Consider the following 115,343-nt stretch of genomic DNA (forward strand, 5'->3'; position numbering starts at 1 on the left):
ACTAGTTACGGTGACGGAAGTGGTAGCAGAACCGGAAAGCCCATTACTCAATACAGTGAGCGTAAAGCTCTGCGTACCTGTACCAATAGCTGGTAGTGTCTGACTTAACGCCGTTGTTGATGAAACGCCAGTCGTTGTACTGCTGCCACTGGTAAGCGTATAATTATAATTGCCCGTTACGTTGCTGACTTGGGCCGTGAACGTAATTTGACTTCCCGTACAGACAGTCCCAGCATTTGCCATAAATCCGGTCAGGGTAGGGGTGGCTTGCAGGACGTTTAAAAATGCTATGGCTCTGGTACAAAGTGAGGGCGTTCCATTATCACAGACTTGATAATCAAACCTATCCTGGCCAATAAAACCGGTATTAGGTGTATATGTAAAACTCCCATCGGGGTTTAGCGTTAGCGACCCATTTTGCGTTGTCACAGACAGAGAAGCTACCAGCGTACCACCATCGATATCGAAATCATTGGTGAGCACATTGCCCGTTATCGGTGTATTGACGCTGCCGGTTAAGGTGTCGTTTGTGGCTATGGGAGGAAAATTGGGTAAAGAAAATACCGTGATAAATGTGAATGCCATACCAGAGCAACCCGCCTGGTTGGTGCCTGTAACCGTGTAAACGCCCGTAGCGCTGACGGAAATAGCGGGGGTAGTCTCGCCCGTTGACCAGGTATAGGAATCGGCGCCCGATGCAGTGAGGGTGGCAGATTGCCCCGAGATAATAATCGGTGAGGGCGAGACTGTGATTGTAACGGAGGGTGGGCTAGTTACCGACAGGCTTGTCGTGGCCCTTGTGGTTAAACCATTATCCTGTACGATAAGGGTGTAATTCTGTGTACCTGATCCACTCGCGGTCAGCGTTTGGCTGAACGTAGCAGAGGACATAGTGCCACTTACAGGACCGCTGCCTCGGGTGAGCGTGTAGTTATAGCTACCCGTTACGTTGCCGATTTGGGCTGTGAACGTAACGGGGCTATTGGCACAGACGGGATTGGGCGTAGCTGACAGATCAGTAATAGTCGGGGGAACTACAGTCACGGTAACGTTCACGCTGGCCACAGATGAGCAGCTTCCACTGGTGCCGGTGACCGAATAGGGGCCTGTTTCAGTGGCAGAAATTGCTGCGCTTGTCTCCCCCGTCGACCATCTATACGTATCGGCACCCGATGCGGTGAGGGTAGTAGATTCGCCCTGATCAATGGTTAGTGAAGGCGAGGCTGAGATGCTGACAGAAGGTGCGCTATTCACCGACAGGCTTGTAATTGCCACTGCAGATAAGCCATTATCAACTACCGTAAGGGTAAAGCTCTGCGTACCTGATCCGCTGGCTGTCAGCGTCTGACTAAACGTAGTAGCAGTTTTAGAACCGGTTATTGGACTGCTGCCATTAGTCAGCGTGAAGTTATAACTGCCTGTTACGTTGCTCACAGTAGCGGTGAACGTAACAGGATTACCCGCACAGACGGGGTTGGGCGAAACGGCCAGATTCGAGAGGGTAGGCGAAACGAGCGAAGTGAACCTGGAGACATAAACATTCCCACCCCCATCATTACGTTCAGTATAGCCGGCGCTATACGTATTATTGGCATCCGCTGCCACCGAACGATTTATCTCTCTATCGGTTCCGCCCAACTTCCTGGCCCATACGTAGTTGCCGGATGCGTCAAACTTGCCAACAAAACCATCATAATCGCCCGCTGACGTTAGGCTGGCATTTCCAGTACCGGGATTAAAATCTACGGTATTCATAAATTGGCCAGCCAAATGGATATTGTTCGAGTTATCCAATATTAGCGAATAGCCAATGTCTCTGCTCGTTCCGCCGATACGTTTCGCCCAGACATAATTGCCGGATGAACTGAGCTTACTCAAAAAAATATCAAAATCCCCCGCCGACGTTAGGTCAACAGTGCCGCTGCCCGGATCAAAATCAACTTCATTGACAAAGTAGCCAGTCGTATAAACATTGCCTGAATTATCCACACCAATTGACTGCCCCCGATCATCAGAAGTGCTGCCCATACGTTTGGCCCAGACATAATCGCCTGACGCGTCGAGCTTACTGATGAATATATCATTATTACCTGCCGATGTCAGATTAGCCGTTGCCGGCGAAGGAGCCGGATCAAAATCCACCATACCCTGGAAATAACCCGTAGTGTAAACATTGCCCGAATTATCTACCGCTATCGAAGTGCCAGCCTCTGCATTCGACCCTCCCAGCCGTCTCGCCCAGCCGAAACTGCCCGATGGGGTAAGTTTGCTGACGAAAATATCGGTAGTACCCCCCGAAGAAACCAGACTGGCTACATCTGGCCCTGGGTCAAAATCTGCGGTATTCGAAAAATTACCTGTAGTATAGATATTGCCTGAGTTATCCAGCGTCAACGCAAGGCCATAGATAAAACCCGAGCCACTAAAATGTTTGACCCAAACGAAGTTGCCCGACGAATTAAGCTTGCACACGAAACTATTCGGACCACCACCTGCTAATAAAAAGGTTTCTCCCGGACCTGGATCAAAATCCACCCGACCCTGGAAAGTACCCGTGAAGTAGACATTCCCCGAATTATCTACTGCTATTGAGTTGCCAACATCAGAAGATGATGCCCCGATACGTTTAGCCCAGACGAAATTGCCGGCTGCATCAAGCTTACTCACGAAAATATCCTCAAAGCCTGCCGACGATAGATTGAATTCACCGGGGCCAGGATCAAAATCGATATTCGCTCCCCCGAAATTTCCTGTGGTATAGACATTCCCCGCGTTGTCTACGGCCACTGAGAATCCCCGATAAGCAAATTCCCGCGTCCAGGCAAGGTTTTGCGCCTGAGCTTCGATAATGAAACCAGTTAGACTTATCAACGCGACAAAAAGACGTAGCAGAAACTGATAGTTCAGACGAAGCAGCCCAAAACGGTGCTTCCGATGGATACGTAGCGTTTGTTCCATAACGATACAATAGATAAACCCGTGGCGGGTGAAGAGGCCACGGGTTCAAAGCTAGACGCACTATGTCCCGTAGACTTTCACTATTGTAACATTGGCTTGACTTATCGTAACCTACTTAGAAAAAATGAAGGAAAATTGATAATTAATTAGCCTGAGTGGCGTAGTCGGAAGGCGTCAGGCCATAGAGCTGGCGGAAACTGCGGGTGAAATAAGCCGGGCTCTCAAAACCCACCGCATAAGCCGTCTGGCTAACCGGCTGTCCCTGAATCAGCAATTGCGTAGCGCGCTTGAGCCGGTAGGCGCGTATGAAATCGGAGGTTGATAAACCCGTTAAGTTTTTCAATTTGCGGTGGAGGTGCATCCGGCTCAGATAGGCTTTGTCGGCCAGTTCATCAACCCCAAAGGTTGAATCGTCGAGGTGAGTATCCAGTAATGTATAAAGCTGCTCCAGAAATGGATTGGACACAGACGTATCGGTTGCCGGTAACGTAGCATCTGAACTCGTCAACACTTTTCGCATCTGGTCGCGGAAGCGTCGTTGACGTTCGAGTAGGTTCGTGATACGTAACCGAAGCTCGTGCAGATTGAACGGTTTCGTCAGGTAATCGTCAGCCCCCTCGGTTAATCCCTGTAATCGGCTGTCCATAGCGGTACGTGCCGTGAGCAGAACGACCGGAATGTAATTGGTACGTGGGTCTTCCTTTAGTTTCCGGCAAAGGGTAAACCCATCCATACCGGGCATCATTACGTCGCTGATAATTAAATCGGGCGCTCTCTTCAAGGCTTCTTCAAATCCCTGTAAGCCATTGGTTGCCTGATGAATACGATACGTTGCCGGTAAACTACTGGTGATAAATTCCAGTAGTTCGAGATTGTCTTCCACCAGAAGAATAGTAGGTGCTTCGCCGTTCTGGATGTTTGTTGACGAATCCGCTGCTACGTCCTCTTGATACGTTACTGGCTTTTCGACTACCGGTTGATTCAGCGATTCTGCAACAACCCGTCGATAGGGTAGGAACACCGTAAATGTCGAACCTCGTTCTTCCTGGCTCACTACGTTGATCGAGCCGCCCTGAAGCCCAATAAATTCTTTGACCAGCGCCAGACCAATGCCTGTTCCTTCTGGTTTGCTGACGGAAATGCTACGTTCTGAATCCGAAGTCGCCTGATAAAACCGGTTGAAAATGTGATCTATTTTATCGGCTGGAATGCCGATACCCGTATCCGAAACAGTCAGATAAATGCCGGGTTTTAACGTAACCCGAATGCTACCTCCTGAGGAGGTGAATTTGAGCGCATTCGCCACCAGGTTATAGAGAATGCACTCCAGCTTGCCCATGTCGAACCAGTAATCACCCTCAATTTGAGATTGATACGTGAGTTGAATCTCCTTCGATTCGGCTTCGGCACTAAATGACTGAATACGTTCGCCGATAAATTCGTCCAGCGATCCCCGGCTTTCGTTGACGCTCAAATGGCCCGATTCCAGTTTTGAGAGATCGAGTAACTGATTGATCAGCCCCAAAAGTTGATGCGCGTTTCGATCAATAACATCGAGTCGGCGCTTGTCGGTTTTCGACCGTTCTTCCTGCATCATCTGCCCAATGGGCGTCAGAATCAGGGTGAGAGGTGTGCGAAATTCATGCGTGATGTTGGTGAAGAATCGCGTTTTCATGGCATCGACTTCACGCAGGTGAGCCGATTCTTTCTGTTTAAAAACAACGGACTGCTGCAGAAATAATCTCCTGCGATACTGCTGCGCCAGCACATATACAATCAAAAGAGAGAGAAGCACGTAGCAGGCGTAAGCCCAAAACGTTCCCCACCAGGGCGATTGGATGGTCAGGTGAAGCGTACGCACATGAGAACTCCAGTGTCCAGACGTATTGGACGCATTCACGCGAAGTATGTAGCTGCCAGGACGTAAGCCAGTATATTCAGCCACCGGTCGATCTGTATAAATCCAGTCATCGTTCAAACCTTCCAGTCGGTAGCGGTACCGGATTTTTGTCTGGCGATTGTATTGCATGGCGGCAAATCCAACCGTCACAAAGTTCTGGTCATGGGGGAGTACCAATTCCGGCATCGCCTGTACCGAGAGCGAATCCTGGTCAGGTTTAAATGGTTTATTATTAATCTGAATATCAGTCAACTGAACGTCGGGTTGATACGTGTCTTCGCCAATTTGTTGAGGATCGAAGGCCGTAATTCCATCCACTCCGCCCAGAATAATCCGGTCGTCCGGCAGATGCAGGTTATGAAATCGGTTAAATTCATCGGCCTGCAAACCGTCCTCCTGCGTATAGGTGCGAGTACGTAGCGTTCGGCGGTCAACCCGGCATAAACCCTGATTCGTGCCAACCCAGATTCCGCCCCGCCGGTCGGGGATGGCCGAATACACTACGTTGTTGGGCAGCCCATCCTGCGTGGTCAATCGTCGGCATTGCCCGGTACGTTTGTCGAATCGGCACAGACCGCTACCGAACGTACCAATCCACAACAGATTGGTATCCAGCGGGTCGGCAAATAAGCCAATCAACTCATTGCTGCTCAGTGACGTTACGTTATTCGGCTGGGAAGCGTAGTGACGAACCTGTCCCGTGGTGCGATCGACCCGGTAAAGTCCCTTCGCTACCGTTGCCAGCCAAAGCGCTTGTCGGTCGACAACCAACTGATTGACAGGTAACCCAACTGTTGATTGAATCGAAAACGGAAACCGCTTCCAACGCCCTTCTTCCTGATAAACCACTAACGTATCATAAATAGCCCATACCCTGCCATCCGGATCAGTAGCCAGCGATGCGGAGTGCGTTAAATTTAACTCGCTGGGGTCCAGCTTTATCGGAAATTGAATCGGGGTGATCTGCTTCGTAGCAAGATTTAGCCGGAGGAAAGGCGTAATACCCGCATTGAACCACAGTTGCCCTTGTTTATCAAACGTATAGCGAAACTTATACGGCGAAGAAAGAAGCGGAAAGCCCGAAAATTGGTCGGCAGGTACGCCGAGATACGCACTCACAACATCGTTCTGAAAACCGCGGTTGTAGGGTCGGGCGTCGAAAGCAGCTGCCCGTAGGTTATACTTCCGAATACCGTAGCCATTAGTGCCCATCCATAGTACGTCGGACTGATCGATAAACATACTTCGGCAATACCGGGAACCGGCTACTGTTTCAAGCCGCTGGCTATCCTGCTGAGGATTAAAACGTAGCAGTAACGTATCGAGGTTAAAGAACGTATTGCCCCGGCTATCGGTAGCAAAATAATATTTCCACTGGCTGCGGTATGTGGGCAGGACAATGCGATTTAACAAGCCCTGCTGCGGATGCAGGATTGTCATGTGCTGATTTGACGCCAGCATCAGCAGGCCATCTGGCCGAACGTAGAGGTTTTGGATAGTATCTGGTCGCGACTGATACGTTTCGGGCTGCGTAAACCAACTGATGAGACGTCCTGTCTGTTTATCCTGTCTATATAGCTGATTTTTAGTGGCTACCCAGGTCGGTCCGCCAAGGTTCTGGCGAACGGTTATGACTGATTTTAGCTCCGGGAATCGGTGAATTCGATTCGTCGCCAGATCGATGCAGATTAGTTTTCCCGGTTTACCAAGAATCAGCCACAATCGATTTTGATTATCAGGGTAGTACTTCTCGATACGTTCCTGTCCGAGCGCACGGCGAAAGAAGGGCAAACGGGAAAAATTGATGAACGTTTCCCGGGCAGGATCAAATATGTCGATCTCCTTTTCCTCACTCAGTATCCAGAGTCGCCTGCTTGAATCGGTCTGAATATCAGCCATCGACGAGGACGATAAGGAGGCTCGTTCAGTCGTTGGCTGAAACACTTTAAAGTTTCGGCCATCGTACCGACTTAACCCATCGCGGGTTGCCATCCAGATAAATCCCTGCCGATCCTGAACGATAGCCGGGACAAACGCTTGCGGCAATCCCTGCCGGGCGGTGATCAGTTCGGGACGGGGGAGATTGAACGACTGCGCCCGGAGCGTTGGGAGAATGCACACTGTCAGTAAAAGCAAATATCCCGGCAGGAGAAACGCCTGCTTTGCCCGGTTACTACTGAACAGCCAACGTGGGTGAACCTTTAGGAGCATATATCGTCAATCGAGTGACAGATTACTTTTTTGATATTGGTGCAGGTAAAAGTTTAGGTAAAATTAATTGTTTGTAAAATACAGAAAATGATAATAACTGATTTATAATCTATCATATTCTTTTAATCTATACGTAATTTAAAATGAATAGGGTTGACAATTAAGTTGTTCCAATTTTACTTGAGAGGTGCTTTTGTCAGAATTTCTCTCCCGTTTTGAAGGAGGTTACAATAGGTCAAGCTGATGTTACAATAGTGAAAGCCTAAACTTTCTGACTCACTTAGCTTTGAACCCGTGACTCATTGCCTGTCACGGGTTTATTGGTTTTAATCCATAAGCCAGCCTGCTTTGATAATCCTAACCCTTACCCTTTACTCAAATAGCGTGCCTAACGTACTGGATTTCAAGAGATGATTTATTCACACCTGATTATGGAACACAACTACAAAAAAGTTGCCAGCTATTTCCTGGCAGAAATTTTACTCCTGTTCTTATTGGTGTCAGGGGGACGTACCGCCCTGGCTCAAACCGAGGTAGAAACGGCTCGTCAATACGTAGCGGCTAACCTGACGCAGCAAAAATTAGTACCCGTCGATATCGATGGGTTAAGGCTATCCAGCGCCTATCTGTCGCCGACTACGGGTTGGTATCACGTTTATTTCAATCAGACGTATCAATCCATCGATGTCTACAACCGGATGATGAACGTAGTACTGGTCGATAAGCAGGCGTCGTATCTCAATCATAATTTCATTGCTGGTATTGAGAGTATTACCAAAAAAGGAAATATTAAAGGCGCTATTTCGCCGTTGACTGCTTTGCAGAAAGCCGTTGCTAATGTGGGGCTGGCAACAACCAATCTGGCCCCTATTCAATCGTTGAGCGCCGTTAAGTCGGCTAGTGGTGTTCTAACCCGAAGTGTGTATGCTCTGCCTGAACTGTCTGATGAAAAAATCGACGTTAAACTTTTCTGGTTACCCGTCGAACCGGACAGTATCGATAAGAAGTCAGTACGTGAATTAGCCTTAAGCTGGCAGGTTCATTTTTTAACCAAAGACGGCAGAAATGGCTGGAATATTCATGTGGACGCTACTTCGGGAGAAATTCTACGAAAGACTGATGCAGTCCGTAACTGTAGCTTTGATTCGCCCAACCATCTGAAGGTTTCTCACGAGTGTGTGGGAGCACCATCGATAGACGCAGCTCAGTATTTTGGCGTCCAGAAAAAAGCGTTTGCCGGAAACAGTTACACCGTCTTCGATTATCCACTGGAAAGCCCAAATCACGGTTCCCGAACGGAGTCAATCAGTCCGTATACTCGCTTTGTGCCTACCGGGACAGGGCCTGGTGCCACCAATGGCTGGCATTACGATGGGGTAACCAGTTACTCGATTACAAGAGGCAATAATGTCTGGGCGCAGGAAGATGCAAACGGGAATGATGGTACCGGGGCTAGCCCTTCGTCGGCTACGCTTGATTTTAATTTTCCGTATACAAAAGGGCTGAATACGGCGGCTGGTAACCGGGATGCGGCCATTACCAATTTGTTTTACTGGAATAATCTGGTTCATGATGTGCTGTGGAAATACGGATTTGACGAACCCAGTGGCAATTTTCAAAAGAGCAATATGGGGCGAGGAGGCCTTGGCAATGATTACGTCATTGCTGATGCTCAGGACGGATGGGATATCAACAATGCTTTTTTCTATACACCAGCAGATGGTACACCGGGTCGTATGGAAATGTTCCTGTTTAGTAATGCAAACGGTTATCAGCCAGACGCTGACTTTGATAACGGCGTCATATCGCATGAATATGGTCATGGCTGGTCGATTCGCCTGACAGGTGGCCCGGCTAATTCCGACTGTCTGCAGAATGCTGAACAAGGGGGAGAAGGCTGGAGTGACTATCTGGCATTGATGCTAACAACCAACTGGGCTTCACTGAGCGCCAATGTCGCAAGTGCGAATATCCCCAGAAACATTGCGACCTATGTAAGTGGTCAATCAACTACTGGTGGGGGGATTCGCCCATATCGTTACTCGTACGACATGGCAAAGGTAAACAGTGGCGCTACCTATACTAAAGTTAATGGCATGAGTTTTGGCGATTGGCACAAAATCGGTAACCTCTGGGCTATAATGTTATGGGATATGACCTGGGAGATTATTCTGCAGGATAAGTATATCGAGCCATATATTTACACTACGCCCAGCAACGTATCAGCCATGCGAGGGAATATTGCCGCGTTGAAACTGGTGACAGAAGGGCTGCGATTACAAACCTGTAACCCTAGTTTTGTACAGGCGCGGGATGCCATTTTGCAGGCCGATCAGATGTTGTTTGCCGGTCGGTATCGGTGCGCCATCAGCCGGGCGTTTTCCCGCCGGGGTCTGGGAGCCAACGCATCTACTGGAGCTACCAGTGGCGATTATACAGTCACCGAAGACTTTACGCCCATTAATGGCCCCAGACTCAGTTCAACTATGTTAATAACGACCTGCACTAGTGCTTCATTTGCGTATCAGGCTACCTCCGGCACCAGCGGAACAACGTTTCAATGGAGTCGGGAAGCCGTGAGTGGCATTAGCAATAGTAGTGCTACTGGAAATTCGGCCAGAATCAATGAAACATTGATAAACACAACTGTACGACCAGTAATCGTTCCATATTATATCTCAATGACGTCGGCTGGATGTACATCAGTTCAGTCTGTGAAGTTAACGGTTAACCCAGGTCCGAGCCCTACAGTCCGTTCATACTCTGTCTGTCAAAATGCTACAGTACCCGCTGGACAAGGACTTGTGCTGCCTCAGCTTACCGGTACTGTTATTGCCGTGCTAACTACTGGTTCGCCTACTTATGTTCGGCCCTATGGTAACAACATAACAGCATATAGCGCATGGGGGGATGCTAACTATCAGTCATTTACCTTTACGGCCCCTTCAAGTGGTACGTTTACATTTGATATTATAGCCGCTTCACTGACAGGAACAGAACCAAGCGATACGTATCTGTCACTTTACCGAAGCTCCTTCAACCCGTCTAGCCCTGCTACTAATTTTCTTCGTGGTGATGATGATAGTGCGACCCAGGGTAGGTCAAAACTTACCCACTCCTTAACGCAGGGAACAATCTACATCCTGGTCGCTAGTTCGGTTTACAGTGGCGCAAGGGGGACCATTACGTTACGCGCGAGTCAGGGAGGTTTTGATACTGGTATAGCCCGATGGTACGCCACAGCCGCAGGGGGAGCAACATTAGCGACAGGAACGGTATTTAACCCAGTTGGCGTAACAGCCTCTGGAATAGTAAATACGGCAACACCTGTTACCAAAACGTATTACGTAACAAACAGTCATTCCACGCCCTGCCGAACCGCCACTACGTTTACTGTGATGGGTACGGAGTCGCCCGTAGCAACCAGCACCACTATTACGTTGGGAAACTCGGTTTCGCTGACGGCAACAGGTTGTGAAGGCGCCTTGTCATGGTATCAGGCGAGCGACAACGTAGCGGTAAGCATGCCTTTGTCGCCATCGGTCACTACGCAGTATTACGCCCGTTGCCAACTGACATCCAGTTCGGGTACGTGCCTTAGTAATAAAAGCCAGAACGTAACAGTGACTGTGGTTGAACCTCCCTCATTTAGTTCGGCTCAATCGGGCAATTGGGACGTACCAACCACCTGGAGTTGTAGCTGCGTGCCCGATGGTACGTTGCCGGTTCGAATTATGGAATCCCATATTGTGACCGTACCCAATGCCTACACAGCTCAGATAAAAGGAATTCGATTTATGGGAACTGGCCGGGTTCGGGTGGAAGGAACTGGAAAATTAAGGGTCTTGAATTAACGAGAATACTAAATAACGTGAGTTATGGATAACTGGCAGCGCAACTAGTTTATTTGCAACGTATTGCTGGCGCTTAGGGCTTCGACAGGCTCAGCCTGACAGTTAAGCTTGGTTCAGCAACTTCAATTGGCCTGTCAGGCTGAGCCTGTCGAAGCCCTAAGCGTCAGCAATGCACTGTGACCCAGTAGATTAACGTGAATGATGGATGTTGGTAAGTTAAATAATTGATTAATAGGGTCTTGCCGATTTTTTTGTCATCCTGACGCAGGAAGGATCTTAACGTATCCTTACCAGAGTGCTAGGACACGTTAAGATCCTTCCTGCGTCAGGATGACAAAAAGTAACTACCATAAATCACGTTAGATTAGTTCGATTACAGATTCTTTTCGATAAACTCGCTCATCATCGTGTATAGATGCAGACGCGTATTACCGCCGTAAATACCATGATTCCGATTGGGGTAATAGAATGACTGAAACTGTTTCCCGGCCTCAATCAAGGCATTTTCAAAAGCGACGGAGTTTTGAAAATGAACGTTATCATCACCAGTGCCGTGAACGAGCAGGAAAGGACCACGTAATTTCGATGCATACGTAACGGGTGAATTATCGTCGTAACCTGATGCGTTTTCCTGGGGGCGTTTTAGGTAGCGTTCGGTGTAAATGCTATCGTAATAGCGCCAATTTGTGACCGGAGATACAGAAATGCCTGCTTTAAAAACCTCCGCGCCGATGGTCATACAAAGAGCCGTCATATAACCACCATAGCTCCATCCCCAAATGCCAACCCGATTTGGATCGACGTAAGGCAATGTTTTCAGACGGCGGGCGACGGCTATCTGGTCTTCCGTTTCGAGTTTGCCGAGTTGCGCATACGTAGCGTTTCGGAAAGCAGTTCCGCGCGCACCCGTTCCCCGCCCATCGACCGACACGATGACGTACCCTTTCTGGGCCAGCGTTTGGTACCAGAAAAAGTCGCGCGTGTCCCAATCGTTTTTTACGGTCTGCGAACCGGGGCCGCCATATACAAACATGAGAACCGGGTATTTTTTAGCACCTGTACTGTCAAAATCCGCCGGACGTATCATCCAGCCATTCAACGTAGTACCATCGGCGGCTTTCGACTGAAAAAACTGTTTGGGGGCAATTTGATAGGTTGCCAGTCGACTTTTCAGTGGCTCGTTGGCTTCGAGAACACGAAGGTCATTCGTAGTTTTGGTATCACGCAGGCTGACGGTTCCCGGCGTATTGGCTGATGTATGATACAGCAGATAGTAAGAAAAATCAGGACTGAACGTAGTGGTATACGTACCGGTTTTCTGCGTAAGTCGTTCCTTGTTTTTTCCATCCAGACCAATGCGGTAAAGGTGGCGCTCAAGCGGAGACGGCTCTGTGCTCGTGAAAAAAATCATGCCATTCTTCTCATCAATACCCGCTACGTTCGCCACTTCGAAATCGCCCGACGTAATGGGACGAATGAGTTTGCCGTTTAGATCGTATAGGTACAAGTGCTTGTAGCCGCTACGTTCGCTGCTCCAGATAAACGACTTATTGTCGTTTAAATACGTTAAATCGTCGGTAAACTCCAGATCGACATACGTAGCACTTGTTTCGGTCAGCACCGTAGTAGCCTGTCCGGACGTAGCATTGACGTGCAGCAAATCGAGTTGGTTCTGAAGACGGTTCATCCGACGTACCGACAACAAATTTGGATTCTTTGTCCACTGAATACGAGGGAGATAAATGTCGATTTCTTGTGGTCCGACGTTTCGGCCCGTTTGCGCCATCACTTTTTTGCCGGTCACTACGTCGGCCATCCAAACTGAAACAATCGAATTCGCTTCGCCCGCTTTGGGGTATTTGAACCGATATTCCACCGGATACAAACCACCCCAGAGCTGCATATCATATTCAGGAACGCGGCTTTCATCAAACCGAATCCACGCTATCTTACGGCTATCAGGCGACCATTCGAAGGCGCGCGCCATACTGAATTCCTCTTCGTATACCCAATCGGCGCCCCCGTTGATGACGGCGTTACGTTTGCCATCCGTAGTCAGTTTGATTTCTTTGCCGGTTACCAGTTCCACCGCGAACAGGTTGTTATCGCGCACGAAAGCTACGCGTTTTCCATCGGGTGAGAACGTAGCGTATTGCTGTTTGCCGCCTTTACTAAGTGGAGACAACTTCTTGGTAGTTAAGTCATAAACGAAAAAATCAGCCTTGCTCGACCGACGATAAATGGGCTCTTCCTGCGTAGTGAGCAGCATTTTACGTTCATCATCAGCGAGTTGGTAGCCTTCAATGTGAATCTTTTGACTCAAATTCGCAACCGTAACTTCCCGCTCATCGAACAGCGTTTCAACCGGATTGCCCGTTGTGATATTGAACTTCACGACGCGGCCAGCATCGAGTGTTGTGTAGAAACCGCCCGCTTTCATCCAGTCGACGGCAGCAACGGTACGTGGGGTAAAAACCCCCTGATTACGTCCCCATACGTCGTCGAGCGTGACCGGTTTTTTGGATTGTCCAATGGCCGATAAAGCGACTAGAAATAGGCAAACGAAGGAAGAATAGTTTGGTGAACGCATAATTGATGAACGAAAAAATCCAACTTCGCCACAGCCTGACTGTAACAAAGTTGGAGATTTTGATACGTACTTTTTTGTCATACTAACCGCTCCGACGGCCCGGTCAGCATGACAAAGACGCTTATTTTAAAGCTATTGCCAACAATATTTTAAATGGACTCAGCTGATGAACGTATTACTTGCTCACCGTTTCAGCCGGAACAGCGCCGGGCAACAAACCTTTACGTTTAAGGATTGCTTCCATAAAACGCAAGTCGTTATCGCTCGTGAAAATGCTGAACGGCAGATAGATAAACTGCGCTTTGGCCAGCCCTTTTGTTACGGTTTTGGCAATCCAGCTAGCCTTTACGTTGGCCATCGCTTCGGCGTTGTCCAGAAACAGGATGTACGCATCTTTATCTTTAATCGCACTGTCGATCTGGCCCCATTTCAGAATACCGCCTTCTTTGGCGTTGATGCGCATCAGAATTTGGCGGCTGTCGATTTCATAAACGTATTTCTGAAAGAGCGCCTTACTTTGCTCCATCTGCGAGATGCCTGTAATCTGCACGGCCCAGAAAAGTACGTACAGGATGGTCAGCAGCACAATTACGATGTAAATCCAGTAGTTAGGGTAAACGTTAGTCAGGCTTAGTACTACGTTCAGGAGAATCAGGCCCAGCGGCACAAAGGCCCATTTCCAGTTTTGTTTTACCCACTGACGAAGGGCAATATTGATATACGTTTTTTGTTCTAAAGCGTATTTTTTGGTCTTAACAATCATGATACCTCTGCATAAAAATGCAAAGTTAGGGATAAAAGTCGGTAGTCGTCAGGGAATCGTTTTAGTTGATTGATGATTACGTACCGATGCCCCACTTTACACTGAAAATTGGGCGCTACGTCGATCATCTATTTTGAATTCGGTCCGCATAGTTACTACACGTCCTCGCCAATTGGTAAACAGACGTCGGCTTATTCTTTCCTGAAATGCAGGGCGTTAATGGTAAACTGCTGATTGGCATTCTGCCGCATCAGTACGTATACCGAAAATAGTTGACCGCCAGTAACATACGTACCGGTGCTGTACCGTAGTTTATCAGACGCGCCCCGGTAGATGAATTGAAAACTCTGGGGTGGATATTTCTTGAAGAAAGACCTGAGAATCAGTGCAGCATGGGTGGATTGTACCGACGAAAATTCAACATGCTCGGTATCGATAACCAACTCGATGTTTTTGGCAAAGCGTGTGGATAACTGACTCGCATCGCCACTACGTAGCGAGGTTCCAACCGCCTGCGTAATATCGACGTCATTCGCGGCTATGCCAGGGAATAGCCAGATCAGGGAGAAAAAGATAAAGTTAAGTATAGCGTACATGACTGGTGAGAGTGGAGATGCTTTGCCCGACTAGTAGGCGAAAACTGTGCCAACCGGATAAGCCATGCTTACATTTCATTGGCTATTCGCTTTTTCTCATCTTTGCAGCATCAATTTTCCTGTTTACGATTATCCATGACTACCAGCCAACCTACGCTTATTCTGAATGCCGAGCAGATTCGTCAGAAAATCAGGCGTATAGCGTTTCAGATTTACGAAAATAACTTCGAAGAAACGACTTTACTGCTGGCGGGTATTGCGGGCGAGGGATATGTATTGGCAGAAGCATTGGCACAGGAATTGCAAACTATCGCCCCTTTTTCGGTCACGCTGATACAACTGACGCTGGACAAAGCGCAGCCCATACAGTCTGCCGTTAAAACCGATCAGGCCGAAGTTGATTATGCCAGTAAAGTTGTCGTGATTGTAGACGATGTACTCTATACGGGCCGTACGCTGGCATTTAGCCTGCAACCGTTTCTAAACGTACCGATTCAGAAACTACAAGTCGCCGTGCTGGTCGACCGTAACCACCCACGCTATCCGGTTGCTGCTGATTATAAGGGTTATGAATTAAGTACTACGTTAACTGAACACGTAGACGTAGTATTGAGTGATGAAGCCAGAATGGGGGTGTATTTGAGATGAGTCGTTGTAGCCTGGGCGTCCACGTCCGGGTGAAAATAAATCTATCTCACCCGGACGTGGACGCCCAGGCTACAGGCAACTATTACGCTTTCGTGCTACGTATCAGGCTGACGCCTGTGAAGAAAAAGATGGCTCCCAGAATGACGTAAACGAAAGAAGCCTGCCCCACTCCGCCTTTGGTGAAGTCGATGCCGCCGTAAATTAGCCCGATCAGGCCGACGAGTGTTAAAATCATGCCAAATGCGCTTTTTACATTCATAACTACGTTGGTTTAGTGTACAGAATAGTGTCGGCTATATAACTAACGCCAACCCATAATGTCCCGGAACGTAGCGAATTCTTTGGATAATTTACTCCAGAAGCGCCATGATGTCTTCCTTCGTGAGCGACTTCATGAAGTTTTCTTCCGTAGTAATGAGGCTACCGGCGAGTTGCTGTTTGGCCCGCTGAAGCGATAGGATTTTCTCTTCTACCGTATTTTTGGCGATGAATTTGTACGTAAAGACCGTCTTCTGCTGACCGATACGGTGCGCCCTGTCAACAGCCTGCGCTTCGATGGCCGGATTCCACCACGGGTCGAGAATGAATACGTAGTCGGCGGCAGTGAGATTGTGACCAAGTCCCCCAGCTTTAAGCGAAATCAGAAACAGTTTTACTGAATCGTCGGTCTGGAAAAGCGCTACCTGACTCTGGCGGTCGGTGGTGGCCCCGTCGAGGTAGGCGTATCTAATTTTCTGCTCTTTCAGGTATTGCTGTACTACGTTCAGGTGCTTAATAAACTGACTGAAAACGAGTACTTTGTGGTGATCTCTCATGGCACTTTCCAGCCGCATCAGTACGTCGTCCAATTTTCCCGAGTCGCCTTCGTAGTCGGCATCGACCATGCGCGGGTGGTTGGCAATTTGCCGGAGTTTGGTAAGGCCCTGCAACACCACCATCTGCGATTTGGCCATCCCTTCTTCCTCGATGTGTTCCAGAATCAGGTTGCGGTAATACGATTTGGCTTCTTCGTACTGCTTTTCCTGATCGGGCGTCATCTCGCAATAAAGAACACTTTCTACTTTTTCGGGCAAATCGGTGGCCACCTGCGATTTGTTACGTCGGAGCATGAACGGCTTAATCAGACTGTAAAGTCGGGACGTTTTGGCGTCGTCGTGCCGCTTTTCGATAGGAATCTGGTACTCATTTCTGAAAAACGATTGTGTTCCCAGCAAACCCGGATTGATAAACGAGAGTTGTGACCACAGATCCATAGTACTGTTTTCCAGTGGAGTACCTGTCAGAATGAGCCGGTGCGCTGTGTTTAATTGCACCACCGCTTTGGTGATGTGCGACGATGGATTTTTAATCGCCTGTGATTCGTCGAGAATGACGTAGTTGAACCGATAATCACTCAGCAAATCAATATCGATACGTACGATTCCGTATGACGTCAGAATCAAGTCGTAATTGTCAAACTGGGCCGTGTTTTTGTCGCGATAGGTACCGGTGTACACCATCACACGCAGGTCGGGTGTGAACTTTCGGGCTTCGAGTTCCCAGTTGTAAAGCAGCGACGTCGGCATAACCAGCAAACTCGGGGACGTAGCACCAGCTTCTTTCTGGCCTTGCAGCATCGCCAGCGTCATCACGGTTTTGCCCAAACCCATATCGTCGGCCAGACAGCCTCCGAAATTATACTGACGGAGAAAGTTCATCCAGTCGTAACCTGCTTTCTGATAGGGACGTAACGTACCGTTGAAGTGAACCGGTACTTGGAAGGATTCAATGGTGTCGAAATCGCGGAGCCGCTCCAGTTTGCGACTAATGGTTGTGGTAGCGAGGTTGTTACGTTCAAGTTCCTGTACGAGTGCGATATGGTGCTTTTGCAGCATCAGCCGTTCGTCGATATCATCGTCCAGGCGTTCCAGAAACCCGAAAAGTTCGGAATAACGCGTAAACCAGGCTTCGGGGATGACCGCAATTTCGCCGTTGGGCAGTTTGAATTCACGCTTTTTGTTCAGAATCAGATTGCGCAGCTTCAGAAACGGAATCTCGAACTCGCCGAAGCGAACGTTGGCGTAAATATCGAACCAGTCGCGCCCCTCCTGAATTGATACGCTGATGCTCGAATAACCTAAGAAATACCGCTTGCCATCCTGAATCGCCTGCCGGACCAGAAAGCCCGATTCTTCAAGTTGCTGCCCCCGCTCGGAGAGCCAGGTAAATGCTTCAGCTTTGGAAAGCGCCAGCCGACCATGATTCATTTCCAGGCCCGTATCGCGCAGAAAACCAAGCTTTTGCTTTTCCAGTCGCTGGTCCCGACGGATTTTGTGGAAGATGTATTCGTCGTTTTTCTTCTCCAGACTGACGTTGGACGATGGACCGAAATTATCGAAGCGGAAGTTGAAATCGCCGTACTGAAACGACAGGTCGAAAACGATACGTTGCCCGGCTTCATCGTCATCATCAATCGTTCCAACGCTAGTCGACCCATTCTGAAACAACGGTGCCGATACAGCCCGGCTCGATTGAACCATTTCCGAAATAGTCAATACAGGTACGGGCGGCAGCACTTCCGAGCGAATTTCAAATCCTTTCGGAAACACATCGTAGGAGGCAACGAGCTGAGTAACAAAGCGTTCGTAATATTGCTGCTCGATGTTTCGGGGAATCACGATGTGATTTTTAGCGAAAAATGGACGTAGTTTTTTTCCGTCTACATTCTTGCTGAAGTGATAGAGTTTATTGCCGACCATCATGTAGGCCGGTTCATCACAAATCATCAACGCGTCTTTAAACTGAAAATCAACTCGTTCGGTCTCCACTACGTCGCGCCCATCAGCCGAACGTATCGGGTACCGGATAATAGGGAAATAATGCGTTGAGTCCGGATTTCGGACAAAGTGAAAATGTACCCGTGCGGGTTCGGGCATCCATTTGATACGTTCCCAGGCCGGGTTGCCGTCGTTGCCCATGATGTAGAAAGGCTTATCGGGCAGGAGCGCCATGATCTGTGCTTTTATAGTTTCCAGGTAACCACAAATAGCTTCCTGCAACAGCTTGTCGCCTTTCTGCGGGTCATAAATTTTCAGGAAAAAATCGACGGCAGGTAGTTTGCGCGTATTGAATTTCTTGACGATGGTATCCTGCTGAATGCTGTCGATAAGCTTGACCAGTTCAAAGTCTCTTTCGTCGAGTTCCTGGGCAAATTCGCCGACGTTCTGCGTCGACAGCGTCTGGTTTTGCAAGGTCAGTTCTCCCCGCGCATTTAGCTGAATAACAAACGCTTCGATTAAATAACCCAGAAACTCATGGTCGAGTAGCGAGTAGACAATTTGAAACGGTTGCGCGGGCGATACTTTCATGGTAATACGTCACACAGAACCGACTCCGGCAGGAGCGGGACTGAGGCTAATGTGAGGTGAACAACTGGTATAGAACTGTGGCTGGACACGGGTGTTGATAAACTATAAAAAATGGTCATAAATAACTCAGATTGAGTCAATTATGGCTTATTTACAGTTTTCAACGGTTTCAAATATACGAATCAAAACAAAATGTGCAAGGAAGATTTTAACAAAATATATAACCAATTTTTGTCACTAGCCTAAACATTATTTAACGGTAAATTCGGTTCTTCCAACAGCTTTCATTTCTTCTCATAAACCAAGCCCACCGTAAATCGAAAATCATCGTTCTGACGACCCGGCACAACCAGACTTTCGTAAGCATTAGCCACTGTCGAGCGTAGGCTAATGACCTCCGTTAGTTTCACCTGAACACTCAGACTGGCGTTCCAGCGGACATTATACGTACCGAGAGCGGGCTGGTAGAAAGCGGTATGGGTAATCGTCCAGCGGTCTTTGTCGAACTTGTATTCGCCGAAGAGACGTACTGAATTACGAAAAATATAAATGTCGTTCAGTTCAAAAAAATCGGTGTTTTCATGGAGAATAACATTCGTGAGCGAGATATAGGCTCGTTGCCGATTCAAGAGCTTGTATCCGATACCAGCGGCCGCAGTCAATCGGCGCGCGATCTGACGGAGGTTACTACGTTCGTATGATCCGAAAGCCAGATAGTACAACCGTTTTTCGTGGCGGAACGTAGTTCGCAGATCGCCAAACCATTCGCGTTCGGCCAGAAGTTCGTTTTGTTTGCCATACACAAAAGAAGGGCTGGTCGATAGTTTGAAATAATGACTTAATTGAAAATCAACTGCCCCCGTGAGTTGTAACAAGGTGCGGCTGACGTTTCCCGACGTAACAGTACCATCGGCTGTAAACTTGTAGCGATAGTCAACTTTGGTCGAATCAGCCATATCGTCTTCATCTTCGCCTTTATCGGCCGAACTAATGCTACTCGAATCGGCACTAGTCTTCGTACTGTCGGACTTGGAAGGACGTAGCGGATCGGGTTGTTCAACAATCTGGGCAACCGCTACGTATCGGGCCTCAAACAGGCCAAAAAATAGCAGTAAGAAGCGGATATTTTTCATGAAATGCTGAGTAGTGAACCCGCAACTTAGAAAAAACGATACATTTGACCGCAGTTTAAAGCCGCAAATTATTCTGTGCATCCTTAATCACACTGTTTTCTTATGACTCGTTGGGGAGTACTGGGGCCGGGACGTATCGCCCATAAATTTGTGCAGGATTTATTAACTCTGCCTGATAACCAACTTTATGCAGTGGCTTCGTCAGATAAGCAACGTGCCGACGAATTTGCGCAACAATACGGTGCACCGAACGCTTTCGGTACGTATGAAGACCTGCTGACCCTTCCGGATCTGGACGTAGTATACGTAGCAACGCCCCACGTCAAGCACCATGAACACGTATTGATGCTACTCAATGGTGGCGTAAACGTACTGGGCGAAAAACCCTTTGCCATGAACAGCCAGCAGGTTCGGGAAATGGTCGAAACGGCGCGATCTAAGTCCGTTTTTCTGATGGAAGCGCTCTGGAGTCGGTTCATGCCGAGCATTTTGCACGCTAAAGAATTGGTTGAGTCGGGAAGTATCGGCAAGCTTGTATCAGTGAAGGCTGATTTTGGTTTTAAGGCCCCGTTTTTACCTGAAAAGCGGCTTTTTAATAAAGAATTGGGCGGTGGCTCATTGCTCGATATTGGTATTTATCCACTTTTTCTGTCTTATCTAATTCTGGGTAAACCGGCTACGATCAAAGCATCCGCTAATTTCGGGAGCACCGGCGTTGATGAGCAGTGCGGTATGGTGTTAACGTACCCAAACGGCCAATTGGCTTTGCTCGACAGTACGTTGCTGGCTGCTACTGATTGTGTTGGTTTGATTCAGGGCGAATCGGGGCAGATTCGAATTCATAACCGATTCCACGAAAGCAAAAGCGTTACGTTGCATCGCGAAGGTGAAGAGCCTGTTACTACGTCGTTCGACCGTACTACGTTCGGTTATGATTACGAAATTCAGCATGTAGCACAATGCCTTGCCGAAGGACGTACCGAAAGCCCGCTCTGGTCGCTCGATGACAGCCTGAACCTGATGGAGTTGCTCGACGCCGTCCGGGCCGAAGCAGGAATTGTTTATGCGCAATAGGTTTTTTGTATCGAAGTTTCATAAATAGTTCACCTTGTGCAAGATATGAAACCAGATGGAGTGCTTATAGGTACTTTTTGGCTATGGATGAGTTTCTTAGCCATACTAGAAAGCTGTATTGGTTTACTTGATCCAGATGACCATAACAGGGGAATAATTAGTGCCAGTTACCCTCAATTAACCAATGCGGCTGATAAATGGAATTGTTATGAACCTGCGCTTTTTTCTGTCAATCTCAAGGCTGGACGAAATAATATAGTTATTGATAACGACAGTAGTTTTCGGGCTTATTTCGACTATAAAAATTATTATGATTCAACCCGTTTTGACCGGAATTTTTCCTGCCTGAATTACCAACTCGAACCAGTTAATTTCTCAAAATACTCCTTACTTGGTAATTATGCGGCTGGTGGATGCGATGTAGCTTTCACCAGAACTGTTGAACGGGATGACATGGCAAAAAAATATATTTATACAGTCAAGGTTCGTGAAGCTGGTGCCTGTAAAAAGCTGGAATACAGTATGAATTGGGTGCTCGTGCCCAAGTTGCCAATGGGTTATACAGTAGAGTTCCTGATAAAATAGGCAGAGCTTTGTGTACCTTTGCCCCATGACTGATCGCTATGCGCAGCGCGGGGTTTCCGCCAGTAAAGAAGACGTTCACAACGCCATTGCCCAACTCGACAAAGGGCTTTTCCCGAAAGCATTCTGCAAAATTGTGCCCGATACGTTAGCAGGCGACCCGGATTTCTGTACCATCATGCACGCCGATGGTGCCGGAACAAAATCATCACTGGCGTACCTCTATTGGCGCGAAACGGGCGATTTGAGCGTCTGGCGCGGCATTGCACAGGATGCGGTCGTGATGAATACCGACGATCTGATTTGTGTGGGAGCCACCGGGCCAATGCTGCTCTCATCGACCATCGGACGTAACAAAAACCTGATTCCGGGCGAAGTGATTGCCGAAATTATCAACGGCACGGAAGAAGTGCTGCAGATGCTACGTGATCACGGCATCGACATTTACAGTACAGGTGGCGAAACCGCCGACGTGGGTGATTTGGTCAGGACGATTATTGTTGATAGTACCGTTATTGCCCGGATGCGACGTAGTGAAGTGATCAGTAACGACCGCATCCAACCGGGCGACGTCATTGTGGGGCTGGCTTCGTATGGGCAGGCTTCGTACGAAACGGCTTACAATGGTGGTATGGGCAGCAACGGCCTAACATCGGCCCGCCACGACGTACTGGCGAATTATCTGGCCGATACGTATCCAGAAAGTTTTGATCCGTCGGTTGATAGTGCGTTGATTTACAGTGGGTCTAAAAAACTGACCGACATTATCTTGTCTGTCCCAGAGCCTGACGGTACTAATGTTGGCCAGCTCATCCTTTCGCCAACGCGAACCTACGCACCCGTAGCGAAAGTGCTGCTTAATGAACTTCGCACGCACATTCATGGCATGGTACATTGCTCGGGCGGGGCGCAGACGAAAGTGTTGCATTTTGTTGATAATCTGCATATTATAAAAGATAGCCCGCTTCCGATACCACCTCTGTTTCGACTTATCCAAAAAGAAAGCAACACCGACTGGCAGGAAATGTACAAAGTGTTCAATATGGGTCATCGGCTGGAAATTTATTTGCCTGAAGACGTAGCGCAGCAGGTTATCGACGTAGCGCACTCCTTTGGCATTGATGCTCAGATAATTGGTCGGGTCGAAGCGCATACGGGTAAGCAAGTTACTATTCAGAGCGAAGTAGGTACTTTTATCTATTGAGTTACTTTCTGCCCATATTTCTGTCGTAAGGGTTCACTACCCTTACGACACGATTTTATGAGGAACGTTTATACTGTTGGTGCATTACTCCTGCTAGGATTCATCTCAAAAACTTCGGGACAAACCGTCTACTTCGACCAGAATTTTTCGGCGGGTGGTTCACCGGCTTCGTACGTAAGTGCGACGCCTAACAACGGCCAGGTCAATGGAATAGCGGGCTTGAGTGCTACGATTATAAATAATGCCGTTCAGTTTTCGAGACCTACCAACAGTGGAACGGGATATATAACGCGCACGTCTGATTTTTCGGGGCCACCGACTTCCCTGCACGTTCAGTTTAGTTTTGAAGCTATCTCAAACGACGTATCGGTAACAGGTACAAATGCTGCCATTTTTTACGTAGGGAGTGGATTTCCTACCGGTCCATCTAATCCGAGTAATGCCGAAACCTACGCCCGATTTGCCATTGCGTTATCATCGGCAGGTTCGGGTCAATTTCAGGTACGTACCGTACCGAGTGGGGGAGGAGGTACGACGAGCGGTTCTTTCTCTGGCCGCCAGACCCTTACGTTTGCTATGAATAATTCAGGCGCAACGCTCACGTACGTATCGCCAACCGGTTTGATGGAAAGCCTGCCAAATGATACGTATGATCTCTGGATTGGCGGAATGAAGTTTGCTGAAGATCAAGCCGTTTTATCGCCCGGCCAGACCATCAGTAATTTCAAATTCAGGTTGAACGACGGTGTGGGCGTTATGCAGATTGGCAACATCCTCATGCGCGACATTAGTGGCGTGCTTCCCGTTACGTTGCTGGCATTCAGCGCCAAGCCTGAAGGCGACCGTGTTCAACTGGCGTGGTCCACTACGTCGGAACGTAACGCCAATCATTTTGTCGTCGAACGTAGCAGGGACCTGAAAGAGTATGTACTGGTTGGTGAAGTTCCTGCCGAAGGCACGACCGATCAGCGGCAATACTATGGCTTAACCGACTTTAACCCTGAACCCGGTGCCAATTACTATCGACTCAAACAAATCGACCTTGATGGCACGGTCCACGTTTTTAAAACGGTATCGGCTATTACCCAAACCAACGAACCCGTTATATCAGTTTTCCCGAATCCAGCTAATGCAGACCGTATTCACATTCGACTATGGAATGCCGATGATGCAGAAATTTATTTGTTAACACCCGTCGGCCAACTTGTAAATGGTCATTTGGAACATCAGTCGGGCGAAGCCGATTGGGTGCCTGACCAACCGTTATTGCCAGGGCTTTATTTACTAGAGATTCGCATGAACGGTCAACGGAGAACGACGAAGGTGCTGGTACGATAACGTGCATAAGGACTTAGTTAGGGATTTAACCGATTGTTTTACAGTGTATTGCTGACGCTTAGGGCTTCGACAGGCTCAGCCTGACAAGTAAGCTTGAGTCAACACTTTAAGTGACCTGTCAGGCTGAGCCTGTCGAAGTCCTAAGCGTCAGCAATGCGTTGAATAAGCCATTAGTCACATTACGTTGTTATTCTTTAGTTGGTTTGGCGAGTTAGTCGCAAAACCAGTTACAGGGATGTTATTATGCTAATTCCAACTCTTCGGTTGGAACGGATTGCATTTCTACTTTAGGTGGAAGCAATTTATAGAGCACGGGTGTAACAATACGAGATAGTAACGTACTGGAAATCAGTCCACCGATGAGTACCCAAGCCAGCGGTGAGTACAGTGGATTGCCTTCAAGCGCTAATGGCATTAGCCCACCGATAGCTGTCAGTGAGGTCAGTACAATTGGTACAAAACGGACTTCGCCCGCTTCTTTGATGGCTTCGACCAAAGGCACGCCCTGCGCCCGTAGTTGGTTGGTAAAATCGACCAGCAAAATGGAGTTTTTTACTTCGATACCAATCAGCGCAATTAGTCCGATTACAGCTACAAAGGAAAATGGATTACCGGTCAGCAACAGCGCGATAATGGCACCAATGATGCCCAACGGAATAACTGAAAGCACGATCAGCGTGCTTTTAATTGTGCCGAATTCCAGAATCAGAACGGCCATGAAACCAAAAATGGTAATGAGAATAATGGTGCCTAATCCGCTGAATGATTGCTCACGGCTTTCCAGTTCACCCGCAGCAACGTAGTGAAATCCCGTTGGAAATTTCATGGTATTCAACTTGTTCAGTACGTCGGTGTAGACATTATCGACCAGATGACCAGTTTTAACGAAGGCGGTTACCGTGGCAAACCGATCTTTGTCGTAGTGGCGAATCTGACTGGTGCCGGTCTCAAATTCTAAATCGGCTACCTGTTTTAAGGGTACAGCTCCGCCTGTTACGGTGTTGACGTACAGATTATTAAGTACTGATTGGTCTGTCGTCCGACCTTTGGGCAACGTAACGTTGATGATATAATCGTCATCATCATTAGGCGTTTTGAACGTACCAACATTCAGGCCAGCTACCGCCAGTCGGATGGTGCGGTTTATGTCGGCAATCGAGAGTCCTAACAACCCCGCTTTCTCCTTGTTGACTTTGATACGTAAGTCTGTTTTGCGGTTTGCGAGTGGGTTATTAACATAAATCGTACCCGGTGTTTGCTTCAGCACCGTTTCAACGCGGGCTGCTACGCTACGTAGCGAATCCAGATTTTCGCCAAATACCCGGATGGCTACAGGCGCTTCCTGCTGTGGCCCCTGCTCGAAATCCTTTACCTCAATTTTAGCGTTTGGATACAGAGCAAAACGTTCGCGATATTTATCAATAATCGCTCGTTTTTCGGCAGGTTCAACGTCGTTCAACTGCACAAAAAACTGCGAGAAATTAGCCGATTCGTTACGTTGGGCAATGTTATAATAGATGCGCGGGTTGCCTTTTCCAACATTAGTAGTGAAGTGCTTAACCGATGGTTCGCGTTTGAGCTGGCTCTCAACGTAGCGGGCTACGCGGTTGGTTTCGGTGAGGCTGCTACCATCGGGCGTTTCGATATTAATCAGAAATTGCGGTTTCTCAGAAGCCGGAAATAACCCAAAACCTACTTTGCCTGCCATTGACAAAGCTCCCCCAAAAATAGCCAGTGCTACCAGCAACGTAATAACCGGCCGGTCGAGTGCTACGTTCAACAGGCGGCTGTATGAACCGCTGATGCCTTTTTTCAGCGCCCGCATAAAGATATTCCCTTCAGAATTGTGCTCCTGTTTGAGGATTCGGCTTGATAAAAACGGCACAATCGTAAGCGACACGAGTAGCGACGCCAGTACCGTTGTAACGACAGCCATTGGCAGCGAACGGATAAAATCGCCGGATGCTTCGGGCAAAAACATAAGTGGCAGAAACGCCAGAATCAACGTAGTGGTGCATCCGATTACAGCCAGCGTGATCTGACTGGTGGCCCGGATAGCCGCTTCTTTTTTCGGGAAGCCCTCACGAATATACCGCTCGATGTTTTCGACTACCACAATACTGTCATCAACCAGAATTCCCAGTGCCACGATAAGCCCGACGATACTTAACTGATTGATACTGAAGCCAAATACGTTCAGTAGCGACAGGCCAATCGCCAGTGAGAGCGGAATGGAAATCATAACCACGACAGCAGCTCGGAAACCAAGCGGCAACAAGGTGAGCGATACCAGCAAAATGGCGATAGCAAAGTCGATAGCGAAGTGCGAAAGCCGTTTACCAACGCTGGCGGCCTGGTCGAAATTCTTGACAAGTTTGATGTGAGGAGGCAGCGTTTTAGCAAACTCGTCGATGACTGGATTGAGTTGTTTGCCAACTTTATCAATGTTTTCGCCCAACTTCTGACTGGCTGTTACCAGCACCGCCCGATGGCCATCAAGTCGGGTAATGTGTGTTACGTCTTCGAGGTTGTAATCGACATCGGCAATGTCGCGCAGGTGAATGATTTTCTGCCCGTTGGTTGATACGATTGTGTTCCGAATGTCGTCCAACGACTGGTAATCACCGGCGGTTTTTACGTTGAACTTCCGACTGCCAACCTGAATGCTTCCGCCCGGGATGGTTGCGTTTTCGGCCTGTAATGCGCCAATGACCCGGTTGGTAGGGATGCCTTCCTGCGCCATTTTATCGATGTTGAGCGCCACCCGTACTACGTTGGCTGGATAGCCCCAATCTTTCACATTTTTCAGGCTGGTAATCTTCTCCAGTCGTTTTTTTAGATCGTCGGCGTAGTTGCCCAACTCCTTATCCGAAGCCACTTCAGACTGTAGCGCTACTTGGACGATGTTTACGTCAGAAGGCGAAAATTTGAGAATGTCTATTTTGAAAATATCGGCGGGCAGTTCACTACGTAGCGCGCCGACCTCCCGAACGATTTCCTGATATTTTTCATCGGGGTCTTCGCTGTATTCATACGTTACCCGAAACACGGCCAGACCATCGTCGACGCTGGTTACTACGTGTTTAATGTTATCGAGTTCGTTGAACCGTTTCTCGGCGGGGTCAACAACCAACTCCTCCATATCGAGGGCATCGGTGCCGGGATAGACGACGGCTACGGCAAATTCAGGTGCCGTAAATTCGGGGTCTTCGCCCCGTGGCATATTCAGCAATGAGTTGAAACCCAGAGCTGCTACGCCCAGAAATAGTACCAGCATGAACTGCCAGTTTTTGACAGAGAATGAGGATAAGTTCATAGTTTCTCTAAACACAGAGGTCGCTGAGATTTTACAGAGATCAGTGCGATTTCCGTATTTCGCTGTGGCTGTATTCTGTGCTCTCCGTGTTTACGTGATTATTTTACAACAACACTAGATTCTTCGGTCAGAAAAGCCGAACCTGCGGTTACTACGTCTTTTATGCCAGTTAAGCCGTTAGTAATTAGAACTTTATCGTTTTCCAGAAAACCAATCTGAACGGGAGTTTTACGAACGTGTTTGCGGTCGTCGGCCAGTACGTAGACAAAGCCTTCTTTACCATTACCTTCAATGATGGATTCGACCGGGACCAAGGTATACGAGCGGTTTTGAGCCGGAACCAGAGTCACTTTGGCAAACAGACCCGGAGCGAATTTTACGGAGCCAGGATTGATACGTATCTCTACTTCATAAAGCTTATTGACTGGATCGGCGGCCTGAGCTAATTCACTCACGGTGCCCGTAAACGTATGACCGGGGTAGGCATCCAACATAATGGTAGCACGATTGCCCAACCGAAGGCGTGCCCAATCTTTGTCGGATACGCCAACCCGAACGACCCAGTCGCTTTGACGGTTCGACGAAATCAGGTAAACCGATGCGCCTGCCGAAGCGAACTCGCCCGCGTTGGTCAGCTTGCGCGTAACGGTTCCGTCGACGGTTGCGCGGATTTGAGCATAGTTTCGGTTGAATTGAGCAATAGTCAGATTCTGTTTCGCTACGTTCTGACCCGTTGTGGCATTTTGAAGTTGTTCAAGAGTTGCAGCGGTATCGGCGTAGAGACTTTTCACACGGCCTAAATCGCGTTCGGCTTTTTCGTGGGCAAGCTGCGCCTGACTGACCTGGGCGTTGATTTCAGTTAAATCGAGCGTTGCAAGCAATTGACCTTTACGTACCGTTTGCCCTTCTTCGACAAACATCTGGTTAATAATACCGCCGATTTTAAACGACAGTCGGGCTTCCTTGGCCGACGATACCAAACCCGAAGCCACCACCGGCTCGGCACGTACCACCGTACTGACAGCCGTTAGTTTAATGGGTACTACGTTCTCGTCGGGTGTTTCTGACGATTGCTGGCGTTGATTATCACCAGCTTTACTACCACAGGCCCAAATGCCGACGGCGATCAGAATGGGGAGAATGAATGATAGAAATTTCATGACATTGCTTGTTTTCTGAGATTCTTTTCCTAGATGGTGGTTGCTTAAACAATACGTCATTATTGCACAGCTACGGCTCGGTCGAGGGCGGCCCGTTTGATCAGTACGTCCATTCTGGCAAGTGAATGTTGCAGTTGGGCGGTTTGCTGGTCGTTCTGGTAGCGTAGAAATTCAATCAGTAAGGATTGTCCGTTACGGTATTTGCTGTCGATGACCCGTAAGGTTTGTTCGGCGTTGCGCATACCGCTTTCCGTAGCCCCCAGACTTTCCGTAGCTGCGTTGAGGTCATAATACGCCTGCAATACCTGAAGCTGAATCTGGCGCTGCACCTCGGTGAGTCGTGTCTGGAGTGCATCTGTCTGAACCTTAGCTTGTTGAACTTTCGAGCGTTTTTCGTAGCCCCGAAACAAATCCCACTGCAAGCCAAGCTGAGCCACTACGTATGCCTGATTTTTAAACGTATATCCAAAGCCCTGAAAGCCAGTGTTTGCCCCTACAAATACGTTTGGAATTTTGGCGTTGGCTTCGTTCAGTTTTACAGCTGTTTGGGCTGCGTTGATTGAGCCGTTCAATTGCGTTAATTCCTGACGGCTACGTAGTGCCGTTTGTTGTAAATCAGTAAGATTTTCTTTCGGCTCTGGGAGGATTTTCGTTAGCGAAGAGTCTACATCAATACGTTGCGCGAGGTCACGGTTGAGCAGAAAATTAAAATAGGCGCGGGCCGTTTCTCGATTTTTCCCAGCCACGGCCAGTTGCTGATCAATTTTACTGACTTCGTAGCGGGCCGACGTAACGGTTTCTTTTGTCGCTACGTTGTTGCTGACTAATTTCTCATTTAATCGAGCCAATTCGGATAAAATATGGCGCGAATTCTCGAAGATGCGGATGGCGTCGAGCGATTGTACATATTGGTAATAGGCCGTGGCGATGTTGTACCGCAACTCGTTTTCGACAACTCGTCGACGGGCTTCCTGTGCTGATAGTAATTGTTTCTGAATCAGAAAATTGTACTGAATATCCGTATTGAAAATCGCGTATTGGACACTCAGCTTCGTATCGTGGAAATTATTGGGAGCCAGCAGTTGGTTTACGTTTTCGATGTTGGTTGGGAAACGGTCGGTGCCGGTGAGCTGGTTTAAGGCTTTATAAGCCGGATTGAGCATGTCACCTACCGGAAATTCCAGCCGTCGTCCCCCGGCTGCCAGCGAATACGTCGGATTAAACGCCACGCGTGGATAAAACAATGACCGCGCCTGATTCAATGACTCCGTTACGCGGCTGATTTCAAGCGATTCCTGACGTAGCGCCAGATTATTCGATAGCCCCTCCCGGATGTAGTTCTCCAAAATAGCCGACTGACCCGATGGTGCCGATTGCGCTACTGCACTCATTGGCAGAAGTAACGCCAGATAATGGATGTATCTGTGAATTAGCTTCATAATCGATTGTTAATTAATGAACAGTGTTTAGTAAATGGTTAAAAAATTTATAATCCCCTTTTTATTGTCGCAATGAACAGTTCGAATACATTGTCCAGCAGTTTTTGGGCATCCTCTTCAAACATACTCATTCGCTTTCGAAGGTGTAAGGCTACCAGCCCATGAACGGTGCTCCAAATCATTAAACCTGCTTGTTCGGCGTTAGGATGTTTAATAGCTCCCGCATCGATACAGCGTTGCACAACCAGTTGTAATAGTCCGAATGCCCGATGCCCGTCCTCCCAGACATCATCGCGGCAGGCTAACGTATCGATAGGGGCCGTCATGATGAACATCAGGTCATACAATTCGGGGTTTTCGAAGGCAAAACGCAGGTAAATCCGCCCCATTTCGATAAGGGTTTCCATCGGATCCTGGATCGTTGCGATGGGTGTAAACTCATCGATCAGTTTTAGAAACGCTTTCTGATGCAGCGAAAAAAACAGTTCGTTCTTATCCTTGAAATACAAATAGATAGTAGCCGGGCTATATTCAATTTCGTCTGCAATGTTGCGAATGCTCACTTTATCGAAGCCATTCGTAAGAAACAGCTTTTGCGCTCCTTCCAGAATGAGCTTCCGCATTTCTTCCCGCTCCCGTTCCTTTCGCTCTACGATTCCCATGATACTAATTAATAAACGTTGCAAACTTACTGAACACTGTTTAGTAAACAAATTTTTGTCAATAAATTTTACGTAGCGGATGTGATTTTCATTTAACTGACTTGATAAGTGTGACTATTAATCTTTTTGAAGTGTTACGTATCTAAGCTGTAACGCGGGTGGAAACTCGCAATATTCGATGTATAATCGCGGGTTTCCACCCGCGTTACTGAAGATGAACACACGGATTTTCCGGCTAATCATGATTCTATCCATTTTGTTGCTGAACCAACGTAACGGATGGGCTCAATTAGCCAAAGGGTATAATCTTGGCGACGCAGTTGCTGATTTTCAACTGAAAAGCGTCGATGATCGATCTATATCGCTGGCGAATTATAAGGCTCAGAAAGGATTGATTGTCGTGTTTACCAGCAATCATTGCCCATTTGCCAAAGTCTACGAGGACCGAATTGTGGCGTTAGATCGCAAATTTTCGCCACAAGGCTATCCGGTACTGGCCATTATGCCGAACGATCCGGCTGCGTATGAGGATGATACGTTCGAGCAAATGAAAATGCGTGCCCGCGACAAAGCGTATCCGTTTAGCTATGCGATGGATGATACGCAGGTGGTAGCCCGTTCTTTTGGAGTGACTCGTACCCCTCAGGTATACGTACTGAATCAGCGCGACGGACGCTTCATTCTCGAATACGTGGGGGCGATTGATGACAATCCGCAGGACCCAGTAAACATACAGCGACGCTACGTTGATGAAGCGGTAACGAGCTTGTTGGCCGGGCGCCCCGCTCAGACTCCTCTTACCAAACCGATTGGGTGTGCTATTAAATGGAAGTAAGCGTAGTGGAGAAATGGACGTAATGCTACGTTAGCGGTTACTCTCTGGTTCCCTCCTCGACCGTTTTGGCATGTCATTTGCCAATGGGGTTTGTAACAATCAAACTACACACAAACGGTTATGAAAAAGCCACAATTAATTATGAAACGGATCAAATACGTTGCTGGTACGTTGCTGCTGGTAGCTTCACTGACCTTTACACAAGCCTGTAGGTCAGACAATAAAGATGAGTCGCGGACGGAGGATGCGCTTGAAAAAACAGGCGAAGCCGTCAGTGCTGATGCAAAAGATGCCGCTGCTGAAGCGAAAGAAGACCTACGAGAAGCAGGCGATAAAGCCGAAGCTAAATCAGACGAAATATCGGCTGATTTTAAGCGGGAACGCGATGAAGCCGTTGCGAAAATGAAGGTAGAAAAGGATAAACTGGACGCTAAAATCGCCGATATGAAGGCTGATATGAAGCGTGAAGGTGCCGAAGCAAAAGCAGAATCAAAAGAGCAGCTTGCCAAACTCGAAGACGAACGTAAAGAACTTGGTCATGATATTGATAAAGCCCAAAACGCTACAGTAGCTGCCTGGAAAGACATCAAGGCTGGCTTCAAAGAGGCTGGTAGAAACATTGGTGATGCCTTCGATAAAGCTGGTGATAAGCTGGATCGCGATGGAAAAAAAGAGTAAAAGGTCATTAGATTTCACAAAAATGCCGGCTGTCAGGTCGGCTTTTTTTGTGGAGTTATGTGGCGTTACGTCTACAGATTTCCTTAAGGGAACAAACTGTGGACGTAACGCCATAATTTTTTTTTATGTTTTTGAATGCCTCAAAGCCTCAGCTTGAATTGCTACTATGGAAAACTAGATTGTCCTACACCCACAAATTGGTTACTACGTACTGCTGTACATTTTACCGCAAAAAACTCCATTTTGTTCGACCAAACTTACCCCTGCGCACGTATTGCTGATTAATTGGGGTAAGGCTATGAATCACTTGGCAAAATTGCCGATTTACTCTAAAGTATATTGGTACGGAGTTTGCACGTTTTTGAGCTGAAATGACCAGAAGTCATTCAGTTAATTATCCAATTTTAGGAAAAAAGCCGGTACGCAGTTTCCAAAACTCTTGTATTCAAGGAGGGAAAATTGTTATTTTGCGGGCTAAATTGTTTGTTAAAAGCGAAATGTCTGTCATTAATAAGATCAGAGAGCGTTCAGGATTAGCCGTTGGTATTATTGCCGTCAGTTTAATTCTGTTCATTGTGGGTGGTGATTTGCTGGGTGGCCGCAGCCTTTTGTTCGGTGGAGATCAGCAGAAAGTTGGTGAAATTGACGGCAAATCCGTCGATTATCAGGAGTTTAACGCCAAAGTAGATGAAATTCGGGCACAGTACGAGCAACAAACAGGTCGCCCGCCGGGTGATCAGGAAATGACTCAAATTCGCGAGCAGGCCTGGAATCAACTGTTATTTGAAATTGCCTATCAAGGTGAATTCGATAAACTTGGCCTGAAAGTATCACCCGAGGAATTGGTCGACATGGTACAGGGAAATAACATTAGCCCTACCGTGCGTCAGGCCTTTACTAATCCGCAGACGGGCGTTTTCGATAAAAGCTCGATTATCAGCTACCTCAAGGGCTTGAAGAATCTGCCTCCACAGCAACAGGCTGCCTGGGCAAGTTTTGAAAAAAATCTGAATTCGGATCGCCTGCGTGAAAAATATGAAGGGTTGATGCGTTTGTCAGTTTTTACGACTACTGCCGAAGCGCAGAAAGAGTATCAGGCGCAGAATGCAAAGGCGAACGTAAAATTCCTCTTTGTGCCCTTCCATACCATCAACGACACCACGGTGAAGGTAACGGATTCGGAACTTCAGGACTATCTGGACAAACATAAAGATGAATATCCGGGTTCTGATAGCCGCTCGCTTCAATACGTAACGTTTTCGGTAACACCTTCGAAAGAAGACAGTGCTACGTTATACAACGAAATCAAATCACTGGCGCGTGGCCTGGGCGCTGCTAAAGACGATTCGGTTTTTGCTCAGCAAAATAGCGACGTTCGTGTGCCGCTTTATTTAACAGCGGGAGAAATGCCTGAACAACTGCGGGCATCAATTGCTACGTTTGCACCAGGCGGTATTTATGGACCTTTCCGGGAAGGAAATACCTATTTTATTTATAAATATGGTGGTACGAAAAAGGATACCAGCTTTACAGCCCGCGCCAGCCACATCCTGATTCAGACAAAAGGCTTGGCTGATTCTGCTAAGGTTCAGGCACGTAGCAAGGCTGAGGCTTTACTGAAACAGATTCAGGGCGGGGCTAATTTCGAAGCTCTTGCGCAAACTAATAGCGAAGATGGTTCACGGTCGCAGGGTGGTGACCTCGGTTATTTCAAAAATAACGGGCAAATGGTTAAACCGTTTGAAACGGCTGTATTTGCTGCTACGTCGGCTGGTCTGATTCCCCGTCTAATTGAAACCGAATACGGTTATCATATCATCAAAGTGACGCAGCCGAAAACTAACGTACTATATCGCATTGCGGCCATCGGTAAAACCATCTCGCCGAGCCAGACAACCCGCGATGAGGCCTTACGGAAAGCCGACCAGTTTGCGTCGGAAGTTCGTACGAAGGAGCAATTTGACGCGAAAGTGAAAGAAGATAAATCCGTGATCGTCGCTACGGCAGATCGTTTGCCCGAAAGCGCTGCCCAAATCAATGCGCTGGGCGGTTCTGAAGTTCGGCAAATTGTTCGCTGGGCTTTCGATAAAGGAACTGATATTGGTGAAGTATCAGAACCGTTTATTGTCGGCGATCAATACGTAATTGCTGTACTGACTAAAAAAACGGAGAAAGACAAAGTTAGCGTAGACGATTTCCGCACCGAGTTGACGACGAAAGTACGTAACGAACTGAAAGGTCAGCAAATTATCGCCAAGCTTGGAAACGCTACGGGTTCGCTGGAAAGTATCTCGCAGAAATATGGCGCTGGTGCATTGGTCGAAACGGCTGACGACATTAATCTGGCGACCGGTTTCCTACGTAGCGCCGGTGTTGATCCAGTAGCGTTGGGAAAAGCGTTTGGGCTGAAAGTTGGCAAGCGTTCGAAGCCGTTTGTAGGTGAAGGCGGTGTTTTGATCATGGAAACAGAAGCTCTGATTCCGGCACCCGCTATTGCCGACTATAATGTGTATAAGACGCAGCTTCAACAGAACAATACGTCGCGGGTTGGTTTCTACATTAATGAAGCTATTAAAGATGCGTCTAACGTAGAAGACCGCCGGGCGAAATTCTATTAGTCACTCGCACAACAAATAAAAACGCCCGCTTCTGAACTAGAAGCGGGCGTTTTTATTTGTTGTGCGAGTGAGAATGTGTTTAATGAATCTGTTGTTGCAGGTACGTTATCATCTTCGCCAATGCACGTGAGCGGTGGCTTATGCCATTTTTTTCGGTAATACTCATTTCTGCGAATGTACGTTTGTATCCATCAGGCTGAAAAATGGGGTCATAACCAAAGCCACCGTCTCCGCGCGGCTCGAATTGAATTTGTCCCGTAATGATACCTTCAAATTGGTATTCAACGCCTTGCAGAATCAGGGTAAAAACGGTTCGGAATTGTGCCTTCCTGTTCGTTACGTATGTTAGGTTTGTAAGCAGTTTCTCAATATTCTTCCTGAAATCCCGGCTGCCGGAATAGAAAGCTGAGTCGACACCCGGTTCGCCATTGAGCGCGTCGACTTCAAGACCTGAATCGTCAGCAAAGCAGGAAATTCCGAAATGAGTCCAGACGTATTCGGCTTTCTGGCGTGAATTACCTGGAATAGTACCAGTAGTTTCAGGTAATTCAACGTAGCAGCCAATATCACGTAGCGTTTTCAATGTAAATAACTGGCCGAGTTGGCCAGCAACTTCGTCTATTTTGTGTTGGTTGTTCGTGGCAAAGCAAAGTTCCATAGTGAACAAAAAAAGCCGTTTACAGCTAGATCTGCAAACGGCTTTCGGATAAAATAAGAAATAATTAGCGACTTGGAGGAGCTTGCGGCATACCTGGTTGTGGAGCTTGTCCTTTCTGAATATCCATTACTTCGATATCGAACAAGAGCACTGAATTTGCTGGAATCGACTGATTTCCACGAGGGCCGTAACCCAGGGTCGAGGGAATGATAAGCGTTGCCTTTTCGCCTTTGTGGAGTTGCATAATACCATCTTCCCAGCCCGGAATAACCATCCCAGCACCTAATTGAAGCTGAAAAGGCTTACCACCTCCCTGCGGATTAGTACGTGAGTTGTCGAATTCTTTTCCGTTCAGTAACCGACCCGCGTAGTGAACAGATACTACGTCTCCCGGCTTAGGGTTCGGTCCCGTACCGGGTTGATTAACAATGTAATAAACCCCAGACGGTGTTTTCTTTGCCTTATCCGTCATACCATTTTTGGTAACGTAAGCCTCAATAGTTTTGGCATCAATACCCTTTTGTTTTTCGAAATCGGCAGCTTGTGTTTTCTTGTACTCTTCTTCGGTTTGTATGTTCAGTACTTTCACAGCAATGCCAATATCAGTACCTTTTTGAACACCCGGAGGCAGCGGCTGCATGGCTTTGGTGAAGATGGAGTCGGCGCTAACGTAGAACGTAGCACTATCACCCTTGCCTAGCATGGTCAGCCCTTCTTCGTAAGAGCCCTTGAAAGGTGGAACCTGAAGCAGCATTTGAAAAGGAGCCCCTTCTTTATGCGTATCACGTAATGTTGAATCCTTATTGTTCAACAACGTAAGGTGTAGCGTCAATATATCACCAACTTTGCCTTTGCGGGCTGCGTCTGATTGTTCGTGAATTTGATACTTCAGGCCGTTGTCCGTCACCTGTACGCGGTTTTTACCGCAGGCCGCTACCACAGCGACGATTAGGGCGGCTTTCCCGAAATGTTTAAGAGACATGAGAGATTGCTTGTTTGTTTATTTTTTGTTTCAAGGTCTGGGTTTCAGTTTCCAAGTTGGCAAACGTGTTAAAACTCGAAGCCTGGAACAGTTATACGGTTTCCAAGAGTTTTTGTTGGTAAAGTGGGATTACTTCCAAGAGTTTCTGTTCAGTTTCGGCCAGTGATAATTTCGAACGGCCACCAGCAGCATTCCGATGCCCGCCCCCTTCGAAATGCCTGCTAGCCAAATCGCGTACGGAAAAATCACCAATAGAACGAAATGATAGCCGGATTTCATCAATCCGGTCGATGAGGATAGCCGCCATGGCGACTCCTTCAACCGCTAATGCATAATTGACCATGCCTTCGGTATCGCCCATTTTCGACCGATACCGCTTTAATTCAGCATCGGTTAACATAATGTAAGCGAACTTATATTCGGGCAGCACCTTCAGCTTCTCATTTAATACGTAGCCTAGCAGCCGAAATTTATCGAGCGTTACGTTATCGAAAATACGCCGGTGAATTGTACTGACATCAATCTTAAGATCGACGAGTTCAGCGGCCATCCGGTGTACATTGCCCGTTGTATTCGAATGTCGGAATGAGCCCGTATCAGTCATTAGACCTGAATACAGGCATTCTGCAATCGGTACGTCAATCAGATCTTTATCGCCCAGCTCATTAATCAGACGAAAGATTAGTTCGGCGGTGGCGGCTGCCTCCGGGTCCCAAAGAGTCAGATCAGCAAACGATTCGGGTTCGAGATGGTGGTCGATGAGAATTTTACGCGCCCGCGCCTGACGTACCATAGGAGCTAGTTCTCGAATGCGGTCGAGGCTCGAAAAATCAAGGCAAAAAATAATGTCCGCTTCGTCGAATAACTGACTTACCGGAACACGTAGTTTCTCTTCGAACGCAATGACCCCATCATTACCTGCCATCCAGTACAGATTCGATGGATAATCGGTTGGGGTAACAACGGTAACGCGATGGCCTTTTTTTCGAAGGTATCCCGCCAAGCCCAGTGATGAGCCCATGGCATCGGCATCGGGATTCTGATGGGTCGTAATCAGTACGGTTTGCGCGGGTCCGTTGGGTGGTTGCTGAATAGCCGCGCCAATCGCTTCAATATCTTGCATATGTAAACGGACACAGCCGTAATCGAAACGCAAAAGTACTAATTATTTCTGAATGCGGGACCTGCCAGCCTGCACTGTATAGCGTGTTTGTGATACGTGTTTTTTGAGACTTTGCATACACCTAAATCAAAACTGCTTACCTTTGCGGCCAAATAAAATTTGGATATAACTATTTAGAATGGCAACAAATCGCACATTCACCATGATTAAGCCCGATGCCGTAGAGTCTGGGCATTCGGGAGCAATTATCAAACTGATTGAAGAAGCAGGATTCCGTATTGTAGCAATTAAAAAAACGCTGCTAACAAACGAACGTGCTGGTCAGTTCTACGCTGTTCACCAGGAACGTCCATTCTATAATGACCTTCGGGCTTATATGTCGTCGGGAGCCATTATTCCGATGATTCTGGAAAAAGAAAATGCCGTAGCTGATTTCCGTAAGTTAATTGGTGCCACCAATCCAGCCCAGGCTGAGGAAGGAACGATCCGGAAATTATATGCCAAATCGGTGGAGGCCAATGCTATTCATGGTTCTGACTCGGACGAAAACGCTGAGATAGAAAGCAATTTCTTCTTCGCGGGAACAGAACAATACTAATCTGAAGCGAGATTTAGCTGATTGATGGATTTTCAGGATTTTACTTTCGCGTTTTCGAAGCGCTTTATCAAAAAACAAAATCCTGAAAATCCATCAATCAGCTAAATCCCGGTTCAGAAACCTTCTCATAATATTTGCAAAACCCCTTCAACTCGCATACTCCACAGCGGGGCGCTCGTGCGAGGCATACGTAGCGGCCATGCAAAATGAGCCAGTGATGTGCTTTCGGAACGTATTGTTTCGGGATATGCGCCATAAGGGCTTTCTCAACAGCTAGGGGAGTGGTTGCCGTTAATGGCGCTAAACCAAGTCGATGCGAAACACGAAATACGTGTGTATCAACGGCCATTGTCGGTTCATTGTATACAACCGACAGAATGACGTGGGCGGTTTTACGGCCCACTCCCGGTAAAGTCTGAAGCTCTTCCAGTGTTGCCGGAATTTCCCCTCCAAACTTTTCCATCAAAGCATTGGCCATGCCGACCAAATGCTTCGCCTTGTTGTTTGGATACGAAACGCTACGTATGTACGTAAACACCTCGTCGACAGAAGCGGCTGCCAGCGATTCAGGTTCTGGAAAACGGGCAAATAAAGATGGCGAAATCTGATTGATACGTTTATCCGTACATTGTGCCGACAGAATAACAGCTACCAGCAATTCGTAAGGATTGCCAAAGTGCAGTTCCGTTTTAGGCTCTGGATAATGCTGGGTAAAATATTCGAGAAAGCGCCGGAATCGCTCTTTTTTTTGCATAATAAACGAATAGCCGACTGGCTTCCGGTTGGGAACAGAACCGTGAGCCAATTATAACCAAAACAGGTAAAGATAGATCTGTCTGGTTATAATTGGTCAACAGACTTTAACCAGTTCGATTAAAGCACACCAATACCCACTCGCCTACAGTTGACGTTGGCGAGTGGGTGGATTTGACGGATGGTTCCTGGAATAATTGAGAATGGACTGAACCGTACTGACCCGTGGTTCCCGTTCTATCTTGTTCATCAGCGCACGTAATTCGAGCGCTTCCAAAAAGAACGTCATCAGGTCCGGCTCCGACATCAGGGCGTCTTCAATGAGAAGATTCTCTTCGGGCGAGGTCTCCTCATAGACATACCGGATTACATCATCTTGGGTAAAGGTTTTTATCATAACTCGGCGAACGTTTGCTCAGTTGTTTGCGCAGATTGATCAGCGCATAACGCATACGTCCTAATGCCGTGTTAATACTGACGCCGGTCGCATCGGCAATCTCTTGGAAACTCATTTCCTCGTAGTGCCGCATGATAAGCACTTGACGTTGTTGTTCGGGCAATCGCTGAATCAACTCACGCAAATGCTCGTGTGTTTCCTGGCGAATTTGTAGTGATTCAACTGAATCTTCTGCAAACTCAAGCGTGTTGAACACACTGCTTCCGTCCTCAAACACCACATTAGGGTAGCGTTTATCTTTTCGGAAATAGTCAATGGCCAAGTTGTGAGCGATTCGGATAATCCATGGTAGAAATTTTCCCTCCTCGTTATATCTACCCGACTTAAGCGTATCCACGGCCTTGATGAACGTGTCCTGCATTAAATCTTCCGCCACATACTGGTCTTTTACAATCAGATAAATGGTGGTATAGATCTTCGATTTGTGCCGTTGCACTAGTTTAGCAAAGGCTTTTTCATTACCACGTATGTACAGAGAAATCAACTCACTGTCGTTTACCTGGGTTTTTTCCATTTTCAGTAAGACAATTAGGTAACGTAGAGTTGTGTTCCGATAGTGTGCAGGTGGTTATGTTTTTTGGGAAAATATTGAGAATCCAGTTTTAAAAATAAGCACTGGCTACTTAAAATCCAAATAAATAATGCAAAAAATCTGCCAAACGGTAGTTTTTCCTCTTATAATTTAATTTTCGACAAGGAAAAATGCTGAATACTATACTTTTTGGCAAATATAGCTTATTCATAGAATTAATTGTACTTACGTTTGATAATGCAATATAGATTCAATTTAGTAGATGTTCGTTTAAATCAAAATTATCTTTTTTCAAATTACGTGCCAAGAACTATGTACCTAAAACGTAATAGCCCGAATACAAACAGTAGTGTTTTTACATAATACATTGATTTACTGGCTTAAGTGGTTATTTTAGGGTTTTATTTTGCCAGGCGTTAAGGGGCTGATTGTTTATGAGGTTGCTTTGGCTTATAACCGTACTAGTTGGCTGGCAATTGAGCTGCTTAGGGCAAAAATGCCCGGACCTGCCCGAATTAGACTTCGATCGGCGGGGCGATGCCGCTTATATGGACAGTCTATTGACGATAGGTCGCGCACATCGTCACATTTCATCCAGTCTCCCCCACAATCAACGTAACGATACGTTACGTCTGGAGGGCCTCCGGTATATGTCGCTTGTGTTTAAACAAATGCGGGGGCAACAACGTGATAGTACGTTCTTCTACGCCCGCCAACTTGAGGAGACGGCCCGGATTTACCGCAACGACTTATACGTAGTGCGCGCCATGATGTTGGAGGAACATTATCTGCGCACCGTAAAAGGCGATTACCCTCAGGCACTTGTCATAAACCAGCAGGCTTCGGAATGGTGTGTACGTTTGCCGCGTGAGAGTTCGCCCCGCTGGCAGGTGCTGATGAATATGGGCGATATATATATGGTGCAGAAAGAATACACCAATGCCCTATCCAGCTATCAGTCATCCTTGAAACTACTGGGATTTAATACGTCGATGACACCCAGAAATCGAAAGTTGCTTATCAGCCAGGCGATTACCCAAATCGGGGAAGTTTATGAAATTCAGGGACAGTTTGATCAGGCACGTCAGCAATTTGAAGCGAGTCGGCAAATTGCGGTGGAAGTACGTTCGCAAGTAAATTTGGCTTATGCTGGCGAACGCCTGGGCGATTTTTATTTAAGTCGCCATCAGCCCGAACAGGCAATTAATTATTTTCAGGAAAGTTTAGCTGTTTGGAATCAACTTAATATTCGATCAGGGAAGGCCGCCGTTTGGGCACGGCTTTCGGAGTGTTACACGTTGACAAATCAGCCGGCTTTAGCTATTGAATTTGGCGAGAAAGCAGTAGTAATAGGTCGTGAAGAAGGCTTCACTCGGATTCGTCAAATGGCGACTCAGTCTCTTTATCGGGCATACCGGGTTTCGAATCAACCGGCTAAGGCGCTTGCAATGTATGAGGAATTCAGCATGATTCGTGATAGCCTGGATAATCTTAAACAGGTGGAAGAGCTTTCGGCACTTCAGAAAAAATATGACATTAATCAGATTCGAATGGCTGCTGATAAAGAACGCTTTATCCAACAGCAGCAGTTACTTGATATACGGCGGCAGAGTGAATTGGAACGGCTGCGTGCCGAATCAGAACGGAGCCAGCTGATAGGGGAGGCCCAGATGAATAAACTCCAGCAACGTATTGAAACCGAACGATTCCGGACTAATGCCGAAAAAAATCGCCTGACACAACAGGCGCATATCGCGCGATTGAATCATGATATCGAAGAAGGATATCTGATGCGGATTATTCTAGTAGGGGGCTTAGCTATGTTACTGGGTTTTGTGGTAGTATACTACCGAAAGAACCGCCTGATTTTCAATCAGAAACGTGTGATCGAAGGCCTAAACCGCGACCTGGAAAATAAAGTTTTGGCCAGAACTATGGAGCTAAAACTGGCGAATGATCAACTACGAGCCAAAAATCGGGAAATTGAAGAAGCGTTGCTACGTGGTCAGACGCTTGAGCGGAAGCGAATGGCTGCTGATTTACACGATAGCCTTGGTGGCTTATTGGCAGCTATTAAAGCCAGTTTATCGGCCCTGAACCCTGCTAAAATGGCTGACCGCGAGCAGCAGATTTATCATAATTTGCTCAATATGAGTCGGGAAGCCTTTGCTGAAGTTCGCTATCTGTCGCATAATTTACAGCCCGATGAATTAGAGAAACAGGGGCTGGCCAAAGCATTATCCCGTTTAGTGAACAAACTGAATGTAAGTCAAGCCATTACGTTCCGATTGGATGCCGATGAGTTACCACGTCTGGATAAAACCGCTGAGTTTAACCTCTATTCTATTTGCATCGAGTTGTGCAGTAATATTCTTCGGCATTCGGAAGCCACTGAAGCCGACATAATTTTCCGACGGTTCAGTACCGAATTGAACATGATTGTAAAAGATAACGGTTGTGGCATGAACCCGTCTGACGCTACCGGTATGGGGCTTCATAATATTCAGGCTCGTATGGATTTGATTCGGGGCCGCTACGAAATTCATTCGAACGATGGCGAAGGCACTACCTTTATTTTTATATTGCCCGTTTCGGTCGACGAAATAGCCGGATAAGTATTGGTTATTCTACCTACAAGATGAATCTCCCACAGTAAATTAATTATGCATACAGTTTACAGATTCTTTCTTTTGATTAGTCTGTTTTCCGCAAAATGGGCGCAGGCACAAAATGGCATTGTAGTTTTTCAGTCTGATTTTGGGTTGAAAGATGGTGCGGTTTCGGCCATGAAAGGCGTTGCGTTGGGCGTATCGCCATCACTAAAACTGTTCGATCTGACCCATGAAATTCCGGCTTATAACATCTGGGAAGCTGCTTATCGCCTGCATCAGACCGTTACGTATTATCCAGCCGGAACTGTGTTCGTATCGGTTTGCGACCCCGGCGTGGGTACCGAACGTCGTTCGGTGGTGCTGCTAACCAAGTCGGGACATTACATTGTTACGCCTGATAATGGTACGTTGACGTTAGTAGCTGAAGACTTAGGAATTAAGGAAATACGACAAATCGACGAAGCCGTTAACCGACGGAGAAATTCTGGAGCTTCGTATACTTTTCACGGTCGCGACGTATATGCGTATACGGCTGCGCGGCTGGCGGCACACGTAATAACCTTTGCCAAAGTTGGTCCTAAGCTCCCGAACAACGTAGTACGTATTCTCTATCAGAAGGCGGAGAGAAGTGGGAACGTAGTGAAAGGGAATATTCCGATCCTGGATATTCAGTACGGAAATGCCTGGAGCAATATTCCAAAATCGCTGATCGACCAGATTGGCGTCAAAGTCGGGGATAAGATTCGTGTTCAGATTTCACGTAGCGACCAGACCGTTTACGACAAATCAATCCGCCTGGTCAATACGTTTGGCGAAGTGCCTCTTGGCGACGACGTAGCGTATATCAACAGCCTCCTAAATTTCTCAATCGCCATCAATCAGGAAAACTTCTCGGAAAAATATAAAGTCGCGAGTGGGCCGGAGTGGCTGATTACGGTGAGCAAATGATAAAATTACAAGTTCTGCATTGTACTTAGCTTCCTGTAAAAACCTTCGTCTAGCGTAAGTAATTCATCGTGCCGGCCGCGTTCAACGATACGTCCCTGATTCACAACCAGAATCTCGTCGGCATGTTGAATTGTGCTGAGTCTGTGGGCGATCACCAACGTAGTACGATTCGCCATCAGACGTGTAAGTGCTTCCTGAACCAGTTTTTCAGATTCGGTATCGAGGGCCGACGTAGCTTCGTCCAGAATTAGGATGGGCGGATTTTTAAGAATGGCCCGAGCAATACTGATACGTTGTCGTTGTCCGCCCGATAACTTTCCACCCCGATCACCGATAATGGTTTGATAACCATTAGGTTGTGCCACAATAAAATTATGAGCATTAGCGATACGTGCCGCTTCCATTACGTCGGCTTCCGTAGCATCGCTGCCAAACGCGATGTTATTGAAAATGGTATCGTTAAATAGAATGCTTTCCTGCGTAACAATACCCATCTGCGCCCGCAACGACGCCATCGTACAATCGCGGAGGTCTACACCATCGATCAGAATGCTCCCACCTGTAGGATCGTAAAACCTCGGAATCAAATCGGCAATGGTCGACTTGCCACCACCTGACGACCCAACCAGCGCAATAGTTCTTCCTTTTGGCAAATCGAACGTAACGTCGCGCAGAACAGGCGTATCGGCATTATACGCAAACGATACGTTCTGTACCGAAATGCGGTTTGAGAAATCCGGTAACGTAACGGCGTTCGGTTTGTCCTGTATAAGCGACTGCGTATCAATTAGTTCGAGAACGCGCTCGCCAGAGGCTAGTCCCCGTTGTGAACCGCTAAAGGCATTCGAAATGTCTTTAGCGGGGCGCGTCACCTGTGAGAAAATGGCGATATACGAAATAAACTCGGCAGCAGTTAAATCCGACTGCCCATTGAGTACTAGTGAACCACCATAGAGCAGAATTCCGGCTACCACTGCCACGCCCATAACCTCCGAAAAAGGTGACGCCAGCTCGCGCCGGTTGGCCAGTGAACGTACTGCCCTCCGGTAGCCTTCGTTTTCTTCTCGAAACTTGTCCAGAATAAAGCCTTCTGCTACGAAACCTTTCACGACGCGCATACCGCCGAAGGTTTCATCAAGCAAACTCACCAGCCCGCTCAATCGCTGCTGGCCGGCTTGTGCATCGCGTTTCATCCGACGTACCAGAAAGGCAATAAATCCGCCCGATACTGGAATTACCAGAATAGCGAACAAGGTCAGTTTCACCGAGATAGTCAGCAGCGCAACGATGTAGCCAATCAGCAAAAACACTTCCTTTGAAGCCGCCGACAACGTATTGGCAATCGAATTTTCGACTTCCTGTACGTCGGTGGTGATACGTGAAATGAGATTTCCTTTCCGTTCGTTGGAAAAAAAACCGAGGTGTAGATTAATAGCTCGATTAAATACGGCTTCCCGCAGTTTGGCTACCATTCGCGCTTTAAATGATTCTAACTGTCTGATTGATAGGTATTTGAATAAATTGCTGCAAAGTACTGACGTAATAATAACAGCACAAACAAATTGCAGCGCTCCCACTTTACCGTAGGTCTGAAATACCTGCGCGAAATAATAACTGAAGGCATCGACTGGCGACGTAGTGAACGAAGGAGCAGGCTGATTCAGAAAGGCTTGCATCTTCTGCGTATCGACTTTATCAAAAAGTATACTCAGAAGCGGAATCAGCAGGGTAAAATTTAATACACCAAACACACTAGCCAGCAACGACGTCAGGACAAATGGCGTCAAAAATCGCCCCAGGGGTTTGGCAAACGAGAGTAAGCGGAAGTACGTTTTCATTTATACCGCAAAGATAACCGGGATTTAACGGATTTAAGGATTTGCGGGATTGCCTGATCGGACCAATTTCTGAACCGGGATTACACGGATTGATGGATTTACAGGATTTTGTTTTCAATAGATTAATGCGCTTCGAAGAAGCGAAAAACAAAATCCTGTAAATCCATCAATCCGTGTAATCCCGGTTCAGAAAGGTGCGACTGAAAAACTCAGCTTGTCCGATGTTTTGGGAGACAGTACTTTAAAATTTATCCGATAAATCGTATCACCCCATTTAGTGATAATGCCCTGGTCTTCAGGCGTACCCAGCTTCACTTTTTCGATGGAGGGCTGCATTTGTTTGGGATTGTATTTGACTAGAAAATCTTTGGGGGCTTCCTCTTTCGGAGCGTAGTGAATAAGTAGCTCTCCCGGTTTACCGAGTTCTACGGGGTAGCACGTCATCAGGTGTTGGGTTAGTTCGGTAGCACTAGTCAATTTTACTACGTCGTCGATTTGTACGTTTTTGCCCCGATTTAGCTGAATGCTACGTTGCCAGCTTTGTACGCCAGCTTCCTTTGGGTACGCCTGTGCTACGTCGATGCCGAATTGCGTGACGGCATCGTCGGTTTTATACGTAACGTTTTTAGCTCTGAACGTAGCGCCGGAGGGCTGGTTTTGCCCATTAATAGTGGGTAAGTTGTGGTAATCCGAACAGTTGTACCAGATGTCGTAACGCTTGTTGCTGAATGTTTTAGCTGTATACGTACCACGTCCTACGTCAATCAACAGCGGCTGTCCATCAAAATATACTACGTAGTTTCCGACGTCATTATGATTGTGACTCTCGTCATTATGACCACCTTTGGCCGCTACGTAGAAACCTTTAGTTGTTCCGGCCTGATCGCGGGCGGCAAATACTTGTAAATCAGGAAGCCATACGTTTTTAGGTAGGGGTAATCCCGTAGGAGCTTTCTGAAACTCGTCCTGCATGAATAAGGCATAAAAGTTTCGGAAGTAGTGAAAACGCCCGACGGAGCCGTCTTCGGGTTTGCGGTAAAACGCACCAAATTTCATCATGTCGAGGTCGTTGATGGCTTTGCCGTAGCGGTAAATCATGGTAGCAGCCATGCCCGGTTGTGGGTCGGCATCGGCGAAATTCAGGAAGTACTTCTCACTAATCTGAGCCCTGTAAATGAATTTGCCCATGTTACGGAATTTCTCGTCGGCATATACATACTGAAACGCATTATTGCTGGCCGTGTTGAGCATAGCAATATTGTCGAAAAGAGAAGCTGCCGCAGCACCCCAATAACTCGGTCCTTCGTCGCAGCCACCGTCCTGCGGATAGGGATTTACAAACTCGTCCAGTACGTCCAGTATCTTAGCAACGGCCATCGTGCGTTTGGAATCGTCTTTCTCGAGAAGTAAAACGGCATTCAGCCAGTTCGAGCAAATCCACGGATTCCAGTTGTTAGGCGGGCGACCGGCCGATGTTTTCGTCATCCAACCGTGCGGTTTGGTCATCAATGGCTGGAAAATCCGGTAGTTGGTTTCATTATAAATCCGCTTCCGAAGCTGGGGCGAAATGGCATCCAGCTTATCGCCAACGAAGTAATCGACCCAGGCTAGGAACGTAGCAGTTTCGGCCGCGAACAAATCGACAAACGGTTTCGATACGTCCATCAATCCCGAATACGCCTTACCTCTGGGCAAATGGGCTGGCACGCCCCAAAACGATTCCTCGCAGATAGACCACACACCATCGGCAATCTGGTCCATAAAACGGCCTTTGTTTTCATGAATTTCTGCCAACAGCAACGTACCGAGAACTACCCGTTTGTCAAAACTAATGCCCTGATACTCATCGCGGTCGCCGGTACGTTCGTAGAGCAGCGATTTGGTGGCCGGGATAGATGGCCACTGATACGTTAGGTAAGTTTCGGCTTTTTTCAGGTAAGCTTTCATCATGTCCTGATCGGCACTGGCCCAACCTGCCCGGTCGTCGCGTTTCGGAAAGGGTGCCCACTGCGCCTGCGGAATCAATACCTTCTGAAGCGCATCGCTGGCGAATTTTCCGCTTAGTAAATCCTGCTGCTGGGCATACGTAAAGAGGTTGACAAAGAAGATAAAAGCTAATGTGAGTTTATTTTTCATTGTCGCAGGCAGCCTATTAGTGAAGAATTAACGTAGTGAAACGTATCAAAAAGCAGGAGCCACAACCGTTTTAATGAATTGCTCTGAAAATGATATATTGGTGAGCATTTATAGTGTATTAAAAACGCAATTAATCTATCCTGCACTATGTGTTAAAAAATATCGGATTTCTCTTATGTTAAAAAACGTTAATGCCAATCTTACGGCTGATAGTCAGTGAATTATGCTTTGGTTGATCTTAACGTATCACCTAAGAATATCGAACGAATCCGGTCGGATTTCAGTTATTAAGATGATGTATACGAATGGCTGTTTCTTTATCGTTTAATAGTCATTTGATACTAATAACGACTCAATATCCATGAAACTCAAAGGCATAATCAGCAGTCTGTTCGTCGTCGGTACGCTGGCGTCCTGCGCCCCCGCTATTACAGTTAAGTACGACTACGACCCCAAAGTGAATGTTCGGCAGTTTGCTACGTATCGTATCGAAGCTGACCGGCAACGTAACGCTGACCCTATCGTGGGCAGTAACCTGAATCAGCGTCGGATTGCCGATGCACTTGATCAATCGTTGAAATCCCGTGGTTATAAGCCTGTTACGCAAGGTGAGGCTGATCTGATTGTTCGGTTCTTTATGGACTCGAAAGACAAGCAGCAGATTCAGTCGAACAATATGTACTCACCCTATTCGTGGGGATGGTACGGCGGTATGGGCAATAACGTATATTCTCGCCAATACGAAGAAAACCGGGTAGTAGTCAACGTATCGGATGCCCGTACGAACGATATTATCTGGCAAGGATGGGCAACAGGTCAGTTGAACAGTCGTAATAAGGAACGCGACCGTGACCAGGCTTTCCGTGAAACGGTTACCAGTATCATGAAGAACTTCCCTGAAAGTGCTGGTCAGGATTATGGGGCCGCTCGATAAGGAAGCCCTACCATAAAAAAAATACCTGCTTTCCCAACGGAGGCAGGTTTTTTTATGGTTTTAGGTTTTTGTTAATTTGCGGCTTTCCCTGTTAATCATGAACGCCGTTAGTAGAGGGGTGGTTTATTCACTCGCAACAGCCATACTTGTGTTGCTGTTGTGCATTATGGCGTTATTGGGGGTGGCTTATAATCGGCATCAGCACCTCGAAGATGCGACCATCGACCTCAAACGCAATCTCTCCAAGCAGGAAACTAAAATCGTAGAATTACAGGAGCGACTCGAAGATTGCGATACCGTTGCCAAAGTCGCCCCCGCCGATACAGCATGGGCTACTCCAGCGGCTGGTACTACACAAGCCCCTCCACCGAAATGGTAAAACCTTTTTTTAACGTTTCGTCGGAAAGCATTTTTGTCATGCTGACGCAGGAAGCATCTTAATGCATCTAAACTTGAAGGTTAGGAATACTTAAGATGCTTCCTGCGTCAGCATGACAAAAAACAACAGTCAATTACTTCAGATATTTCTCGATAGTTTGCTTGATAAGCTGGCGGCTCGTGGCTGAGTTGTAGGGGCCTTTCTGAGCTGTGGCGGCCAGTTCATCTATTTCTCGACCCATTACTTGCCCTTTTACCTGGCCCTTAATACCTACGGCTTCGCGGTTGGCCAACACCTCATTCCATACGGCGCGAACGTCGGCCCAGTAAGCGCGATTTTTGGCCCACCAGTCTTTAGCGGCCTGACATTTTTTCTCATCCGTCCGCTTGTATGTATTAATCCCTTTTTCAGAAGCCAGCAGTTGGTCGCCCGCTTCCGAACGTATCACTTTATCGTTATCCTGTTCATGCACGTAGCCATCAGGACGAATTTCGTGGTGATTGGTCCGACGCATTACGTTGTAATCAGTACGTTTGGTGTACTCGCGACGAGGTAGGGGAGCGTCAACCGTACTTTCCCAATAATGACGCCCATCAGCATGAATCCAGGTGGCTGTTCCATCGTAGCGTGGGCTGTCGTCTACTTCAAACACTTTCTGTGTCCATTGGCCTTTTACCTGCGCTGGGGTCAGCTTTTGGAGTTTCCAGGAAGCATTTTGGTCGAATTTGAGCACGTTCGTGTTCTGAAAAAGCCAGTCTTCACGCCAGTGTTTAACAATCATCGAATCGCTGACAACCAGTAAGTGCTGAATCACAATTTTGGTTGGCGACTCTTCTTCCACAAACACCAACTCGGTGCCTTTGGCCGTGTAGCGATCTTTAAACGCGTAGGACTTTTCGGGAGCAAATGTTTCGGCGTAGAGGAAGTTTACATCGTGGCAACCGCACTGCCCTTTAATAGCGGCTACGTCTTCAGCTTTAGGCGATGACTGGGCCATAAGCCCCTGAGCTGTAATTGAAAGAGCAATACACAATACAGGCAAACGCATGATAAATAGGGTATTACGTAAGAAGTGAATAATGCTACAAACGTAATTCTTATTAAGACTTTTTACAAATAAATTTTTGTATTTGTTTGTAACGAGTCTAAATAACGACTACGTTTGCAGCGCCGAAGAACCGATTCATAGGAGTAGCAAGGTCGGTTGGAGGTAACGCTAACACCATTCTCAATGCCACTAGGTTTATTTCTTTGCCTGACACTCCTCCAGCCATCGCCCACCGATACGTTGAAAACACGTGCGCTGGACGAGGTTGTTGTTACGGCAACACGTAATGAGCGACCCATGGGAGCCCTGCCGTTACCCGTAACGGTTATCGGTGCGAAACAGATTCAGCAAATGGGCAGCTTGCGTCTGAACGACGTATTACGCGAACAAACTGGTCTGTCTATCGTAACCGATCATGGACAAGGGCTTCAGGTACAGGGATTTGGCCCTGATTATACACTCATTCTGATTGATGGTGAACCCGTTGTAGGCCGTACTGCCGGTACACTTGATCTGACCCGGCTGGCCGTCGGCAACATTAAGCAGATCGAGATTGTCAAAGGTCCATCGTCGAGTTTGTATGGCTCTGAAGCGCTGGCTGGTGTCGTAAATATCATCACGCAAGCGCCTACAATAACGCGGGGCAGCGTATCGGCGCGGTACGGAGCCAATCAAACCAGCGATCTTTCGGCGGATGTAAGTCGGCAATGGGTGGTGGGGAAATCGGGAAAATTGGGTCTTTATGCTTTTGGTGACCGTTACCAGTCGGCAGGTTATTCGCTGTCGCCCGAAACGGGTAGCCAGACCGTAGCACCCTTTACGAATTATACCGGAAGTGGGCGCTTGACGTACGCGTTCTCACCCAAATTGAAACTCTCTATTTCGGGGCGATATTTTAATGAAAATCAAACAAATGACTTTCTGGTTAACTCAACGTTACGTGTGTCGGGACCGGGTTCCGTGCAGGATTATAACCTGAATCCGGTGCTGACGCATCAGGTAACTGACAGATGGAAACTCATTTACCGATTCTACAGAACTGGCTATTATACGAGTACCGATCTGCGTTACGCCGATACGCGTCAGGAGTACGATGCCAGCTTTTTCCGGCAAACGTTTAACCGTCCGGAAGTAGTAACTGAACGGATGTTCAATCAGAAGAATATCCTGACTATTGGCGCTGGCTTCATCGGTGAAAACGTAGAAGCGACGCGCTATACCGAGCGAAAACAGTTCAATACTACGTATGGATTTGCACAGTACGAGTGGATGCCGACGCTACGTTGGACAGTGATTGCTGGTGGTCGTTACGATGCGCACAGTCAGTACGCCAGTCAGTTTAGCCCGAAATTATCCGCGCGCTATGCCCTGAGCCAGTCGGTGGCGCTACGTGGGAGTGTCGGCGTTGGGTTCAAAGCGCCAGATTTTCGTCAGCTATATCTGAATTTTGACAATGCCGTAGCGGGTTACAGTGTGTTTGGAACGCAGGAAGCCGCTGCCGGAATTGCCCGACTAACGCAGCAGGGCCAGATTGCCGAGATTGTCCTCAATCCCGCTCGGCTGGCTACGATTCAGGCCGAACGTTCAATAGCTTTTAATCTGGGAGCCCAGTTCAAATCGACGCAAGTTCCGGTAACGGCCAGTCTGAACATCTTCCGAAACGACATCCGCGACTTGATTGATACACAAGTTATTGCCCGGAAAACGAACGGTCAGAACGTATTTAGTTATAACAATCTGAGTCGGGTTTACACGCAGGGTGCTGAACTGGAAAGCAGTTGGCGCTGGACATTTGGCACTGGTTTGCTGACGCTGAGCAGTGGTTACCAATTCCTGCTCGCCAAAGACAAATCGGTCGAAGCCAATATTGATGCCGGAAAAGTGTATCGCCGAAATCCGACGACACTAGTGAGCGAAGAAGTGAAGCCGTCGCAGTACGGTGGATTGTTCAATCGCTCGCGGAACATGGCCAATCTCAAACTCTTTTATGAACAACCCAAATCAGGTTTTTCGGCTTCGCTACGTGGTATTTACCGAGGACGATACGGTTTCGGTGACCGCGACGGAAATCTGATTTTAGATTCTGATAGTGAATACGTCAACGGCTACGTAACATACAACGTATCGGCAGCCAAAACGTGGAAAGTCCTGACATTACAGGCTGGTATCGACAACTTCACAAACTACACCGATCCACAATATATCCCCAATCTAGCGGGCCGCTTGTGGTATGCATCGATACGTTGGGCATGGTCGGCCAAACAGATTTAACCAATCAAACCATTTCATGAAACGAACTCATTTTCTATTCACACTGCTTTTTCTGGCTCCCTGTCTGGCACAGGCGCATGGCTACTGGATCGAACTGAAAGGTTCTGGCAAAGTCAATGAGCCGGTTCAGGTGCAGTTGTTTTTTGGCGAGTATTCGCATGGGCTGCGCGAAAAGGGCGCTACGTTAGGCAAAATGTCTGACATAAGCGTGTTTGTCCGGGACGCCGACGGCAATCAGACGCCGGTCGTTATGACCCAGACGGATACCCACTGGCAGGGTGAGTTTACACCGAAAAAAGACGGTTATTATCAGATACTGGGCCTCAACGATAAACGCGATGTGCAGGATTGGACCAAACGTGGGTTCGGAATTGTACGCCCGGTTCAGTATCTCCGGGCCGACTACGTAGTGGGAAATACCGAACGTAGTGCTACCGCACAAGTGCTCGACGTAGTGGCTAATCCGCAGGAAAACACGGTTGGACTTCGGGTTTTTAAAGATAAGAAAGCGTACGCCAATACGTCGGTGAGGATAGTAAATCCAGACGGATGGGAGAGGGTTTGCGATACCAATGAGCAGGGCCGCGCCAGTTTCGTTCCTAATAAAAAGGGGCTCTACGTTGTCGAACTGGAATGGATTGATAAAACACCTGGTACGTTCAATAATAAGCCATACGACACTATCCGGCATCGCTGCGACGTAACATTTGTGGTTGATTAAGGGACGTAGTGGCAAAAACCAGAAACTGTATGAAATGCCAATGTCATTTGTTAGCCGATTCTGTCAGCGGACGTATTGTACTCTATGGAGATGCTACGTCTAACAGCTCTGACGAGTCTGACAGTCACAACATTTCGCTACAGTTTAATAACATTTCGCAATGGCTTTGCTATGAGGATTTTCTGGCGTTGGAATGGAATGTTCGGAGTATCGACACGGTCGCTTATTTTGATGCTTACCCTTACGAAGAACGTATTCATCTGAGTACACCGTTAAGTTCGTTAAGCTTCAGTTTTCGGCCTCATGAATTAATTGAATTGCGAAAATTGCTCAGTAAAGCAGTGTCGCGACTTCACTGGATTGAGATGCTGCGGAAAGCTCAGAATTAAGACGAATGAAGTATGGCTGTGCTTGTCTTTCGAACCAATATAAACACCGACGAGCGGGTCCATCGTGCAGCTTGTCGTTTATGCAAGCTTCGAGGAATCTGCCGCTGGAGTATTGACCTTGAAGACTGTGTACTACGTATCGAAGCTGAGTCATTAACCGAAGCCGACGTCATCCGATTACTGACAAAAGCAGGCCTGGAATGCAACGTACTGAATTAAGAATACAATTACCTAACAATCACAATTACTGACTAATACGATTATGCGTGTCAATCAAATTCTGCTGACCGTTTGTATCAGCACCGCATTTTTTGCCTGTAAAAAAGAAGATAATCCTGTAGTAGTTGCACCGCCCACGGCTGTCACGGTAAACAGTTTGGCCGCTAACCCGACCAGTGTTTCATCTGTCAGTGGGCAACAGCCGATTGCAGCGACGGGTAAATTTACCCTGTTCAGTTTCAAAGATGGCAAGCAGGTTGCCAACACCGATTCGGCGACTAATAAATGGGACATTGGTTTCCGATCAACGACCATCATTATCAACGGTGGCCCGCTACGTAGCGGGCAGGGGGGAGCCTACACCCATACTGGTACGTTCGATGCACTGACGGCGGTACCTACTTCTGCTTCATTCGCGCAGGATCAGAGTGCTACATCGCTAGCTATTACGGCGGCAGCGGGACAGGGTTGGTATAACTACAATCAGGCGACTAACATTATTTCGCCCATTCCCGGAAAAGTGTTCGTGATACGTACCGGCGATGGCAAGTATGCAAAAATGGAAATTCTGAGCTACTACCAGGGCGCTCCGGCTAATCCTGATGCTACCAGTGCCGCCCGTTATTATACGTTTCGGTATCTGTATCAGCCAGATGGAAGTCAGAATCTGAAATAACTATTCCGATTCCCCGAACAAAAAAAGGCATCCAGTTCGGATGCCTTTTTGCGCTTTATCATAGGTTGGTTATTCGAAAACGTTGTCCTCGTACGTAACGCTGGACAATTTTTTATCAAGGTAGTACACCTGGTCAGCTGGAATCTGGTCGATCAGATCGAGGCAGCGACGCGCGATGTATTCTTCTTCCATTTGTTCTTTAACGTACCACTTCAGCAGTTCTTCGGTGGCAAAATCGTTTTCGCGACGGCAGATAGCGATAATCCGGTTAATAGAATCCGTTACGGCAATTTCCTGTTCCAGAACGGCTTCGAACACCGAACGTAGTGAATCATACTCCTGATTAACAGCGGGAATTTCGGGTGAATAGGCCGTTGCGCCCTGGTCGCAGAGGTAGTGGAAAAGCTTCATACCATGCTTCCGTTCTTCTTCCGATTGCTTGTAGAAGAAACCAGCGCTATAGTCGTAACCCATCCGGTCACACCAGCCAGCCATCGCCAGGTACTTCGATGAGGCCGTCAGTTCCATTTGTATCTGTTGGTTGAGAGCCAGCTCAACACTTTCTTTTATCGCGGTACGTAGTCTTGCTAAATCTTTCATGATGAATGTCCGTTTCCGGTGAGCTATTCGTATGACAAAACAACACAAAAAAACCGGTCGTTGTTACACAGCCGGTTGATTCTCAGAAAATTTAGAAGAAGTCTATTTATGCCTATTCGGCCACCGTACAGCCACATTCCCGAAGCATCGAATTCAGTTCGAGCATGAGCCGGGCACCGCTGAGGAGTTCGCGTAAATGAACGATTTCGCAGAGTGTCAATACATAGCACCGTTCAGAGCGGGGAAGCGCCAGAATTTCAACGTCGTGTTCAGCCGCTGTGCTAAGTGCCATCTGACGAATATCGACCGTTTCGACCATCCGACGAAAGTGAGTAAAATCCCTCGCTGAAAACTGCGTGTGTGTATCCCAGAATTCGAGAATCAACCGATGAGTTGCATCACACTGATAAACAACACCTTTATCTGTTTTGAAGACTTCCTGATACGTTACGGGTATGTTACTGGTCATGACTGCGAAAATGAACGTACAAAGATAGAGCGCTTTCGTTAATTAAGATTATTTCTAAACAGTATTTTTAGCACATTTTAACGAACGGTCGTTTTCGTAGGTTTATTGGTTGCCAGCGGCAAGTAGAGCCAGCCCGTTTGCCCATTCGTATTACGTACCAGTTGATACGTATTGGTTTGCGCCAGTACATCGATGGCGGCCCCCGCAGGCAGCGTATTCATGACCGATGCCTGCGTATCGGCCGCATCCAACAAGTTGCCTGATGCAGCTAACGTAAGCCGACGTAACGGGCGATTAGTAACTTCGGTAGTACTACCTGCTACGTATCCAGTCAGCCCATCAGGAAGTTCAACCCGAAGCCAGGCCTCCGTACCGCCCACGATGGTCATGGGTGAAGATTTGGGTAAGTCACGTAGTATGAGTGCATCACCGTGAGGAGCCAAGCGAACCGGCGAACGAACCGCCGATATACGTACCGAATCGCCCAAACGCGATGGCGATAACATCACCTGTTTGGCCGGACCACGACCGAGCCGGATATACGGTAAAGGGTCAGTAGCGCCGTCATTGAATCCATAAATACCAAAATGCAGATGTGGGCCGGTGGTACGTGCATTACCGGTATTGCCCACAAAGCCGATGGTATCGCCAACCGATACGCGTTGCCCGTTCGTTACGTTCCAGCGGTCGAGGTGGGCGTAATAGAGCCGGATGTTACGTTCGTCGTCCGAAAGGAATGCTACGTTGCCGCCCAGACTATTCGTGCCAACGCCTGTGACAATACCATTTACCGATGCCACAGCAGGTGTTCCTTTGGGGGCAAAAATATCGACCCCTTCGTGCCGCCGACGACCACCATCACGGGAGGCACCAAAGAAACTGCTAATCTGGCGGCTGTCGCGCCCTTTTACCGGAAAAGCCAGCGACGGTTCGCGGGTGATGGTAATGGTGTATTGGGCGTTACGTAGCAATTCGGGCTGAATACGGATCAGGTGCGTTTGCGTTTGGCGAGGTTCCCAAATCAGTACGTTCGTATCGGCTTTGGAAGCCGTAATCAAGTCCAGCCGATTTTTAGTATCGATAGAAAATACATCGATAAAAATCTGGGCGGTTTTTTGGCCCTGCGTTTCCACTTTCACCAGAAAACGGTCGCCTTTTTGCGCATCGAGCCGGTAACCCACAGCAAATGCTTTACTAGACGAAAAATAGCCACTTTCGCGGTAGGGAATTGTAATCTTAAGCGAGTCTCGAAGGGCGCGTTCACCTGCTGAAATCCAGTCGGTTCCTAAAGCTGTGCGATCGAGTTTGGCTTCCTTCAGCGATTGCCCGTATTGTTCGTGGGGCGATGAGGGGCGAAACAGATTCGAACCGGGGCCCACGCCCGTACAACCGCTAAACCAGGCCGCTAGTAAACCAATCGTAAGAAAACGGAGTGAGTTATTCAATACCATAGTTGTGCTATAGTCTTAAACGGCTTTTTGACTTATTTAATTCCATGTTGAGACGTTGAGCCGGGTAATACGTCTATAGAACGGCACCTGGGCAATTTTGTGTCAGTAAAGCTAAAATTGCCCAGCAACGGCTGACCGTATAAAATTTGACGATATGATTCGGAACATGGACAAATACATTGATGCAGAGAACGATTATCTCTACATCAGAGGACACCAAAAAGCAGAGGAAAAATTCGTGAAGAATCTGCTCGAAAAATTAAACCTGACAACTGAGCAAATTGCCGATGTTGCGGGCGTATCTGCCGATTTTGTCAAGAAAGTTCAGCAGTCATTCAATCGCTAAACGCTACGTTCCTTAAAGCCATCGGCTGATAAACTCACCGAAAACCTCTTTGTACTGGTCACTGACGGGAATGGTAGTCGGACCAATTTGTACGCTGTTGCGGGTGACGGCGTTGATGCGATCGAGGGCGACGATGAATGACCGGTGGACACGCATAAATTGACGGGCTGGTAATTTCTCTTCCAGCGTTTTCAGGCTGGTTAACGACAATAAAGGCTTTCCGGGTTCGCTTTGTCGATAAACTTTTACGTAATCCTTCAATCCTTCGATATACAGAATGTCGCTGTAAGCTACCCGCACCAACTGATATTCAACTTTTAGGAACAAATAATCGTCGGTAGCCTCAACAGGAACCGTAACCGGAGGGGTAGAAGGTTGGGCAACGGGTATTGTTTCGGTACGTTGTACCAACTCGAAATAGCTACGTGCTTTGCTGGCAGCGCGCAGAAATTCTTCGTAATTGAATGGTTTTAGCAGATAATCCAGCGCATCGACCCGGTAGCCGTCGAGGGCAAACTGATCGAAGGCGGTTGTAAAAATGATACGTGTGGTTTGTGGCCCTCGATTGCTACGTTCCAGTACACGAGCCAGTTCAAGGCCGGTGAGATCGGGCATCTGGATATCGAGGAAAATTACATCGACCGGATTTTGCAATACATGTTGTAATGCTTCTACGGCACTGCTGAAACGGCCTGTCAGTTTCAGAAATGGCGTTTTTTCGGTAAAGGCGCAAACCAGCCCCAGCGCCAGCGGCTCATCATCGACCGCAATGCAGGATAGCGTCATTGGAGGTTCAGCGTTAGGTGTACACGGTATTCGCCGTCGCCCGGCTGGTCATCAATATTTAGTGCGTATTGATCCGGATATAGTAGATCGAGCCGACGCCGGGTATTCACCAGACCAATGCCATTCCCCACTTCGAGCGAGGTCGATTTTTGCGGAAACAACGTATTACGGACTTCCATCAATAATTGTCGCTCCCGTTGCTGAATATCAATGTGAATCCAGCTTGGTTCGAGGGCGCTGACGCCGTGTTTGAAGGCATTTTCAACGAATGGCAGAAAGAGCATTGGTGCAATAGGCTCGTCGCGTAGGGGCGAGGGCGTATCGAACGTAACAGTTACTTTGTCCGTCAGCCGAAGTTGCATCAGTTGGATATAGTCGCTTAGAAAAGCAATCTCTTTACTTAATAACGTAGTACCCGACTGGGTTTCGTAGAGGACGTAGCGCATCATACGCGAGAGTCGGTGGAGGGCTTCGCGGGCTGTTTCTACGTCGATCAGCGTGAGGGCGTAGATGTTATTTAACGTATTGAAAAAGAAATGTGGATTAATCTGCGCTTTCAGAAACGAGAGTTCCGAGGTAGTTTTCGCCTGTTCAAGTGCGGTTCGAATATTGGCGTCGGTTTGCCATTTCTGGAGCATCGCAATACTCGTACTGATGCACAGGACCAGTATAATCGCGAACAAAGTTGGTTGAATCCAGCCATACAGTTTTGGTCGTCCGTCGCCATTTGGATGGAATGTCCGGTGCATCACTTTGGGCAAATCGAAGCCGTACTCTATACCGGCTAAAATAGCCATTAACAGAGCAACCATACCCAAAACGGTCAGCGTGTACCGGGTTGTCTGGCCGGGAAGCAACAATCTGGGCACCAGGATTTGCGTGTTCAGATAAAATGCACCAACCATCAGACTGAAGAAAATAATCTGCCGAACCCAGAATACATCCGGGATACGAAAGTCAGAGGTAATGATTTGAAAGAAAAGGAAATAGCCCAGCAGGAACCAGCCCAGTACATGGCTCAGCAGCGGAACGTATCGGCGGGGAAATAATGTACTGGCCATAATCAATTGAAAGCTACAAGTTTACGGCGAATTGACGGCTTTTGTCTGTTCAATCGGCTGTTCCCCTGATTTTCCCGATAGTTTGGGCCTTTCTGCCGATAAACGGCGTTACTACATTAATTGCCTGTGTATAAAACCATTCATCGGCTAAAATCGACTTTCTGCCGATTTTTTTGGCGACTCAGTCTATTCCATTTTATGGATTAAAACCCCGTATGTTGTTTTGCTTCCGAATTTTTGAATCGAAATAATAATGCGTAAGCAACAATTACTTCTCTTATTAACAATCGGACTCTGGAGTGGTTTCACAAAAATCCAGGCAACTTACGCTCAATTTGGCCCTCCGGGTGGTGGCCCCGGCGGTCCGGGTGGGTTTGGTCGGCAGCAGGACGGACGCCGTCAGAAAGAGGAATTTACGGGTGTGGCTGACGATGCACCAAAAGGCAATGGTAAAATATCGGGGCTTTTGGTCGATTCATTGTCCGGTAAGCCTGTCGAATTTGCCACTGTAGCGCTTATCAGTACGAAAACGAATAAACCAGTCGACGGTACTACGTCCGATGCGAAGGGGAATTTTACGTTAAGCAAACTGGCTCCGGGCGATTTCCGGCTTCAGTACTCGTTCATTGGGTATAAAAATTCGGATTCCAAACCTTTCACCATTGTCAAAGGAACCGACTTGAAAATGGGTTCGGTTAAACTGGCTCCCGACGTTCGCACACTGGGTGAAGTTGTGGTAACGGGTCAGGCCGCGCTCATTGAAGAGAAAGTTGACCGGCTGGTTTTCAATGCCGATAAAGATATTGCAGTCAAAGGCGGTGACGCCAGTGACATTCTGAAGCGCGTACCGATGCTGTCAGTCGACCTCGACGGGAACGTATCACTACGTGGTAGCCAGAATATTCGGGTGTTGATCAACAACAAACCGTCGACCATCGTAGCGGCAAGCGTAGCCGATGCGTTGAAACAGCTTCCCGCCGATATGATTAAAACGGTGGAAGTAATTACCAGTCCGTCAGCAAAATACGATGCTGAGGGAGCCGCTGGTATCATCAACATTATTACTAAAAAGAATACGCTGCACGGTCTAACGCTGAACGTAGATGCTGGCGTTGGTCTGCGGGCATCAAACCTCGGCCTCAATGGGTCGTATCGGCAGGGTAAGTTAGGTATTACGTTGGGTGGTTTTGGCCGGATGATGTACAACCGGGCTTCGTCGACGCTCGATCAGACGACACGTTCTGGTACGCAACCCCTACGTACCCTCCAGGATAATTCAGCCTTCGATAAGCCCATATTTGGCCAATATAACTTAGGCTTCGATTACGATCTGGCGAAAAATCAGTCGCTGTCGGCCAACGTGCGGTTTGGTACGCGGAATTTTATCCAGGAGCAAAACCAGTTGACCAGTACGTATTCGGGCCAATCACTGATTAGTCAGATGAATCGTGACGTAGACCGGAAAGATTTGTCGAATTCGGTGGACATGAACCTCGATTATATCCGCACCTTCAAACCGCAGCAGGAGTGGAGTATTTCGACCCAATACAGCCGCACCAACCTGACCAATAATTTCTTTGCCGACGTTCTCACCAGTACGGGGGCTCTAAGCGCGCGCCAGCAGAACCTGAATAACAACGTCAACCAGGAAATGACAATTCAGTCTGATTATCAGACGCCCATCAAGAAAAATCAATTGCTTGAATTCGGTGGTAAAGCCATCATGCGTAAAGTTGACAGCGATTATCGATACCTGATTGGTGGTGGATCTGGTGAGTTGTCAATCGATCCTAACAACCCAACTGGCGCTTTATCGTACAATCAGAATATCGGCGCTGGCTATATTTCGTATACCTACGTAACGCCGAGCAAATACACGTTCAAAATCGGGACGCGGTACGAACACACGAGCATTACGGCCAACCAATCGACGGAGGTTGTGAAAAACAAACCGCTGAATATTCCGAGCTATGGTAACCTGGTGCCGAGTATCAACGTATCGAAAAGCTTGAAAGCCGGTACTACGTTAAAAGCTGCCTACAACCGCCGTATTCAGCGACCTGGTTTACAGCAACTTAATCCGAACGTAAACGCTGCTAACCCGCAGATGATTATGCAGGGTAATCCGAACCTCAGCCCCGAACTGACCGACAACGCAGAACTGAGCCTGAGTTCAACCATCAAAAAAACGTATCTAAACGTATCGGTATTTGGCCGACTGACCAACAACGCCATTACGCAGGTTCGAATTCCGGTTGATACGTCGCTGTATGATTTTCCGGCAGGGGCAATCCTGACTACGTTCCAGAACATCGGGGTGCAACGTACCATGGGTGCTAACGTGTTCTTCAACACCAACTTAACCTCAAAATGGAGTTTGAACGGTGGATTTGATGGGTACTACGTGTATATGCAGGGTGCCACGCCCGGATTGGATGGTAAGTCGATGACAATCAGTAATACCGGTATCAGCATTGGCGGACGTCTTATGAGCCAATTACAACTCGACAAAGGTTGGAGCGCACAGGTTTTCAGCTTCTTCCGTGGACCGATGCCACAATTGCAGGGAACGCAGGGCGGGTTCTACATGTACTCGCTCGGTATCCGGAAAGATCTGGCCAACAAACGAGGTAGCGTTGGTTTGGCGGCAGAAAACTTCATTGGCAATGGCGTTGTGATGCGTACCCAACTGGATTCTCCGATTCTATCGCAAGTGAGTGTGAACCGGTTATACAATCAAAACGTAAAACTGACCTTTACGTACCGTATCGGTAAAATGAGTTTTGACGCACCTCGCCGGAAAGCTCGCTCGGTAAATAATGATGACGTAAAAGCAGGCGAAGGTGGTAATGATGGTGGTCAGCCCCAGCAGCAACAGCAATCGGCTCCGACTGGCGGTGGCCGCCCTCGGTAAATTTTAATGTAAATTGACTTTAGATTAAAACCAACAATAAACCAACCACTTATTTACCAATGAAGAACCAATTCAAACCTTTGCTACTTGCGGCATCGATGCTGCTGGCTTTTTCAACTTCTTACGCTCAGACCTGGGCCCTGGACAAATCCCACGCTAAAGTAGGATTTACGGTGACGCACATGATGCTGGCGGAGGTAGACGGTCAATTTAAAACATTCGAAGCCAAAATAACGTCGTCAAAACCTGATTTCTCGGATGCTGTGTTTGAATACAGCGCAGACGTGAACAGTATCGACACTGGCAACGAACGTCGTGACGGCGATATGAAGAGTGAGAAATGGTTCGATGCTGCCAAATTCCCAACGCTGACCTTCAAAAGCAAGTCATTCCAGAAAGTGGCTGACAACAAATTCAAGTTAACCGGCGACCTGACTATACATGGCGTGACCAAGCCTGTTACGTTGGATGGAACGATGGTAGGACCCAAACAAATGCAGGGTCGTGATGGAAAACCTGGACCAGAAAAAGTAGGCTTTAAATTAGTTGGAACAATCAAACGTACGGATTTTGGCGTTGGTGGTTCTGGTGCTATGCCTGTGAGCGAAGAGGTTGAACTGAGAGCAACCGGTGAATTTACAAAACAAGCTATGTAATCGCGGGAACGTATTAAACAGTAAATCGGGCTTCTTAAGATTTCTTCGAGGAAATTTTAGGAAGCCCGATTCGTTTTAGGTTGTCATGCTGACGCAGGAAGCATCTTAAAGCATCTTTACTGACCCGTTTGGATGCTTTAAGATGCTTCCTGCGTCAGCATGACAAAAAGCATCAGAATATACTACATGTCAATGTCAAACGGTTTGGCCTAAAATTTGACTAATATTTTTCAACGTATCATACTAACATCATTCTGGTTTTACTTAAGTTTGAAAGAATATTCATAAACTATGTTTACGCGAAAAGTTTTATCGCTCTCTACAGCGCTTATCCTCTCTATTGTAGTTTCCAACAGTCTTACGAGTTGTCAGTCAAAAGGGTCGACCGCCAACGAAGCTACCACCGAAAAAACGGCTACGTCGGCTTCTGCCGACAAACCTAAAGGGGCCGAAGCTGCTACGTCAGCCCCTGATCCATCGACCATTCCAGCGGATAAAATCGCTAATGCGGCAACGATTCTGGCGCGGCCACAGGTACCTGTTTTGTGTTACCACCAGGTTCGCGACTGGCGGGCCAGTGATTCGAAAACCGCGAAAGATTACATCATTCCGGTAGCATCATTTAAAGAACAAATGCAGATGCTGGCCGATAGCGGCTATCATACCGTTCTGCCCGATCAGGTGTATGCGTATCTGGCTACAGGTGCCAAACTGCCATCTAAACCCGTCATGATTACCTTCGATGATGGCGATTTGGACCAGTACGAAACAGCCGCTCCGATTCTGGAGAAACACGGTTTCAAAGGCGCATTTTTCATTATGACCGTTGCGATTGGTCGTCGTGGGAAACAGCCATATATGGACAAAATGCAGATCAAGGACCTGTCGGATCGTGGACATACCATCGGTGCACATACCTGGGATCACCACAACGTAAAGAAATATCAGGGTGACGACTGGAAAATCCAGATTGAAGAGCCAAAAGCTAAACTTGAAGCCATCACGGGTAAACCAGTAAAATACTTTGCATATCCGTTTGGCTTATGGAACAAACAGGCACTACCTGAATTGCAGAAACGGGGTTACGCAGCCGCCTTTACGCTAGCCGATAAACCAGACGATCAAATGCCACTCTACACCATCCGTCGTATCATTGCCGGTGGTCAGTGGAAAACATCAACGATGTATCGGAACATGATTCAGAGCTTCGACGGAAAATAAATTTTTGTCTATGACTATTTTTTCATCCTGAGTAACGAAGGATCTTTAAGCATCTAAATTCGCGGATAAGGATAATTAAGATGCTTTGTTCCTCAGCATGACAAAGCGAAAAAAGCGGCCATCGAGCCGCTTTTTTCATTTTTAATACATTCACTTAGAAATGGCCAGCCCACTCAATACCCGCTACAATGTGCGGGAAGGCATTTTTATCAGTGAAGGTTTCGTCGGTATGGCCCATGCCCGTATAGAAGATACGTCCTTGCCCAACGGTATTGATCCACGAAATCGGATGATCACCACCCATGGCTTTGGGCCACGTAGCTTTATACGTAGCTTCGTTCAGTGTCAGTAAAACTTTAATGCTGTCTTTGCCGCGAACGCTCTGTTTGAAATTATACCACTCATCTTTTCTACGCCATGTTGAGGGCAAATGTTTGGTTGTCGGGTGCGTCCGGTCGTCAGTGATGATTTCGGCTTCGGGCGTATGTTCCGGGTAAAGCGGGTGGTCGCGGAAGTGCGTGCCGAGCATGTGATCATACCAGTCCCAGGCGTATTCCGTGTCGGAAGCCGCGTGAATACCGACGTAGCCACCGCCGTTTTCAATAAATCTCTCAAAGGCTTTTTCCTGCTCCGAAGTCAGAATATCGCCTGTAGTTGATAGAAAGACCACGACTTTGAATCGACTCAAATAATCGTCGTTGAAAAACGCGCCATTTTCGATACTACGTACATCCCAACCCTTACCAGCTTTTTTCAGCGCTTCAATACCCGGTTCGATGGATTCGTGCCGAAAACCGTTTGTCTTGGAGAAAATTAATATGCCTTTGTCGCCCACCGCGCCCGGATCGGCGGGGCGAGCCGTATCAAATACAGGTTTCTGCCAGGGGAGCGTCCGGGTAACATACATGCCAAAAACGACAAATCCACCGATTAGGAATACCAGAACACCTACGATGCCCAGGAATATTTTCAGTAGTTTACGTGTCATGATTTTGTAGGTTTAGGCACAGAGATGCAAAGAGGAGACACGGAGATTCACAGAGGTTTAACTATTTCCTCTGTGAATCTCCGTGTTACAAAAAATTAAGCTAATTCAGTTCGAACACGCTCCAGCAAAACCTTAGTAGCACGAATGCCATCGGTAGCGGATAGGTAACCGCCAGTTGGGTTGTACATATTCATTACGCCACCTTCGTATTCAATACCGACGTAACCACTGAAGCCAGCGTCTTTAATAATCTTGAACATGCGTCGGAAATCGATATCAGGTTCGTTGCCCTGAGCGTCGAACTTGTGCGTTTTGGCGCTGATACCTTTGGCGTAGGGCATCATTTTCTTCACACCTTCATATTTGTCAAATTCCTTCAGGCATTTGGTGCCCATGATACCCTTTATGTCATTGGTTTCGGGTTTGCTACGTTGCTGGCAGAAATTTCCAAAATCGGGTAGCAGACCAGCGTTAGGCATGTTGACCTGTTTCAGAACGCCCACCAGCCAGTCGATATCGGTGGAGTTACCGAAATGATTTTCGACGATTACGTTCATTTTTGACTTGGCGGCAAATTCGAGCAATTTGTGATAACCATCAGCTGCTGCTTTAGCGGCTTCTTCAGCCGGGTCGTCTGGTGTTCCGGTCAGGGCTTTGGAACTGTCACCCAGATTGACCCGGATGGAACTACATCCCAGGAATTTAGCGGCATCAACCCAGGCGTAGTGCGATTCTACAGCTTTTTCGCGTTTAGCAGCATCTAAATCGGCAATGTTGGCTCCATCGACCATGATGAGATTGTTTTTCATCCCCAAATCATCGCAGCGTTGTTTAAGGTCTTTTAGATACGCTTGATCGGTATGCTTGTTATTGAAAAACATCGATACGTATTCCAGTACATTGATGCCGAAATCCTTTTTTGCTTTTGCCGGAAAATCCAGATTTGTCATCTTACCCGACATGATGTCCGGGAAATACGAAAACTCCGCCAGCGAAATCTCAAAGTTGAATTTTTTGGCAGACGTATCGGCGAAGGAAGGCATAGGAAGCACAGACGACAGACTCATACCGGCGGCTGTCAGGCCGAGTTGATTCAGGAATTGGCGACGTGATTGGGTCATGATTTTGATAAAAAAGCCCCCTCCTGAATTCAGGAGAGGAGAGGGGTGAAATCAGTTAGAAAATTCAACAGTAGCTGGGACGAACAACGGAGACTTGCCCGCTTTTTCATTCTTAAACACAAAATATAGATCGTGTTGACCGCTAGCTGGCGTTACGTTCACCTTAGCCTTGCTGAGCTTAAATATGTCGGCGGGATCATTGCTTGGATTAGGAGTAAGCTCCTCTGTTTGACCAAGTAATTGCCCTTCGGGAGAATCAAGGTGAACTTCGATACGTCCGCCAACGCAGATGAGTTGCGCTTTGGGAACCGCCACCGCAAATTCCATCGACCGAATACCTGTCATATCAATTTTGTTGAACGCTACGTTGGTACCCGACGCCATCACAATAACAATCGGGAAAGGCTGGGTCGCCATTTTGAATAACGTAACACCCTTCGATTGACTGTTGCTTGAACCCAACGCCACAACCGGATTACGTAGCGTCAGAGCCTCTTCCGTGGTTTGGGCCGCAATTCCATTAGCACCTTTGTCTTTGTACGATGCCTGCAAAACGAGATTTCCTTTTTCTTCCTTGCCAGGGGTATACGTTCCTTTTGTGGGAAGCGTTGGTGTAGCGACTTTCTTGTCTGATAGAGTCAGGATGTATTTTACAATCTCACCAGCATCGGCTGAGGCCAACTGCGGGTGGGCTGTCATGATGGCATCGCCCCAGACGCCCCCACCACCTTTGATGATTTTATTCGACAGACTTGCTACGGCATTGGCGTCGCTTTTATAGCGTTTCGCTACGTCGATAAACGATGGACCAACGGATTTTTTGTCGGTGAAATGGCAGGCTTTGCAATCGCTTTTTTCCATCAGTACTTTACCCGTACCGAGATACGTCGATTCTGAAAATTTGTGTCCTGCCTCACTGGCTCCCTGCGAACCGACTTCATTCTGGTACGTTGCCCGAACCATTACCTGTTTCGGAAGGATTTTTCCACTTGCCAGACTGCCGTCCTCTTTATCTGCTACGTTCACCTGATACGCAATTGGCTCCCCAGGAAAGTAAAAGCTCTTATTACCCTTCGTAATCGCTAACTCGACAGCCGGGGGCTGATTGCCTGTCAATACGTCGATTTCGCGTGAATCTTTGAGGCCGTGCGCATCCGTTACGGTCAGAATCGCTTTGTACTGACCGGGTTTCTGGAATGTAAAGGTTGGATTAGGCCCGTTCAAAAGCGTTGGCTGACCACCAGCTTTCGACACGACTCGCCATTGATACGTCATCGCGTCGCCATCGAAATCTTTCGTCCCTTCCGATGATAAGGTAACTTTCAACGGAACTGCGCCCACTTTCTGACTGGCCGAAGCCACTACGTTCGGTTTTCGATTTCCGGCGTTGAATTCAATTTTGACCAGCCGGGAGTCGTCGTTTTTCAGGAACCAGCCGGTGCCGTATTCCAGTACGTAGAGGTCGCCGTTTGGGCCGAACGCCATGTCGATGGGATGGCTGAATGCCATGTTGGGCAGAAACCGCTCTACGTTATTCATTTTGCCTTCGCTATCGTAGCTAACCGACAGGATCATGTCGCGCATCCACTCGAAGAGGAACGTTTTGCCGTTGTAATATTCCGGGAATGCACGCTTGGCACCTTTAAAATCATCCTGATAATACGTTGGACCAGCCATCGCACTACGTCCGCCCGTACCCATAAAGGGAAATTTCTTGCTGTCGGCAGCCGGGTAAAAAATCATAGCTGGCTGAGCAGGAGGGAGGTCGCGCAGGCCCGTATTGTTCGGGGAGTCATTGAGTGGATGGGCCGGGTCGAACTTATCGCCGGATTTATTGGTGGTAAAATCTACGTCGTTGTAGGCTTTATTGTCGCCTACGAAATAAGGCCAGCCGAAATTCCCAGCCTTTCGCGCCTGATTATATTCGTCCTCAGCCTGTGGCCCGACACCCGCCGAATCAGCACCCGCATCGGGACCTACATCGCCCCAATATAAGTAACCCGTGTGTTTATCGACTGCAATACGATACGGGTTTCGGTGACCCATCGTATAAATTTCCGGGCGCGTTTTGGCGGTGCCTTTTGGAAATAGGTTTCCTTCTGGAATTGTATACGTACCGTCAGCTTCGGGGTGAATACGTAGTATTTTTCCACGAAGATCGTTTGTATTCCCCGACGATTTCTGCGCATCCCAGGGACCACGACCGGGCCGCTCGTCGATGGGGGCGTATAACGTAGCACGTGGGCTGGTGTTATCGCCGGTCGAAAGGTACAGATTGCCGTCGCGGTCCCAATCGATTGAGCCGCCGGTGTGACAGCACTGTTCTCGCTGAACTGCCACTTCCAGTAGCACCTTTTTCGAGGAAAGGACTAGTTCGTCGCCTTTCATCTCATAGCGGGTCAGGATGTTCTTGGGTTCGGTACCAGCGGGCGAATAGTAAAAGTAAATCCAATGGTTTTTGGCAAAGTTTGGGTCGATGTTTACCCCTAGTAAGCCATCTTCGGCCTCAGTTTCAGTCCCTTCCTTATCTTTATACTTCGTACTGACCGGAATCGTCGCAATAGTTTTTACCTGCTTCGTCGTTGGTGAATAAAGCTGAACGTTTCCATGCCGTTCGATAAAAATAATCCGCTCATCGGGCAGAATGGTCATTTCTAGAGGTTCATTCAGTTTCTCGGCTAGTACTATTTTTGTGAAACGATTTTCATCGGGTTTATCGCCGGGGGCCGTCAATGGCCTTGTCGAGTACGCCCAAAGACCGATGGCACCTACACTAAGCATAGCTGCCATTCGATATGGTTGTAATAAAGATAAATAACGTATCATAGGAGATGTGTAAATTTTACACAATGATACGTATTTCTTAACCAATGTGTATTCTGTACACACTATATTTGTTATTAAAATTTCTTCATGGAATACAAAAAACAAGTACAGCGGTTAATTCAGGAGTTTAAAACGGATTTTTTGCCGTCCGTATCGGTAGACCTTGTCATTTTCGGTTTTCACGATGGGCAGCTAAAAGTTCTGCTGCTACGTTGGAAGAACACCGAAGACTGGTGTTTGCCGGGAGGACGTATCCGCCATGAAGAGAGTCTGGACGATGCGGCTTACCGGAGCTTACACGGACGTACTGGCCTGACCGAAATTTTCTTACAACAGTTTCACACCTTTGGCGACACAAGGCGCTACGTTCATTTTAGTCAGGAACAGACGATGTTAAGACTAGGATTGGCTGAGGAAGATTTGCAGGAATTTTCCAATCGCGACGTATCGGTTGGGTATTACGCGCTGGTCGAATTTGCCAACGTAGTACCGACGCCCGATTTCTTCACGGACGAATGCCGCTGGTGGGACATCAATCAGGTGCCACCGCTCCTGTTCGATCATAACGACATGATTACGTTGGCACTGAAAACGCTACGTCGGCAATTGACGTATCAGCCGATTGGCTATAATTTGTTGCCGGAGAAGTTCACGATGCCTGATTTACAACAACTTTACGAAACCATTCTGGGCCAATCGCTTGACCGGCGAAATTTTCAGAAGCGGATGCTCGGCTACGACATTCTGGAGCGCTTGGAGGAACGAAAAACCGGAGGAGCCCACAAAGCGCCTTATTTGTACCGTTTCGATAAAGAGAAGTACGAAAAAGCGCTGGCCGATGAGATTTTGTTTGTGGGGTAATAAAAAATGCTCAATAATTAGTACGAGTACGTAAAACTCAGGTTAAATCGAGCCCCGTTAGCGCGGGTATACGTAGCGTTGGCCGCATAAAACTGCGACACTATCCAAAAACCGGAACGAGCAAAAGTTGCCTGAATGGAGTTAATTTGTAACTCTGTACAAGTCAATCATGCCCTCGTTTACTACGACCCTTCTCAAGTTCGGCGAAAAAGGCGATAAGACGCGCTGGATGTATATTGAAATTCCGATTAACGTAACGGATGAACTGAAACCCGGCCAGAAAAAAACGTTCCGGGTAAAGGGAACGCTCGACGATTTTCCCATTCACCAAATTGCACTGTTACCCCTCGGTCGTTCTGTGGAACGTATCACCGACGGCCTGGAAGGCGGCTTTATGATGCCCATCAACGCAGCCATGCGTCGGGGTATGGGAAAGCACGACGAAGGAACGACCGTCCGTGTTACGTTGGAAGTTGACGATGAGCCACTTGCCCTTTCGGCTGACCTGCTCGCCTGTCTGGACGATGACCCCGGCGCGAAACGACATTTCGATACGTTGGCGAAAAGCCATCAGCAGTATTTCAGCAAATGGATTGAGGATGCTAAAAGTCCGGAGACCAAAGAAAAACGGCTCGTAGAGGCAATACGTGGGCTGGCAATGGGTATGAACTTCGGCGAAACGATTCGGTATTTCAGGAAACAGAAATTAGGTTAACCGCAAAGAGCGCCAAGGATTTCGCAGAGGATCGCAAAGTATAGTCAGTGTTTTTTGCGATCCTTTGCGAAATCCTTGGTGCTCTTTGCGGTTAATCAATTACTCTTCACTGGTAGGTAATTCGGCTGACTGCCCCCACGTTTGCCGTTCGGCTTCGGTCCAGAGTTCGGGGAAAAATAGAATTTGCTGCTGTTTAGGCGGTAGGTACGTTTGCCAGTTGGTGCCGCCTGTTGCCTTAATATCCTCAGGTTGCTTGTGTAAATACTGCACCGCCGACCGTAAATGAGCCAACTTCCAACGAATATTCACGCGCCAGTCGTATTCGCGAAGTGCCTTTATTACGTCTGCATTAACCTGATTTTGCTGTTTCAAAAATTGATAACGCTGATACAGATTTTTGCCTTCGTAAGCTTCAGCTAGTTGAATAAGTTTCGACGCATTGTGCTGATCGAATTGCCGGAGCGTGAGGGTACGTTGTTGAGTAGCGAGTTCAGTAGCGCCCTGTTTCCAGTACATAAATTCGTACAGATCAGAAATGTAAGCTGGTTCTTCAGGTGGCGAAACCAGTAAGTTTCGAAAGTTGGTCGAGACGATTTCGATTTGCCGGAACTGCACCGATTGAAACCCGCTCGATGGTAGCAGGGCCATTCGAAATTTCAGAAACTGTTCCCGCTCCATACCCATAATCATCACGCCAAACGATTCTTCCAACAGCGTGAAATAGCGATTCAGGCGACCTACACGTGCCACAAAGAAATCGGCGGTCAATACGTCGATGTTGGCAATCTGTTCGACTTCGTGGAGTATTAGCTTGAAATACAGTTCTGTAATCTGGTGATACGTAACGAAAATCAGTTCGTCTGGGTAGGCAGTTTTAGGATTTTGGAGTGATAATAATGTTTCGAGGTGAATGTAATCCCAATACGTCAGGTAATCGGCCTGGAGCAGCCCTTCGAGATACGAAGCCATATCCTGCCCCATAGCTGCGAATTTCTGTTCCAGTTGATTTAGCTTGTCAGTGAGTGAATCGTACATGGTTTTGTTGTTATGAAGCGAACGTAAAGGTCGTAAGTCGCTACGTTCTTTGCGAACTTTGCGTGTACCTTTGCGGCCTTTCTGAACTAAGAATTCTGTATGAACGTAGAAAATAAAACCGTCATTATTTCGGGTGCATCGCGGGGAATTGGCCGCGCAACGGCCCTGATGCTGGCTCATCATGGTGCCAACGTAGTGGTTACGGCACGTAACGCCGACGAGCTAACTGCGCTTGAAAAAGAAGCTACGGAGGGCCACGTTCGGGGCAAAATCGTGGCTGTTCCGGGCGATGTGAGCAACGAAGCTGACATGGCTAACGTAGTAAAAACCACCCTCGAACAGTTTCATCACATCGACGTAGTGATTAACAATGCCGGGTACGGCGTTTTCAAAAACATCGACGAGATTTCGGCCACCGAATGGGACGATCTGATGGCGACGAATGTAAAAGGTACGTTCCTGCTGACCAAAGCCGCGCTGCCTTTCCTGAAATCGCAACGTAACGGTCATATCGTAGTGGTTGCCTCCGACGTAGCAAAACGGACGTTTGCGGGCGGGGCTTTATACACGGCCAGTAAGTATGCACAGGAAGCCTTTACGGGGGCGCTACGTAAGGAAGTTCGTCCCTACAACATCAAAGTGACGGGCGTCTACTCTGGTCTGGTCGATTCAAGTTTTCACGCCGAAGGCCACCGGCAGGAGAGTCGGGGAAGCTGGCTCAAAAACGAGGACATGGCCGAGTCGATGCTGTTCATCGTCAGCCGTCCGGCACACGTAGTGATCGACGAATTCATGGTTCACCCGCTTTCGCAGGAGTACTAGGGGATGTATGAAGTAGGATATATGATGCAGCAACTCATGCATCATATATCCTACTTCATACATAAACCATTATTGGCTCCAGCTCGTTGGCGTCCTATCCCAACGGTGGCCTTTCAGGTCACGGAGCGATTCAGGAGTGAGAGCATTGCCATCGCTGGCGGCAATGTTGGCTTCTACGTTCCGTATCTGACGCATACCCGGAATGGTCGTGTGAACATCGGGATTGCTCAGAATGAAACGTAGCGCCATTTCGGGCATAGTCATCCCGTTTGGAATGAGTGGCTTTAACGCTTCAGCATGGTCGACGCTGGCGTTGAGATTTTCCGGAACAAAATACGTAGAACGCCAGTCATTGGCCGGAAACGTCGTTTCTTTCGTCAACGTACCCGTAAGCGTTCCTTCATCGAACGGTACGCGGGCAATCACTCCGATGTTCAATTCCCGGCAAAGCGGGAATAAGTTGTCTTCGGGATTTTGATCGAAAATATTGTAGATAACCTGAACAGCATCGATCAGCCGGGTACGTAGCGTATTGAGGCAATTCTCTGGCTCCCAGCGATTAACCGATACGCCCCACGCCTGCACTTTCCCCTGTTGTGTGAGTTTGGTAATGGCCTCTTTCCATTCATCCTGCTCAGCCCAGCCGTCTTCCCAAACGTGAAACTGCTGTAAGTCAATTGTTTCGACGCCAAGATTTTTCAGGCTTTTTTCGGTGTATTCTACGATATAATCCGCCGGAAAAACATCGCTCAGCTTATAGTCAGGCCTTGAAGGCCATTTGCGGTTTTTGGGCGGAATTTTGGTAGCTGCGTACAGTTTTTTATCAGGATGATTTTTCAGGAGCTGGTTCAACACTTCTTCGCTGACACCATCGCCATACGCCCAGGCCGTGTCGAAAAAGTTGCAGCCCAATTCTACGGAGCGTTCGAGGGCGCGAAGAACCTCCTGTTTATCGGAGCCTGTCCAGCCGGCCAGCCCCCACATACCGTAACCAATTTCAGAAACCTGCCAGCCCGTTCGGCCAAATGTGCGATAGTTCATAGTTTAATGAAAAATGAATACCGGATCGCCGGTGCGATGAAAAATGAAAAGCAAAGGCTATCTTGTTTTTAACCGCAATTGAAAACCATTATTCATTAAAACTATGCTCGTTCGTATTGTTCGCATGACGTTCCAGCCGGATAAGCTGGCCGATTTTCAGGCTATTTTCGATACGTCGAAACAACAGATTCGGGCATTCCCCGGAAATTACCACCTCGAACTTCTCCGCGACCCCGACCAACCCAATGTTCGCATGACGTACAGTTTATGGGAATCAGCGGATGCTCTTGAAGCCTACCGACGTAGTGAATTGTTTCGAACAACCTGGGCCGCTACCAAAGTGCTATTCACGGAGCGAGCCGTAGCGTTTTCGGCAGAGAAACTGGAGGAAGTAACGTAGCAGTTTCGTCGTACCATTGGTTGCTACGTTGTCTGATGCTGAAATCTTGTTTTCTTTATCTCTTAGGTTTTGGTCAAACGTTTGAAATTCAGTATACTTATACTGATTTTAGCCGCCGTGCTACGTTGCCTCTATAGGTATAATTACGGAACTGAGTTCTTATTGGAAGGGTAACTTAATCGCTATGCGTTGCTCGTGCTTCATCGGTTGGATAACTGTCGTTCTGCTGCTAGGATCGACCCTGCTGGCTTATGGGCAAACAACCACACTAACCGGACACGTAGTAGATGCCACGACGGGAAAACCCATGCCGTTTGCCAACGTCTATGTGAACGGAACAACGCGTGGCGCAATCGCCGACGAAAACGGCTTTTATACGTTGGCTGGTATACCGCTGGGTACGGTCGAAATTGCGGCTTCGTTTGTTGGATATCAACCCACAAAGAATACATATCGATTCGACAATGCGACACCCCAAAAGGCGAATTTCCGCCTGAAACCGAGCGAACAAACTCTCAATGCTGTAACCGTCCGCGGCAATCCGAAGCGTTGGGAACGCCATTTACGTCAGTTTAAAAAGCAACTTTTCGGCGAGCCATTTGGCGGACAATGTCTTCTTGTAAACAGCGAGGTCCTCAATTTTAAAGAAGATAGAGAACATCTGTATGCAACGGCTACAGAGCCGTTGATTATTGAAAATCAGGCGATAGGTTACCGTCTGATCTATGATTTACAGCATTTTGATGCTACGGGAGAGGGAGTTTTTTATGCCGGAAATGCCCGTTTTGAGGAACTGAAACCTGAGAACGAACGGCAAGCCAACCGATTTCGACGTAATCAGCTCACTGCTTACAAAGGATCTATTCGCCATTTAATGGCCAGCTTGACCGATAATTCGTTCGAGCAGGCAGGTTTTCTGGTCTATCAGGAAGATATCACCAAAACGATGTCCCTCGAACGTCGGTCAATTACTCTTGCGGCTATGGTCAACGACTATAAGCGCCTGATTCCGATTAAGGTTTCTACGTTGATTCAACCCGGTCGTTTATCGACCGAACGGCGGCTGGTTTCGCCCATGAAACTGATCATTTTCAATACGAATGCCTTCTCATCGTACTCGCCTTATCCCGACGCGCGTTACGCTTATTCTGAAATGAAACTGCCTAACGGTCAGCTGCAAATGACTGTCGATGGCGTTATCACGATGCCTGAAGGTATGGAAGTAAAAGGCTCAATGGGTAATGACCGGCTATCGACTATGTTGCCAGCCGACTGGAAGCCCGAAGGTAATGAGAAGGAGACGCTTACAAACGGGCCATTGGCTATTCAGGGAAAACTCGCACCACCCGACGCCCGCATGGGACGTATCACTACCGCTTTCAACGAGCGATTCAAGGTGCTGGCCCCGCTAGTATTTGTGCACATTGATAAGCCCTTCTACGCCACCGGCGACCGACTCTGGATGAGTACGTATCTACTCGACGCTGCCAGTTACCAGCGGCCCGGTGGTGAAACGGCTATTCATGTCGATTTGCTTACATCGGCTGGCAACCTTGTGCAGCATCAGTGGGTACGTATAGTCGATGGAAGGGGTGAGGGTAATTTTCGCCTGTCGGATACGCTCGCGACGGGAACGTATCGTTTACGCGCCTATACCGATGAAGATGATGCCCAGCGACGCCCTGCTTTCGAACGATATGTAGCTGTTTACAACCTGTTTCAGAACAACATATCGTTACGTACCGACTCCGTTACTCAGCAATTAGACATTCAGATTTTGCCGGAAGGAGGCCGCTGGTTTGTGGGATTACCGGCACGGTTGGGTGTAAAAATTGTACAACCCAATGGGCACGGCTTGTCCATTGCAGGACGTATCGTCGATGATCTGGGAGCAGAAGTGGTACGTTTCAAAACCAATCAACAGGGAATGACTAGTGTGTTGATGGAGCCAAAAGCGCAGCATACGTACTACGCCGACGTAACGTATAACAACCAATCTCAACGTGTTCCTCTGCCCAAACCGGAAACCGAAGGAATTTTGCTTTCTGCCGATGCAATCAGTGACACTACTCGCCTGGCGTTGACCGTAATGAGTACGAATAAAGCCGTTAGCGACTCCGTGTACATGCTGATTCAGCAGCGCGGTCGGGTAATCGATCAACGAAAAATTCTGTTGCAAAATGGCGTAGCGAAGGTAAGTCTACCCATGATGACCTGGTTGCCGGGACTTACGCAAATAACTCTTTACGATGCCATCGCTAAGCCTCAAGCCGAGCGGTTAGTTTTTGTGCCCGAATTTATTGCGCCGGTGCGTGTGCTGATAGGATTCAACAAAACGCGGTATCAGCCACGTGAACAGGCCATCCTAAGTGTCAATCTGAACGATAATGGATTACCGGCGCTGGCCGCTTTATCGGCGTCGATTACCGATGCCGGGCAAGTGCCCAACGACAGTGCCGATGCTACGTTCCAGACGCATTTGTTGCTAACGGGCGAGTTGCGCGGACGTATCGAAAATCCCAACCAGTACGTGGTGAATCTCTCTGCCGAAACCCGACAGGCGCTGGACGATCTGCTCCTGACGCAGGGGTGGCGACGAGTGAGTGGCACGCCAGAAACGGAACAGCTTGGTGGCGTTTCGCTGATTGGGCGTATTTTGAATGCGAAAAACCAACCAATACCTGGAGCGCAGATCATGGTGGCGTCGACAGCTGCTGGGCAATCGTTCGTAAAATCGGCTGGTGCAGATGAAAAAGGGCGATTCCGATTGGCGGGTATGGCCATTACTGATACTATTCAATTAATGACGCAACTCACTGATCGTCAGTTGAAAGATATTCCGGCTAAAGAAGCCTTTCTGGTTCAGGAAAGACCAGGTAAACTGTGGGAATCTGGTAAAACAACCACTGCCCCAAACTGGTCGACATTGCGGGCTCAACTGGAAGCTGCCCGAATTCGGCAGGAAGCAAACACCGATTTTTACCGCGATAAAACGGTGAAAGTGTTGAAAGAAGTGACGGTTCGAGCGCGAAAAAATGATGAACGCCCTGATGATATTAAACGGCGTAGTTTGCACAATGAGGCTGATGCCGTTCTTGTGTTCGATGACAAATCGCCAAACTACCCAAATCTATACGAAATGATCCAGGGACGATTGGCGGGCGTGACGGTTACCCGAACCAGTCCGCCACCAGGCGGGTCAGCACCGCCTGGATATCAGGTTCTTATACGGGGCGTGAGTAGTTTTAAAAGTGGTACACAGCCACTCTACTTACTCGATGGCATGCCCATTCAGGACCCTGATGGAACGGCTTTGCTAAGCTTCAATCCGGGCGATATCGAACGTGTCGAAGTGTTGAAAAATGCTGGTACAGCTGGTATATATGGGGTTCGGGGAGGTAATGGCGTTATTGCTTTTTACTCCAAAAGCGCACGTTCCATGCAGGGAAGCGGAAAACCCAAAGCGGGAATGACTCCGATTCAGTTCATTGGCTACCCGTCGGTGCAGCGCGAGTTCTACGTCCCACGCTACAATACAGAAGTAACGACCGACTCCATCTCTGGCCCCGTCGATTACCGGGACGTATTGTATTGGAAACCACTGATGCAAACCGACAGCCAGGGGCACAGCCAGCTACGTTTTCCGCTATCGGACGTAGTGCGGACCTTACGTGTGGTGATACAGGGCGTTACCGCCGATGGTCGTCCGGTGCTGGGTGTTCAGTTGGTTCGGGTTCAATAACGTAGTGACTTACTTTCCCCAGGTGGGTGTCGGTGTAGAGGAGTCGAACAGCTCATCGATGTAGTAACTTCGCCGGGGGCGTTTATCGCATTCGTCGTCCCCAATCGGGTAACGGCACGTAGCATACACCGTTACGTTGTCAGGATTCATCAGACTTATGAAAGCACCGTTCGGAAATTTATCGGTTTTGTGCGCACGGTTAAGCAGACAATGACCTAATTCGTGAAATATCAGACATTCCCGCTCCTGCTGGCTGGCCTTCTGCCAACAGAAATCGTCGATATTCAGAACGATACGTGGTGTTTTCCCCGGAATACATTCTCCGCAGACATCTTCTCCTAAAGTAGTTCCAAACGTAACGATCAGATTATTAGTAGCCACCGTTTTGTTACGTTGCTGGGCTTCCTGACGAAATGCCAGAATGAACGGCTCAACCTCGGCTGGTACGTTGTACTGAGGAGGTTCAGGCTGTGAATTGCTCTGACAACTTAACAGGCTAATCAGCAGGAAAAAGACCAGCAACTTATACATAAAGCCATTAGGAAAACGTCATAACGTAGTACTGACAAAGAAACGTCTGGCCAAACTCATGAATCTGTCGCTGATACGTTGGCTGGAATCCGTAACGTTCGTAAAAAGCCATTAGCTTCGGTCGCGTAGCATCCGTTTCGAGTTGTAACGTAGTGATTCCCCGTTTAAGACATTCCGTTCGACAGAAATTAATAATATGACTGAATAGATTTTGTCCGGCAAAAGGTCGGCGAATAGCGAGTTTATGGATGAAGCCGGACATATTGGGCGGTACGTCGGGCCAGAATAGCGGATCTTCCCATTGAAGAATCAGGACGGCGGCTGGTTCAGGCGCTTTACCCACTTCTTCTGCATACATCACGTAGAGATTGCCTGTGGTGTATTGATCCAGTAAGTTTTCGGGCGTAAGCGTATGAATTTCCCAAAGCTCCTGATTATTGTCAACGAGCCATTGACCCACTTCGCCCATGATGTCGATAGCCAGATCGGGTTGGTCGTTACGGAAAGAAAAAGTCATGGATGGTACGTTACTATCGTTCAGGTTGGCAAAATGACCGCTGATGCTACGTTTGAGTTTAACATTTAGCGACGTTGGCAAGTTAAGCACGTATGACGAAACTAAACAAAACAATCTTGCCTGCGCTGGGTAGCGGCCTGGTAGGAGCTACGGTGCTGACAGCGCTTCATGAAACGGCTCGCCAGTTCATTGACGAGGCCCCTCGTGCTGACATTCTTGGCGAACGTGCCATCAAAAAAGGGCTGAAAAAAGCGAAACTGAAAGTCCCTCCTAAAGATGAACTCTATTTCTGGACGTTGGGTGGTGATCTGCTTTCTAATGCGTTGTATTATAGCCTGGTTGGGCTGGCGAAACCAAAACATGCCGTACTGGCGGGTGCTACGTTGGGACTGGCTGCCGGAGCCGGAGCCGTAGGGTTACCCGGTCCGATGGGCTTGGGAACAGCTCCCAGCAGTCGGACGACAGCAACGGCTGCCATGACGGTAGGCTGGTATCTGATTGGAGGATTGGCAACAGCGGGGGCTTACTTGCTGCTGAAGCGTCGACTACGATAAAATGCAGCTATTTATGACGCTTCAGATGGATAACCAAGTGTCATAAATAACTACATTTCAGCAGATACGGAAAACTACAAATTCATTCGTTTTAACTCCTTCACGGCAAAATCGGCTGCGCGGGCAGTTAGAGCCATGTATGTCAGGGATGGGTTCACGCAGGAGGATGATACCATAGCAGCACCGTCGGTCACGAATACGTTTTTCGCGCCCCAAACCTGATTATTGGCGTTCAGTACCGACGTTTTCGGATCGCGACCCATGCGAGCGGCTCCCATTTCGTGAATGCCGATTCCCTGATTTTTATCGTTGTCGTTACGTGTTTTTACATTTTTGAGGCCAGCAGCTTCGAGCATTTCGGCAGCATCGTTCATCATCGCTTTCCGCATACCAATCGTGTTTTCGCCCCAACCAGCATCGAACTCAATGATCGGTAAGCCCCATTTATCTTTTTTATCGGAAAGACGCATGCGGTTGGTGGGGTCGGGGAGGGTTTCGCCAAAGCCGCCGATGTTAAATTCCCAGCGCCCCGGCTTGGTCAGGCTATCTTTAAACTCCGGTCCGAAACCATCTTTCGAAGCCCCAGCCACCCAATCCTGACGGGCACCGCGCCCCTGGTAACCAAAGCCGCGGACAAAGTCTTTCCGCTTATCATCGCCCCAGTTGGCGAAACGGGGAATGTAAATGCCGTTGCCGCGCCGACCGTAGTAATACATATCTTTCAACCCATCATATTCGCCCGATGCACCTGCTCCCAGATGGTGGTCCATCAGATTGCGGCCCAACTGGTCTGAGTCGTTACCCAGACCATTCTGGAAACGCTTCGACGTCGATTGCATCATAATCCAGGCGGTGTTCATGGTCGACGCATTCAGAAAGATGATTTTGGCGTAATATTCCTGATGCTGCTTTGTATTCTGGTCGATGACGCGTACGCCAACAGCTTTGTTTTTCTGGTCGTCGAAAATCACCTGATAGGCAATTTTATCGGTAATGATTGTCAGTCGACCGGTTTTCATGGCCGCTGGCAACGTAGAGGATTGCGTGCTGAAATACGCTCCAAACGGACATCCTCGAACGCATAAATTGCGGAACTGGCACGATGCCCGCCCGCCGTCTGTATGAATTTTCTGTGCGACTGAAAGAATGGCCGGACGACCAATAACCAGATGCCGACCTTTGAAATTCTTTTCAATGCCTGCTTTCGCATGCAGTTCGATGCTGTTCATCTGCATGGGCGGCACAAAATCGCCGTCGGGTAGTACAGCAAGGCCGTCCTTATTACCCGAAACGCCGGCAAATTTCTCTACGTAGGAGTACCAGGGCGCAATGTCTTTGTAACGTATCGGCCAGTCAGCACCATGTCCATCCTCAAGATTGGCGGTGAAGTCGCGTTCGTTAAGGCGATAACTTTGCCGTCCCCACATGATCGAGCGGCCACCCAGATGATAGCCCCGAATCCAGTCGTAGGGGCGTTTTTCGATGTACGGTACGTCGACATCTTTGGTAAACATGTGTCGCTGATCTTCGCCGGGTTTTCCGCCCGACCGGGCATTGGCCCAATACTCTTCGGCTGCCCATAATTCAATCTTGCCCCGGTGCGGAAACTCCCAGGGATCTTTCATGGCGGTGGGATAATCTGTTACGTGTTTGAGATCAGGCCCACGTTCGAGCATGAGCACTTTAAGGCCCTTTTCAGTCAGCTCTTTAGCTGCCCAGCCCCCTGATATACCGGAACCGACCACGATAGCATCGTAGGTCATTCCTTTTTTAGCGTCAAGATTAAGGTTCATTGAAATTAGTCGTTAGTCAAGAGTCAATAGTTTTTTAGAATTGGATTTAAACAATGGATAGTTGCCAGCCTAAATACACTTGACTGACGACGATCGACTATTGACTAAATTTTACGTTGCCCAAGCTTTCTGGCCTTCTTTTAGTTTAACGACGCCTTCGTAGCGGCCGGGGATTTTTACGTACTCAAGTGCCTGTGTACAGCCAATCTCCGAGCTAAAATAGCCCAGAACGGTTAGTTCTTTCACGAGTTTGAAGAATGGAATAAGGGGCGCATTTTTCTTTTCATCCTTCACTACAGCGCCAGTTTCGGCATCTACGAGTTTTGCCTCAGTTTGGTCGCTGCCAGCGGGGGCAAAAGCGCCTAATGTCGTTTCCGGGTTTTTGGCTAGTTTTTCCTGGCCCTTAGGTTGTTGCTTGGCTTCAGTTTTAGCTAGTTGTTCAAACTGCTTCAGGATGGCCGTCTTCTGATCAATCGGCAGTTCCACGAATGACTTGCTGTGGGTTTTCTGACTTTCGGCTTCAACAGCGTCCAATCCTTTCATGAAGTGTTCCTGCTGGTCGGGCTTGTAACAATCTTTCAGAATCAACTGGATAGTTTCGCCCACTTTCGCGGCCTTAGCACCCGGCGTAGACGTAGTAGGCATAATAACCTCCGTTATTTCGTCCAGTAATACCACCTGTTTAGGTTTCAAGGCAAATGCGGAAGGTACTCGTTTAGTAGCCCTATGGGGCTGGTATCCTGCGACAATGGCCGCCATTGATGGCGCTGAAAGGGCGCTTCCCATCGTAAGGGCTACCTGCAGAATGGCTTCTCTACGGTTCATGATACGTTCTGATTAACAGCCAGTAATGTGTATCTGTGTATCGGCTATGACCGACTGGATTACCATTATTCAGCTTTCTGTAAAACTACAACACTTGATTTACAAGTCGTTCTTTAAAGAAGAAAAAGAATGATAAACCTACTTAGGATGGCCAATTGTATCTGGAAAATAACGACTATGATGAGGTTACTAAATTAAAGGCGTTAGTCAAACAACTACTGGAGAAGAAATGATCAGTATTTTATAGTCAATCCCTTATAGCCCAGCTGCCCATTAGGATTTTTACTTGTACAAGTGGTCGCTTACGATATCAGGTATGAAAACAGCACCCTAAATTCCCTCACTCTTTGGGAACTTTAGGGTGCTGATTAACCGAGTGACAACTTTAAGCAAGAACCGGCTCCAGTTGCTTCACCAGTTGAATTTCACTGTTAATTTTGACTTCTTCACTGAGTGCTAAGCCGCCTGTTTCTAGCACGCCATTGAAGTTAATCCCCCAATCGCTGCGGTTCAGTTTTCCGGTGATGGTAAAACCTGCTCTTACTCCTCCCCAGGGATCTTTGGTAACTCCACTGTACTCAACTTTTAATTGAACTGGTTTACGAACACCTTTCATGGTCAGGTCTCCATAAACCGTAAAATTATCCTCATCCTGTTGCTCCACCTTTGTAGATTGAAAGCTTAACCGGGGATAGGTTTCGGCTTCAAAGAAATCTGAGTTACGCAAGTGGTGGTCCCGTTGCTCATTGTTGGTATGGATGGAAGCAATCTCAGCAGCAGCCCGTATCTGAGCCGTTCTGAAATCGTCGTTTTCGGTTTCTACTTCTACCTGAAATTGTTGAAAAGAGCCCGAAATGTTGCTGATCATCAAGTGTTTGATCTTAAATCCGAGTTCGCTGTGAGTGGGGTCAAGGACCCATTTATACGTTGTCATAAACCTAAAAATTAGTAATCTGAAATAATTGAAAAAATGCTTGAAACGAGGTAGGTCGGACCTACCAGAGTATCCGTTGTGAGGCTGGAACGGTTGAAATATGGCTCATTTTACCCTGTCTGTATTCCTGGTAGAGCCGTCGAATGTCTTCCTGGGTATCGGCAATGAAGGGGCCGTGTGATACGATGGCATCACCTTGAGGCTCTCCGGCGTAAAGTATAACCCGGCTTCCATTTTCACCAGCCGACAGCTTAAGGTTGCTTTGAGAGGTATCCGAATATCTGTTGAGCCAGCCCACCTGATCCTGCTGTAAAACATTGGTGTCATCGCCCACCTGTACGCTTCCTGCCAGGATATACAAAAACGCCGTGTAGTTGCCTGGTATCTGTTGTATGGTGATCACGTTTGGCTGTAATCGGATATCCGCGATAAGTAGTGGAGTGTAATTTTGAATCGGCGAAGTCAAACCAGCCAGGGAACCACTGTAAACTCTTATGTCTACTCCGTCCTGGTTTAATCTGGGGGCTTTCTCTAATGAGATATCCTGTACTCTTGGCTGAGCCCAGCGGTCTCTCTTCGGTAGATTCAGCCATAACTGTAACAGCCGCAGCGAAGCTTTGCCCTCGATGGTTTCCGTATGAATGATCCCGCTCCCGGCGGTCATCAGTTGTAAATCCCCACCCTTTAGTTGATGGACTTCGTCGCCCATTGTGCCTTCCAGGAGTAAGGATACGGTTTCAAAACCAGCATGAGGATGCGGGCCTCCGGCGGGATGATCATCCTGTTTGTTGAGTCGATCATCCATCAGCATGATGAAAGGATCGCTTTCTGTGAAATCCACCTGGATTACCGGGCTGGCTAAATGACCAGCTCCTAAAAACCCCTGTTGAGTGGGTGGTGTATATCTATTGACTAGTTTTCTGGGTAAGAACATGTTGTATAGGTTATTTATGAATGGCCATTAGTTTTGCCTTCAGTGATGATGCAAAATTACCTTGTTTGCTATATATTTGTAAGGACTATACTGAAGTATAGTTCTATACTCTAGTATAGTGAGTTTTAAAGAATTATCAGCTCTATAATGCTGTTGATATGAGAATGGAAGTTACGGATCGCAAGCACGAGGAATGTGTGAGCATATTACGCCCAATTCGGGATGCGCTGGATGTATTGAATGGCAAATGGAAACTGCCCATCATTGTAGCACTTACGTTTGGAGAGAAGCGGTTTGGCGAAATTGCCAAAGAAGTGCACGGCATCACTGACCGAATGCTCTCGAAAGAATTACGGGATATGGAGGTAAACGGGTTAGTGAAGCGAACGGTGTATGATAGTTATCCTGTAAAAGTCACTTACACCCTAACCTCTCATAGCCAAACCCTGGGAGGAGTGATTGAATCCTTACGTAGTTGGGGTGAGTTACACCGGAAAAAGATCCTCACAGGTGAAGTGTGAGTGATCAGCGTTTCGTTGAATAAAGTAGCATCTCTACCTGTCGGTCCGTCCACAATGCCTTAGGATTCAGCCAGACCGACAGTAAAAACTTTTGGCCTGTAAGCTACCAGCCGCCTGTACAGATAAAAGAATTGGGTTTTTTGTTGTCAGCTTAGATGCCAAATGTCTGTCCATTGCCTTAGGGATTGTGGGTAGACCGCACTCCATGACGGGAATCAGCAGCGTGACCATTACGGATATCGACCCAGTAAGAGTGCAGGTGATCAGTAGCTTTGTGCGGACGGTGGCTCCGTCTCAGCCTTCGGGCTTTGGTACCTTGGGGGTGAACCTGGCCAGATGTGCTGATCCCAGCCTGGTGGAGAATAACGTTCACTCCTCAGTACAGTGGGGTCAATGGCAGTCCGATCAGTTTCTCAGTGGTCAATGAGATGTTACCCACCACTCAGCCAGAGCCTTACTAATTACCGTTTTACACAGATAACGCGGTGATCACCTTGCGGGCGCAGCAGGGCAGCTCATCGGTTGTTTATACCTACAACTGGCTGGTGTTCTGCAATCTGTCGGCTCGTCAGGGTGTGGCGGAAGCAGGAACAGGTTTACAAGTGAAGGGGCCAGATAACCCATTTCAGTGCCAGGCGTTCTGTTGTTGCAGGTAAGTACGTCTGATCAGCGTTGGGTGATTCGGGTAGTGAAACCCTAGACATTGTTAAGAAAGCGCTTACGCAAAGCCGAGCCCATGGACTCGGCTTTGCTGTTTTTGATACTTCTCAAGATATTGGCTTAGTCAGAGAAGGCTTTTTTATCTATTCTTCAAGCCCAATACTTAAAGCCTGTTTTTGCTGTGTATACCTCTGAAAATGGTTCAAATGCGATAGAAATGGTTCAAATGTGTTAGTTTTAGTTGATATGTATGAAAGAGATTTGTGCCTGATAAGCTGGTAGTCTATTTAGCCAACGTCACTTTTAGTTCTAAAAACAATCAGTCTTATACTATTTTGCTCAAGCCGATCTGAAAACTCATAACCACAACATCACTGAGGAATAGGGTGTCCAAAAGAAAACCAACCTGAACGGCGTCATAGCCCTGTCTGCTACTTCTTTCTAGTTGAATCTTTGCCTAGTTCTCTTGCCGCTTACGAATTATTATTAATCAGTACACTTTCAAAGGAAGCCTTTACTTTTTAACCAGTTCGTTTTTTATGAAAAAACTCTATCAAACTCTTTGTCAAGTACTTATTTTAAGTGCCCTGTTGCTCCCGGCCACGATCACCCAAGCCCAGTGGAGCTCCACTACCCTCTCCCAACCTCGGACAGAATTAAGTGCCACTAGTGCAGGGGACAAGGTTTTCTTTGCCGGGGGTACACAGGTTCCGGTAATTCGGACCGGGTAGATATATATGATACAGCGACGGGAACCTGGAGTACAGCCGCACTCTCACAACCCCGTAGTGAGTTAAGTGCTACTAGCGCAGGGGGTAAGGTCTTCTTCGTCGGTGGGTTTGCGTCGACGTATTCGGATCGGGTAGACATTTATGACACGGTTACGGATACCTGGACTACGTCCACCCTCTCTCAGCCACGGCGTTCGCTCAAAGCGACTAGTATCGGAAGCAAGGTTTTTTTCGGTGGGGGAATTATAGGCGGTGGTGTCCGTTCGAATGTAGTCGATATTTATGATACAGCGACGGGCATCTGGACTACGGCTGCCCTCTCTTTGGCTAGGTATGATTTGAGTGCTACCAGCGCCGGAGGTAAGGTTTTCTTCGCCGGAGGAGACGCAAGTACAGGCTATACAAACCGGGTCGATATTTATGATCTGATGTTACGCCACCTTTTGAGCGACTGGTTTAATTTTGACTATGCGTACGACACTCGACCTCTACACAGACTATCTGTTGAGCAGCTTTGGCCAAACCACCGCTACGGGCTTATCCCGCCTAACCGATGGAGCCGTAGGTCATGATGCGGTGACCCATCTACTCAATCAACTAGACAGCAGCAATCGAGCCTTGTGGCAGCCTGTCAAGCCCCTAATTCGCCAGATTCAAGAGCTTGATGGAGTGCTATTAGTGCTATTAGTCGATGATAGCATCGCTCACAAGCCTCACAGCGACGAAAACGGGCTAATCACCACCCATTATGACCACACGACCGGGCAATATATTCGGGGCATCAACTTCGTTAGTCTACTCTATCAGACCTCCAAAGGCCAGTGCCCACTAAGCTTCGAGCCGGTAATCAAGACCCAACGTTGCGCGTTGAAAACCCGCCAAGTTGTCTGGCGGTCTGAACGCACCAAGCACCACATGTTTGGTGATATGCTTCGCCAAGCTCATCAGAACGCTGTGCCGTTTCGCTATGTGCTGGCCGATTCCTGGTACACTAATGCCGATAACATCAACCTGGTCCTGAGCCTCAAGCACCACTATTTGGGGGCTGTTAAGTCCAACTTAGAAGTAGCCCTTTCCAAACACGACCGTGCCAATGGTAAATTCGTTAAAATCAGTACCCTTAAGTTGCAACCCGGCACTATACAGACCGTTTTCATTCGCTCGGTGCAACCGCCCGTGGTGATTTGTGGCGACGTCCTCCCCAACAAGGACGGGTCAGTTGGTGAACTCTTGCTGTTGAGCACTGATGTAATGATGTCGTACCAACAACTCCTGACTACCTACCAAAAACGGTGGGGCATCGAGCAGTATCATAAGTCACTCAAACAGAATGCGTCGCTGGAAAAATCCCCGACGCGCACCCACCGCACTCAGGCCACTCATCTGTTTGCCAGCATCTGCGCTTATGTCAAGTTGGAGCGTTTACGGCTGACCCAACATGTGAATCATTTTGCCTTGAAAGGGCGGTTATATCTTAAAGCGATGCAAGCCGCCTTTGCGGAGCTAACCGCCCTCAAAAATCAACTCACCCAAAGCCAAACAACTGGGTTGGCGTAACATCAGTTATGATGTAGCAACAGATACCTGGTCGTTCACTAACCTCTCTCAAGCCCGAACGCTTTTAAGTGCAACCAGTGCGGGCAGTAAAGTTTTCTTCGGAGGTGGGCATACGGGTAGCCCTTCGAGCCGGGTGGACATTTATGATACAGCTACGAACACCTGGACTACGGCTAATCTTTCTGAGGGCAGACGTTTATTAACCGCCACCAGTGCCGCAGGGAAAGTTTTCTTTGCCGGAGGAACATCCAGCTCAGGTTTTTCAAGCGTGGTCGACATCTATGATGTGGCTACAGACACCTGGAGTACGGCCAATCTCTCTCAGGCACGGCGTTATTTAAGTGCCACCAGCGTAGGCAGTAAGGCGTTCTTTGGGGGTGGTTTTTTGGGGTTGAGTTCCAACGTAGTAGACATTTATACTACACCCATTCAGATCACACAACAGCCTACTCCTGCCAGCCTGTCAGTCTGCGCGGGTAGCTCGGCTACCAGTAGCCTGAGTGCCACCGGAGCTGGTACACTCAGTTATCAGTGGTATCGTAACCAACCTAATACTGGTGAGCCTGTCGCTGGTCAAACGACGGCTACGCTAAGCCTAAGCAACGTCCAGTCTGGTGATGCAGGCTCTTATTTCGCTTTGGTGACGGGGGACGGCAACAGCGTCTGGATTGATGCTTTCACCTTAACCGTCAATGCCCTGCCCACAGTGAGCATAAGTCCCAATTCGTCAATGCTAACCTGCGCCACTTCCAGTGTAAGCCTGACGGCCAATGGTGGAGTCAGTTATTTATGGGAGAATGGTAGCTCGGAAGCTGTACGGAGTATAAGCAGTGAAGGTACCTATTCAGTCTCTGTTACCAATGGATCAGGCTGCACGGCTACAGCTATCACAACCGTCCAGAGCAACACGACCTTAGCCGCTCCGACGCTGGCAACCCAGACCGGCCACCCCTACCCTGGTGGAGTCAATAACATAACTGTACCCCAGTACTCCCCTGCAGTGGTGCTGGTTGGGGCTAACTGTGCAGGCACTATCAATTGGACCGGGCCTAATAATACCGCTGGCACGAGCACCATCACAGTCTCAACCACTCAGACTGGCCAGTTCGTCTACCAGTCTACTTGTCAGGTCGGTAACTGCATCAGCCCACCGGCCAGCGCGACGGTTACGGTTGGTCCCCCAGTATTGCAAGTGTTGCACCATGACAACGACCGCAACCTGACTAATAACGTCATCCATCCCTACCTGCAACTCCAGAACAGCGGAGCCAGTCCCATCCCTTACGGAGAGATCACCGTCCGCTACTGGCTCACCGCCGAGCAGTTTGCCCCCATGACCAACCTGTCCGTTTACTGGGCACAACTTGGTACCGATAAAGTGAAGATGACTTACGTAGAGTTGCCCCAACCCCGTCAGGGTGCCTTAGGCTATATCGAATACCGTTTCGAGGGTTCGGCTGGTAATCTGGCACCGGGTGCTAACTCTGGTCCCATCCAGAATGGCGTTGCCAAATCCGACTGGACTCCTTTCAACGAAGCCGACGACTACGCCTATGCTAACAACGCCAACTATATGATTAACACCCGCATCACCGCCTACCGTAATGGTACGTTGATTTGGGGAATCGAACCTAGCGGGGTCGCTCCTCAGCGACAACTGAAAATCCTCACTCAGAACAAGAGTGCGGCTACCACCCATTCGATCAGTACGTTCCTACAGCTCAACAACGAGGGCAACGTAGCGGTAAACTACAGCGATGTGAAGGTCCGTTACTATTTCACATCGGAGGGCAGCCAACCGCTGAACTTCTACCTGGATTTTGCCGTACTGGGTAACAATAATGTGAAAGGTACATTTGTGAAGGTAAACCCTCCGCTGGACAACGCTGATACGTATCTGGAATTTAGTTTCCCTAATTTGGGGAAATTATATCCACTAAGTGGTACGGGTAACATTCAGTATCGGATTGCTATGTCAGACTGGAGCAATTTTAGTCAGAGTAATGATCATTCCTACCAGAGCGTGAGCAATGCTTTTGTGGAGAATAATCGGGTAGTGATCTACGTAGCAGGCCAGCGGGTGTATGGTACAGAGCCGGGGGCTGGTGCTCGGGAAGGGTATTCTGAAATTAGTCCGGATTTAGCCGTGCAGGTGTTAGGTAACCCGGTGGCTGGCCAGACGCTGGAGCTTGAGATTAGCGGTGTGGAAGGTCAGCGGGTTGGCTTGGAGTTAGTTGATTTAAATAGGCATCGATTAGGTGGTCAGCAGGTGGAGCGAGCCGGTGAGATGGAGCGGGTAAAGCTAGGGGTAGCTACCCTGCCTGGGGTGTTTCTGTTGCAGGTGAGCACGGATACCCAGCGGCAGGTGATTCGGGTGGTTAAGCCGTAGTGAGTTTTGATCGAGAGAATAGGCAAAGCCGGGTCTTCTGATTCGGCTTTGTTCATTTTATATAGGATGCTGTATCCCCAAACTATTACGTGCGTAATAAGACAGGAAGGCGTTCATAAACGACTCCAGGTCTCGCTTTTGCAGTTGACGTACCCCCGGTGGTCGAATAGAATTAAGGTACCCCTTCCGCTGAAAATCAGCTATTGGCTTCGAGTTAATCCAGCGCAGAGACAGGCTGGGTTGATACGGCTTTCTGTTGTCCTTTTCTCACAAAGCCTGTAATATATGGGGAGGATGTGAATTAGACGAAAATTAAAGTCTACTGGCCTGAACTCATAAAAGTGAGCCAGTAAATTATTTAGTAAAAAACTTTAATTTCATTGGTAAGGAGAAATGAAACAAGCTCGATTCACTGAATCGCAAATTATGGCGATTCTTAAGCAGCAGGACAATGGCCAAACCGTTACCAAGATTACCCGCGAACATGGCATCAGTGAGGCCACGTTTTATAATTGGCGTGTGCTATGAACAGCTGATTATAATAGATCAGCGGATGCTACGTAGAAGATGGAAGTAGGCCTTCCGGAATCGACTTACAGGAGTAGGTTCCAAACCGCTGTGTGCGGCTCTAGTTAAGAGGTAGGGTCGTGAGCAACACAGTAAAAGGCCGTTCAAACGGTCAGGTACCCCTTCAGAAGGTGACTGCAAAGGAATCATCAATGAGGTGTCGAAATAGAAGAGACGATGTCAAAACCTGTTCCGCCAGTTGAGCAGGGAAGAGTCTGAGAGCTACCTGTTTACTGCTTAGACGGCATCCGGCACATAGATGGCACGAGCTGTAGGGAGGCTTTTACGTGGAACATAGGAACCTGTCGACTGAATGACAAGGGAAACCCTCAAGCAGACCCCTGCAAGAGTCAACGTACCGATGGCAGTCACAGGGGCGGACTGGCTGGTAGTAGTGAAGAAGTCCTTGTAATGAGGGTGGAGCGAAGCGGTCAGCTTATTCAGCCGTTTGAATGGATCAACTGAGAAATTAGGAGGAGTTTATGCAAGCGGCAAAGTCATTTACCATTTCCAAACAACTGGTCTGGCAGGCTTATCAAAAGGTCAAAGCCAACAAAGGTTCTGCTGGTATTGATGGCCTTACCCTGGAAGAGTTCGACAAGAATTTGAAGAACAACCTTTATAAGATTTGGAATCGAATGAGTTCGGGGAGTTACATGCCTTTACCGGTGAAGTTGGTCGAGATTCCCAAAGGCAATGGCAAAACCAGACCCTTAGGTATTCCCACGGTGAGTGACCGCGTGGCTCAAATGGTCGTTGTGTTGCTGTTGGATCCCTTGCTGGAACCGCACTTTCATGCTAATTCGTACGGGTATCGACCTGGCAAATCCGCTCATGATGCCCTGGCGGCTGCTAAGCAGCAATGTCGGGCGCATCGGTGGGTGATTGATTTAGACATCAGCCGATTCTTTGATACGATTGATCATGATTTGTTGCGGAAAGCGTTGGATCGACACACAACTACACCATGTATCCGGCTTTACATCGACCGGTGGTTGGAGAGCCCTTATCAACGAGGGGATGGTTCCCTGATTGATCGAAGTCAAGGAGTGCCCCAAGCTCAGTCATTGGTCCACTACTGGCGAATCTGTTTTTGCATTATGGTTTCGATGAATGGATGAAGCGGATTTACCCGGAGGTGTCCTTTGAACGGTATGCCGATGATATTGTCTGTCATTGTGGGACCCAATGGAAAGCTCAGGATGTACTGACTGGCATTGACCAGCGTTTACAAGCCTGCAAGTTATCGTTGAATACGGGCAAGACCCGGATCGTCTATTGCAAAGACAGCAATCGCAAGCAACAGTGGCCGGTGATTGAGTTTGATTTTCTGGGTCATACGTTCCGTCCTCGACCTGTGAAAAGCCAGGCGGGCGTTTACTTGACGGGCTTTAATCCAGCGATGAGTGGCAACGCGTTGAAACGGATTTGTGAAGTGATTCGGTCATGGGAGGTTAACCAGTGGGTGGACTGGGGGCTGAATCTGGCGGAGATTGCCGCCAAGATTAACCCGGTGCTACAGGGCTTGATTAATTACTATGGGAAGTTTTATCCTTCAATCCTTCGCAAGCATTTGCGGTACGTGGATTTATGGCTGGCTAGTTGGGTGCGGGTAAAGTTTAAAGGGTTTAGACGCCACAAGACCCGATCCATTTATTGGTTAGGAGCAGTAGCCAGGCGCAGTCCGGGGCTGTTTGCTCACTGGCAGTGGGGTTATAAGCCGCCTGTAGAAAAGGGATTTATACTGGGATGACTGAATAAGAAGAGCCGGATGAATGGAGACGTTCACGTCCGGTTCTGTGAGAAGCTAAGGCTGAATGCCATGGCTTACTCGACGAGCCAGAAAGACTATGAAGCGATTACCTAGTGCAGTTCGTAAACCGTTGCCTAAAGCTACGGCTTGTAATCACTGCTGGTCGCTGGACTTTACCTCGGATAGCTTAACAGGCGGCCGTAAGTTCAGGACGCTAAATGTGGTTGACGACTACAATCAGCAAGCCTTGGGTATTGAAGTTGACTACTCCTTATCAGCCCTTCGTGTCACCCGCTTGCTGGATCCACTGGTGGAACGCTACGGCAAACCCGAGCGGCTACGGAGTGATAATGCGGGGCCTCCTGTGCGGGCCTGAGTTCATCAGTCAGGCCTTGCAGGATTGGTGTAAAGAAGAGTCCGTCGAGTTGTGTTGGATCGAACCGGGCAAGCCTACTCAAAACGCGTATATTAAGCGCTTCAATGGGACTTATCGGCGAGTGGTATTAGATGCTCACATTTTCACGAGTATCCGCTAGGTACGGTGTGTGGTCAATGAGTGGCTAGTGGAGTATAATACTGAACGGCCTCATCAGGCCTTGCAGTTTATGAGGCCGGTTGAATATCGGCAGGTGGCTTAAATTCCAGCCAAAACTGGCTTACCAAACGGGGTAAGGACAGAGTGTCTATTCTCAAAAAAGGCTCCCATGTGAGCCGGAGAATTTTTCATTAATCTGCTCCAAAAATGGGGCGTTTTCATAAGATTTTATTGATCGTAATCAATTTGCTTCCAGGGATTTCAATTTATCCAGCAACGCCTTCCGCAGTTGTTCTTTTGGGGCCATATCCAGTGCCTCATCCTTAGCCAGTAAGGTAAGCGCTGTTTCGAAAGAGTGGCGGGCCTGGGTTTTGTTGTTTATCGCCTGATAAGCATTCCCCAACTGTTCCCAGCTACGGAATGAGTGGGGGAACGCTTCAGCGGTTAATTGACGAATCGCCAGTACTTTCTCTGGTTTCGACTGGCGGGAAAATCGAAAGGCATACAGGTTAAGCGTCTGCTCATCAAAAAGTATCAGATGCGGATTCCGTCGTTTACCCTCCCGATAGATGAGGGTTGCCCTTTCGATGTCGCCCACCATGACGATTTTTTCAAATTCCTCTCTTGTCGGTACAGCTGGGAAAGCCCTGCTTGTGACCACAGATTTGATGATGGATTCCGGAAATCCATTTTGCGGAGCCGTTTGTTTCAGAAAATTTACACTGACGGGCGTTTTTCTGATGGAGGCTTCGAAGAAAGAGAAAATAGTTTGATACAGAAACTGGTAAGCAGTACGCTTTTCAGTCGGTATATTGGGCAGTACGCCCAGATTGCCGGTCAGAAAAGCATGGTTCATGCCCCTCAGCACGTAATGGTAGCGGTCGGAATAGGCAAACGCATCAAAAATACTGGAATTGGGTTGTAACGAAGGGCCAGGGTGTTTCTCGTCCTGTAACACAAGTAAATACGGTACCCGCATTTTAGTGGCCTCAAAGTAGGGCGATTCTTTTAGGGTCTGACTTCCTGCGTTTTTCCCTTCCCAGCCATCGATACTGACTACCGCATCAGCCTGCATGTTTTTCATCTGAAACAACAGGGCGGTCATTCCGTCAAAATTGATTCCCAGCACTCCTAGTCGCATGGGGTCGGTCTGGGCGAGCGTATGGGCAAAGGCTAGCAGGAATTCCAGATTGTCGATGCGTTCGCCTAAAGCAACCTGCGGCCGGGTGGCCTGTAATGTGGCGGTCCGATTTATACTCGGTGTCGATAAAACGACATATCCCTGACTCGCTAAGTACTCGTAAAGAATATGAGCCGAGCCAGGGCCACCGTCCAAGCCCGAAATAATGACCGGGAATGGCCCTATAGCCGGTTTGGCATCCCGATACGCCGTTGTAGGCGTCCGTCGAATAGTTTGTAGATCGGTGTCTGACAAGTCAATATCGGCACCGACTTTTGCCAGAAATCGAATTCCTTCGGCGGCTGCTTTTTTATCGACTTCGCTAAGGGGCTGAAAGGTATTTTTTTGGCCATCTAAATAAAGGTACTCCTCAAACCGCATAGCGGTCTTCCCCGAGGTAGCTTCGGCTGGATACCATATACTCACTTGTAGGGGCAGCGCTTTTTCACCCACATTGGTTTTGCCTTCAAAATCAATTTTGGGTTGAACATATCGTCCCCGGTCATAGTGGCTAATAACCTGGAACCCCACGGTGTAAGGCCCTGGCTTTATCGTTTCGTGCTGTATCTGAACAAAGCCAATTCTGCAGGCGATGCTTATAAGAAAAACCAGAAAAGAGGGTGCTATCAACATGACTAAGTTACTTATTTCCGTTCCGAGTTAAGGCCAGAATTCTGCTGACGCTTCCATTCCGGTCGGATTGGGAGTATATTTTTAGATATACTCCATTGAGTGCAATAAGAACGGCCATTGCCTATTACCAAGTTTCGGCCGACCAGCCCTGAAAAAGCGGGTCAGGTCTTGATGCCTAACTTGGAGCTGTGCGTCTTTTTGCCGAGCGGGAAGAAATACGGTAACCGCCCATTTTACCGTGATCGAGAGCAGCAAGCTAAACAAAGGGCCGCCGTTGTTAGCTGCGCTCGACCGAAGCTGCAAAAAATCGGATGCCAATTCATCCCAGACTCTAGGGCATTGAGCAAAACCACACGGCTTCAGGTTCCGTTCCTATTGGTGTATCGCCCGTCCCCCGTCCCTACAGGAAGCCGCTGGGGTTGATCACTTAATCACTTTCGAAAGCAGATTGCATCTACAGACTTTATAATCTCAAAATACCCTCCCCAAAATGAGGCAGAAGAGCCTTCATATGTCGCATCAATATTTGGGCGTTAATTGAGTCAGCCAATTGGATCAACTCCTAACAGAATCCTTATATAGGAGTTAGTGAGCTAAGCTGTAAAATAAGGTATGAAAAACTATTTTATGCTGGCGGCATTACTGCTGTCCACCTTGATTGGCCAGGCCCAGATCAAAAAAGGAAAGTACTCTTCATTGGCATCGATGGCTGCAAAGTAGTCGTACTTAGAGACCTGGTTCAAACCGGACAATCCCCTAATGTGGTCGCTCTGTTACCCAACTATTATTGTACGCAAACTCAATTAATGGTAATCGACTAATTGTCAGGCAGAAACCGTTAATTAAATGCACTCAAATGCTCTGTGAACGTACCGTTACTATAAGCTATCAGCCTCCTCACAAGACTATGAAAACCTTACCGTATTTCATACATCGTGGCGGACAAAATAACAAACCATACCCTTATTGAACGCGTCTGGGATATTGATGGATACCCCGACTATTTCTTCGCTGCTGATCACCAGTTATATCGCTTTGATTCACGAGGGCAACTACAACGAAACAAGCGCATTCAGATTGGCTACACGCAGGGCTACGTCTTAAAGAGCAAGTTCTTTAGCTTAGCGAAACTCCGACCGATGTTGCGGAGACACGTCCCTATGGCATGGAAAATTCAGGCTCAATAACTGCTTTCAACTCATAAATTCTCCGTAATCCCCCTCCACTGGTTTGTTCGAGTTTCGCCAATTGGGTAAATCACTAGCTAAATTCTTTAAGTTTCAATTACTGTACTCGACACCAAAGTTGGAGCACAATTCGCTGAAAATTTTACATATGTTTTACCCAGAAAATAAACAACCCTCTAACTCGCTGTGAATTAGAGGGTTGTTGAATGTGATGGTGGTCTCGACGGGAATCGAACCCATATCAAACGTTTAGGAAACGTCTATTCTATCCGTTGAACTACGAGACCAAAGTTAATGCTTCTGAGATACGTTCTCGACAGGAATCGAACCTATATCAAATGTTTAGGAAACGCACGGTCCGGCGTTCCGGTTCTATCCGTTGAACTACGAGACCAAAAGTATCCCCTCCTCTGAACCCAGAAGAGGGGAGTATTGTACAAAAATGCCGAAAATCCCTTAACTCACCAAACCATCGCCATACTCGGCTGATTCTGAAAGTGGTACGTTTACCCAGTTCGGATAAATCTGGTAGTGTTTCTCTTTAACTAACTGATAAAGCAACTCCCGTAATTCGCCCACATTCTCACCAGTTTGGGCAGAAATGAACGTAACGTAGTCAGCTTTCGCCGATAAATACGTTTTACGAAGATAATCCAGCGCAGTACGTCTCCGTACAGCCACCGGAATCATGACTTCTTCCGACGTGTCATTTTCTGGATACGTATCATCTTCGCTTGAGGACGATGGTTTTTCAGCCCATTCTTTTTTTGGAGAAAATTGGTCCATTTTATTGAAAACCAAAACCATAGGCTTTGTTTGGGTCGGCGTTCCAATGGCTTTGATGTCGGCCAACGTAGCGTTGACAACATCAACCTGTTCCTCAAAATTCGGGTGCGATACGTCGACCACGTGCACAAGAATATCAGCCTCGCGGACCTCATCAAGCGTTGATTTGAACGACTCGATTAACGTAGTGGGTAGCTTACGAATAAACCCAACCGTATCAGTCAGCAAAAAAGGAATGTTGCCCAACGTCACCTTGCGAACTGTCGAATCGACCGTAGCGAAGAGTTTGTTTTCGGCAAATACGTCGGCCTTCGCCATCGTTCGCATTAAGGTCGATTTGCCGACGTTGGTATAGCCCACCAGAGCAACACGTACCAGCCGGTCACGCTCTTTTCGTCGCGTTACGCTCTGCTTATCAATTTTGGCGAGTTTATCCTTTAAAAACGCGATTCGGTCTTTTACAATCCGACGGTCCGTTTCAAGCTCTTTCTCCCCAGGACCCCGCATGCCCGTTCCGCCTTTTTGGCGGCTTAGGTGCGTCCACATACGGGTCAGTCGTGGATAAAGGTATTGATACTGAGCTAGCTCCACCTGAACACGAGCTTGCGCTGTTTGCGCCCGCATCGAAAAAATGTTCAGGATAAGCAGACTACGGTCAAGTACCTTAATCTCCTTGAACTCCGCTTCGAGGTTACGAACCTGAGCGGGCGTCAAATCATCATCGAAAATGATAGAGTCTACTGGATTATCGAGGATAAATGTCTGGATTTCTTCCAGTTTTCCCTTTCCCACAAAGGTGCGGGTATCGGGTCGGTCGAGTTTCTGCGTAAACGATTTAACGGTTTTTACGCCCGATGTCTCGGCTAGAAACGCTAATTCATCTAAATATTCTTTGGTCTGATCCGCCGATTGCTTTTGCGTAATCAGCGCCACCAGCACAGCGGTTTCGGGTTGTTTATGTGTATCAATCATATAAAATCAGGTTTGCGAGTGAAAGGAACGTAACGAATAATGCTTTCTAATCTCGGGGAGCGGTTGACCTACTCAATTATACATTTTCACTACGTTCCTATCGCTCAGTTAACAGGTCTTTTTGGGAAAAGTTTCGGGATAAAATCACCACGATACGTAGCGCTATCTATACCTGAACTGTTTTCCATCGACCCCGACGAAATACAAGAATTGCAATGATAGCCAGCAACGTTTCGCTGATAGCTACCGACCAGAACACGCCCGACGGTCCAAAGCTGAACGAATTAGTTAACATGAAGGCTAGTGGAATTTGTACCATCCAGAAGCATACAATATTAATTAATGTTGGTGTTCGGGTATCGCCCGCTCCGTTGAGTGCCTGACTCAATACCATGCCATAAGCCATGAACAGGTAACCTAAGCAAAACACTCGTAAACACTGTACCGCAATATCAACAACGCGCGTGTTGCGGTCGAACAACCCCACGATTTCGGATGCCCACAAGTAAAAGCCAACCCCAACGGCAGCCAGAAAAATCATGTTGCAGAAAGCCGCCCGCCAGGCCGATGTTTCAGCCCGAGCCGGTTCGCCTGCACCCAGATTCTGTCCTACCAACGTAGCAGCGGCATTAGCCATACCCCACGACGGCAAAATCGTAAACACGATAATCCGAATGGCAATGGTGTATCCCGCCACTACGTCGCTGCCGTAGGTCGACAGGATGCGTGTCAGGAATATCCAACTCGCCGAACCCACCAGAAATTGACTCGTTCCACCAACGGCCAGACTGAGCAGGTTACGGATAATGCCACGATTGGGCACAAAATCGGCTTTTAACACCTGAATACCCCCTGTTGAACGTGTCAGCGCATAAATTTGATAAAGTACGCCAATGGTCCGTCCGGTTGTCGTGGCTACGGCGGAACCCATCACGCCAAGGGCCGGAATTGGACCGAATCCGAAAATAAATATCGGACACAGTACGATGTTTACTCCGTTTGCAATCCACAGTGAACGCATGGCTACCGAGGCATCACCTGCCCCGCGCAGGCAACCACTGAGCGTATAAAGCAGGATAATTGCTGGCGAACTGGCGAAAATCATCCGGGTGAAGTTGGAGCCGTTCGCAATGAGTTCAGCTTTGGCGCCCATTAATTGGAGGATATTTTCCGCGAACAAGAAGCCGGGTAAACCCAGAAAAATGGCAAAACCCAGCGATACCAAAATAACCTGCCCTACCGTTTCAGCTGCGTCGCGACGATTATCTTCACCAACACGTCTGGCAACCAGCGCAGTAGCTGCTGTACTCAGTCCAATAGCAATGGAGTAAACGATCGTCAATACAGATTCCGTCAGGCCAACGGTGGCAATGGCTTCGGTGCCGATTTTAGCCACAAAAAATACGTCGACGACGGCAAACAAGGATTCCATGACCATCTCCAGGATCATTGGAACCGATAGCAGAAAAATAGCCCGGTTTATACTACCGGATGTAAAATTGGTTTCTGAACCACGTAATGCGGCTAGAAATAACCGAAAAAACTTGGTCATTAGTGATAAGAATACGACGCTGTGACCCGTAAGGACGCAGGTAGTGAATGAAGTAAAAAATGAAGAGAGCTGCCTGAGTGGCAGAACTGACTGAGAAGAAAGAAAACCTGCGAAAGGTTTTAAGCGAGGAACTTCATCGGCGTTGACCGTCCGACTGTAGCGGACGCAGTTAAGGCTGCAAAGATAGAGATTTCATTTTTAAAAAGCCAAAATGTATTGAGTAAACGGTCAATAAAACGAGTTTCAATAGGTAGCGGATTGGCCCAGACAATGTTCCTATAGTTGGCCTGGTCTGTCTTTGTTAAACGCTTGTAACTTTACCTGCTACGTCCAAACTCATGAGACTGCTACGTACTACGTTTCTCTTTATGTTCACGCTAAATGCCTTCGCGCAAGGCCCCAAAATGCTTATCGTAACAGCCCATCCCGAGGTTGAGACAATGTTTCCGGTAACGGTTTTTAAAATTACCCACGAGCTGAAAAGGAGTGCCGATATTGCTTTATTAACTGATGCGTCGAGTGGGTTCAATGGCATGGTGGCGTCCAGTTATTTCGGGATGAACATGCTTGACTCAGCCGTGGGGCGTAAACATCTACCCATTATTCGCAAGAAAGAAATGCGGGCTTCGGGCGAAATTCTGGGATTGAAAAACTATTTTTCTTCGATCAGCGCGACGACTTTTACAATCGCGATGAAAAACCGTATCTGGAAAGAAAACGGTGGAATATAAAGTACGTCGAACGACGATTGGATAGCATTCTGGCTACTGGGCAGTATGACTACATTTTCTGTATGATGCCGCACGAAGGTCAGCATGCGCACCACAAAACGGCCTCGCTGAGTGCGTTACGTGCCATTCAACGCTATAAAGGATCAAAAAAGCCGATTGTTCTGGGCGGTCAATCGCAGAACAAAGGTGATACGTTCCGATTTACAGAACTAGCTGGTTACCCGGAAAGTCGCATCAGTAACATGGCACCTGTTTTCGAATTTGACCGGTCTTATAGCTTTGGTGAAGACAACAAACACAGTTACATGATTGTGGCTGACTGGGTAAAATCTTCGCATAAAACGCAAATCGGACCGCCGAAGCGGTGGCGATATGAACCAGGCCATGCACCGGGGTGATTTTGAAACGTTCTGGTACTTCACCCTGAACGGCGGCCAACGTATTGACGAGGTAAAACAGTTGTTTACAACTCTTAAAAAGACTGGCTTTCCAACGAAATAAAGACCTTCTTCAGGATAAATAGTAAATTATTTACTCCTGAATGCTGCGTTATATTCTCTATAGATAACTATAAAGCTACTTTACTCAAAAATCATACAAACGAAAAAGTCAGATATAGTATATTCTTTTTGCACAATTTAAGGTGACATGATAACTATTTGTCGTCTAAAGCACTAGAGTATCGTAGCTTTTTTGCTGCGTAGTTACCTACCCATATTTGATGTAAACATGAATATTGACTGTGGGCCTTGCGCTATTCGCTCATGGCGGTTTGGCGATGAAGACAATTTGCATCAACACGCCAATAGTAGGCCCATCTGGCTTAATCTTCGCGATACTTTCCCCCATCCCTATACAGAAATTGACGCCCAGCGGTGGATACAATACGTTGTTGACCCTGAGCTAGAAACCAACTTTGCCATCGATGTCGGTGGGCAAGCGGTGGGCAATATTGGCCTGCGCATCGGCGAAGACATTGAACGCTATTCAGCCGAAATATGGTACTGGTTGGGCGAAGCTTTTTGGGGGCGGGGAATTGTTTCGGCAGCCTTGCGGACCATCACGGAGTATGCATTCACGGAGTTTTCGCTAACCCGGCTCTATGCAAAACCAATGGCCCATAACGTAGCATCCATCAAAGTTCTTGAGAAAGTGGGTTTTCAGCGAGAGGGGTTGCTACGTTGGAGCGTCGTGAAAGACGGCGTGATGATGGATACGTTCATGTATTCGTACCTATCCAGCGATTGGCTGGCTGAGAATGGTAACCTTACCTGACAAAGAATTTAATTATAGTTGACGCTTTATCCCTATTGAAGAACGTAACGGAATAATTATGAAACAGAGTACGTAGTGAATTTTGATACTACCCATAAATGGATACCACTTTATATTTATCGTCTGTTGCGTCAGAAGTAGTCTCCTACCCGAAGCATAAGACCCTTGTCGATCTGTTGGTCGAGCAGGCTCACCGTACCCCGCACAACGTAGCAGTTGTGTTTGAGAACGAGCAGCTTACGTATCAGGAACTCGATGCGCAATCGAACCAGTTGGCCCATTACCTGCGCAAATTAGGCGTGGCTGAAGAGTCGTTGGTGCCTATCTGCCTGACTCGCTCCATCAACATGATTGTTGGAATATTGGGTATTCTCAAGGCCGGTGGTGCTTACGTACCCATTGATCCCGACTACCCGGCCGACCGAATCATCTATATGCTGGCCGACCTGAAGGCGACTATCGCTGTAACGGATGTGGCTTCCCGGCCGATGCTGGAGCGGATGGTCGAAGGTGTTAATCTGGTGTGTCTTGATCGGGATCAACAAGGTATTCGTAATGAGGTTACTACGTTCGTAGCCACGCAGTTAACGCCAAAAAGTCTGGCATACATCATTTATACGTCTGGTTCGACGGGCCGTCCTAAAGGGGTGATGATTGACCACGAAAATGTGGTAAGGCTTTTCGTGAACGATGCTCCTCTATTCGATTTTGGTGAGCAGGATGTCTGGACCATGTTTCACTCGTTCTGCTTCGATTTTTCGGTCTGGGAAATGTACGGCGCTTTGCTGTTTGGCGGTCGGTTGGTGGTGGTTCCGAAGAACGTAGCGAAAGATGCTACGTTGTTTGCTACGTTACTGGCGACGGAAAAAGTAACGGTACTCAATCAGACACCATCTGCCTTCTACGTCCTTCAGGAACAGGCCGTTAGTAAATACCAAACGTTGGCGGTGCGCTACGTTATCTTCGGAGGAGAAGCACTGAATCCGAGTAAGTTACGTTCGTGGAAGCAGGCTTATCCTGATTGTGCGCTGATCAATATGTACGGCATTACCGAAACGACCGTACACGTTACGTATCTGGCTCTGACGGATGAGCATCTTTCGCAACCCAGCAGCCTGATTGGGCGTCCGATACCAACCTTGTCAACCTATATACTTGACGCTGAGCAGCAGCCCGTGACAGTGGGAGAAGTAGGCGAGTTATACGTCGGTGGAGCCGGGTTGGCACGGGGCTATCTCAACCAGCCAGAGTTAACAGCAAAACGATTCATTCCCAACCCGTTCAGCAACCATGCCGGCGACCGACTCTACCGAAGTGGTGATCTGGCGCGACTGTTGCCCGGTGGCGATCTGGAATACATGGGGCGAATTGATGAGCAGGTTAAAATTCGCGGGTTTCGGATTGAACTGGGTGAAATTGAGCAGGTTATGCTACTTTGTCCGGGCATAAAACATACCGTAGTCGTCGCTAAATCGTATGGCGACGACGATGTCCGACTGGTGGCTTACGTAGTGCTGGATGGAACTTTCGACAAAAAAACTATTACAGACTTTCTGGCGACTCGGCTCCCCGATTACATGGTTCCCAGGTTGCTGGTTCCCATCGAGCATATTCCGCTGACCAGTAACGGAAAAGTCGACCGTAAAGCGTTACCAACTCCCGATGCATCTACGAGTCTAACCACTTCCTATGCGGCTCCGGGTAATCCAACCGAAGAAAAACTCATTCAGGTTTGGAAGGACGTATTGGCCGTGAGTCGGGTGGGGGTAAACGATAATTTCTTTGAGTTGGGTGGAAATTCGCTGCTGGCTGTGCGGACTGTTACCTTGCTGAAGCAATTGCACACGTACGATACTCCGGTTACGAAATTATATCAGTTTCCAACGATACATGCCCTGGCGAATTATCTGGATGGCGGTCATCAAACAAAACCACGTAGCACGGGCCGTACGACAAAGAAATTAGAGTCAGATGACGTAGCGATTATTGGGATGGCTGGCCGTTTCCCCGGCGCTGATTCTGTCGAGGATCTGTGGGACGTACTGAAGACCGGCCGCGAAACCATTCATTTCTTTACTGACGCCGAATTAGATTCATCCCTATCCACCGACCTCACAGGTGATCCGGCTTACGTAAAGGCGCGCGGCATACTCGAAAAAGCGGCTCAGTTTGATGCCGGTTTCTTCGGATTGAGCGCGAAACTGGCCGAAGTGATGGACCCGCAGCACCGGGTTTTCATGGAAATTGCCTGGGAGGTACTCGAACAAACGGGCTATCTACCTAATCAGTACGGCGAACGTATTGGCGTTTGGGCCGGATGTGGTAACAATACGTATTACCTCAACAACGTACTGGCGAATAAAGAAGTACTAAATCAGATTGGGAGTTTCCAGGCGATGACCGTCAATGAGAAGGATTTCATTGCGTCTCGTACGGCTTACCAACTCAATCTGGGTGGGCCAGCGGTCAGCGTTTATTCGGCCTGTTCTACGTCGTTGCTGGCTGTTGCTCAGGCTGTTGATAGTATTCGGTTGGGGCATTGTGAACTGGCGTTGGCGGGTGGGGCCAGCGTAACGGCTCCCATCTACAGTGGTCATCTTTACGAAGAAGGAGCCATGCTGAGCCGCGACGGTCACTGCCGACCGTTCGATGCGCAGGCCACCGGAACAGTTTTCAGCGATGGGGCGGGTGTTGTACTGTTGAAATCACGAGAAGCCGCCGAACGTGATGGTGATACAATTTACGCCATCATTAAAGGAGTAGGCGTCAACAACGACGGTGGCGGGAAGGGGAGTTTTACGGCACCCAATGCCGAAGGCCAGGCCATCGCTATTCGGACAGCCCTTGAAGACGCTCGTATCGACCCATCGACGATTAGCTACGTAGAAGCGCACGGAACGGCCACTCCGCTGGGTGATCCCATTGAAATTGAGGGTTTAATGATGGCGTTCGGAGATGTAGACCAACGTCAGTTCTGCGCGTTGGGTTCTATAAAAAGTAATCTCGGACATCTGACGGCAGCGGCTGGAGTGGCGGGTTTGATTAAAACGACGCTCGCCCTGCGATACAAAGAGTTACCGGCTTCGCTCGGTTTCGATACGCCTAATCCGGTTATTCCGTTTGCCGATAGCCCTTTCTACGTGAACGATACGCACCGCGAATGGACGACCACCGGACCGCGTCGGGCGGGAATAAGCTCGTTCGGGGTAGGGGGGACCAACGTACACGTAGTGGTGGAAGAGTACGCGCCGTTGGAGCCGGTTTCTCAGCCGAAAACGCCAGCTAAACAACGGCATTTCCAGCTTTTCCCCTGGTCGGCGAAGTCAGAACAAAGCTTGAATAACCATGCCCTAAATCTTGCTAACTACCTGCGTGAGCAACCGGATTTGAACGTAGCAGACGTAGTAGCTACGCTTCAGAATCGCCAGTTAACGCATAACTACCGGCGTTACGTTCTTGCTCGAACGCAGGATGAATTAATCGCTACGTTGACCGCACCGGCCATTCCGCATTCCGTTACGTCGGCTGCTGCTACGCCCAATGAAATCGTCTTTTTATTTCCGGGACAGGGGGCGCAGTACGTTAATATGGGGCTCGAACTGTATGAAAATGAGCCGGTTTACAGGCAAGCTGTCGATACGTGTGCCGAGGGATTACTTCCCCATCTGGAGGCTGATATTCGGGACGTATTATTTCCCGAAACGGTTGATCAGGAGGCTGTTGAGCGACTGAAAGACACTCGTTATACGCAACCAGCCCTGTTTACAACAAATTATGCGCTGGCTCGACTTTGGCAAAGCTGGGGCGTAGAGCCAACCGTTTTTTGCGGACACAGTATTGGCGAATTCGTAGCCGCTCATCTGGCTGGGGTTTTTTCTTTACCAGACGCGCTGTCCCTGATCGCGGCTCGTGGCCAACTCATCAGCGAGCTACCATCGGGAGGGATGCTATCGGTACGTCTTGGGGCCGATCAGGTGACTGCTATGCTGCCTGATACGTTATCGTTGGCTGCCGTGAACAGTCGTCAGCTCTGCGTGGTGGCTGGTCCGAATGAGGCCATTGCTACGTTTGCGGGCGAGCTGGAAAAACAGAATATACCGAATCGACTGCTGGAAACCAGCCACGCCTTTCACTCATCCATGCTCGACCCGATTCTGGATGAGTTTGAGAAAACGGTGCGAGGTATTACGTTACGCCGTCCACAGAAACCAATTGTCTCGACCGTAACTGGTACGTGGCTGACCGATAGCGACGCAACAAATCCGGGTTACTGGACCACACACATGCGGGCAACCGTTCGATTCGCCGATGCACTGGAAACGCTCTTTACGTTGGAAAATCCGATGCTTCTGGAAACTGGGCCAGGTAACGTAACGGCAACGCTGGCCCGCCAACAGGCCACTCCGCGAAAGGTCAACGTAGTGGCCAGTCTGGACGGTACCAAAAACGGGCAGACTGATTACGAATCGGTGATGAAAGCGCTGGGACAACTGTGGATCAAAGGGGTGAACCCTGACTGGCAGGCATTTCGGGCTAGTCATCCCCAGCGGATCATTACGTTACCTACGTATGCCTTTGACCGTAAACACTGTTGGGTCGATCCACCCAAACCAACTTCCTCTATTTCGATAGATTTACCACCGGCAACGGTCAGTTCATTACCTACCCAACATGTGATAGCTCAGCCCATAATGAGAAAAAATAATATACAAATTGCTGTAAAAACGTTGCTGCACGAAATAACAGGCGTCGATGCAGGTGACGTAGTACCAACAACCAGCTTTCTTGAACTGGGGCTTGATTCATTGATACTCACCCAATTTTCATATACACTCCGAAAGAAATTTGGTTTACCTATCTCATTCCGGCAACTGAATAATGAATTCGGTACGTTGGAAACGTTGGTCGATTACCTGGATCAGGGACTTCCTGCCGATGCGTATCAACCGGAAACGCCTGTCTCTTCGCCAGTTGTATCCCCACCGCCCGCACCGAATCCGGTGATTGCTACGTCGGTACCACTGATGCCGCCAGTCGTTCGTCCTGTTAGCGAGGGATTGGGTACTACAGATTCTATTATGACTTTGTTTGAGCAGCAGTTGCAGATTATGGCTCAGCAAATGGCTGTGCTACGTGGTCAGGAAGTTGGAGCAATGCCTGCGCCAACTTCGTCGCCAGTAACTGCCGAAGCGCTTCGGTCAACGTCTGTTCCGACAGCTACTGGTTCAATCAAAGCGCCTGTAAAACCGACCGGTGCTATACAAGCGTTTGGTGCTGGCGCCCGTATTGAGCGGCAGGCGTCGGCATTGAACAAAACACAGGAAGCTTTTCTGCAACAACTGATCCAGCGCTACGTCCGCAAAACGTCGGCGAGTAAAACTAATACGCAGGAAAATCGGCAGTGGCTGGCTGATCCACGAGCTGTTACCGGATTTAAGCCGCTCACAAAGGAATTAGTCTACCCACTTGTTGTCGATAAGTCGAAAGGGAGCCGGTTGTGGGATATTGACGGAAATGAATACATCGACGCGCTAAATGGCTTTGGTTCAACACTGTTCGGCCATCAGCCGGAGTGGCTTACCAGGGTTTTGCATGAGCAGATTGAGCAAGGCTATGAACTCGGCCCGCAACACAAACTGGCTGGCGAAGTAGCACGTTTGATCTGTGAATTTACCAGTTTCGATCGGGCCGCTCTGTGCAATACGGGTTCCGAAGCGATTATGGGTACCATCCGCATGGCACGTACCGTAACGGGTCGCTCGCTGATCGTTACGTTTGCTGGTTCCTATCACGGCATTTTTGATGAAGTAGTTAGCCGCGGGAGCCACGACCGGAACGCTACGCCGGCTGCGTTAGGCATTATGCCCGAAGCGGTTCAGAACGTATTGGTCCTGGATTACGGTACGCCGGAAAGTTTGGATACTATCCAGACGAGGGCATCTGAAATCGCAGCCGTATTGGTTGAGCCTATCCAGAGCCGACGTCCTGAATTCCAGCCGGTTGAATTTCTTCGAGAACTTAGATCCATTACGTCTGCCGCAGGCACAGCCCTCATTTTTGATGAAGTGATAACGGGGTTCCGAATGCATCCGGGCGGTATGCAAGGGTTTTGGGGTATTCAAGCCGATCTGGCTGCGTACGGAAAAGTAGTTGGGGGCGGTATGCCCATCGGCGTGATGGCCGGTAAATCCCGATTTATGGATGCCCTGGATGGGGGCTTCTGGCAATACGGCGATACGTCGTTTCCTCAGGCCGACATTACGTTCTTTGCCGGTACGTTTGCGCGTCATCCGTTGGCGCTGGCAGCTTCACACGCTTCACTACGTTATATGCGCGAACAAGGACCCGCGCTACAGGAACGCCTGACAGCCAAGGCAAAACGGCTGGCCGATACGTTAAACACCTTTCTGACTCAGCGGCAATTGCCCATATTGATAGCGCAGTTTGGTTCTCTCTGGAAAATAAAATTCACGCAGGACGTACCCTATGGTGAACTTGTGTTTACGCTGATGCGGGAACGAGGCATTCACATCTGGGATGGCTTCCCCTGTTTCATGACCGAAGCGCATACGGATGCTGATATTAAACGAATTGCGGAAGCTTTTCAGGAAAGTATACGGGCATTAATTGACGCGCAATTTTTGTCTTCTCCAGCGCCTGTATTACCCAAAGCGGCTCCAAAACCGACCAATATGGTTAATAGCGTGGATCATCCACCAGTTGCCGGAGCTAAACTCGGACGCGATGCTCAGGGGAACGTAGCGTGGTTTTTTAAAGACCCGTCCCGACCTGGGAAATACCTTCAGTTGGTCATTAACAAGCCTGAAAGTCTTGTGAACAGCGGTTCGGCGAATGGGTCGAGTAACGGCACGCATTAATGGTTCGGGAAAGTAGAAAGACCGGTACTGTTACCTTATGAGGAGACAAAAGCGCCCTATGCTTTTGGCAGTATTCTTCTTTCTCACTTTTGGAAACCCTATGAAACGGATTACCTTTTTATGTTGTCTATTAGCGGGTATTACGTCCGTGAGCCAGGCGCAGCCTTTTGGCAAACTCGTAAAGCAAACGCCTGGTATTGTGTCGTATACGATGCGTGATAGTTTTGGCAAAGACGTACCTGGTACGCTGGACAAGATTAAAGCCTGGGGAATTACCAACATCGAATTTTCGTCATTGTTCGGTAAAACGGCCTCTGAACTACGTGCCCTCCTCGATCAGCGTGGTATGCGCTGTAGCAGTTACGGCGTCAGTTACGATGCCATCGACCAAAAACCAGATTCTATTTTGCAGAATGCCAAAACGTTGGGTGTGAAATACATACGTATCGGATCGATTCCGCACAAAGGCCCCGCCACGCTCGATATTATTCAGAAAGCGGCTGAAGTGTTCAATCGTTTCGGCAAACAGGCAAAGGCGCAGGGCTTCATGTTCTGCTACCACAATCACGGCTTTGAGTTTCAGCCACACGGAGACGGTACGTTGTTCGACCTCCTGGTGACGCAAACGAATCCTGACCTTGTTGGCTACGAAATGGACGTAACGTGGACCTATTTGCCCGGTCAGGACCCGGCGAAATTGCTGACGAAATACCCTAATCGCTTTCGGCTTATACATCTGAAAGACGTAGCGAAAGATGTTCCTCACAGCGATGCGGGTGGAATGCCAAATGAAAAATCAGTGGTGTTGGGTACCGGACAAATTGACTGGCCCGCTGTTCTGAAAGCCGCCAGCAAAAGCTCCATCGAATACTACTATATCGAAGACGAAAGCAAAGCCGTCGAACAGCAGGTACCCCAAAGCATGGCTTATCTGAAGAGTTTGTAATAGCTTTTTGTCGTGCTACGTGTTTGTCTACGTTTCAAATTGAGAACAGCGTGTTAACCAAATCGCTTTAATGTTGGTTTAACACGTATCAACTACTCAACTTGAACCACGTAGTGTCGTGGCACCGTTATGAAAGGACTATTCGCTATGCTGTTGCTGGTAAGTCTATCGGCAACCGCGCAAACAAAACCTGAATCGGCAGTTCCGCCTGCCATTGTCGCTGTTGTCGAAACTGTTTCTGGGAAACACTTCGTACCCGATACAACCTTTGCCAGTTTTTCGGAGGAGGATAAATCGCTGTTAGCCAAAGAGCCTGTCGCGAACTGGAGTCTGCTTCAGGAGTCGGACAACATGGCTTTCTCTAATTTGGTTGTTGGGACTCGCTCTTATCAATTGGTGATCAGACGCTTACCGAAAGCGTCGTATCCAACGGCAACCGTGCTACGTTACACGACGCCCCAATCTAAACCTGAGCCGATTGTGCGAGGAACGCTTCAGGCAAAAGAGGAAGCGAAGGCGAAGTAAAGATTTGACCACACGAGAATGTCAAGTCAAACAAGCGTTTTTTTGTCATTCTGAGGAACGAAGAATCTTAAAGCGTCATAGCTCTCAAGTAGTTAGCCTTAAGATTCTTCGTTCCTCAGAATGACAAAAATAGCGTCACTAAAAATATTACTTCAAAAATACTTCGTCATTGTCCGTCAGAAACATACGGGTGCTTTCGGTGTAAGTGCCACCCGTGGGCGATTTATATTTTAGGTCTACGTAAAACGCCCGATAGCCTGATGCTGGATAAGCTTCGCTTACAGAAATCTTGTTCTTGTTGTTGATACCCAAGCTTTTGCCCTCCCACTTCTCGTCCTGGAAAATTCTATCCGTCGAGTTGGCGGCCCAAACTGTTACGTCCTCCAGTTTATCAGACGTTGCTTTAATGGTGAGATCCACGCCTTTTTTTGTGCTCGTAACCGTGTATTGGCAAGTTGGATAGGGTTGTTTGGTTAACGTAGTACCGAAAAATGCATTCAACGCTTCGAGTGCCTGACGTTTATCTCCCAAATCATGACCGACGTTGGGGACGTAGTGAATGTAATTCTCGCCCGGAATCTGGCCGATGTAATGCTTCACCGCATCGACGGTCCAGTATTCATCGTTTGTGCCCATGAACAGCATTTTGGGCATGGTCAGTTTTTTGCGATACGAATACGGATCAATCATTTCGTTGATGGCATCACCTTCCTTGCTATGTACAGTTTGCGGAATGCCCAGCTTTACGTAGTCGTCGATCTGCTCGCTGTATTTATTCCAGCTTTTCATCTGATAATCCAGGTTAACCGGCATATTCAAAATGTCGATAACCATGGGTGCAATGGCAACCGCCCGTTTGTCGCTGGCACCAGTCAACCAGGTGGTCCAGCCGCGTTTTGAAGCTCCCGATACAACAAAGTTTTTAACCTCCTTTTGAAGCGTTTTTTGGGCTAATTCCTGCACAGCGTCCATCGCCCGAACGGCACTTTTTACCATCGGAAAAAGCAGCGGCCAGGTGTAGTCGCCGTCTTTCTTAAACTGGTGCAACGTATACGAAATCAGTGCATCTTCAGTCAGATTGTTGTAAAGCGGCTGATTGGGCGTTTGGCGCAGTACCGCCACAATGGCGTTGTTTTTAGAGGCAAGCGTGCTGATGGCTCGGTTAAATTTATCATCGTGACCATTCCATCGTGGCTCACCATCCTTAAGCGAACCGCCTGTAATAAACAGCAAGGCACCGTCATGCTTGATTTCTTTCGGCACAAGCACCGTTAGTTGATGTTTCCAGGTGTGTTCGCGCCATTTTTGGGAAGTCAGCAGAACTTCGTAAGCGGTAATGTCGCCGTAGGTATAGGTATCTTTGGTTTCCCATTTGAACGACTTGTCATCATTGTGAAGGTAGCTTTCAAGTGCGGTCGAAGGGGTGATTCCATCGGTTTTTTCAGGAAGATCAAAAGCGAATAAGGCGCTGAGAAGACCGGCAACGGCAACTGTTTTGAGGAAGTACTTTTTCATTAGGGTATTGGAATTGATTACAAAATTTTTGTCATCCTGACGAAGGAAGGATCTTAACGTGTCATCATTAGAGTGCTAGGATACGTTAAGATCCTTCCTTCGTCAGGATGACAAATCGACTACCTAATTTCTGTTATTTATACCCATCAGCTTTGGGTGAATCGGCGATTAATTTCAGGGCTTCGTCCATGTAAATTTCGGCGGTATTTTCGCCGAGGCTGGTTCTGCTGATGTAGTCATAACGCTTGAAACTCCTGAAATCGACTTTGGTAAGCATGTAACCAAATGCGTCGTTGGTCAGGCCAAACAGCAACGGTACGTTGGTTTTCATGTGTCGTTTAACGTAATAGCCGACATTGGGTAACGCTTCGCCCGGAATGGTTAGTACCTGGGCAGTACCGATATTCAACAGATTGACCTGCGCCACCACCTTATCGTCAGGTGCTATGTCGTATTTCAGGGGCGAATTCTTTACAATGTATTTCATTACGTCGGAATCGATCGGAAATGTAACCTTGCGAACTGTGCAGTAAAGCGAGGGATTCGATTGAGCTTCGGCGGGGCTGATGATACGTAGCGCTTCGTCGGCCAGTAATTCGCCGATTCGGATGCATTCTTCCCACGTATTAGCTTCTTTTCCGGCCTCCCGCCGGTTGTCCGCCGTTACCATGCCGCCCTGCGCACCATTGACAAACAAAGCTACTCCGCCAACTTTTGATTCAATACGTTCATAGAGTGGGCCACATAAATCAGGGCTCAAAATACCTCGACCCGACCCAATGATTTCGGGGTGAATGGCATAATTCACTAACGTAACGATCGGTTTACCTGCGTCCTGACCTGACGTAGCAATGGCCTGAATAACGCCACAACGTGGGTCGAATAAATCGGGAGCGTAGTAGTTGTAGGCAATTTGGCCTTTCGCGTCGCCAACCGCCGTTTTTAGCGAGGCTGGAGCTAGTTTGGACACGGCTTCGTTTACTGCATCAGCGATGGTGTGTACGCATTTGTCTAGGTAGGCGAGATCAGCGAAGGATTCTCCTTTTTCGTTCGGGAAGCCGTAGGCATCGGGGCCGCTATGCGTATGCGTACAACCAATCAGCACATTTTCAGGCGGAATGCCTTTAATGAGCGCTCTGGATTTATTACCCAATACTGACGGCCAACCCAAATTATCGACGCTCACAATAGCGACGCGGGTACCTGCTTTTTCAAATACGCAGGCTCTTACGAACAAATCACCTTTCTTCTCAACCGCTTTTTTAGGCGTACCAATTCCTCCCGAAACGGGTAAAAGTGGGTTGGGGGTGATCACGCGAACGGCTGCACCCGCTTTGAATCCCTGCGCGAACGACGAGAAAGAAAGGCTTACAAACGCCAGTAAAACAAGGAGGTTTTTCATGAAAGCCTTTTTATAAAACTTCCCGAAAGCCCAGAGCTCTCGGGAAGTCGTTAGGTACGCTGTAATTATGTGCGGATGGTTTCTACCAAGGCTTACCCGTTCCCTGAACGAGCCACTGTTTCGACCAGGCGCTATTTTTACCATCAGCCTGCGAATTCGCGGTGATTTCGAGTTTCTCGATCGCTGTACCTGAGTTCGTTTTATTCAGATTCAACTCATCCCGCATATAGTAGAATCGGAGCGGTAATACTTTGCGTTTGGCAGTGGGGCCAGCTTGTAGAGCAGGTAGACCCGTCCGCCGGTAGTCGAACCAGGCTTCGGTGGCGCTGGTCCAGCTCGAAATCCATTTCTGGGTTAAAATCTGTGCCTGCGTACCGTCGTAAGCCACGCCTTTTTGCGCGATGAACGCATTGTAACTGCTGGCTAATCCCCAGGCATTTAGCGATGCTTTAACGCCATTTTCGTAGCGCGTTTTCGCGTCACCAGCAGCCCAGCCTTTCTGCGCGGCTTCGGCCAGAATGAAGTTAACTTCAGCCGCCGACACCAAACGAGCTTTCAACAAAGCGCCTTTGGCCTCTTTGTAGATTTCGTTGAGGTACGATACGTGCGGATTGACCGAAGTCTGTCCAGGCGTTGGGTTGAAATTATAGCCCGATGGTAACTGCGAAATGCTCGGTGGTAAGCCAACGTAGTTCGGGTCCTGATCGATAGGTGTAGTACCGACTTTATCAGGCGAGATATACCGAACGCCACTCGTGATTTTGTCCGTACCAGCGGGCAACGTAGCATCCACTTTGAGTGGAATTTCTACTTTCTTGGCCCAGATAGCTAACCGGGGATCGTTAGTGGGTTGCATAGCTTTCAACAACGTAGAGCACATTTTGATACGTCGGTAATTGCTGCCGCTGATGTCATAAACCGCATTAGACGGCCAGGAATCACCTGCATTATTTCCCGGAAACGCCATCGTAGCATCAGCCGACGCATCGTCAATGATTGGGTACTGCGCTGGGCTGGCAACAATTTTCTCGATGCCTGCTTTTGCTACGTCGGGCTGCTTGGTCGAAATGCGCATCAGATACCGAAGTTTGAGCGAATTCGCCAGTTTCAGCCATTTGGTAGGATCGCCAGCGTAGTACAAATCAGCCGATTCGACAATACTGGTATACCCACTTTTGGGCTTCGAGAGTAACGTACTGGCTTTATCGAGATCGGCCAGAATGCCTGCGTAGATCACATCCTGACTATCGTATTTGGGTGCAATGTCATCGAGGCCGCCCAACTCGCCTTTCAGGGCGTTCGTGTACGGAGCATCTCCCCACAAATCAGTGATCAGGCCAAACAGCATCGACTTCATGACCAGCGCTACGCCCTGCTGAAATTCCATGTTCAGCGCAACGGACCGTTGATAGACCAGATCGTTGTTACGTAGCAGGTCGTAATAGGCCGTCCAGCTTTGGTCGCCACCCCAGTCGTAATCGTTATGGCCACCAAACCAGGCATCTTTCTGCGTATGCTGTACTACCCCGGCAACGTCCTGAAAGCCAAGGTTGGTGTACAGTTTCGCCGTCTCAGAGAGCACGGTAGGCAGAACCAGATTGGGGTTCACCGTTTCGGGCTGAACACCGTTGGGGTTCACGTTCAGTTGTGTCAGGTCTTTGCAGGCAAACAGACCGGCCAGAAACAGCGTGAGTATGGCCGTATATTTTATTGTTATCTTTTTCATGTTGGAAAATTTTTTAGCAGAGGGGGTTGAGCGTAGGACAGAGGGACTGAAAAATCTATAATTCCCTATGCCCAAACCCCTCTGCCCCATGCCTTTAGAATGTGAGACCAAGTTTGAAACCAACCGGAATAACCCAGGGCGTTACGTTGTAGCGCTCGATACCTTGCTTAAACTGTGTACCAGCCTGAGGCCCGGCTTGTGGCTGGAACGCCATTTCGGGATCGACGTTGATCTTGGCGGCTGTCCACAGAATGATGTTGCGGCTATAAACCGAGAAGTTGGCGTTCTGCAAACCAATCGATTTCACGAAACGAGCGGGCAAATCGTAACCAATCGAAACTTCCCGCAGCTTCACAAACGACGCATCGAACGTAGCGGCCCGGGTGAAATCCCACGGATAGTTGTCGCCGTAAGGAATGATCTTGGTGCCAGATGCGCCCAGGTTTTCGGTGTATCCAGTGATGTTCCCCTGCGCATCATATTGTGCAATTACGCCCGGGTTGAATACGCCATACGCGTAGGTTTTACCACCAAATTCAAATGGATAACCGCCGTACTCAGCCGTTGGTCCGCCCACAATGGGGAAGTAATTGCCGTGAATTTTGATGTACTGATCGGCATTCTCAACCAGCCAGTTACGTAGCGCATCGCCGGTACGACCGCCTGGATTGATCAGGTTATCCAGGAACCGCTGCGACCGTAGATCCGATTCGGAATACCGATACGTTTGCGAAACAAAATCGCCACCCGACCGCCAGTCAAGCGAGAAATTCAGCGTGAAACCCTTATACGACAGGGAGCTTTGTGCGCCCAAATTAAAATTCGGGTTGAAGTTTCCGATTTTGTTTTTAACCGTGCTGGCGCTACGTGCCTGCCAGGACCCATCGCTGTTCAGAATTGGATAACCAAAATATTTTGAATTTGCATCCGTGACGGTAATGATTTCGGCATCGTAAATATCACCGACTTTATCGCCTACGTAGGTCCAGGCACCGCCTTTGGCATCGGTCCAGAGCGTGTAGAACGGTATGCCGGGAGCCAGCTCTTTAATTCGCGTTACGTTCTTCGTAAAGTTGGTCGTCAGGTCCCAGCGAAGGCCGCCTTTGTCGATTAGCGTACCACCGAGCGAGAGTTCAACACCACGGCTTTCGAGTAGGCCAGCGTTGATGTTTTTGGTCGTAAAACCTGAAGATGGGGCAATTTGCGACGGCAGAATCTGGTTGCGGTTTTCCGATACGTAGTACGTTCCCGAGAACCGAAGCCGGTTGCGGAACATGTTGTAATCGATACCCACTTCATACGACGTAGCAATTTCCGGTTTCAGCTCGGGAAGCAGAATGCTGCCGGGTTTCGACAAGCGCGTTACACCATTCCATGCTCCGGCATCGCCAAGAGTAGGATAGAGGCTGTAGGGATTGGCATCGTTACCAACCTGTGCTACACCCGCCCGAACTTTGAACATGTCGACGGCGGCTGGCATGTGAAATATCTCGTTCACAAGCAAGCTCAACGAAGCCGATGGGTAGAAGTACGAACGGTTGTTGATCGGCAACGTACTGGACCAGTCGTTACGGGCGGTCAGATCCAGGTAAATCATGTCCTTATAGCCTAGGTTCGCGGTTCCGTAGACGCTATAAATGGCTTTCTTATACAGGTAGTTGTTGTATACGAGGTTATTCGGCGCAATGTTCTGAATCGTGTACAGCCCCGGAATGATCAGACCGGCTCCGTTTCGGCTGCTGGTGCTGATGTCCGTCGATTGCGAATAGCGGTCGTTACCACCAGCCGAAACCACCAGACTCAGGGCATTGAACCGCTTGGTATACGTAGCGAGGACGTCGACGTTACGTTCATACCGTTTCAGGTTGATCAGACCGTATGCACCATTGGGTTCGCCGGTGTAGCTTTTGGCTATTTTAGTTTCGCGTTGTTCGTTGTACGTATCAAGTGAGTAGCGGCCCATCAGTTTAATGTCGGGCGTGAGCTGCCATTCCGCTTT

At 48.2% G+C, this 115,343-nt stretch carries 90 protein-coding genes, 2 tRNA genes and 1 pseudogene (2 of these 93 running past the window's edge); 47 read left to right on the forward strand and 46 right to left on the reverse strand.

The genetic code is table 11. From position 1 onward, the window contains the following. Positions 1-2,958: the start of a putative Ig domain-containing protein gene (locus IC229_RS00385; protein WP_190884940.1), read on the reverse strand. The gene continues 3,531 nt to the left of window position 1, outside the view; only the first 2,958 of its 6,489 coding nucleotides appear in the window; its start codon is at positions 2,956-2,958; its stop codon lies beyond the left edge, outside the window. Positions 2,959-3,100: 142 nt separating this feature from the next. Further along, positions 3,101-7,069, reverse strand: a complete 3,969-nt coding sequence (locus IC229_RS00390) for a hybrid sensor histidine kinase/response regulator transcription factor (protein WP_190884941.1) — start codon at positions 7,067-7,069, stop codon at positions 3,101-3,103. Between the two features lie 431 nt (positions 7,070-7,500). On the opposite strand from IC229_RS00390, the gene IC229_RS00395 reads away from it, so the two are divergent. After that, entirely contained in the window at positions 7,501-10,923 is a 3,423-nt protein-coding gene (locus tag IC229_RS00395) for a M36 family metallopeptidase (protein ID WP_190884942.1), read from the forward strand. A 373-nt stretch (positions 10,924-11,296) separates the two neighbouring features. Here IC229_RS00395 and IC229_RS00400 read toward each other — a convergent pair whose 3' ends face one another. From IC229_RS00400 to IC229_RS00410, 3 genes are all read right to left on the reverse strand, one after another. Continuing rightward, positions 11,297-13,513, reverse strand: a complete 2,217-nt coding sequence (locus IC229_RS00400) for a S9 family peptidase (RefSeq protein ID WP_190884943.1) — start codon at positions 13,511-13,513, stop codon at positions 11,297-11,299. A 175-nt stretch (positions 13,514-13,688) separates the two neighbouring features. Continuing rightward, complete coding sequence (locus IC229_RS00405) at positions 13,689-14,276, reverse strand: YcxB family protein (RefSeq protein ID WP_190884944.1); 588 nt, start codon at positions 14,274-14,276, stop codon at positions 13,689-13,691. A 191-nt stretch (positions 14,277-14,467) separates the two neighbouring features. Then, positions 14,468-14,872 carry a DUF4783 domain-containing protein gene (locus tag IC229_RS00410; protein WP_190884945.1) on the reverse strand — a complete coding sequence of 135 codons (405 nt, stop codon included), beginning with the start codon at positions 14,870-14,872 and terminating at the stop codon, positions 14,468-14,470. Positions 14,873-15,007: 135 nt separating this feature from the next. Here IC229_RS00410 and IC229_RS00415 point away from each other — a divergent pair, with 135 nt between their 5' ends. Further along, on the forward strand, positions 15,008-15,520 hold the full coding sequence (locus IC229_RS00415; RefSeq protein ID WP_190884946.1) for a phosphoribosyltransferase family protein: 513 nt from the start codon (positions 15,008-15,010) through the stop codon (positions 15,518-15,520). A gap of 82 nt (positions 15,521-15,602) precedes the next feature. On the opposite strand, the gene IC229_RS00420 is transcribed toward IC229_RS00415, so the two are convergent. The 3 genes from IC229_RS00420 to IC229_RS00430 form a co-directional block, all read right to left on the reverse strand. Beyond that, a complete protein-coding gene (locus tag IC229_RS00420) occupies positions 15,603-15,779 on the reverse strand; it encodes a hypothetical protein (RefSeq protein ID WP_190884947.1) in 177 nt (58 codons plus the stop codon). Between the two features lie 91 nt (positions 15,780-15,870). After that, positions 15,871-18,867, reverse strand: a complete 2,997-nt coding sequence (locus IC229_RS00425) for a DEAD/DEAH box helicase (protein WP_190884948.1) — start codon at positions 18,865-18,867, stop codon at positions 15,871-15,873. Positions 18,868-19,151: 284 nt separating this feature from the next. Beyond that, a complete protein-coding gene (locus tag IC229_RS00430; RefSeq protein WP_190884949.1) occupies positions 19,152-20,000 on the reverse strand; it encodes a DUF481 domain-containing protein in 849 nt (282 codons plus the stop codon). A 102-nt stretch (positions 20,001-20,102) separates the two neighbouring features. Between IC229_RS00430 and IC229_RS00435 the strand changes: the two genes are divergently transcribed. The 4 genes from IC229_RS00435 to IC229_RS35195 are packed head-to-tail and all read left to right on the forward strand — an operon-like array spanning position 20,103 to position 24,198. After that, the gene (locus IC229_RS00435; RefSeq protein WP_190884950.1) at positions 20,103-21,074 is read left to right on the forward strand and encodes a Gfo/Idh/MocA family protein; all 972 of its coding nucleotides are present in this window, start codon (positions 20,103-20,105) and stop codon (positions 21,072-21,074) included. A 45-nt stretch (positions 21,075-21,119) separates the two neighbouring features. Beyond that, positions 21,120-21,659, forward strand: coding sequence for a hypothetical protein (locus tag IC229_RS00440; RefSeq protein WP_190884951.1), 540 nt, complete (start codon positions 21,120-21,122; stop codon positions 21,657-21,659). 25 nt (positions 21,660-21,684) lie between these two features. After that, positions 21,685-22,860 (forward strand): AIR synthase-related protein, encoded by a 1,176-nt coding sequence (locus IC229_RS00445; protein ID WP_190884952.1) that lies wholly within the window; start codon positions 21,685-21,687, stop codon positions 22,858-22,860. A gap of 57 nt (positions 22,861-22,917) precedes the next feature. Continuing rightward, positions 22,918-24,198 (forward strand): T9SS type A sorting domain-containing protein, encoded by a 1,281-nt coding sequence (locus IC229_RS35195; protein WP_223833788.1) that lies wholly within the window; start codon positions 22,918-22,920, stop codon positions 24,196-24,198. 241 nt (positions 24,199-24,439) lie between these two features. Here the strand turns inward: IC229_RS35195 and IC229_RS00455 are convergent, their stop codons facing one another. The 4 genes from IC229_RS00455 to IC229_RS00470 form a co-directional block, all read right to left on the reverse strand. Then, the gene (locus IC229_RS00455) at positions 24,440-27,514 is read right to left on the reverse strand and encodes an efflux RND transporter permease subunit (RefSeq protein WP_190884953.1); all 3,075 of its coding nucleotides are present in this window, start codon (positions 27,512-27,514) and stop codon (positions 24,440-24,442) included. Positions 27,515-27,612: 98 nt separating this feature from the next. Continuing rightward, a complete protein-coding gene (locus IC229_RS00460; protein WP_190884954.1) occupies positions 27,613-28,674 on the reverse strand; it encodes an efflux RND transporter periplasmic adaptor subunit in 1,062 nt (353 codons plus the stop codon). 59 nt (positions 28,675-28,733) lie between these two features. Beyond that, a complete protein-coding gene (locus IC229_RS00465; protein ID WP_190884955.1) occupies positions 28,734-30,113 on the reverse strand; it encodes a TolC family protein in 1,380 nt (459 codons plus the stop codon). 47 nt (positions 30,114-30,160) lie between these two features. Then, the gene (locus IC229_RS00470) at positions 30,161-30,775 is read right to left on the reverse strand and encodes a TetR/AcrR family transcriptional regulator (RefSeq protein ID WP_190884956.1); all 615 of its coding nucleotides are present in this window, start codon (positions 30,773-30,775) and stop codon (positions 30,161-30,163) included. Between the two features lie 214 nt (positions 30,776-30,989). Here IC229_RS00470 and IC229_RS00475 point away from each other — a divergent pair, with 214 nt between their 5' ends. The 3 genes from IC229_RS00475 to IC229_RS00485 all read left to right on the forward strand — a co-directional run bounded on the left by IC229_RS00475 (position 30,990) and on the right by IC229_RS00485 (position 34,906). Continuing rightward, on the forward strand, positions 30,990-31,610 hold the full coding sequence (locus IC229_RS00475) for a thioredoxin family protein (protein ID WP_190884957.1): 621 nt from the start codon (positions 30,990-30,992) through the stop codon (positions 31,608-31,610). A gap of 120 nt (positions 31,611-31,730) precedes the next feature. Further along, the gene (locus tag IC229_RS00480) at positions 31,731-32,288 is read left to right on the forward strand and encodes a sll1863 family stress response protein (RefSeq protein ID WP_190884958.1); all 558 of its coding nucleotides are present in this window, start codon (positions 31,731-31,733) and stop codon (positions 32,286-32,288) included. Between the two features lie 497 nt (positions 32,289-32,785). Then, the gene (locus IC229_RS00485) at positions 32,786-34,906 is read left to right on the forward strand and encodes a peptidylprolyl isomerase (RefSeq protein WP_190884959.1); all 2,121 of its coding nucleotides are present in this window, start codon (positions 32,786-32,788) and stop codon (positions 34,904-34,906) included. Positions 34,907-34,985: 79 nt separating this feature from the next. On the opposite strand, the gene rdgB is transcribed toward IC229_RS00485, so the two are convergent. The 3 genes from rdgB to IC229_RS00500 all read right to left on the reverse strand — a co-directional run bounded on the left by rdgB (position 34,986) and on the right by IC229_RS00500 (position 37,669). After that, the gene (rdgB, locus tag IC229_RS00490; RefSeq protein WP_190884960.1) at positions 34,986-35,564 is read right to left on the reverse strand and encodes an RdgB/HAM1 family non-canonical purine NTP pyrophosphatase; all 579 of its coding nucleotides are present in this window, start codon (positions 35,562-35,564) and stop codon (positions 34,986-34,988) included. Between the two features lie 64 nt (positions 35,565-35,628). Beyond that, positions 35,629-36,546 (reverse strand): FKBP-type peptidyl-prolyl cis-trans isomerase, encoded by a 918-nt coding sequence (locus IC229_RS00495; RefSeq protein WP_190884961.1) that lies wholly within the window; start codon positions 36,544-36,546, stop codon positions 35,629-35,631. A gap of 91 nt (positions 36,547-36,637) precedes the next feature. Further along, complete coding sequence (locus tag IC229_RS00500; protein ID WP_190884962.1) at positions 36,638-37,669, reverse strand: DHH family phosphoesterase; 1,032 nt, start codon at positions 37,667-37,669, stop codon at positions 36,638-36,640. 178 nt (positions 37,670-37,847) lie between these two features. On the opposite strand from IC229_RS00500, the gene IC229_RS00505 reads away from it, so the two are divergent. Then, positions 37,848-38,267, forward strand: a complete 420-nt coding sequence (locus IC229_RS00505) for a nucleoside-diphosphate kinase (protein ID WP_190884963.1) — start codon at positions 37,848-37,850, stop codon at positions 38,265-38,267. Positions 38,268-38,364: 97 nt separating this feature from the next. Here IC229_RS00505 and nth read toward each other — a convergent pair whose 3' ends face one another. The 3 genes from nth to IC229_RS00520 form a co-directional block, all read right to left on the reverse strand. After that, complete coding sequence (nth, locus tag IC229_RS00510) at positions 38,365-39,021, reverse strand: endonuclease III (RefSeq protein WP_190884964.1); 657 nt, start codon at positions 39,019-39,021, stop codon at positions 38,365-38,367. Between the two features lie 144 nt (positions 39,022-39,165). Continuing rightward, positions 39,166-39,417 (reverse strand): hypothetical protein, encoded by a 252-nt coding sequence (locus IC229_RS00515; protein WP_190884965.1) that lies wholly within the window; start codon positions 39,415-39,417, stop codon positions 39,166-39,168. Further along, entirely contained in the window at positions 39,392-39,991 is a 600-nt protein-coding gene (locus tag IC229_RS00520) for an RNA polymerase sigma factor (protein WP_190884966.1), read from the reverse strand. Before IC229_RS00520 ends, IC229_RS00515 begins: the two co-directional genes overlap by 26 nt. 452 nt (positions 39,992-40,443) lie before the next feature. Between IC229_RS00520 and IC229_RS00525 the strand changes: the two genes are divergently transcribed. Continuing rightward, positions 40,444-42,624, forward strand: coding sequence for a tetratricopeptide repeat-containing sensor histidine kinase (locus IC229_RS00525; RefSeq protein WP_190884967.1), 2,181 nt, complete (start codon positions 40,444-40,446; stop codon positions 42,622-42,624). 48 nt (positions 42,625-42,672) lie between these two features. Continuing rightward, positions 42,673-43,569 carry an SAM hydrolase/SAM-dependent halogenase family protein gene (locus IC229_RS00530; RefSeq protein WP_190884968.1) on the forward strand — a complete coding sequence of 299 codons (897 nt, stop codon included), beginning with the start codon at positions 42,673-42,675 and terminating at the stop codon, positions 43,567-43,569. 5 nt (positions 43,570-43,574) lie between these two features. Here IC229_RS00530 and IC229_RS00535 read toward each other — a convergent pair whose 3' ends face one another. Both IC229_RS00535 and IC229_RS00540 read right to left on the reverse strand, forming a co-directional pair. Continuing rightward, the gene (locus IC229_RS00535; RefSeq protein WP_190884969.1) at positions 43,575-45,407 is read right to left on the reverse strand and encodes an ABC transporter ATP-binding protein; all 1,833 of its coding nucleotides are present in this window, start codon (positions 45,405-45,407) and stop codon (positions 43,575-43,577) included. A gap of 186 nt (positions 45,408-45,593) precedes the next feature. Continuing rightward, complete coding sequence (locus IC229_RS00540) at positions 45,594-47,543, reverse strand: heparinase II/III domain-containing protein (protein ID WP_190884970.1); 1,950 nt, start codon at positions 47,541-47,543, stop codon at positions 45,594-45,596. Positions 47,544-47,904: 361 nt separating this feature from the next. Between IC229_RS00540 and IC229_RS00545 the strand changes: the two genes are divergently transcribed. Together IC229_RS00545 and IC229_RS00550 are read left to right on the forward strand one after the other, a co-directional pair. After that, positions 47,905-48,477, forward strand: coding sequence for a DUF4136 domain-containing protein (locus IC229_RS00545; protein WP_190884971.1), 573 nt, complete (start codon positions 47,905-47,907; stop codon positions 48,475-48,477). 97 nt (positions 48,478-48,574) lie between these two features. Further along, positions 48,575-48,856: a hypothetical protein gene (locus IC229_RS00550; protein WP_190884972.1), complete on the forward strand. Its 282-nt coding sequence runs from the start codon at positions 48,575-48,577 to the stop codon at positions 48,854-48,856. Between the two features lie 133 nt (positions 48,857-48,989). On the opposite strand, the gene IC229_RS00555 is transcribed toward IC229_RS00550, so the two are convergent. Continuing rightward, the gene (locus IC229_RS00555) at positions 48,990-49,904 is read right to left on the reverse strand and encodes a DUF6607 family protein (RefSeq protein WP_190884973.1); all 915 of its coding nucleotides are present in this window, start codon (positions 49,902-49,904) and stop codon (positions 48,990-48,992) included. Between the two features lie 183 nt (positions 49,905-50,087). Here IC229_RS00555 and IC229_RS00560 point away from each other — a divergent pair, with 183 nt between their 5' ends. The 5 genes from IC229_RS00560 to IC229_RS00580 are packed head-to-tail and all read left to right on the forward strand — an operon-like array spanning position 50,088 to position 54,180. Beyond that, a complete protein-coding gene (locus IC229_RS00560; RefSeq protein ID WP_190884974.1) occupies positions 50,088-52,175 on the forward strand; it encodes a TonB-dependent receptor plug domain-containing protein in 2,088 nt (695 codons plus the stop codon). A 16-nt stretch (positions 52,176-52,191) separates the two neighbouring features. Then, complete coding sequence (locus tag IC229_RS00565) at positions 52,192-52,896, forward strand: DUF4198 domain-containing protein (protein ID WP_190884975.1); 705 nt, start codon at positions 52,192-52,194, stop codon at positions 52,894-52,896. Positions 52,897-52,925: 29 nt separating this feature from the next. Further along, the gene (locus IC229_RS00570) at positions 52,926-53,285 is read left to right on the forward strand and encodes a DUF6686 family protein (protein WP_190884976.1); all 360 of its coding nucleotides are present in this window, start codon (positions 52,926-52,928) and stop codon (positions 53,283-53,285) included. Positions 53,286-53,297: 12 nt separating this feature from the next. After that, on the forward strand, positions 53,298-53,504 hold the full coding sequence (locus tag IC229_RS00575) for a hypothetical protein (protein ID WP_190884977.1): 207 nt from the start codon (positions 53,298-53,300) through the stop codon (positions 53,502-53,504). Positions 53,505-53,547: 43 nt separating this feature from the next. Continuing rightward, a complete protein-coding gene (locus IC229_RS00580; protein WP_190884978.1) occupies positions 53,548-54,180 on the forward strand; it encodes an HmuY family protein in 633 nt (210 codons plus the stop codon). A gap of 69 nt (positions 54,181-54,249) precedes the next feature. Here the strand turns inward: IC229_RS00580 and IC229_RS00585 are convergent, their stop codons facing one another. From IC229_RS00585 to IC229_RS00595, 3 genes are all read right to left on the reverse strand, one after another. Beyond that, positions 54,250-54,780 (reverse strand): ferritin, encoded by a 531-nt coding sequence (locus IC229_RS00585; protein WP_190884979.1) that lies wholly within the window; start codon positions 54,778-54,780, stop codon positions 54,250-54,252. A 112-nt stretch (positions 54,781-54,892) separates the two neighbouring features. Then, on the reverse strand, positions 54,893-55,249 hold the full coding sequence (locus IC229_RS00590) for a hypothetical protein (RefSeq protein ID WP_190884980.1): 357 nt from the start codon (positions 55,247-55,249) through the stop codon (positions 54,893-54,895). A 77-nt stretch (positions 55,250-55,326) separates the two neighbouring features. Further along, positions 55,327-56,700 carry a peptidoglycan DD-metalloendopeptidase family protein gene (locus IC229_RS00595; RefSeq protein WP_190884981.1) on the reverse strand — a complete coding sequence of 458 codons (1,374 nt, stop codon included), beginning with the start codon at positions 56,698-56,700 and terminating at the stop codon, positions 55,327-55,329. A gap of 154 nt (positions 56,701-56,854) precedes the next feature. On the opposite strand from IC229_RS00595, the gene IC229_RS00600 reads away from it, so the two are divergent. Next, positions 56,855-57,046, forward strand: coding sequence for a hypothetical protein (locus IC229_RS00600; protein ID WP_190884982.1), 192 nt, complete (start codon positions 56,855-56,857; stop codon positions 57,044-57,046). A gap of 12 nt (positions 57,047-57,058) precedes the next feature. Here the strand turns inward: IC229_RS00600 and IC229_RS00605 are convergent, their stop codons facing one another. Next, positions 57,059-57,832, reverse strand: a complete 774-nt coding sequence (locus IC229_RS00605) for a LytR/AlgR family response regulator transcription factor (RefSeq protein WP_190884983.1) — start codon at positions 57,830-57,832, stop codon at positions 57,059-57,061. Further along, the gene (locus IC229_RS00610; protein WP_190884984.1) at positions 57,829-58,893 is read right to left on the reverse strand and encodes a sensor histidine kinase; all 1,065 of its coding nucleotides are present in this window, start codon (positions 58,891-58,893) and stop codon (positions 57,829-57,831) included. Before IC229_RS00610 ends, IC229_RS00605 begins: the two co-directional genes overlap by 4 nt. Positions 58,894-59,146: 253 nt before the next feature. Between IC229_RS00610 and IC229_RS00615 the strand changes: the two genes are divergently transcribed. The 3 genes from IC229_RS00615 to IC229_RS00625 all read left to right on the forward strand — a co-directional run bounded on the left by IC229_RS00615 (position 59,147) and on the right by IC229_RS00625 (position 63,684). Then, complete coding sequence (locus IC229_RS00615) at positions 59,147-61,807, forward strand: TonB-dependent receptor domain-containing protein (RefSeq protein ID WP_190884985.1); 2,661 nt, start codon at positions 59,147-59,149, stop codon at positions 61,805-61,807. A gap of 59 nt (positions 61,808-61,866) precedes the next feature. After that, a complete protein-coding gene (locus IC229_RS00620; RefSeq protein ID WP_190884986.1) occupies positions 61,867-62,463 on the forward strand; it encodes a YceI family protein in 597 nt (198 codons plus the stop codon). 291 nt (positions 62,464-62,754) lie between these two features. Next, on the forward strand, positions 62,755-63,684 hold the full coding sequence (locus IC229_RS00625; protein WP_190884987.1) for a polysaccharide deacetylase family protein: 930 nt from the start codon (positions 62,755-62,757) through the stop codon (positions 63,682-63,684). A gap of 154 nt (positions 63,685-63,838) precedes the next feature. Here IC229_RS00625 and IC229_RS00630 read toward each other — a convergent pair whose 3' ends face one another. The 3 genes from IC229_RS00630 to IC229_RS00640 all read right to left on the reverse strand — a co-directional run bounded on the left by IC229_RS00630 (position 63,839) and on the right by IC229_RS00640 (position 68,619). Further along, complete coding sequence (locus tag IC229_RS00630) at positions 63,839-64,672, reverse strand: ThuA domain-containing protein (protein ID WP_190884988.1); 834 nt, start codon at positions 64,670-64,672, stop codon at positions 63,839-63,841. Positions 64,673-64,767: 95 nt separating this feature from the next. Beyond that, positions 64,768-65,793: a sugar phosphate isomerase/epimerase family protein gene (locus IC229_RS00635; protein ID WP_190884989.1), complete on the reverse strand. Its 1,026-nt coding sequence runs from the start codon at positions 65,791-65,793 to the stop codon at positions 64,768-64,770. 51 nt (positions 65,794-65,844) lie between these two features. After that, positions 65,845-68,619: a PQQ-dependent sugar dehydrogenase gene (locus tag IC229_RS00640; RefSeq protein WP_190884990.1), complete on the reverse strand. Its 2,775-nt coding sequence runs from the start codon at positions 68,617-68,619 to the stop codon at positions 65,845-65,847. An 87-nt stretch (positions 68,620-68,706) separates the two neighbouring features. Between IC229_RS00640 and IC229_RS00645 the strand changes: the two genes are divergently transcribed. After that, a complete protein-coding gene (locus IC229_RS00645; RefSeq protein ID WP_190884991.1) occupies positions 68,707-69,480 on the forward strand; it encodes an NUDIX hydrolase in 774 nt (257 codons plus the stop codon). Between the two features lie 169 nt (positions 69,481-69,649). After that, on the forward strand, positions 69,650-70,195 hold the full coding sequence (locus IC229_RS00650) for a YdeI/OmpD-associated family protein (protein ID WP_190884992.1): 546 nt from the start codon (positions 69,650-69,652) through the stop codon (positions 70,193-70,195). Between the two features lie 99 nt (positions 70,196-70,294). On the opposite strand, the gene IC229_RS00655 is transcribed toward IC229_RS00650, so the two are convergent. Next, complete coding sequence (locus tag IC229_RS00655; protein ID WP_190884993.1) at positions 70,295-71,230, reverse strand: tryptophan 2,3-dioxygenase family protein; 936 nt, start codon at positions 71,228-71,230, stop codon at positions 70,295-70,297. Between the two features lie 99 nt (positions 71,231-71,329). Between IC229_RS00655 and IC229_RS00660 the strand changes: the two genes are divergently transcribed. Beyond that, positions 71,330-72,052, forward strand: a complete 723-nt coding sequence (locus IC229_RS00660) for an SDR family oxidoreductase (RefSeq protein ID WP_190884994.1) — start codon at positions 71,330-71,332, stop codon at positions 72,050-72,052. Positions 72,053-72,121: 69 nt separating this feature from the next. Here IC229_RS00660 and IC229_RS00665 read toward each other — a convergent pair whose 3' ends face one another. After that, a complete protein-coding gene (locus IC229_RS00665; protein ID WP_190884995.1) occupies positions 72,122-73,093 on the reverse strand; it encodes an aldo/keto reductase in 972 nt (323 codons plus the stop codon). A 103-nt stretch (positions 73,094-73,196) separates the two neighbouring features. Here IC229_RS00665 and IC229_RS00670 point away from each other — a divergent pair, with 103 nt between their 5' ends. Both IC229_RS00670 and IC229_RS00675 read left to right on the forward strand, forming a co-directional pair. Further along, positions 73,197-73,493: a putative quinol monooxygenase gene (locus tag IC229_RS00670; RefSeq protein WP_190884996.1), complete on the forward strand. Its 297-nt coding sequence runs from the start codon at positions 73,197-73,199 to the stop codon at positions 73,491-73,493. Positions 73,494-73,677: 184 nt separating this feature from the next. Further along, complete coding sequence (locus IC229_RS00675; protein ID WP_190884997.1) at positions 73,678-77,235, forward strand: carboxypeptidase-like regulatory domain-containing protein; 3,558 nt, start codon at positions 73,678-73,680, stop codon at positions 77,233-77,235. 9 nt (positions 77,236-77,244) lie between these two features. Here the strand turns inward: IC229_RS00675 and IC229_RS00680 are convergent, their stop codons facing one another. Together IC229_RS00680 and IC229_RS00685 are read right to left on the reverse strand one after the other, a co-directional pair. Next, on the reverse strand, positions 77,245-77,766 hold the full coding sequence (locus IC229_RS00680; protein ID WP_190884998.1) for a hypothetical protein: 522 nt from the start codon (positions 77,764-77,766) through the stop codon (positions 77,245-77,247). 7 nt (positions 77,767-77,773) lie between these two features. Further along, positions 77,774-78,364, reverse strand: a complete 591-nt coding sequence (locus tag IC229_RS00685; RefSeq protein ID WP_223833789.1) for a GNAT family N-acetyltransferase — start codon at positions 78,362-78,364, stop codon at positions 77,774-77,776. A gap of 11 nt (positions 78,365-78,375) precedes the next feature. On the opposite strand from IC229_RS00685, the gene IC229_RS00690 reads away from it, so the two are divergent. Next, a complete protein-coding gene (locus IC229_RS00690; RefSeq protein ID WP_190884999.1) occupies positions 78,376-78,837 on the forward strand; it encodes a hypothetical protein in 462 nt (153 codons plus the stop codon). 74 nt (positions 78,838-78,911) lie between these two features. On the opposite strand, the gene IC229_RS00695 is transcribed toward IC229_RS00690, so the two are convergent. The 4 genes from IC229_RS00695 to IC229_RS00710 all read right to left on the reverse strand — a co-directional run bounded on the left by IC229_RS00695 (position 78,912) and on the right by IC229_RS00710 (position 83,323). Continuing rightward, a complete protein-coding gene (locus tag IC229_RS00695) occupies positions 78,912-80,630 on the reverse strand; it encodes a GMC oxidoreductase (RefSeq protein ID WP_190885000.1) in 1,719 nt (572 codons plus the stop codon). Between the two features lie 111 nt (positions 80,631-80,741). After that, positions 80,742-81,455, reverse strand: coding sequence for a gluconate 2-dehydrogenase subunit 3 family protein (locus tag IC229_RS00700; protein WP_190885001.1), 714 nt, complete (start codon positions 81,453-81,455; stop codon positions 80,742-80,744). Between the two features lie 385 nt (positions 81,456-81,840). Next, positions 81,841-82,389, reverse strand: a complete 549-nt coding sequence (locus tag IC229_RS00705) for a YceI family protein (protein WP_190885002.1) — start codon at positions 82,387-82,389, stop codon at positions 81,841-81,843. Between the two features lie 61 nt (positions 82,390-82,450). Next, positions 82,451-83,323 (reverse strand): pirin family protein, encoded by an 873-nt coding sequence (locus IC229_RS00710; protein WP_190885003.1) that lies wholly within the window; start codon positions 83,321-83,323, stop codon positions 82,451-82,453. A 164-nt stretch (positions 83,324-83,487) separates the two neighbouring features. Between IC229_RS00710 and IC229_RS00715 the strand changes: the two genes are divergently transcribed. The 11 genes and pseudogenes from IC229_RS00715 to IC229_RS36035 all read left to right on the forward strand — a co-directional run bounded on the left by IC229_RS00715 (position 83,488) and on the right by IC229_RS36035 (position 92,139). Next, entirely contained in the window at positions 83,488-83,844 is a 357-nt protein-coding gene (locus IC229_RS00715) for a winged helix-turn-helix transcriptional regulator (protein WP_190885312.1), read from the forward strand. Between the two features lie 91 nt (positions 83,845-83,935). Continuing rightward, on the forward strand, positions 83,936-84,271 hold the full coding sequence (locus IC229_RS00720; protein WP_190885004.1) for a hypothetical protein: 336 nt from the start codon (positions 83,936-83,938) through the stop codon (positions 84,269-84,271). Between the two features lie 58 nt (positions 84,272-84,329). Further along, complete coding sequence (locus tag IC229_RS00725; RefSeq protein WP_190885005.1) at positions 84,330-84,500, forward strand: hypothetical protein; 171 nt, start codon at positions 84,330-84,332, stop codon at positions 84,498-84,500. Positions 84,501-85,237: 737 nt separating this feature from the next. Further along, complete coding sequence (locus IC229_RS36030; protein WP_190885313.1) at positions 85,238-85,807, forward strand: kelch repeat-containing protein; 570 nt, start codon at positions 85,238-85,240, stop codon at positions 85,805-85,807. Beyond that, entirely contained in the window at positions 85,704-86,792 is a 1,089-nt protein-coding gene (locus IC229_RS00735; protein WP_190885006.1) for an IS701 family transposase, read from the forward strand. The genes IC229_RS36030 and IC229_RS00735 overlap by 104 nt, the downstream gene beginning before the upstream one ends. A 133-nt stretch (positions 86,793-86,925) precedes the next feature. Continuing rightward, positions 86,926-89,181, forward strand: a complete 2,256-nt coding sequence (locus IC229_RS00740; protein WP_190885007.1) for a cellulose binding domain-containing protein — start codon at positions 86,926-86,928, stop codon at positions 89,179-89,181. 393 nt (positions 89,182-89,574) lie between these two features. Beyond that, positions 89,575-89,709, forward strand: coding sequence for a transposase (locus tag IC229_RS00745; RefSeq protein ID WP_190885008.1), 135 nt, complete (start codon positions 89,575-89,577; stop codon positions 89,707-89,709). Between the two features lie 521 nt (positions 89,710-90,230). Continuing rightward, a complete protein-coding gene (locus IC229_RS35200) occupies positions 90,231-90,869 on the forward strand; it encodes a reverse transcriptase domain-containing protein (protein WP_262893376.1) in 639 nt (212 codons plus the stop codon). Then, positions 90,842-91,501 carry a group II intron maturase-specific domain-containing protein gene (locus tag IC229_RS35675; RefSeq protein WP_262893377.1) on the forward strand — a complete coding sequence of 220 codons (660 nt, stop codon included), beginning with the start codon at positions 90,842-90,844 and terminating at the stop codon, positions 91,499-91,501. The genes IC229_RS35200 and IC229_RS35675 overlap by 28 nt, the downstream gene beginning before the upstream one ends. Before the next feature lie 97 nt (positions 91,502-91,598). Beyond that, positions 91,599-91,877 (forward strand): DDE-type integrase/transposase/recombinase, encoded by a 279-nt coding sequence (locus IC229_RS00755; protein ID WP_190885009.1) that lies wholly within the window; start codon positions 91,599-91,601, stop codon positions 91,875-91,877. Next, positions 91,852-92,139: pseudogene (locus IC229_RS36035) on the forward strand (integrase core domain-containing protein). The gene IC229_RS00755 and the pseudogene IC229_RS36035 overlap by 26 nt, the downstream one beginning before the upstream one ends. A gap of 138 nt (positions 92,140-92,277) precedes the next feature. Here the strand turns inward: IC229_RS36035 and IC229_RS00770 are convergent. Further along, positions 92,278-93,747, reverse strand: a complete 1,470-nt coding sequence (locus IC229_RS00770) for a dienelactone hydrolase family protein (protein WP_190885012.1) — start codon at positions 93,745-93,747, stop codon at positions 92,278-92,280. A gap of 1,037 nt (positions 93,748-94,784) precedes the next feature. On the opposite strand from IC229_RS00770, the gene IC229_RS00775 reads away from it, so the two are divergent. Further along, entirely contained in the window at positions 94,785-95,036 is a 252-nt protein-coding gene (locus IC229_RS00775; protein ID WP_190885013.1) for a hypothetical protein, read from the forward strand. Between the two features lie 212 nt (positions 95,037-95,248). Here the strand turns inward: IC229_RS00775 and IC229_RS00780 are convergent. From IC229_RS00780 to IC229_RS00795, 4 genes are all read right to left on the reverse strand, one after another. Next, a tRNA-Arg gene (locus tag IC229_RS00780) sits at positions 95,249-95,323 on the reverse strand. Positions 95,324-95,344: 21 nt separating this feature from the next. Beyond that, positions 95,345-95,430: transfer RNA gene (locus tag IC229_RS00785), tRNA-Arg, on the reverse strand. 62 nt (positions 95,431-95,492) lie between these two features. Continuing rightward, entirely contained in the window at positions 95,493-96,794 is a 1,302-nt protein-coding gene (gene hflX / locus IC229_RS00790; RefSeq protein ID WP_190885014.1) for a GTPase HflX, read from the reverse strand. A gap of 166 nt (positions 96,795-96,960) precedes the next feature. Further along, positions 96,961-98,346 (reverse strand): MATE family efflux transporter, encoded by a 1,386-nt coding sequence (locus IC229_RS00795; protein ID WP_190885015.1) that lies wholly within the window; start codon positions 98,344-98,346, stop codon positions 96,961-96,963. 338 nt (positions 98,347-98,684) lie between these two features. On the opposite strand from IC229_RS00795, the gene IC229_RS35215 reads away from it, so the two are divergent. From IC229_RS35215 to IC229_RS00820, 6 genes are all read left to right on the forward strand, one after another. Beyond that, entirely contained in the window at positions 98,685-99,077 is a 393-nt protein-coding gene (locus IC229_RS35215; protein WP_223833790.1) for a PIG-L family deacetylase, read from the forward strand. A gap of 62 nt (positions 99,078-99,139) precedes the next feature. Beyond that, the gene (locus IC229_RS35220; RefSeq protein WP_223833791.1) at positions 99,140-99,475 is read left to right on the forward strand and encodes a hypothetical protein; all 336 of its coding nucleotides are present in this window, start codon (positions 99,140-99,142) and stop codon (positions 99,473-99,475) included. Between the two features lie 331 nt (positions 99,476-99,806). Continuing rightward, positions 99,807-100,352: a GNAT family N-acetyltransferase gene (locus IC229_RS00805; RefSeq protein WP_190885016.1), complete on the forward strand. Its 546-nt coding sequence runs from the start codon at positions 99,807-99,809 to the stop codon at positions 100,350-100,352. 98 nt (positions 100,353-100,450) lie between these two features. Further along, the gene (locus IC229_RS00810) at positions 100,451-107,230 is read left to right on the forward strand and encodes a polyketide synthase (protein WP_190885017.1); all 6,780 of its coding nucleotides are present in this window, start codon (positions 100,451-100,453) and stop codon (positions 107,228-107,230) included. Between the two features lie 100 nt (positions 107,231-107,330). Further along, positions 107,331-108,176 carry a sugar phosphate isomerase/epimerase family protein gene (locus IC229_RS00815; RefSeq protein WP_190885018.1) on the forward strand — a complete coding sequence of 282 codons (846 nt, stop codon included), beginning with the start codon at positions 107,331-107,333 and terminating at the stop codon, positions 108,174-108,176. A gap of 129 nt (positions 108,177-108,305) precedes the next feature. Further along, positions 108,306-108,701: a hypothetical protein gene (locus tag IC229_RS00820; protein WP_190885019.1), complete on the forward strand. Its 396-nt coding sequence runs from the start codon at positions 108,306-108,308 to the stop codon at positions 108,699-108,701. A gap of 147 nt (positions 108,702-108,848) precedes the next feature. Here IC229_RS00820 and IC229_RS00825 read toward each other — a convergent pair whose 3' ends face one another. From IC229_RS00825 to IC229_RS00840, 4 genes are all read right to left on the reverse strand, one after another. Next, positions 108,849-110,216, reverse strand: a complete 1,368-nt coding sequence (locus IC229_RS00825) for a PhoPQ-activated pathogenicity-related family protein (RefSeq protein WP_190885020.1) — start codon at positions 110,214-110,216, stop codon at positions 108,849-108,851. 133 nt (positions 110,217-110,349) lie between these two features. Further along, positions 110,350-111,618: a hypothetical protein gene (locus IC229_RS00830; RefSeq protein WP_190885021.1), complete on the reverse strand. Its 1,269-nt coding sequence runs from the start codon at positions 111,616-111,618 to the stop codon at positions 110,350-110,352. 82 nt (positions 111,619-111,700) lie between these two features. Then, positions 111,701-113,344: a SusD/RagB family nutrient-binding outer membrane lipoprotein gene (locus IC229_RS00835; protein WP_190885022.1), complete on the reverse strand. Its 1,644-nt coding sequence runs from the start codon at positions 113,342-113,344 to the stop codon at positions 111,701-111,703. Positions 113,345-113,438: 94 nt separating this feature from the next. Continuing rightward, positions 113,439-115,343: the 3' portion of a SusC/RagA family TonB-linked outer membrane protein gene (locus tag IC229_RS00840; RefSeq protein WP_223833792.1), read on the reverse strand. 1,497 nt of this gene lie beyond the right edge of the window; 1,905 of the gene's 3,402 nt are visible here — the last part of the coding sequence; the start codon falls outside the window, past its right edge; it ends in the stop codon at positions 113,439-113,441.

Origin of the sequence: Spirosoma profusum, from assembly GCF_014699005.1 — a bacterium.
GTDB classification, from domain to species: Bacteria; Bacteroidota; Bacteroidia; order Cytophagales; family Spirosomataceae; genus Spirosoma; species Spirosoma profusum.

Coding starts and splice junctions, on each gene's coding strand:
- IC229_RS00555 (WP_190884973.1), bottom strand. CDS start 49,904: ATGCGTTTGCCTGTATTGTGTATTGCTCTTTCAATTACAGCTCAGGGG.
- IC229_RS00400 (WP_190884943.1), bottom strand. CDS start 13,513: ATGCGTTCACCAAACTATTCTTCCTTCGTTTGCCTATTTCTAGTCGCT.
- IC229_RS00830 (WP_190885021.1), bottom strand. CDS start 111,618: ATGAAAAACCTCCTTGTTTTACTGGCGTTTGTAAGCCTTTCTTTCTCG.
- rdgB (WP_190884960.1), bottom strand. CDS start 35,564: ATGGAACTTTGCTTTGCCACGAACAACCAACACAAAATAGACGAAGTT.
- IC229_RS35200 (WP_262893376.1), top strand. CDS start 90,231: ATGCAAGCGGCAAAGTCATTTACCATTTCCAAACAACTGGTCTGGCAG.
- IC229_RS00585 (WP_190884979.1), bottom strand. CDS start 54,780: ATGAAAGATTTAGCAAGACTACGTACCGCGATAAAAGAAAGTGTTGAG.
- IC229_RS00575 (WP_190884977.1), top strand. CDS start 53,298: ATGGCTGTGCTTGTCTTTCGAACCAATATAAACACCGACGAGCGGGTC.
- IC229_RS00445 (WP_190884952.1), top strand. CDS start 21,685: ATGACTGATCGCTATGCGCAGCGCGGGGTTTCCGCCAGTAAAGAAGAC.
- IC229_RS00650 (WP_190884992.1), top strand. CDS start 69,650: ATGCCCTCGTTTACTACGACCCTTCTCAAGTTCGGCGAAAAAGGCGAT.
- IC229_RS00690 (WP_190884999.1), top strand. CDS start 78,376: ATGACGAAACTAAACAAAACAATCTTGCCTGCGCTGGGTAGCGGCCTG.
- IC229_RS00425 (WP_190884948.1), bottom strand. CDS start 18,867: ATGAAAGTATCGCCCGCGCAACCGTTTCAAATTGTCTACTCGCTACTC.
- IC229_RS00440 (WP_190884951.1), top strand. CDS start 21,120: ATGAAACCAGATGGAGTGCTTATAGGTACTTTTTGGCTATGGATGAGT.
- IC229_RS00705 (WP_190885002.1), bottom strand. CDS start 82,389: ATGACAACGTATAAATGGGTCCTTGACCCCACTCACAGCGAACTCGGA.
- IC229_RS00540 (WP_190884970.1), bottom strand. CDS start 47,543: ATGAAAAATAAACTCACATTAGCTTTTATCTTCTTTGTCAACCTCTTT.
- IC229_RS00475 (WP_190884957.1), top strand. CDS start 30,990: ATGAACACACGGATTTTCCGGCTAATCATGATTCTATCCATTTTGTTG.
- IC229_RS00580 (WP_190884978.1), top strand. CDS start 53,548: ATGCGTGTCAATCAAATTCTGCTGACCGTTTGTATCAGCACCGCATTT.
- IC229_RS00745 (WP_190885008.1), top strand. CDS start 89,575: ATGAAACAAGCTCGATTCACTGAATCGCAAATTATGGCGATTCTTAAG.
- IC229_RS00570 (WP_190884976.1), top strand. CDS start 52,926: ATGAAATGCCAATGTCATTTGTTAGCCGATTCTGTCAGCGGACGTATT.
- IC229_RS00795 (WP_190885015.1), bottom strand. CDS start 98,346: ATGACCAAGTTTTTTCGGTTATTTCTAGCCGCATTACGTGGTTCAGAA.
- IC229_RS00495 (WP_190884961.1), bottom strand. CDS start 36,546: ATGTCTCTTAAACATTTCGGGAAAGCCGCCCTAATCGTCGCTGTGGTA.
- IC229_RS00470 (WP_190884956.1), bottom strand. CDS start 30,775: ATGGGAATCGTAGAGCGAAAGGAACGGGAGCGGGAAGAAATGCGGAAG.
- IC229_RS00615 (WP_190884985.1), top strand. CDS start 59,147: ATGCGTAAGCAACAATTACTTCTCTTATTAACAATCGGACTCTGGAGT.
- IC229_RS00695 (WP_190885000.1), bottom strand. CDS start 80,630: ATGAACCTTAATCTTGACGCTAAAAAAGGAATGACCTACGATGCTATC.
- IC229_RS00805 (WP_190885016.1), top strand. CDS start 99,807: ATGAATATTGACTGTGGGCCTTGCGCTATTCGCTCATGGCGGTTTGGC.
- IC229_RS00530 (WP_190884968.1), top strand. CDS start 42,673: ATGCATACAGTTTACAGATTCTTTCTTTTGATTAGTCTGTTTTCCGCA.
- IC229_RS00520 (WP_190884966.1), bottom strand. CDS start 39,991: ATGGAAAAAACCCAGGTAAACGACAGTGAGTTGATTTCTCTGTACATA.
- IC229_RS00640 (WP_190884990.1), bottom strand. CDS start 68,619: ATGATACGTTATTTATCTTTATTACAACCATATCGAATGGCAGCTATG.
- IC229_RS00460 (WP_190884954.1), bottom strand. CDS start 28,674: ATGAAATTTCTATCATTCATTCTCCCCATTCTGATCGCCGTCGGCATT.
- IC229_RS00595 (WP_190884981.1), bottom strand. CDS start 56,700: ATGGTATTGAATAACTCACTCCGTTTTCTTACGATTGGTTTACTAGCG.
- IC229_RS00545 (WP_190884971.1), top strand. CDS start 47,905: ATGAAACTCAAAGGCATAATCAGCAGTCTGTTCGTCGTCGGTACGCTG.
- IC229_RS00480 (WP_190884958.1), top strand. CDS start 31,731: ATGAAAAAGCCACAATTAATTATGAAACGGATCAAATACGTTGCTGGT.
- IC229_RS00620 (WP_190884986.1), top strand. CDS start 61,867: ATGAAGAACCAATTCAAACCTTTGCTACTTGCGGCATCGATGCTGCTG.
- IC229_RS00465 (WP_190884955.1), bottom strand. CDS start 30,113: ATGAAGCTAATTCACAGATACATCCATTATCTGGCGTTACTTCTGCCA.
- IC229_RS00680 (WP_190884998.1), bottom strand. CDS start 77,766: ATGTATAAGTTGCTGGTCTTTTTCCTGCTGATTAGCCTGTTAAGTTGT.
- IC229_RS00600 (WP_190884982.1), top strand. CDS start 56,855: ATGATTCGGAACATGGACAAATACATTGATGCAGAGAACGATTATCTC.
- hflX (WP_190885014.1), bottom strand. CDS start 96,794: ATGATTGATACACATAAACAACCCGAAACCGCTGTGCTGGTGGCGCTG.
- IC229_RS00390 (WP_190884941.1), bottom strand. CDS start 7,069: ATGCTCCTAAAGGTTCACCCACGTTGGCTGTTCAGTAGTAACCGGGCA.
- IC229_RS00810 (WP_190885017.1), top strand. CDS start 100,451: ATGGATACCACTTTATATTTATCGTCTGTTGCGTCAGAAGTAGTCTCC.
- IC229_RS00610 (WP_190884984.1), bottom strand. CDS start 58,893: ATGGCCAGTACATTATTTCCCCGCCGATACGTTCCGCTGCTGAGCCAT.
- IC229_RS00420 (WP_190884947.1), bottom strand. CDS start 15,779: ATGAATGTAAAAAGCGCATTTGGCATGATTTTAACACTCGTCGGCCTG.
- IC229_RS00835 (WP_190885022.1), bottom strand. CDS start 113,344: ATGAAAAAGATAACAATAAAATATACGGCCATACTCACGCTGTTTCTG.
- IC229_RS35220 (WP_223833791.1), top strand. CDS start 99,140: ATGATGCCGCACGAAGGTCAGCATGCGCACCACAAAACGGCCTCGCTG.
- IC229_RS00415 (WP_190884946.1), top strand. CDS start 15,008: ATGACTACCAGCCAACCTACGCTTATTCTGAATGCCGAGCAGATTCGT.
- IC229_RS00560 (WP_190884974.1), top strand. CDS start 50,088: ATGCCACTAGGTTTATTTCTTTGCCTGACACTCCTCCAGCCATCGCCC.
- IC229_RS00655 (WP_190884993.1), bottom strand. CDS start 71,230: ATGTACGATTCACTCACTGACAAGCTAAATCAACTGGAACAGAAATTC.
- IC229_RS00630 (WP_190884988.1), bottom strand. CDS start 64,672: ATGACACGTAAACTACTGAAAATATTCCTGGGCATCGTAGGTGTTCTG.
- IC229_RS00670 (WP_190884996.1), top strand. CDS start 73,197: ATGCTCGTTCGTATTGTTCGCATGACGTTCCAGCCGGATAAGCTGGCC.
- IC229_RS00825 (WP_190885020.1), bottom strand. CDS start 110,216: ATGAAAAAGTACTTCCTCAAAACAGTTGCCGTTGCCGGTCTTCTCAGC.
- IC229_RS00710 (WP_190885003.1), bottom strand. CDS start 83,323: ATGTTCTTACCCAGAAAACTAGTCAATAGATATACACCACCCACTCAA.
- IC229_RS00605 (WP_190884983.1), bottom strand. CDS start 57,832: ATGACGCTATCCTGCATTGCGGTCGATGATGAGCCGCTGGCGCTGGGG.
- IC229_RS00435 (WP_190884950.1), top strand. CDS start 20,103: ATGACTCGTTGGGGAGTACTGGGGCCGGGACGTATCGCCCATAAATTT.
- IC229_RS00635 (WP_190884989.1), bottom strand. CDS start 65,793: ATGACCCAATCACGTCGCCAATTCCTGAATCAACTCGGCCTGACAGCC.
- IC229_RS00715 (WP_190885312.1), top strand. CDS start 83,488: ATGGAAGTTACGGATCGCAAGCACGAGGAATGTGTGAGCATATTACGC.
- IC229_RS00665 (WP_190884995.1), bottom strand. CDS start 73,093: ATGAACTATCGCACATTTGGCCGAACGGGCTGGCAGGTTTCTGAAATT.
- nth (WP_190884964.1), bottom strand. CDS start 39,021: ATGCAAAAAAAAGAGCGATTCCGGCGCTTTCTCGAATATTTTACCCAG.
- IC229_RS00485 (WP_190884959.1), top strand. CDS start 32,786: ATGTCTGTCATTAATAAGATCAGAGAGCGTTCAGGATTAGCCGTTGGT.
- IC229_RS00625 (WP_190884987.1), top strand. CDS start 62,755: ATGTTTACGCGAAAAGTTTTATCGCTCTCTACAGCGCTTATCCTCTCT.
- IC229_RS00820 (WP_190885019.1), top strand. CDS start 108,306: ATGAAAGGACTATTCGCTATGCTGTTGCTGGTAAGTCTATCGGCAACC.
- IC229_RS00410 (WP_190884945.1), bottom strand. CDS start 14,872: ATGTACGCTATACTTAACTTTATCTTTTTCTCCCTGATCTGGCTATTC.
- IC229_RS00505 (WP_190884963.1), top strand. CDS start 37,848: ATGGCAACAAATCGCACATTCACCATGATTAAGCCCGATGCCGTAGAG.
- IC229_RS35195 (WP_223833788.1), top strand. CDS start 22,918: ATGAGGAACGTTTATACTGTTGGTGCATTACTCCTGCTAGGATTCATC.
- IC229_RS00660 (WP_190884994.1), top strand. CDS start 71,330: ATGAACGTAGAAAATAAAACCGTCATTATTTCGGGTGCATCGCGGGGA.
- IC229_RS00455 (WP_190884953.1), bottom strand. CDS start 27,514: ATGAACTTATCCTCATTCTCTGTCAAAAACTGGCAGTTCATGCTGGTA.
- IC229_RS00395 (WP_190884942.1), top strand. CDS start 7,501: ATGGAACACAACTACAAAAAAGTTGCCAGCTATTTCCTGGCAGAAATT.
- IC229_RS00755 (WP_190885009.1), top strand. CDS start 91,599: ATGAAGCGATTACCTAGTGCAGTTCGTAAACCGTTGCCTAAAGCTACG.
- IC229_RS00535 (WP_190884969.1), bottom strand. CDS start 45,407: ATGAAAACGTACTTCCGCTTACTCTCGTTTGCCAAACCCCTGGGGCGA.
- IC229_RS00590 (WP_190884980.1), bottom strand. CDS start 55,249: ATGACCAGTAACATACCCGTAACGTATCAGGAAGTCTTCAAAACAGAT.
- IC229_RS00515 (WP_190884965.1), bottom strand. CDS start 39,417: ATGATAAAAACCTTTACCCAAGATGATGTAATCCGGTATGTCTATGAG.
- IC229_RS00430 (WP_190884949.1), bottom strand. CDS start 20,000: ATGAAAAATATCCGCTTCTTACTGCTATTTTTTGGCCTGTTTGAGGCC.
- IC229_RS00525 (WP_190884967.1), top strand. CDS start 40,444: ATGAGGTTGCTTTGGCTTATAACCGTACTAGTTGGCTGGCAATTGAGC.
- IC229_RS00815 (WP_190885018.1), top strand. CDS start 107,331: ATGAAACGGATTACCTTTTTATGTTGTCTATTAGCGGGTATTACGTCC.
- IC229_RS00405 (WP_190884944.1), bottom strand. CDS start 14,276: ATGATTGTTAAGACCAAAAAATACGCTTTAGAACAAAAAACGTATATC.
- IC229_RS00550 (WP_190884972.1), top strand. CDS start 48,575: ATGAACGCCGTTAGTAGAGGGGTGGTTTATTCACTCGCAACAGCCATA.
- IC229_RS00735 (WP_190885006.1), top strand. CDS start 85,704: ATGCGTACGACACTCGACCTCTACACAGACTATCTGTTGAGCAGCTTT.
- IC229_RS35215 (WP_223833790.1), top strand. CDS start 98,685: ATGAGACTGCTACGTACTACGTTTCTCTTTATGTTCACGCTAAATGCC.
- IC229_RS00675 (WP_190884997.1), top strand. CDS start 73,678: ATGCGTTGCTCGTGCTTCATCGGTTGGATAACTGTCGTTCTGCTGCTA.
- IC229_RS00500 (WP_190884962.1), bottom strand. CDS start 37,669: ATGCAAGATATTGAAGCGATTGGCGCGGCTATTCAGCAACCACCCAAC.
- IC229_RS00565 (WP_190884975.1), top strand. CDS start 52,192: ATGAAACGAACTCATTTTCTATTCACACTGCTTTTTCTGGCTCCCTGT.
- IC229_RS00700 (WP_190885001.1), bottom strand. CDS start 81,455: ATGAACCGTAGAGAAGCCATTCTGCAGGTAGCCCTTACGATGGGAAGC.
- IC229_RS00645 (WP_190884991.1), top strand. CDS start 68,707: ATGGAATACAAAAAACAAGTACAGCGGTTAATTCAGGAGTTTAAAACG.